Annotated in this window: 97 protein-coding genes and 1 pseudogene (1 of these 98 cut by a window edge); 24 read left to right on the top strand and 74 right to left on the bottom strand. The window is 49.8% G+C overall.

Translation table 11 applies throughout. From position 1 onward, the window contains the following. The 3 genes from G548_RS0106780 to G548_RS19650 all read right to left on the bottom strand — a co-directional run. The coding region (locus G548_RS0106780) for an IS3 family transposase (RefSeq protein ID WP_022793402.1) at window positions 1–248 on the bottom strand (248 nt) is incomplete at its 3' end. 218 nt (window positions 249–466) lie between these two features. Beyond that, window positions 467–838 carry a DUF8042 domain-containing protein gene (locus tag G548_RS0106775; RefSeq protein WP_022793401.1) on the bottom strand — a complete coding sequence of 124 codons (372 nt, stop codon included), beginning with the start codon at window positions 836–838 and terminating at the stop codon, window positions 467–469. Window positions 839–1,020: 182 nt separating this feature from the next. Continuing rightward, window positions 1,021–2,721: a flagellin N-terminal helical domain-containing protein gene (locus G548_RS19650; RefSeq protein WP_022793400.1), complete on the bottom strand. Its 1,701-nt coding sequence runs from the start codon at window positions 2,719–2,721 to the stop codon at window positions 1,021–1,023. A 279-nt stretch (window positions 2,722–3,000) separates the two neighbouring features. Here G548_RS19650 and G548_RS0106765 point away from each other — a divergent pair, with 279 nt between their 5' ends. Further along, window positions 3,001–3,468 carry a competence protein ComK gene (locus G548_RS0106765; RefSeq protein WP_022793399.1) on the top strand — a complete coding sequence of 156 codons (468 nt, stop codon included), beginning with the start codon at window positions 3,001–3,003 and terminating at the stop codon, window positions 3,466–3,468. 433 nt (window positions 3,469–3,901) lie between these two features. Here the strand turns inward: G548_RS0106765 and G548_RS18700 are convergent, their stop codons facing one another. The 13 genes from G548_RS18700 to G548_RS0106700 form a co-directional block, all read right to left on the bottom strand. After that, window positions 3,902–4,606, bottom strand: coding sequence for a response regulator transcription factor (locus G548_RS18700; protein WP_022793398.1), 705 nt, complete (start codon window positions 4,604–4,606; stop codon window positions 3,902–3,904). Between the two features lie 351 nt (window positions 4,607–4,957). Next, on the bottom strand, window positions 4,958–5,185 hold the full coding sequence (gene csrA, locus G548_RS0106755; protein ID WP_022793397.1) for a carbon storage regulator CsrA: 228 nt from the start codon (window positions 5,183–5,185) through the stop codon (window positions 4,958–4,960). Beyond that, a complete protein-coding gene (fliW, locus tag G548_RS0106750) occupies window positions 5,179–5,631 on the bottom strand; it encodes a flagellar assembly protein FliW (RefSeq protein ID WP_022793396.1) in 453 nt (150 codons plus the stop codon). Before fliW ends, csrA begins: the two co-directional genes overlap by 7 nt. A gap of 114 nt (window positions 5,632–5,745) precedes the next feature. Further along, on the bottom strand, window positions 5,746–6,645 hold the full coding sequence (flgL, locus tag G548_RS0106745) for a flagellar hook-associated protein FlgL (protein ID WP_022793395.1): 900 nt from the start codon (window positions 6,643–6,645) through the stop codon (window positions 5,746–5,748). An 18-nt stretch (window positions 6,646–6,663) separates the two neighbouring features. Then, window positions 6,664–8,265 (bottom strand): flagellar hook-associated protein FlgK, encoded by a 1,602-nt coding sequence (flgK, locus tag G548_RS0106740; RefSeq protein ID WP_022793394.1) that lies wholly within the window; start codon window positions 8,263–8,265, stop codon window positions 6,664–6,666. Between the two features lie 33 nt (window positions 8,266–8,298). Next, window positions 8,299–8,784, bottom strand: a complete 486-nt coding sequence (locus tag G548_RS0106735; protein WP_022793393.1) for a flagellar protein FlgN — start codon at window positions 8,782–8,784, stop codon at window positions 8,299–8,301. Window positions 8,785–8,832: 48 nt separating this feature from the next. Next, window positions 8,833–9,099: a flagellar biosynthesis anti-sigma factor FlgM gene (gene flgM, locus G548_RS0106730; RefSeq protein ID WP_022793392.1), complete on the bottom strand. Its 267-nt coding sequence runs from the start codon at window positions 9,097–9,099 to the stop codon at window positions 8,833–8,835. Between the two features lie 133 nt (window positions 9,100–9,232). After that, window positions 9,233–9,637 carry a TIGR03826 family flagellar region protein gene (locus G548_RS0106725; RefSeq protein ID WP_022793391.1) on the bottom strand — a complete coding sequence of 135 codons (405 nt, stop codon included), beginning with the start codon at window positions 9,635–9,637 and terminating at the stop codon, window positions 9,233–9,235. A 58-nt stretch (window positions 9,638–9,695) separates the two neighbouring features. After that, window positions 9,696–10,409, bottom strand: coding sequence for a ComFC family protein (locus G548_RS17530; protein WP_022793390.1), 714 nt, complete (start codon window positions 10,407–10,409; stop codon window positions 9,696–9,698). Further along, window positions 10,402–11,859: an ATP-dependent helicase ComFA gene (locus G548_RS0106715; RefSeq protein WP_022793389.1), complete on the bottom strand. Its 1,458-nt coding sequence runs from the start codon at window positions 11,857–11,859 to the stop codon at window positions 10,402–10,404. The genes G548_RS17530 and G548_RS0106715 overlap by 8 nt, the downstream gene beginning before the upstream one ends. 61 nt (window positions 11,860–11,920) lie before the next feature. Beyond that, window positions 11,921–12,769, bottom strand: a complete 849-nt coding sequence (locus tag G548_RS0106710; protein WP_040880758.1) for a DegV family protein — start codon at window positions 12,767–12,769, stop codon at window positions 11,921–11,923. A 140-nt stretch (window positions 12,770–12,909) separates the two neighbouring features. Next, a complete protein-coding gene (locus tag G548_RS0106705; RefSeq protein WP_022793387.1) occupies window positions 12,910–13,626 on the bottom strand; it encodes a response regulator in 717 nt (238 codons plus the stop codon). A 59-nt stretch (window positions 13,627–13,685) separates the two neighbouring features. Beyond that, window positions 13,686–14,819 (bottom strand): sensor histidine kinase, encoded by a 1,134-nt coding sequence (locus G548_RS0106700; protein ID WP_027847248.1) that lies wholly within the window; start codon window positions 14,817–14,819, stop codon window positions 13,686–13,688. Window positions 14,820–15,049: 230 nt separating this feature from the next. On the opposite strand from G548_RS0106700, the gene G548_RS0106695 reads away from it, so the two are divergent. Next, the gene (locus tag G548_RS0106695; protein ID WP_022793385.1) at window positions 15,050–15,688 is read left to right on the top strand and encodes a YigZ family protein; all 639 of its coding nucleotides are present in this window, start codon (window positions 15,050–15,052) and stop codon (window positions 15,686–15,688) included. 225 nt (window positions 15,689–15,913) lie between these two features. Further along, the gene (locus G548_RS17525) at window positions 15,914–17,197 is read left to right on the top strand and encodes an LCP family protein (protein ID WP_022793384.1); all 1,284 of its coding nucleotides are present in this window, start codon (window positions 15,914–15,916) and stop codon (window positions 17,195–17,197) included. A gap of 65 nt (window positions 17,198–17,262) precedes the next feature. Here the strand turns inward: G548_RS17525 and G548_RS0106685 are convergent, their stop codons facing one another. The 3 genes from G548_RS0106685 to G548_RS17520 form a co-directional block, all read right to left on the bottom strand. After that, window positions 17,263–18,564: a UDP-glucose dehydrogenase family protein gene (locus G548_RS0106685; protein ID WP_022793383.1), complete on the bottom strand. Its 1,302-nt coding sequence runs from the start codon at window positions 18,562–18,564 to the stop codon at window positions 17,263–17,265. Window positions 18,565–18,702: 138 nt separating this feature from the next. Further along, a complete protein-coding gene (rbsK, locus tag G548_RS0106680) occupies window positions 18,703–19,581 on the bottom strand; it encodes a ribokinase (protein ID WP_022793382.1) in 879 nt (292 codons plus the stop codon). A 7-nt stretch (window positions 19,582–19,588) separates the two neighbouring features. Beyond that, window positions 19,589–20,704 carry a CAP domain-containing protein gene (locus G548_RS17520; protein ID WP_022793381.1) on the bottom strand — a complete coding sequence of 372 codons (1,116 nt, stop codon included), beginning with the start codon at window positions 20,702–20,704 and terminating at the stop codon, window positions 19,589–19,591. A 220-nt stretch (window positions 20,705–20,924) separates the two neighbouring features. Here G548_RS17520 and G548_RS0106670 point away from each other — a divergent pair, with 220 nt between their 5' ends. Continuing rightward, a complete protein-coding gene (locus G548_RS0106670; protein ID WP_022793380.1) occupies window positions 20,925–21,860 on the top strand; it encodes an accessory Sec system S-layer assembly protein in 936 nt (311 codons plus the stop codon). A 79-nt stretch (window positions 21,861–21,939) separates the two neighbouring features. Here the strand turns inward: G548_RS0106670 and galU are convergent, their stop codons facing one another. Beyond that, window positions 21,940–22,821, bottom strand: coding sequence for a UTP--glucose-1-phosphate uridylyltransferase GalU (gene galU, locus G548_RS0106665; RefSeq protein ID WP_022793379.1), 882 nt, complete (start codon window positions 22,819–22,821; stop codon window positions 21,940–21,942). Window positions 22,822–23,168: 347 nt separating this feature from the next. Between galU and G548_RS17515 the strand changes: the two genes are divergently transcribed. After that, on the top strand, window positions 23,169–23,735 hold the full coding sequence (locus G548_RS17515) for a transposase (protein WP_022793378.1): 567 nt from the start codon (window positions 23,169–23,171) through the stop codon (window positions 23,733–23,735). An 18-nt stretch (window positions 23,736–23,753) separates the two neighbouring features. Next, window positions 23,754–24,140, top strand: coding sequence for a single-stranded DNA-binding protein (locus tag G548_RS17510; RefSeq protein ID WP_022793377.1), 387 nt, complete (start codon window positions 23,754–23,756; stop codon window positions 24,138–24,140). Between the two features lie 83 nt (window positions 24,141–24,223). Here G548_RS17510 and G548_RS17505 read toward each other — a convergent pair whose 3' ends face one another. Further along, window positions 24,224–24,739: a VanZ family protein gene (locus G548_RS17505; protein ID WP_022793376.1), complete on the bottom strand. Its 516-nt coding sequence runs from the start codon at window positions 24,737–24,739 to the stop codon at window positions 24,224–24,226. Window positions 24,740–24,801: 62 nt separating this feature from the next. Next, window positions 24,802–26,580 carry an SLC13 family permease gene (locus G548_RS0106645; protein WP_022793375.1) on the bottom strand — a complete coding sequence of 593 codons (1,779 nt, stop codon included), beginning with the start codon at window positions 26,578–26,580 and terminating at the stop codon, window positions 24,802–24,804. A 227-nt stretch (window positions 26,581–26,807) separates the two neighbouring features. Here G548_RS0106645 and G548_RS0106640 point away from each other — a divergent pair, with 227 nt between their 5' ends. Beyond that, window positions 26,808–27,047: a DUF362 domain-containing protein gene (locus G548_RS0106640; RefSeq protein WP_022793374.1), complete on the top strand. Its 240-nt coding sequence runs from the start codon at window positions 26,808–26,810 to the stop codon at window positions 27,045–27,047. Window positions 27,048–27,303: 256 nt separating this feature from the next. Here the strand turns inward: G548_RS0106640 and G548_RS0106635 are convergent, their stop codons facing one another. From G548_RS0106635 to G548_RS0106625, 3 genes are read right to left on the bottom strand one after another with little or no spacing between them, the layout of a single operon-like run. Continuing rightward, window positions 27,304–28,251: a glycine betaine ABC transporter substrate-binding protein gene (locus tag G548_RS0106635; RefSeq protein WP_022793373.1), complete on the bottom strand. Its 948-nt coding sequence runs from the start codon at window positions 28,249–28,251 to the stop codon at window positions 27,304–27,306. Window positions 28,252–28,310: 59 nt separating this feature from the next. After that, complete coding sequence (locus G548_RS0106630) at window positions 28,311–29,150, bottom strand: ABC transporter permease (RefSeq protein WP_022793372.1); 840 nt, start codon at window positions 29,148–29,150, stop codon at window positions 28,311–28,313. Beyond that, window positions 29,143–30,339 (bottom strand): quaternary amine ABC transporter ATP-binding protein, encoded by a 1,197-nt coding sequence (locus G548_RS0106625; RefSeq protein ID WP_022793371.1) that lies wholly within the window; start codon window positions 30,337–30,339, stop codon window positions 29,143–29,145. The genes G548_RS0106630 and G548_RS0106625 overlap by 8 nt, the downstream gene beginning before the upstream one ends. A 257-nt stretch (window positions 30,340–30,596) precedes the next feature. Between G548_RS0106625 and G548_RS0106620 the strand changes: the two genes are divergently transcribed. Then, window positions 30,597–31,139: a GbsR/MarR family transcriptional regulator gene (locus tag G548_RS0106620; RefSeq protein WP_022793370.1), complete on the top strand. Its 543-nt coding sequence runs from the start codon at window positions 30,597–30,599 to the stop codon at window positions 31,137–31,139. Between the two features lie 8 nt (window positions 31,140–31,147). Here the strand turns inward: G548_RS0106620 and G548_RS0106615 are convergent, their stop codons facing one another. Continuing rightward, on the bottom strand, window positions 31,148–32,047 hold the full coding sequence (locus G548_RS0106615; protein WP_022793369.1) for a hypothetical protein: 900 nt from the start codon (window positions 32,045–32,047) through the stop codon (window positions 31,148–31,150). Between the two features lie 95 nt (window positions 32,048–32,142). Here G548_RS0106615 and G548_RS0106610 point away from each other — a divergent pair, with 95 nt between their 5' ends. Beyond that, window positions 32,143–33,141, top strand: a complete 999-nt coding sequence (locus tag G548_RS0106610; RefSeq protein WP_022793368.1) for an LLM class flavin-dependent oxidoreductase — start codon at window positions 32,143–32,145, stop codon at window positions 33,139–33,141. A 50-nt stretch (window positions 33,142–33,191) separates the two neighbouring features. On the opposite strand, the gene G548_RS0106605 is transcribed toward G548_RS0106610, so the two are convergent. Further along, window positions 33,192–34,409 carry an MFS transporter gene (locus tag G548_RS0106605; RefSeq protein WP_022793367.1) on the bottom strand — a complete coding sequence of 406 codons (1,218 nt, stop codon included), beginning with the start codon at window positions 34,407–34,409 and terminating at the stop codon, window positions 33,192–33,194. Window positions 34,410–34,751: 342 nt separating this feature from the next. Here G548_RS0106605 and G548_RS0106600 point away from each other — a divergent pair, with 342 nt between their 5' ends. Then, a complete protein-coding gene (locus tag G548_RS0106600; RefSeq protein WP_022793366.1) occupies window positions 34,752–36,338 on the top strand; it encodes a solute:sodium symporter family transporter in 1,587 nt (528 codons plus the stop codon). 49 nt (window positions 36,339–36,387) lie between these two features. Here the strand turns inward: G548_RS0106600 and G548_RS0106595 are convergent, their stop codons facing one another. Continuing rightward, a complete protein-coding gene (locus G548_RS0106595) occupies window positions 36,388–37,404 on the bottom strand; it encodes a zinc-binding alcohol dehydrogenase family protein (RefSeq protein ID WP_022793365.1) in 1,017 nt (338 codons plus the stop codon). A 155-nt stretch (window positions 37,405–37,559) separates the two neighbouring features. Here G548_RS0106595 and trhA point away from each other — a divergent pair, with 155 nt between their 5' ends. From trhA to G548_RS0106575, 4 genes are all read left to right on the top strand, one after another. Beyond that, a complete protein-coding gene (gene trhA / locus G548_RS0106590; protein ID WP_022793364.1) occupies window positions 37,560–38,207 on the top strand; it encodes a PAQR family membrane homeostasis protein TrhA in 648 nt (215 codons plus the stop codon). Window positions 38,208–38,350: 143 nt separating this feature from the next. After that, window positions 38,351–39,355 (top strand): aldo/keto reductase, encoded by a 1,005-nt coding sequence (locus G548_RS0106585; protein ID WP_022793363.1) that lies wholly within the window; start codon window positions 38,351–38,353, stop codon window positions 39,353–39,355. Between the two features lie 177 nt (window positions 39,356–39,532). Further along, the gene (locus G548_RS0106580; RefSeq protein ID WP_022793362.1) at window positions 39,533–39,829 is read left to right on the top strand and encodes a hypothetical protein; all 297 of its coding nucleotides are present in this window, start codon (window positions 39,533–39,535) and stop codon (window positions 39,827–39,829) included. Window positions 39,830–39,902: 73 nt separating this feature from the next. After that, window positions 39,903–41,021, top strand: coding sequence for a 5-methyltetrahydropteroyltriglutamate--homocysteine S-methyltransferase (locus G548_RS0106575; RefSeq protein WP_022793361.1), 1,119 nt, complete (start codon window positions 39,903–39,905; stop codon window positions 41,019–41,021). 54 nt (window positions 41,022–41,075) lie between these two features. On the opposite strand, the gene G548_RS0106570 is transcribed toward G548_RS0106575, so the two are convergent. From G548_RS0106570 to G548_RS17495, 4 genes are all read right to left on the bottom strand, one after another. Next, the gene (locus G548_RS0106570; RefSeq protein WP_022793360.1) at window positions 41,076–41,711 is read right to left on the bottom strand and encodes an NAD(P)-dependent oxidoreductase; all 636 of its coding nucleotides are present in this window, start codon (window positions 41,709–41,711) and stop codon (window positions 41,076–41,078) included. Window positions 41,712–41,859: 148 nt separating this feature from the next. After that, entirely contained in the window at window positions 41,860–42,564 is a 705-nt protein-coding gene (locus tag G548_RS17500; RefSeq protein WP_022793359.1) for a class F sortase, read from the bottom strand. A 132-nt stretch (window positions 42,565–42,696) separates the two neighbouring features. Continuing rightward, window positions 42,697–43,461: a sulfite exporter TauE/SafE family protein gene (locus G548_RS0106560; protein WP_022793358.1), complete on the bottom strand. Its 765-nt coding sequence runs from the start codon at window positions 43,459–43,461 to the stop codon at window positions 42,697–42,699. A 137-nt stretch (window positions 43,462–43,598) separates the two neighbouring features. Further along, window positions 43,599–44,327, bottom strand: coding sequence for a VC0807 family protein (locus G548_RS17495; RefSeq protein WP_022793357.1), 729 nt, complete (start codon window positions 44,325–44,327; stop codon window positions 43,599–43,601). A 92-nt stretch (window positions 44,328–44,419) separates the two neighbouring features. Between G548_RS17495 and G548_RS0106550 the strand changes: the two genes are divergently transcribed. Next, window positions 44,420–45,046 carry a uracil-DNA glycosylase gene (locus G548_RS0106550; protein WP_022793356.1) on the top strand — a complete coding sequence of 209 codons (627 nt, stop codon included), beginning with the start codon at window positions 44,420–44,422 and terminating at the stop codon, window positions 45,044–45,046. Window positions 45,047–45,104: 58 nt separating this feature from the next. Here the strand turns inward: G548_RS0106550 and G548_RS0106545 are convergent, their stop codons facing one another. Then, the gene (locus tag G548_RS0106545; protein ID WP_022793355.1) at window positions 45,105–45,350 is read right to left on the bottom strand and encodes a hypothetical protein; all 246 of its coding nucleotides are present in this window, start codon (window positions 45,348–45,350) and stop codon (window positions 45,105–45,107) included. Between the two features lie 275 nt (window positions 45,351–45,625). Between G548_RS0106545 and G548_RS0106540 the strand changes: the two genes are divergently transcribed. From G548_RS0106540 to G548_RS0106530, 3 genes are all read left to right on the top strand, one after another. Next, entirely contained in the window at window positions 45,626–46,336 is a 711-nt protein-coding gene (locus G548_RS0106540; RefSeq protein WP_022793354.1) for a Na-translocating system protein MpsC family protein, read from the top strand. Between the two features lie 34 nt (window positions 46,337–46,370). Continuing rightward, the gene (locus G548_RS0106535) at window positions 46,371–47,120 is read left to right on the top strand and encodes a GNAT family N-acetyltransferase (protein WP_169435229.1); all 750 of its coding nucleotides are present in this window, start codon (window positions 46,371–46,373) and stop codon (window positions 47,118–47,120) included. A 212-nt stretch (window positions 47,121–47,332) separates the two neighbouring features. Then, the gene (locus tag G548_RS0106530; RefSeq protein ID WP_022793352.1) at window positions 47,333–47,665 is read left to right on the top strand and encodes a DUF3243 family protein; all 333 of its coding nucleotides are present in this window, start codon (window positions 47,333–47,335) and stop codon (window positions 47,663–47,665) included. A gap of 53 nt (window positions 47,666–47,718) precedes the next feature. On the opposite strand, the gene G548_RS19155 is transcribed toward G548_RS0106530, so the two are convergent. After that, complete coding sequence (locus G548_RS19155; protein WP_022793351.1) at window positions 47,719–47,865, bottom strand: hypothetical protein; 147 nt, start codon at window positions 47,863–47,865, stop codon at window positions 47,719–47,721. Window positions 47,866–48,049: 184 nt separating this feature from the next. Further along, complete coding sequence (locus tag G548_RS0106520; protein WP_022793350.1) at window positions 48,050–48,565, bottom strand: DoxX family protein; 516 nt, start codon at window positions 48,563–48,565, stop codon at window positions 48,050–48,052. Window positions 48,566–48,760: 195 nt separating this feature from the next. Here G548_RS0106520 and G548_RS0106515 point away from each other — a divergent pair, with 195 nt between their 5' ends. Further along, entirely contained in the window at window positions 48,761–49,885 is a 1,125-nt protein-coding gene (locus G548_RS0106515) for an NADH-dependent flavin oxidoreductase (protein ID WP_022793349.1), read from the top strand. A gap of 281 nt (window positions 49,886–50,166) precedes the next feature. Here G548_RS0106515 and G548_RS0106510 read toward each other — a convergent pair whose 3' ends face one another. The 5 genes and pseudogenes from G548_RS0106510 to G548_RS0106495 all read right to left on the bottom strand — a co-directional run bounded on the left by G548_RS0106510 (window position 50,167) and on the right by G548_RS0106495 (window position 55,140). Next, on the bottom strand, window positions 50,167–51,297 hold the full coding sequence (locus G548_RS0106510) for an NAD(P)/FAD-dependent oxidoreductase (protein WP_022793348.1): 1,131 nt from the start codon (window positions 51,295–51,297) through the stop codon (window positions 50,167–50,169). Between the two features lie 166 nt (window positions 51,298–51,463). Beyond that, window positions 51,464–51,570 (bottom strand): annotated as a pseudogene (locus G548_RS19705) (family 1 glycosylhydrolase); the annotation flags it as partial. Window positions 51,571–51,601: 31 nt separating this feature from the next. Next, window positions 51,602–53,119, bottom strand: coding sequence for a succinyl-CoA:acetate CoA-transferase ScpC (gene scpC, locus G548_RS0106505; RefSeq protein WP_022793347.1), 1,518 nt, complete (start codon window positions 53,117–53,119; stop codon window positions 51,602–51,604). A gap of 110 nt (window positions 53,120–53,229) precedes the next feature. Then, the gene (locus tag G548_RS0106500) at window positions 53,230–53,880 is read right to left on the bottom strand and encodes a LytTR family DNA-binding domain-containing protein (protein WP_022793346.1); all 651 of its coding nucleotides are present in this window, start codon (window positions 53,878–53,880) and stop codon (window positions 53,230–53,232) included. Window positions 53,881–53,991: 111 nt separating this feature from the next. Beyond that, complete coding sequence (locus tag G548_RS0106495; protein WP_022793345.1) at window positions 53,992–55,140, bottom strand: M14 family metallopeptidase; 1,149 nt, start codon at window positions 55,138–55,140, stop codon at window positions 53,992–53,994. 102 nt (window positions 55,141–55,242) lie between these two features. On the opposite strand from G548_RS0106495, the gene G548_RS0106490 reads away from it, so the two are divergent. Beyond that, window positions 55,243–55,869 carry a uracil-DNA glycosylase gene (locus tag G548_RS0106490; RefSeq protein WP_022793344.1) on the top strand — a complete coding sequence of 209 codons (627 nt, stop codon included), beginning with the start codon at window positions 55,243–55,245 and terminating at the stop codon, window positions 55,867–55,869. A 46-nt stretch (window positions 55,870–55,915) separates the two neighbouring features. On the opposite strand, the gene G548_RS0106485 is transcribed toward G548_RS0106490, so the two are convergent. The 5 genes from G548_RS0106485 to G548_RS0106465 form a co-directional block, all read right to left on the bottom strand. Further along, a complete protein-coding gene (locus tag G548_RS0106485) occupies window positions 55,916–56,515 on the bottom strand; it encodes a short chain dehydrogenase (protein WP_022793343.1) in 600 nt (199 codons plus the stop codon). Between the two features lie 82 nt (window positions 56,516–56,597). Continuing rightward, the gene (locus tag G548_RS0106480; protein WP_022793342.1) at window positions 56,598–58,037 is read right to left on the bottom strand and encodes a glycoside hydrolase family 32 protein; all 1,440 of its coding nucleotides are present in this window, start codon (window positions 58,035–58,037) and stop codon (window positions 56,598–56,600) included. 10 nt (window positions 58,038–58,047) lie between these two features. Further along, complete coding sequence (locus tag G548_RS17490) at window positions 58,048–59,484, bottom strand: sucrose-specific PTS transporter subunit IIBC (RefSeq protein ID WP_022793341.1); 1,437 nt, start codon at window positions 59,482–59,484, stop codon at window positions 58,048–58,050. A 207-nt stretch (window positions 59,485–59,691) separates the two neighbouring features. Beyond that, entirely contained in the window at window positions 59,692–60,528 is an 837-nt protein-coding gene (locus G548_RS0106470; protein WP_022793340.1) for a PRD domain-containing protein, read from the bottom strand. 142 nt (window positions 60,529–60,670) lie between these two features. Then, complete coding sequence (locus G548_RS0106465) at window positions 60,671–61,789, bottom strand: glycerol dehydrogenase (protein ID WP_022793339.1); 1,119 nt, start codon at window positions 61,787–61,789, stop codon at window positions 60,671–60,673. A gap of 155 nt (window positions 61,790–61,944) precedes the next feature. Between G548_RS0106465 and G548_RS0106460 the strand changes: the two genes are divergently transcribed. The 3 genes from G548_RS0106460 (at window position 61,945) to fdhD (ending at window position 64,965) form a co-directional block, all read left to right on the top strand. Beyond that, entirely contained in the window at window positions 61,945–62,454 is a 510-nt protein-coding gene (locus G548_RS0106460; protein WP_022793338.1) for a sigma-70 family RNA polymerase sigma factor, read from the top strand. Between the two features lie 112 nt (window positions 62,455–62,566). Beyond that, the gene (locus G548_RS0106455; protein ID WP_022793337.1) at window positions 62,567–64,006 is read left to right on the top strand and encodes an alanine/glycine:cation symporter family protein; all 1,440 of its coding nucleotides are present in this window, start codon (window positions 62,567–62,569) and stop codon (window positions 64,004–64,006) included. Between the two features lie 146 nt (window positions 64,007–64,152). After that, window positions 64,153–64,965, top strand: a complete 813-nt coding sequence (gene fdhD / locus G548_RS0106450; RefSeq protein ID WP_022793336.1) for a formate dehydrogenase accessory sulfurtransferase FdhD — start codon at window positions 64,153–64,155, stop codon at window positions 64,963–64,965. Window positions 64,966–64,982: 17 nt separating this feature from the next. Here fdhD and G548_RS0106445 read toward each other — a convergent pair whose 3' ends face one another. The 9 genes from G548_RS0106445 to G548_RS17485 all read right to left on the bottom strand — a co-directional run bounded on the left by G548_RS0106445 (window position 64,983) and on the right by G548_RS17485 (window position 73,174). After that, window positions 64,983–65,639 carry an MOSC domain-containing protein gene (locus G548_RS0106445; RefSeq protein ID WP_022793335.1) on the bottom strand — a complete coding sequence of 219 codons (657 nt, stop codon included), beginning with the start codon at window positions 65,637–65,639 and terminating at the stop codon, window positions 64,983–64,985. Between the two features lie 34 nt (window positions 65,640–65,673). Next, window positions 65,674–66,594: a DMT family transporter gene (locus G548_RS0106440; protein WP_022793334.1), complete on the bottom strand. Its 921-nt coding sequence runs from the start codon at window positions 66,592–66,594 to the stop codon at window positions 65,674–65,676. Between the two features lie 122 nt (window positions 66,595–66,716). Further along, window positions 66,717–67,361 (bottom strand): DUF4396 domain-containing protein, encoded by a 645-nt coding sequence (locus tag G548_RS0106435; protein WP_022793333.1) that lies wholly within the window; start codon window positions 67,359–67,361, stop codon window positions 66,717–66,719. A 110-nt stretch (window positions 67,362–67,471) separates the two neighbouring features. Then, window positions 67,472–68,704 carry a CynX/NimT family MFS transporter gene (locus G548_RS0106430; protein ID WP_022793332.1) on the bottom strand — a complete coding sequence of 411 codons (1,233 nt, stop codon included), beginning with the start codon at window positions 68,702–68,704 and terminating at the stop codon, window positions 67,472–67,474. A gap of 125 nt (window positions 68,705–68,829) precedes the next feature. Beyond that, window positions 68,830–69,354 (bottom strand): 5' nucleotidase, NT5C type, encoded by a 525-nt coding sequence (locus tag G548_RS0106425; protein ID WP_022793331.1) that lies wholly within the window; start codon window positions 69,352–69,354, stop codon window positions 68,830–68,832. 59 nt (window positions 69,355–69,413) lie between these two features. Continuing rightward, window positions 69,414–70,505, bottom strand: coding sequence for an NAD(P)-dependent alcohol dehydrogenase (locus G548_RS0106420; RefSeq protein WP_022793330.1), 1,092 nt, complete (start codon window positions 70,503–70,505; stop codon window positions 69,414–69,416). 53 nt (window positions 70,506–70,558) lie between these two features. Beyond that, window positions 70,559–71,782 (bottom strand): dicarboxylate/amino acid:cation symporter, encoded by a 1,224-nt coding sequence (locus G548_RS0106415; protein WP_022793329.1) that lies wholly within the window; start codon window positions 71,780–71,782, stop codon window positions 70,559–70,561. A 97-nt stretch (window positions 71,783–71,879) separates the two neighbouring features. After that, window positions 71,880–72,395, bottom strand: a complete 516-nt coding sequence (locus tag G548_RS0106410; RefSeq protein ID WP_040880741.1) for a GNAT family N-acetyltransferase — start codon at window positions 72,393–72,395, stop codon at window positions 71,880–71,882. Between the two features lie 5 nt (window positions 72,396–72,400). Beyond that, on the bottom strand, window positions 72,401–73,174 hold the full coding sequence (locus tag G548_RS17485; protein WP_022793327.1) for an NAD-dependent epimerase/dehydratase family protein: 774 nt from the start codon (window positions 73,172–73,174) through the stop codon (window positions 72,401–72,403). A gap of 140 nt (window positions 73,175–73,314) precedes the next feature. On the opposite strand from G548_RS17485, the gene G548_RS0106400 reads away from it, so the two are divergent. Next, window positions 73,315–73,776, top strand: coding sequence for an OsmC family protein (locus tag G548_RS0106400; protein WP_022793326.1), 462 nt, complete (start codon window positions 73,315–73,317; stop codon window positions 73,774–73,776). Between the two features lie 28 nt (window positions 73,777–73,804). Here the strand turns inward: G548_RS0106400 and G548_RS0106395 are convergent, their stop codons facing one another. The 20 genes from G548_RS0106395 to G548_RS0106300 all read right to left on the bottom strand — a co-directional run. Further along, a complete protein-coding gene (locus G548_RS0106395) occupies window positions 73,805–74,377 on the bottom strand; it encodes a thioredoxin family protein (protein WP_022793325.1) in 573 nt (190 codons plus the stop codon). A gap of 45 nt (window positions 74,378–74,422) precedes the next feature. Next, a complete protein-coding gene (locus G548_RS0106390; RefSeq protein ID WP_022793324.1) occupies window positions 74,423–75,172 on the bottom strand; it encodes a sugar phosphate isomerase/epimerase family protein in 750 nt (249 codons plus the stop codon). Window positions 75,173–75,270: 98 nt separating this feature from the next. Beyond that, window positions 75,271–76,761, bottom strand: coding sequence for a rhamnulokinase (locus G548_RS17480; RefSeq protein WP_022793323.1), 1,491 nt, complete (start codon window positions 76,759–76,761; stop codon window positions 75,271–75,273). Beyond that, window positions 76,758–77,978 carry an L-rhamnose isomerase gene (rhaI, locus tag G548_RS0106380; protein WP_022793322.1) on the bottom strand — a complete coding sequence of 407 codons (1,221 nt, stop codon included), beginning with the start codon at window positions 77,976–77,978 and terminating at the stop codon, window positions 76,758–76,760. The genes G548_RS17480 and rhaI overlap by 4 nt, the downstream gene beginning before the upstream one ends. A gap of 120 nt (window positions 77,979–78,098) precedes the next feature. Further along, a complete protein-coding gene (locus tag G548_RS0106375; protein WP_022793321.1) occupies window positions 78,099–80,186 on the bottom strand; it encodes a bifunctional rhamnulose-1-phosphate aldolase/short-chain dehydrogenase in 2,088 nt (695 codons plus the stop codon). A gap of 184 nt (window positions 80,187–80,370) precedes the next feature. Next, window positions 80,371–81,678 carry a TRAP transporter large permease gene (locus G548_RS0106370; protein ID WP_022793320.1) on the bottom strand — a complete coding sequence of 436 codons (1,308 nt, stop codon included), beginning with the start codon at window positions 81,676–81,678 and terminating at the stop codon, window positions 80,371–80,373. Then, window positions 81,669–82,175, bottom strand: a complete 507-nt coding sequence (locus tag G548_RS0106365; protein WP_022793319.1) for a TRAP transporter small permease — start codon at window positions 82,173–82,175, stop codon at window positions 81,669–81,671. Before G548_RS0106365 ends, G548_RS0106370 begins: the two co-directional genes overlap by 10 nt. A 24-nt stretch (window positions 82,176–82,199) precedes the next feature. Beyond that, complete coding sequence (locus G548_RS0106360; protein ID WP_022793318.1) at window positions 82,200–83,243, bottom strand: TRAP transporter substrate-binding protein; 1,044 nt, start codon at window positions 83,241–83,243, stop codon at window positions 82,200–82,202. A 188-nt stretch (window positions 83,244–83,431) separates the two neighbouring features. Beyond that, window positions 83,432–84,463 (bottom strand): aldose epimerase family protein, encoded by a 1,032-nt coding sequence (locus G548_RS17475; protein ID WP_022793317.1) that lies wholly within the window; start codon window positions 84,461–84,463, stop codon window positions 83,432–83,434. A 28-nt stretch (window positions 84,464–84,491) separates the two neighbouring features. Continuing rightward, complete coding sequence (locus G548_RS17470; RefSeq protein WP_022793316.1) at window positions 84,492–85,682, bottom strand: Gfo/Idh/MocA family protein; 1,191 nt, start codon at window positions 85,680–85,682, stop codon at window positions 84,492–84,494. Window positions 85,683–85,698: 16 nt separating this feature from the next. Continuing rightward, on the bottom strand, window positions 85,699–86,778 hold the full coding sequence (locus G548_RS0106345) for a Gfo/Idh/MocA family protein (RefSeq protein ID WP_022793315.1): 1,080 nt from the start codon (window positions 86,776–86,778) through the stop codon (window positions 85,699–85,701). 71 nt (window positions 86,779–86,849) lie between these two features. Then, window positions 86,850–87,668, bottom strand: a complete 819-nt coding sequence (locus G548_RS0106340; protein WP_022793314.1) for a sugar phosphate isomerase/epimerase family protein — start codon at window positions 87,666–87,668, stop codon at window positions 86,850–86,852. Then, the gene (locus G548_RS0106335) at window positions 87,668–88,852 is read right to left on the bottom strand and encodes a dihydrodipicolinate synthase family protein (protein ID WP_022793313.1); all 1,185 of its coding nucleotides are present in this window, start codon (window positions 88,850–88,852) and stop codon (window positions 87,668–87,670) included. The genes G548_RS0106340 and G548_RS0106335 overlap by 1 nt, the downstream gene beginning before the upstream one ends. A gap of 13 nt (window positions 88,853–88,865) precedes the next feature. After that, on the bottom strand, window positions 88,866–90,017 hold the full coding sequence (locus tag G548_RS0106330; RefSeq protein ID WP_022793312.1) for a Gfo/Idh/MocA family protein: 1,152 nt from the start codon (window positions 90,015–90,017) through the stop codon (window positions 88,866–88,868). 109 nt (window positions 90,018–90,126) lie between these two features. After that, complete coding sequence (locus G548_RS0106325; protein ID WP_022793311.1) at window positions 90,127–90,948, bottom strand: helix-turn-helix domain-containing protein; 822 nt, start codon at window positions 90,946–90,948, stop codon at window positions 90,127–90,129. A gap of 361 nt (window positions 90,949–91,309) precedes the next feature. Next, on the bottom strand, window positions 91,310–92,578 hold the full coding sequence (locus G548_RS0106320) for a TRAP transporter large permease (protein ID WP_022793310.1): 1,269 nt from the start codon (window positions 92,576–92,578) through the stop codon (window positions 91,310–91,312). Then, the gene (locus G548_RS17465) at window positions 92,575–93,048 is read right to left on the bottom strand and encodes a TRAP transporter small permease (protein ID WP_051143844.1); all 474 of its coding nucleotides are present in this window, start codon (window positions 93,046–93,048) and stop codon (window positions 92,575–92,577) included. Before G548_RS17465 ends, G548_RS0106320 begins: the two co-directional genes overlap by 4 nt. A 109-nt stretch (window positions 93,049–93,157) precedes the next feature. Next, complete coding sequence (locus G548_RS0106310; RefSeq protein WP_022793309.1) at window positions 93,158–94,219, bottom strand: TRAP transporter substrate-binding protein; 1,062 nt, start codon at window positions 94,217–94,219, stop codon at window positions 93,158–93,160. Between the two features lie 224 nt (window positions 94,220–94,443). Beyond that, a complete protein-coding gene (locus G548_RS0106305; protein ID WP_022793308.1) occupies window positions 94,444–94,818 on the bottom strand; it encodes a PH domain-containing protein in 375 nt (124 codons plus the stop codon). 62 nt (window positions 94,819–94,880) lie between these two features. Next, a protein-coding gene (locus G548_RS0106300) for an ABC transporter permease (protein WP_022793307.1) crosses the window boundary here: on the bottom strand, window positions 94,881–96,091 show its 3' portion. 16 nt of this gene lie beyond the right edge of the window; 1,211 of the gene's 1,227 nt are visible here — the last part of the coding sequence; its start codon lies off the right edge, out of view — the gene reads right to left on this strand; its stop codon occupies window positions 94,881–94,883.

Below are 96,091 nucleotides of genomic sequence, written 5' to 3'. Positions count from 1 at the left end.
ACCAGCTTCCGCAGCCGGTCGGTTTCACTGTCCTGCGGGCTAGCTCCGTAGATATTCGGACGGCCAATGGGCTGGTCGAGGCGATGCTCCTCGCCGTTCTGGACCCACTTGGCCCATTGCTTGATTTGGGACACATTCTTGATGCCGAAGGTATCCATAAGGGCCCGGTTGCTCCACCCTTCCTCCCACTTGAGCCGAAGGACTTCCCGTTTCACTTCTGCTGGATAACGTCGTTTCTTTTCTCCCATAAGAAAAACACCTCCATTTGTCGATCTTACTACGAATACGACGTGGGAGGTGCTTTTATCTGTCTCATTTATTTAGGTCACTTCAAATACCATCACCTCCTTTCCAAAAAAGTATAAAAAAGGCCCCGGGGCGCCGGAACCTCTGGATGTATGATCATGTTGGGTGAAAGTGCCTCAGTTGTTTATAGTATCGGCAGAAATTCGCGGGAGTGTAGTACTTAAGATAATACGTACGGCTGAAAATGCTGCTCCAGCTCACGTTGCAGCTTCTTTACGTTGGGAATTAAGGTAAATTGGAAAATTTCCTGCAGTCTGGCGTAGGAGTGATTTTCTAAATGAGTAACGACCAGATCTAAATTTGAGCGAACGTTGTTGAAGTATTTCTCTGTGTCTACAGTGTTATCAATATTTTTCAGTACCGGCCTGGACGATCGTTCTACTGCAGTGAAACCAATAATCATATCTTCCATAAGCTGAACTGCTTCGGGGTAGTTCCTTGTGCTAAGTTGCTTTTGGACATGGGCTAGGCCCTTCATCATCGTATCGATAACATTTAGGTTTTGTTTCATGACATTCAGATAGTTTTCCATAAGAGACCTGCTTTCTAAATTAGTTTTTAAGTTCTAAGGTCTTTTAAGATATTTTTCTAACATAAATTCCATCGAAACCGATCGACATTATTAACACGGGGCTTCCGTATAATATTAATTACCTGATTAAAGAAAAGAGACCCTAGCTATAATCACTAGAGCCTCTAAGTTGTTCAAAAATATTAACCAAGTAATTGAAGTACAGATTGCGGCTGTTGATTTGCCTGTGCAAGCATCGACTGTGAAGCTTGGGAAAGAATATTATTTTTCGTCATATTCATCATTTCTTTGGCCATATCAACGTCACGGATACGAGACTCTGCTGCAGTAAGATTTTCAGCCGAAGTGCCTAAATTATTTACCGTATGATCTAAACGATTTTGCACTGAACCAAGTTTTGAACGCTCACTTGACACATCTTTAATAGCATTATCAATAGTAGTAATAGCTTCTTTTGCATCTGCTTGAGAGCCGAGATCGACACCATCTATACCTAAAGCACTAGCACGCATATCACTAATGCCTAATTCCATTTCTTGGCCTTCATTTGAGCCAATTTGGAATTTCAGAGAATTATTTTGTTGATCAGTATTAACATCAAATGTCGTTTCTTCCCCACCGGTGATGTCTTCTGTTGCAAATGACAAGCCTGTGCCATCGATATCAATACGTTTTTGATTGTTTTCAATCAACTGTTCTGCAACAATTTCACCTTCACTATCTTTTAAAATAGCTGAAGCTTGACCGCTAGACTTAACCCCAAAACTAGCTTCTCCTTCTAATAGTTCATCAGCGAAGTCTACTTCTACGGTCCCCGTCTCAGAATTTCCAAGAGCTACTTTAGTATCGCCTTTATCAATATCTACTGTATCGCCTATAGCACCTCCAGCAGAATCTCTTAACGTAGCTTCAAATTGTGTCGAACGACTTACAGAATATACATCTCCAACCTCGACTGAAGAACTATTTAATGTAAATTCAGCTACGCCACTTCCGTCGTCTCCAGTTAAATCGAAAGCTAAAGTTTCTTCCGCGCCACTATAAGTTGCATTTGCTGTTTTCTGCTCCCCCGCTTCATCCGTGAACGTTAACGTTGCATTAGTATCAGTAGTAAATTCAATCGAATAGTCTCCATCGGCTAGCCCTGTTTCCTCATCTGTTAAGTTAGAGCTAACAGAATCAGAATCGATCCCAGTAGTATTTTGAGTTTCAGCAGCCGTAATGTTGCTAGTGATATCTACAGTATACTGTCCTTCTCCCAACTTCGTGTCTGCTGAAACTTTTACTCCTTCGACTCCTGCAGTATGACTTGCGTCAGATAATCCGTTGAGTACTTTAGAATCTTCTACGGTAGTCAAAGTATAAGAATCAGCTTTTAACTGAGAAGAAGCCTCTAAATTCAAGTTTTTCATACCTTCTCCATAAGCAACGTTTGAAGAAGTAGCAACTTTTGCATTTTCAGACAGCGATCCATCTAAAAGATTTTTTGTATTAAACTCAGTATTATTACCAATACGATCTACTTCTTCAATCAATTGAGTTACTTCTTTTTGCAGTTCAGCACGGTCATCTGCTGTATTCGAATCGTTAGATGCTTGCACAGAAAGCTCTCGCATACGCTGTAAAATACTGTGAGTTTCATTAAGAGCTCCTTCAGCTGTTTGAATCATGGAAACGCCGTCTTGAGCATTGCGATTGGCTTGCTCCAAACCACGAATCTGCCCACGCATTTTTTCACTGATTGCAAGACCAGCTGCGTCATCGCCGGCACGGTTGATTCGAAGCCCAGAAGATAGTTTTTCCATAGAATTGCTCATATCGTTTTGATTTGAGCTCATTTGACGTTGCGCATTCATCGCGCCTAAGTTGTGGTTAATAATCATTGTAAAATTCCTCCCTGAATGTGTAAGTACTTTCCACGTCCTTGTGGTAAGCCTATATCACAGAATCTGCTTTAACGCCCGTACGCTGCGTTTTGGCACTTCCTGCTTACATTCCTTATATCGGCTGCTCGGTTTATGTATTTAGTATTTCCTGTAATTCTCTTAAAAATATTCTTTTAGTTATATTATGCAAAAAGTACTAGTTATTTTTACATAGCATTCGTATACTTATTTACGTGCAAGGGAGTTGTGAAAAATATTGGAATAGGAGCGGGAAATATGAAAAAGATAATGATGTTGGATGAGTACGAGGTAAATGAAAAAACGATGGCTATTGTGCCACATTTTGAAGGAGAAGCGAAAAGTATTATATGGGAAAAGGACGGAGCACGTATTCCGGCTTCATGTACACCGACCGCTATTATTAAAAGAGGGTGCCTACGGGGAGGATCTTCTTTTAAAGGACGAAGCGAAGCGGTAAAGTATTACTTACATATCCGCAAGAAGCTGCCGGTACCGGTAAATCCGTCGGAAGGTATTTATGCTTTTCCGATTTCATCACTGCGCGATCCGGAAAACATCTGGATTTTTTATAATCATGTGCAGCCCGGACAGTTTGTCACTTCTGATGATGGAACTATGATTCAATTTACAGACGGAGCGTCGCTTCCAACCAAAGCGAGTACTTTTATGATCCAGCAGCAGTTGTTCCGTACGGGCCACTGCCAGAGCATGTTTACCGCCTAAAAAACAAAAAAACAGAGCTGGGAGTATAGGGGCTCCCGCTCTGTTTATGCTTGGTTAGAAAAGTATAATGCTTAAAAAGTTCAGCGACGTTGCTGTCTAGCTACGATGCTATAGTACTAAGAAGTCATTTCAAAGTTGCGTAAGCATGTTCGCTAATAATACTAAAAATAATGCCGTGCTGGATTATAAAGCATGGCATTATTTGATGCTTCAAATCTAGAGTTTGCTAAAGCAGATAAGTTCGATAGTTCACAAAAAGGGGTAAATCTCATCGGTCTTATCTCATCAAAAAGGCAAAGCTTCTAACGCTGTCCAGCTCCGAGCGTTACCACCCGAGTCCATTCGCTGTTTCGGATCGTTTGCGACTTCGTCACAAGCCGACCGAAAGCCGCGAGCCGTCCCGGGTGGTGAACGAACGCTCTCCGCTTTTCTGTTACGTTATAAACTCGACCCAGTTTTCTTCGATCGCGCGCTTTATGGTGTGCGTGCGGTCGTTGGCCTGCATCTTTTTCGTCAGGTGGCTGACGTGGTTGTTCACGGTGGCGACGGCCAGAAAGCATTCTTCGGCAATTTTGCGGTTGCTTTTACCTTCGAGGATTTTTTCCAAAATCCGGATTTCTGCTTCGGACAGCGTGCCGCGTGCTTTATGCACGTCGAGTTCGAGCTGCTGTTCGGGTGGTTCTTCCTGCAGCTGATTCATGCGGCGGTACCGTTCGACGACCTGCGGCTGAAACACCGGGTCGATGTACGTCTGAAACTGGGTGGCGCGCATAAAATGCTTGCGCCAGTCGTCTTCGTCGCGCTCGGCGGCGATAAGCATCGTCACATCCTGGCAGATGAATTCATCTACCAGGTGCCTGAGCCGCTCCGGCAGGTTCACACCAATCCTGCACGCGGACCCGGCCCGTTTTGCTTCCTGAAGACGCACAAACGCATCCAAATCACTGCACGCTGTGTAATACAGCGTATCTTTCTGCAGACCGCGCTGCATGAGCGTGGTCCACTCTTCCCCATTCGTGCGCACAGCCAGCTTCCCCATTGATTCTGCTGCCTGTGGCAGTACTTCTGATCCCTGCAGGTCGATAAATAAAATCGGCACCCTGCTTCCCGGGATGTTGCGACTGTAAGTCCTGGCCATTATGTATTCCTCCTGAGACCTCACCGAAAGTGATGTTTTTTATTGTTGAACACACTTTCCCCAAGCATGCCCTCTGCGTTTTTGTCTGTTGATTTCTCTCTGTAAACTGCAGCAGGACAACCAATCCCCTGAACTCGAACGACCGTATACAAATTCTACCTTTTTTTCACAAGTTCCGACAAGAAGCCCTATGACCCTAGGCATTTTCCACTTATCGTAAATTAATTATATCATAAATATGAATAAAGAACTATAATTTTTCCTTATTGTTCATTTTTTAGATACATTTACATATTTTTTAGTATATTTATTAGTTCGTTAGTTGTACGTAGTGAATGAATAGTCATTTAATTATTTTTTGATATTTTCCGATAATTTCTGCAAAAGCGTAATGTCTCCTGCGAGCGACTGCCGGTTTTCCTGCTGGATAGAGACATATACTTCCTGGCGGTGTATATCAATATGCTCCGGGGCATCGATACCCAGCTTCACCTGGTCCCCTTCAATTCCGAGTACAGTGATCGCGATATCATCCCCGACACGAATCGATTCCTTTTTCTTTCGTGTGAGTACTAACATGATCCTGTGCCTTCTTTCTTTGCCCGCTGAAACAGCAGATGCTTCGTTTCATACGGCGACTGCGCCATTGGCCACTGCTTGCCGAGCTTTTGTTCGACGTTAATAATCAGCGGTGCCTGCAGGTTTGCCGTACTCTCTTCGAGCGTGTTCGCAAGCGTCAGTGTGACATACACCAGTACCTGTTCCGGGTTTTCGATATGCAGCTGCTCCGTGACAGCATCCGGGACTTCAAGCTCGTAGTCCGGAAAAAATACAAACGGATCGGCGGTAATAAACGCAATATGCGCATGCTGTACCGACTGCATAATAAACAGGCTGCCGCTGTCGTCAAACGGAAGAAACACGAAGTCGCGTTCGTCTTCAAACGCCGGAATGCCCTGCGGAAAACGGGTAATATCTCTTTCTTCAATCGTGACAGCACCTAAATGCTTCGTTTCGATTTCCACACCTTTGCCCCCTTATAATTGAATACGTACACGAAACAGATAAACAGTCACAAAGACCAGTATACTGAATCGCTCTTCATAATAAAACAGATTTTCCCACATTTTATAAATTTTTTACCTTAAAAAGTCCAGAAGTGTCGTCTGCATAATCCGTCCGGCCGAGGCGAGCGCCGCCTGATGCACGGTCTGCTGGTTCGTTAAATTAGTAATCACTTCTTCGAGATCGGCGTCTTCATTGTTGGACATAATTTTATTGGAGATGACTTTTTGGTCGGCGAGCCGGCTTTCAATCATTTCAATCCGGTTGGATCGGGCGCCGAGTTCGGCCCGTTCATTCACGATGCTGTTCATCTGTTCGTCAAGCGTGCCCAGATATTCCTGCACGTCCTCGCCGGTCGTGTCCGGATTTTCCAGGTCCGCCTGCAGCTGTTCGAGTTCGTTAAACAGCTCCTCGTTAAACACCTCGCCCGGCGCAGAGCTGACATCGATCTTGATGCCCTTCATGAGCTCCATTTCCACCGCATCGCCGTGGCCGGTGAAGCTGTCCGCTGTCACTCCGTTTTCGGTGGCGTTTTTATCAATTGGCGGGTTGGTCGTGTTGGAGCCGTTAAAAATGTATTTGTCCCCGACCTTGGAGTTAGCGGAGCTGATCAGCTGCTCCTTCAGCTCACTGATCTCTTTGGCGATGTTGCCGCGCTGTTCGCCTTCGTACGTATCGTTTGATGCCTGCGTGACAAGCTCGCGAACCCGCTGGATCACCTGGGTCGCTTCCCCGAGCGCGGCGTCGCTGGAGTCGAGCCAGTTGTGCGCTTCGCCGACGTTGCGCTCAAACTGCTCCACCTCTCCGACCTGGGAGCGGTAGCGCATTCCATTCATCGCCACAACCGGGTCCTGGGAGGCCCGGGTGATTTTTTTGCCGGTGGACAGCTGATCCTGCAGGTTCATCATCTGATCATAGCTCTGGCTGATGTGGCCGGTGGAGCGCTGGGTCATCATCTGCTGGGTGACTCGCATATCATTTTCCTCCTTTTCTTAACGGCCGACCAGACCCATGTTGTTAATGATGCGGTCGAGCATTTCGTCAAATGTCGTTACGCTCCGGGACGCCGCATTGTAGGCGTGCTGGAACTGAATCATGTTGGCCATTTCCTCATCCATGCTTACTCCGCTCACCGACATGCGGCGCTCATCGGCGCTTGAGGTCAGCGACTGGGTGATGTTTGTTTTCTGGTTCGCTTCGCTTGCGTCAACTGCCATCTGGCCGATTACGCCCTGGTAGAATCGCTGCACGCTTGTCGAGTTTTCGTTCCCGTCCCCGAAGTTCAGGGCCGCATCCTTCACGTTCGCCAGGTTTAGCGCGTTGGATCCGTTGCCGGCATAGCCGGTGCCGTTTTCCGACGCTGATGCTGCAGCGATATTGTTTAAATCGGCTTTGACGTCATCGCTCACGCGCAGCGCACTCGCTGCTCCTTTATTTTCAAGCACCGCCGGATCAAAGCTAAAAAAGTCAATGCCGGCGCCCTTGGTACCCGCTTCAACGTCGTTCATCGTCCACCCTTCCCGGTGGGTGTCGTTCAGCGCATTCGCAAAGGTGGTGACCATCGTGTCAATGTTACCTAGCATATCCAGATACAGGCCTTCCACCTCCCCGGAGGCTTCGTTCATATAGCCATACGCCTCATGCAGGCCCTGCATGCTGCCGCTCGACTGCATAAACGCATTGCTACTGTCAGAAGGGTTATCAATATTAGTGCCCGCTTTGCCGTTCGCCCACTCAAAGCTTGCCGTTTCTACGTGCCCGTTACGGCCGCCGGATTTGTCCACGCTCACTTCCTGGTAGGCAAGAACGTTGCCGTCCACAAGCTTCTGCAGACGGTCGCCGGTATCGCTCGTCATGAAAATGTCGACGGTGCCTTCCGCGTTACTGTTTGTCTTCCCGCCGCTCGGGTTGCGCTTCACTTCCACAGTAGCCATAGACGACAGCTCGTCAATCAGCCGGTCGCGTTCGTCATACAGGTCGTTTGGCACCTTGCCGTGCGGCTCCACGCCCGCAATCTGTTCGTTCACGCTGCTGATCTGGCTGAGAAGCGAGTTAAACTGCCCGGTTTCGTTATCAATCTGGGCGTCGAGGTCGGTTTTATTCGCCTGCAGCGAATTGGATATGTAGGAAAAAGTGTCCACCATTGCTTCCCCGCGCTGACGCACAACCGAGCGCGCCCCGGAGTCCTCCGGATTGGCCGACAGGTCCTGCAGCGACTTCCAGAATTCATCCATCGCATTGGCGACGCCTTCATCAGTCGGCTCGTTCATCAGGTCCTCCATGCGGGAAAGGTTTTCGTTTTTCGTTTCCCAGTAGCCGAGTTTCGCGTTTTCGCCCCGGTACTGCACGTCAAGGTACTGGTCCCGGATGCGTGCGACCGTGTTGGAGTCCACGCCGGTGCCCATCTGGCCCGGTGTGCTCGGCTGGTTCATGCCGGCTTTTGAAAAAGCATCACTCTGCTGCAGGTCGACCCGCTGCCGCGTGAACCCCGGCGTATTGGCATTGGCAATGTTATGTCCTGTCGTCTGCAGCGCGTGCTGCTGGGCAGTGAGTGCCCGTTTCGCTGTTTCAAGCCCCATGAATGTTGAACTCATGCATTTTCCTCCCCGTTTCTATGTACCTGCTGCTTATGCCCGTGAATCAAAGACCGAGTACTCCCGCTTCGTGCGCTGCGGGGCCAGGCCCTGCCGGCCGTACTGCGCCGACTCCTGCGGCTGCATGGCGCCAAGCATCACCTGCGTGTATTTCATGGCGTCCTCAAGCATCGCACGGTTCAGCTCCTCCTGGTGCTGCAGAGCGGTCATCACCTGAATCAGCTCGTACTGCAGCGCTTCGAGACGTGCGCTCTCCTTATCATCGGCAAGCGGCTTTAACGCATCGATGGATACGGCGTTTTCGGGATTGGCCCCTGCAAGCGCTGCGGCCTGCTGGTGGCGCTCCCGCTCGATCCGTGTAATGCGCTGCACCTGGCGGCGTTCGTCGCGGATGAGCTGCTGCAGGGCTCCAGCGTCATTTTTTTTCAGCACCTGCGTCTTTCGTTTGGACATACCAAGCAGTACCCGGTGTTCCTCGATCAGGGCGCCAAGCTGCTCTACTACTATCTGTACGCTCATGCAACCGCTCCTTTAGGTATATGTATCAACAGGCCGGCTGGCGGCCTGTTACTGATTGTTCCAGTAGTCCTGCATTTTCTTTGCTGTCTGCTCCGCCCGTACTTCGTACGTGCCGTTTTCAATCTGGGCTTTCAGCTGTTCGACCTTTTCCCTGCGGGCCGGGTCGATCGCTTCCGACTGCTGCAGCTCCTTGGCTGCGCTTGAAATTTCGACGGAATCCTTTTTCCCCGCCTGCTCGCCCTGCGGCGGCTTCTGCTGCTGGGCGGCCTGGCTGCGGTATATGGCATTAGCGGAATGCGCGGAATGAATTTTCATCTGTGTGGTCCCTCCCATCCGGACGTTCTGCTCCGGCTGTTTTGTTACTGTTTATATCGGTCATTCCGCTAGTGTTTTCCTTGGTACTTAAGACTTAAATTTTAACACACATATACGCTTTTTGACTCATTCCTTATTCCCACGCCCGGTACGTGGCCCTTGTGTCTTTAATCTGTCTGGCCTCCCACTGCTTCTGCTTCTCCTCTGCCTCGAGCCCCGAAGAAATACGGCTGGTACACGACCGGCAGAGCCGGCGCTCCCGAATCGGTTCGCCGCAGCCCTCGCACGGATAGCTGAAGTTCGGCAGCTGCGCCAGATTCAGGCGGCCTTCACGGATGTATCGGAAAATGTCTTCCTCGCTGACCCCGGTGGCCTCGGTGACCTCGAGAATGGTTGACTGGCGGTGCTTGCTTTTTCTTACGTGCGTGTATACCTTCTGGAACCGTTCCTCCTCCGCCCGGTGGCATTCCGGACAGACAGCCCTTACCGCCTGTACAAACAAATTGCCGCATGACGGACAGTTTTTTAATTCACCCATAGTTCGTTTCTCCTTTGATTCATTGTTGCTTATTATATCGGCACCGCCGGCCCGGAGTTTAAGCACGGATCAATGTGAGCGAAGCTGTCGAAGCAGCTCCAGCCGCTTCAAGCACTTGCGCCGATTCGCGGACCGTGGCACCGGTCGTGTAAATATCGTCAATGATCAGAACATTTCGCCCCGAAATGATTTCAGGAGCGGGAACGGTAAATCCGCGTACGGTCTGCAGCCGCTCCCTTTTCGTCTGCTTGCTTTGTTTTCCGCCCTCCCTCTCCGGGCGTTCAAGTGCCAAAACGTAAGGCACTTTGAGACCGGCAGCAAGCACCTCTGCCTGATTAAACCGACGCTCCTGCATCCGCAAAGGCGCAAGCGGCACCGGAACCGGCACAAAACCGCGGAAATGCTGCCTGTACGCCCGGCGGAGACCGTAATAAAAAGCCGCAGCCATTACTGCGTCCCCGCGGAATTTCCAGCGGGCCGTCCACGCCTGCATCCAGTCGTCGTAGTGAAACAGCGATACGTTTTTCACCCACCGGACGTCTTCGGACCGCCGGCGCCAGCTGAGGCAGTCGGCACACACTTCCACGTGTTCCGGTGCCGAGCATTCCGGACACGCCGGCCCGGTAATTGTTGGAAGCTGGCCGGTGCACGTGTCGCAAAGATGCGCCGCTCTCCACGCAAACAGGTTATTGTACGTCCAGGAGGTCTGCAGGCGTTCCCCGCAGGAAAGGCAGTATCCGCGTGCAAATGATAAAAGAGAACTATCATTCATCGGGCGCTGCCTCCTCCCGGTTCATCGTTTGGATGTGGCGGACCGTCTGCTGCATCGCTTTTGTACGGCCGTAGTGGAAGAAAACCACGTCCCCCTCCGGCCGCTCCGGATTCCTTCCGGCTCTGCCGGCGATCTGCACGAGGGCGCTCTCGGTGAAAATGTCATCATCGGCCCCAAGCACGGCCACGTCTGCTTTGGGGACCGTGACGCCCCGCTCCAGAATCGTCGTTGTAACGAGAATATCGATCTGTTCTTCCCGGAAGGCCGTAATTTTTTCTTCACGCTTTTCGTCCTCCGCGTGCACTCCGTCGCAGCGAAAGCCCTCCGTCCGGAGCACTTCCACCGCCGGGCGAACAGCCGCTACCGACGGGACGAACACAAACAGCGGATAGGCAGTGTCCCGCGACCGGCACCACTGCAGCAGCGCAGGCGGCAGACGCCCGCGCGAGAGCTGCAGCCTCCAGTTCCCGGCCCACCGGCATTCCGGCACCGGAAGCGGATGACCGTGAAACCGGCGGGGCACCCGCACATACGAGAGCGCCCCGCTCTTCATCCGCTGCTGTTCCTTCCCTCCAGGCGTCGCGCTTAAATATATTACCGCCGCATGCGGAGAGCACGCTTCCCGCACAGCCTGCTGGAGGCCGGGGTCAAACACGTACGGAAACGCGTCCACCTCGTCAATTATCACTACATCAAAGGCGCCCTTAAACCGGCGTGCCTGATGGGCCGTTGCGAGCACAAGGCGTGCCTCGGGCCTGGCCTCGGGACTGGCGGCATACCACGCTGCAGCCGGCACCCCGGGAAACACTTCCGCAAGACGCGGGTACAGCTCACGCACGACATCCGTCCGCGGCGTCGTCCACAGCACCCGTTCGCCTCTGGCAAGTGCCTCGGCCACCGCCTGAAACATCATTTCGGTTTTTCCGGCGCCGCACACCGCCCAGATGTAGAGCTCCTCCTTCCGCAGGCCGGCCGCGGCAGCGGCACGGGAGGCCCGCTCCTGTCCGGAAGACAGCCGGCCGCTCCATACGAGCGGATCGGTAAACACTCCGGAAGCTTTGGGGCCGGTCCAGTAGTAGAGTGGCGTGCAGGCTGAGACCCGCCCCATTTCCAGACATTCCCGGCAGTAGACGCACCGCTCGCGCCCGCACGCACATGCGTGGACACCGAACAAACCGGGGTTTTTGTTGCTGCATCGCAGGCACCGCCAAAGAGTGCCCTGCTTCGTGATGGCAGGCACCTCCTGCAGCATTCCTGCCTGCACGTAGGCTTTAATTATTTTTTGATCGTGCGGCATTTCCTGCGCCAGAAGCGCCCGGCCGCTGCAGTGGACCTGCATCTTTGTATAATCTGGTAAGGGTATGGCGGGAATCTCTGCATCAGAAGAAAAGGAAGGAAACGGCGAGGCCGACTGGCTGCTGCCGGTAAACCAGGTGGATAGCATATTCATGGGAGGTGGTTCCTTTCGTGGGAGGGTTTAAAAAGAGGAGGCGGCCTGGCGGCCGCCGGCATTACCTGGAGAGGGCTTCTGGGCGGTACCAGGCGAGCCCGATGGCGTTTTCACCAAGATGGGTACCAATCACCGGGCCGAGGTGTTCGAGAATGATCCGGGACTCCGGCGAGGCTTCCTGCAGTTGCCTGCGGAACGCTTCCCCGGCCTCTTCAGCGTTTGCGTGGAGGACGCTTGCTTCAAGCGGACCCTTGGCGGCTTCCTCCAAAAAGAGGGACTGAATACGAGCAAGCGCTTTTTTGGAGGTGCGTACTTTTTCATACGGTACAATCTTTTTGTCGGTAAATTTGAGCACCGGCTTAATCCGCAGCATGCTGCCAACCATTGCCTGCGCACCGCTCAGCCGGCCGCCCCGCTGCAGGTGGCGCAGGTCTTCGACGATAAAGTACGCCCGCATCGTTTCTTTAATTTTATCGAGCTCGGCAAAAATAGCTGCCATATCGTATCCTTCCGACGCCATCCGGGCGGCGGTTAATACAAAATAGCCCTGGGCCCGGGCACTGATTTCCGAATCATAGCAGTGCACGTGGACCGTATCCTTAATGTCATCAGCGACGGCGACAGCTGTCTGGTGCGTTCCGCTGATGCCGCTGCTTAAATGAATCGAAATAATTTCATCAGCCTCCCGGGCAAGCTCCCGGTAAAGGTCCTCCATTTTTCCGGGCGATGGCTGCGACGTGGTCGGAAGCGTTTCCGAATTTCTCATCGTCTGATAATATGTGGCAGCGTCCCAGTCGGTCTCCGGCATCGTTTCTTCATTCACCACCACATTGAGCGGGATTTCATGAATGTTCCACTGCTTGAGTTCTTCACGGTTCAGGTACGAGGTGCTGTCGGTAACTACGGCGATATTTGGCAAGCAGACCCTCTCCTTTCGTTCTGTCTGTAGCAGGCATGTATGAGTTCGTTTTCATTTTACGGACTTCCCGGCGGAAGTCAATGCCAAAGCGCAAAAAAGCTGCCGATATCAAACCGGCAGCCCTTACTCGTTTAGCGGACTTTGACCCAGCCCTTTTTAATTGATTCGACAACCGCCTGCGTCCGGTCGTTCACATTCATTTTCTGCAGAATGTTACTTACGTGGTTTTTCACGGTTTTTTCACTGATATAGAGTGATTCCCCGATCATCCGGTTGCTGTAGCCGTCCGTCATCAGCTGCAGCACTTCGCACTCGCGGCGCGTCAGAATATGGAGCGGCTTACGGTATTCAACCTCTTTATAGCCGATTTCGGTATCGTCTACGCCGTGATCGTCGCCTTCATGGGCAAGGCGGCGGTATTCGTTAATCAGGTTCTGCGTCACCTTCGGATGAATGTAGGCGCCGCCGGAGCCGACAACCTTCACTGCTTCAATCAGGGCGTCCGCATCCATTTCCTTCAGCAGGTAGCCGGAGGCTCCTGTTTTCAGCACGTGTGTCACGTACGACTCATCGTCGTGAATGCTCAGGATAAGCACCTTCAAATCCGGATGGCGTTCGATCAGCGTTTTGGTCGCTTCGACGCCGTTAACACCCGGCATGTTGATATCCATCAGCACAACGTCCGGATGATAATCGTCGACAAGAGTAAACGCTTCTTCTCCGTCGCTGCCTTCTGCAACAATCTCAAAGTTTTCTTCCATATCCAGAATGCGTTTGACGCCTTCACGGAAAAGCTGATGGTCATCAATCAACAACAATTTGATTTTTTCATCGATACGTTCTTGCATACGTTCTCATCCTTTCTTCGCTTCACTTATCATTTGGTTATTTGATGCAGCCTTTGTTTTTAATGAACCGGCACGAACACCTTCACTCTCGTGCCCTGCCCGACCACGGAATCAATCGTCAGCTCCCCGCCGAGCGCGTTCACACGCTCTCTCATGCCGAGAAGGCCAAATGATTTGTCCCGTTCTTTATTCACGTCGAACCCTTTGCCGTCATCCTTGATTAGAATCGTGATGCTCGTCGGTCTCTGCTCGAGCTGCACCCGGAGAAGGTCCGACTTTGCGTGCTTGTAGGCGTTCTGGGCCGCCTCCTGTACAATACGGAACAGTCCGATCTCAAGGTTCGGGGCGACTCTTGCTTCTTTCCCCTTCGTGGTAAACTCCGTCACCATGCCTGTGTTGTCTTCAAGGTGACGCAGATACTTCTGAAGCGTCGGCACGAGGCCGAGATCATCAATCGCCATTGGCCGCAGGTCATAAATAATCCTGCGTACTTCCCCGAGGCTTGAGCGGATCAGAACACGCAGCTCCCGAAACTCCTGGATGGCTTCCTCTGCGCTTTTTTCCCGGGAGATTTTCTCGACAAGCTCTGAGCGGAGCAGCACATGCGCGAGCGTCTGGGCCGGGCCGTCGTGAATTTCACGCGCCACCCGCTTGCGCTCGTCCTCCTGCGCCTCAATAATCTGCAGGCCGAATTCATGCTTTTCCCGGGCATTTTCGACAAACTCCCCGACGTCCTGGAGATCGCCGGCAAGAAAGTTATAAACAATGCCTACCTGGGATACAAGCGTTTCAGCCCGTTCAATGGTTTCATCCAGTTGAATCAGGCGGCGTTCGATATTGTCCCTGCGGTCGCGGAGGCGTTTTTCCTCCTGGCGCACCACAGCGAGATTTACCTGTGACTCGTTGGCTTTTTCATACACCTTCTGCACTTCTTCATCGCTGAACTGCCGAAACCGTTTGCTTACCTCTGCCAGCTGATTCCTTGCGACTCTGGCTTCAACCTCCAGCTGATCAGAGCGTTCAATCGTTTCAGAAATGTGTTCCTGTATTTCCTTCAACTCTTCCTGGAGTGTGTGAAGTTCTTTTCTGGAGGTTTCACTGATCTCAAAAATTTCTTCTTTGCTTTTCTCTACTGTCTGAAGCATTTGCTCAATAATTTGATCTAAGTCTGCTGCGTTTCGCAAGGCCACCATCACCCTCTATACTTGCCTGCGAATTTTCAATACCGTTTGGAACGGTTCATGAATAGTTTAGCATATTCTTTTGGACCTATTCCGCTATGTAATGAAAAATCACAAATTTACATATTTAACGCTTATTTTGTTTCGTTTTCGCCCATTTCCTGTTATATACTGGCCAAAATGTTGCAACCATTACAATCATATTATACGGTAATGACATTACCTAGGAGGAATGTTACCGTATGCTTACTTCATATCGTACCATCAAACAAAGCGGAGATCATGAATTTACCATAAATAAATCGCGCTTTATTACTCATATTACCCGCGCAGCAGACGAAGTAACCGCTCATTCGTTCATTGAGCAAATAAAAAAAGAGCACTGGAACGCCGCCCACAACTGTTCGGCGTATTTGATCGGCGAGCAGGACCATATTCAAAAAGCCAATGATGACGGCGAGCCGAATGGCACCGCCGGCGTACCGATGCTCGAGGTGCTGAAAAAACGGGAGCTCAAAGACACCGTAGTTGTTGTCACCCGCTATTTCGGCGGTATCAAGCTTGGCGCCGGCGGCCTGATCCGGGCCTATGGCTCCTCGGTTTCCGAGGCGCTGAACCATGTCGGAATCGTGCGCCGTACCTTGATGCAGGAGCTCGTGGTCTCCGCTGACTACAGCCTGCTCGGCAAGCTCGAATACGAAGCCCGGCAGTCCTCTTATATTCTTGATTCCATTGACTACGAAGAGCAGGTGAAGCTTCATCTTTATACACCAGTGGAAGAGGCAGAGGCCTGCCGGGAGTGGCTTGTAAATATAAGCAGCGGGCAGGCCGGCATAGAAGAAGGAAAACAGGCCTTCGTGGAAACCGATGAGCCCTCGTAGTCCTTTCATTTATTTCCCCGGTAATACGTTTACGGCAGGGAAATAGTTTTCGTTCCGGGTGTATATTTTGTTTACTATCGTTTCTGCCTCGGCTACAATGAAAGAATACAATGTTTTTCAAAATGCTCCCATTTTAGCTGATTTTTATATAACAGCGTGTCCGCAGACGCTTTTGGACGTTTTCTATGCCACGATCATTATACAATCTAAAGGAGAAGTGCCGACATGCCAAGCTCAACGTCTCAACGGAGAAACCTTCGGAAAAGAAGAAAGAAAGCCTTCATCTGGAAAACCACAGCTATCGTTGCTTTACTTTTTCTTCTGCTTGCCGGAGGAGCTTCCGCTTACTTTCTCCAGCAGCTGAACAGCGTCTCCGCTGATACAGAGGAAGAACTAGAACGCGGGGAAAAATCGGACATGCGGGACCAGGCCGTCGATCCGTCGGAGGACAGCTTTTCGGTTTTATTCCTTGGAGTGGATGACCGTGAAGACGGATCCATGGACGGACGCTCCGACGCGATGGTCGTCGGTACATTCAACAAGGACTCCAAAAAAGTGAAGCTGGTGAGCATCCCGAGGGACTCGCTCGTAAATATTGAAGGAAACGGCGAAGACAAAATCGCGCACGCCAATGCTTTTGGCGGTACCGACCTGGCCGTCCAAACTGTCGAAAATACACTGAACATCCCGATCGACTATTATGTAAAATCAGATTTTGCGGCCTTTACCGACATTATTAACGATCTCGATGGCGTCGACGTCGACGTCCCGTTCGATTTCTCGGAGGAAGGCACAGAGTTTAAAGAAGGACCCGCAACGCTGAACGGTGAAGAAGCACTGAAATACGTACGGATGAGAAAAGAGGACCCACGGGGCGACCTCGGGCGCGGGGAACGTCAGCAGGAAGTGCTTGAGAGCCTAATAAAAAAAGCCGGGTCCATTGAGTCCATCGACAATTATGATGACGTCTTTGACAGTGTCAGCGAAAATGTCAGCACCAACTTCACGTTCGGTAACATGATCGCCCTGCAGCAGTACGCCGATTCATTAAACGAAATTGATTCCAGCCAGCTGCAGGGCTCGGACACGACGATCAACGGCCTCTATTACTATCAGCTTAACCCGGAGGCGACGCTCGAAACGTCCAACAACCTGCGTGAGCAGCTCGATCTCCCGGCTTCAGAGGAGCCGCTGGCCCTCCCTGGTACGCAGGTGAACACTGAAGCACCGGCTGAGGAACCGGCCGCTGAAGAAGAAGCGCCAGCCGAAGAATCCTACGAGGAGCCGGCTGCCGAGGAAGAAGCGCCGGCCGAAGAATCCTATGAGGAGCCGCCTGCGGAAGAAGAAGCGCCGGTCGAGGAATCCTATGAGGAGCCGCCTGCGGAAGAAGAGGCGCCGGCTGAGGAATCCTACGAAGAACCTGCAACGCAAGAAGAAGTACCGGCCGAAGAGGAGTCGTACGAAGAAGCTCCAGCTGAGGAAGAAAGCTACGAGGAAACAACACCGTAAACTCAAGCTTAAACGCATAAAAAAAGCCCGGAAGGAGAATCTACTCCTTCCGGGCTTTTCTATAACTATTTCCGGCCGATACCGTGATAAATAAAGCCGGCTTCCTTAAATTCTTTTGCTTCAAATGCATTTCGGCCGTCAATCATGACCGGCTTGTTCATGATGCTTTTTAATTTCTCCGGTGTCACCTGCAGGCATTCATCCCACTCTGTTACAAGCATCGCGGCATCTGCACCTTCGCAGGCATCGAGCGCATTTTCCGCGAAGTAGATGTCTCCCTCGAGCAGCTGTTTGGCATTATCCTCTGCTACCGGGTCAAAGGCACGCACCTTCACACCGTATTCCTGAAGCGAACGGATAATTTTCAGCGACGGGGCTTCCCGCATATCGTCTGTGTTCGGCTTGAACGCCAGGCCAAGAAGCGCCACCGTAATATTGCGAATGTCTTCGTTAAAAATTACATTCAGATGGTCCACCATGCGCAGGCTCTGCTTTTCGTTCACGTCGTTTACAGCCTGCAGCAGCTGCGGATAATAGCCTTTAACCTCCGCCAGGTGTTTGATTGCCTTCACATCTTTCGGGAAGCAGGAGCCCCCGTAGCCGATGCCCGCGTTCAAAAACTTCGGCCCGATCCGGTTGTCCATTCCCATTCCACGTGTAACCGCGTTAATATCTGCCCCGTAGTAATCGCAGATGTTCGCCACTTCGTTCACAAAAGAGATCTTCGTAGCAAGAAAGGCATTGGAGGCATATTTGATCATTTCAGAGCTGCGAGGATCCGTCACGACAATGTTGTCTGTGAGCGGCTGATGCAGCTCTGTTAAAATGTCCGCTGCTTTGTTGGAATTGGTGCCGATAATAACGCGGTCAGGATTGAATGTATCCTTAACAGCTGATCCCTCCCGGAGAAATTCCGGTACGGAGCATACTTCGACCTGGGCATCCGGATTTTTGTCCGCAATCAGCGAGCGTACGCGGTCTGCGGTACCCACCGGCACGGTCGATTTATTCACCACCACGCGGAATTTATCATCATTCACCGCTTCCCCGATTTCATCCGCTACGCCGTACACGTAGGACATGTTGGCAGCTCCTGTTTCCGATTCCGGGGTGCCGACGGCAATAACAACCACGTCTGACGCCTGGACGGCGGGACGGAGCTCTGTGGTGAACTGCAGACGTCCGGCTGCACGGTTGGAGTCCACTAATTCCTTCAGACCCGGCTCATAAATCGGGATCTCCCCGTTATTCAGCCGGTCCACCTTCTCTGGAATTTTGTCCACACAGATTACGTCATTGCCAAGCTCTGCAAAGCTTGTGCCTGATACAAGGCCGACATAGCCAGTACCTACTACTGTTAGCTTCATACGTTTTCCCAACCTTTAATTTATGTATTTTCGTACTTTAATATACACGTGAATGTGCGCTTACCGTTTAAGCGTGATTAATCAGTTTTTATTGTATCATATTTTACCAATTATTCTACATTCACTTCTGCATACATGTTAAAGGTCCCGGTCTTCGATCTGTGCACGTAGCGGCATACCGGTCTGTGCTCCTGCTTTTTCGACAGAAATCGCTGAGGCAGCGTTGGCAAACCGGCAGGCATCTTCAAGAGACATCCTTTCAGCCACGGCTGTCGCAAACGCCCCGTTAAACGTATCACCGGCCCCCGTCGTGTCGCGCACATCTGCCGTCCGAACTGGAATGACCTCCTCCGTGCCGTCTGCACGAAAGACCGATACTCCCGCTGCTCCCTTTGTCACCACTACATTTTCACGGCGGCCGGCAATCGCCGGGTACTCGCTTTGCAGTCGTTCAAATTCCTGCTCGTTCGGTGTCAGATAGGCGGCTTTACCCCAGCACGCCGGGGCGAGCGGCTGCATGGGCGCCGGGTTTAAAATAACCGGCGTCTGCTCCTCTTCGGCGGTCTGAAGCACCTTTTCCACCGCTGGTGCCGGAATCTCAAGCTGTACGAGCACTGCGTCTGCCTCTCTCAGGAGCGAACGGCTTTTTTCGATGTCATCGGGACTAACAGTAGCGTTCGCCCCCGGCGTTACAATAATGCAATTGTCTCCTTCAGATACAATAATTGTGGCAACACCGCTCGAAAGGCCCGGCCGCGTGCGGACGTGCCCGGTATTGATGCCTTCGGCTTGCAGGTACTCCAAATATTCTGTTCCGAAAGCATCGCTTCCAACCGCTCCCACCATCGACACCCGGGCGCCGAGACGGGCAGCGGCCACCGCCTGATTGGCCCCTTTTCCGCCAAAATATGTATGAAAGCCTTCCCCGAGGATCGTCTCTCCCCGGGAAGGCATGCGTTCTGCTGTTGTGACCAGACCCATGTTAATGCTTCCCACAACCACTATATTTGCCGGCATTCATCTATCACTCCCTGCTTGGACTAACAAAATTCTGCGTATAAAACGGACGGTTCTCATCGTCAAATGCTACACCAACGCCGAGCCCGTCGTAATTGCCGAGCATCGCTTCGCGGTGTCCTTCGTACGAATTCATCCATCCGGCCGTCGCATACAGCGGCGAGCGCTGACCCGAAGCAATGTTTTCGGCAGCCTGCACGTATCGGATACCGTCACTTTCCAGGCGGTCAAACGGAGACTGCCCTTCCGGATTGACATGGTCGAAAAACTGATTGTCAGCCATGTTTTCACTGTGCTTTTCTGCCACAGCTGCCACCGGCTCATTGTAGGCGAGCGTGTCCCGGCCGAGCTGCACACGCTGGGCATTGGTTAGATGCCATACAAGCCGCTCATACGACTCCCCCGCTTCTTCAGACTCTTCAGCATAAAACGAAGAACGTCTCTCTACCTCTTTATCCACCAGAAGCAGGGCATTCACCCTGTTTTCCTCATGGACGTCGTAGAAAAAGGTCGCATAGCCTTCCTCCACCTCGTAGACACCCTGCTGCTGTTCATTCGTTTCCGTGCGGATGTTTCCGCGGGTTACCGTTTCCATCGATTCTCCGTACGTATCCTGGATCACGCTGCGCCCGGTGCCCCAGCCGTTTCCTTCATCGTCCTGCCACGTCTGCTGGTTGGAATAAAGCGCCACCACGCGCCCATCCTCAATCCCGTACTGGGCATACTGCTCATAATCGTCGTCGTAATAAATATGCCAGTCGAACGAATAGCTGCCGGCCTGCACGTCCTTCGCTTCCCCGCGTGCCGCTTCCACTTCTTCAAGGCTGTCTCCAAGGCTTACACCTGCAACCTCCCAGTCTCCCGTTCCTTCAGGCACCTCCGTGTCTACGGTTCCTTGCTCCGGAGCGCCCCCGCTGCTTTCATCCGCCTGCAGATTTTCACCGAGCAGGTTGGATAAAAACAGCGCCATTCTTTCGCCCTGCGTGTCCGTTTCTTCGTACGTTGTGCCGCCAGCTTCTTCGAGACGCTCCTTTACCCCACTCCAGGAAGAATCCGCCGGGCTGTAAACTATGAACGCTGCCACCAGAGCCACTAACACCGACGCGCCGATCAGACCCTTCATGTGCATAACTCCTCTATTTGTTCATTTATAATCAGCTTTACTTATATATAGTAATTGTACAGGAAAAAGGCCCGGGGGAATATTAACTTGCATTTGGAGATTTCCCTTAAAAGTCCTCCGCCAGAATGATATACTAAAAGGACGTACAGACTATCTTTAACGTTGGTATATTTATATAACGAACTTTATAACTATGACATTTATAAAAGGGTGAAAAAGTATGGCTTTATTCGGTAAAAAAAAGCAATCATCCCAGGGTGACGCTGTTAAACCAGAAGAACTGGCAGAACAAACCCCGGCTGATGAGGAAACCATAGACGAAGCACACGATGACAGTGGGCGCACCGTAGAAACGACTCTCAGCCTGCACCCGGAAGCCGAAATTCCGGAAGAGGATGAATACTACCTGCGCTTTTTAAACGGGGAAGCGCCCCGCCTGAAGCCCGGACAGGTGGCGCTTTCCGGCATAAGCGCGCAGCGGGATGAAAACGGGCTGATGCTTGTCACCGCCTTTATCCGCAACGGCGCAGAAAAAGCCATCCGGTTGAAGCAGTCCACGGTCCTCCTGATGAGTAATGACAACCGGGTCATCGCGAAAAAGAAAGTAGATTTAAGCGGAGTCGGCGACATTCCGCCAAGAAGCGCCCGGCCGTGGAACTTTTATTTCGCGCCCAAGGAACAGCTTCAGCAGGAATTTCCTAAAGACGGATGGAAAATCGGCTTTCACGTGGAAAAACCAAAGCGCGAACACCATCTCGATCTTGCCGACAGCTGGAAAAACGCGCTCAGCGACCAGCAGGTGGACAAGCTGAAGGACATGATCCGCGACATGAAACCACCGCGTCCCGGCGAGGTCAACTTTATGGGCATGCGTGCTGTGCAGTCGGAGAATGGCGACCTGCACGTGACTCTTCTCATCCGCAACGGAGGCAACAACGAGCTCAAGCTCGACAACGTGCCGCTGCAGGTGGAGGATGCGCACGAAGAAGTTATCGCCCGCGGCGGGTTTAAGCTCGACAATTTTGCCGTTCAGCCGTTCTCAAGCCGGCCATGGACTTTTGTCTTTCCACAACGCCTGCTGAAAAAAGAAGAGATCGATCTTTCTAAATGGAGAGCATATCCGATTAAAAAGAAACAGAACGAAGATAACGCGTAACGAAGGAGCCCCGTGCGGGCTCTTTTTTACGCAAAAAATCCGCCGGGACAGCGCCCGCCGGACATTTCGTCTAGTATAATTACTTTTTATCCGTTTGCAGAATATTGTTCTGCAGGTAATCCTCAAGTGGTTCACGCAGGTCTTCGCGGTCGAGTGCGAAATCGATCGTCGCTTTAACAAAGCCGAACTTATCGCCGACATCGTAGCGGACACCGTCAAATTCATACGCCAGCACGTCCTGGCTTTCATTTAGCTTCGTAATCGCATCTGTCAGCTGAATCTCATTGCCGGAGCCCGGCGGCAGCGTTTCGAGAATGTCGAAGATTTCCGGTGTCAGCACGTAGCGCCCCATCACCGCGTAGTTCGACGGCGCGTCCGCAAGGTCCGGCTTTTCCTTTAAGCCCTGGACTTTGTGCACCCCGGGTTCTTCTTCGCTTTTTGGGTCGATGATACCGTATTTGGAAACGTCCTGGTCCGGCACCTGCTGGACACCGACGACCGAGCTCTGGTACTTATCAAAGACGTCTGTGAGCTGCTTCATGCACGGCTCGTCCGAATGCACAATATCGTCACCAAGCAGAACGGCAAACGGCTCATCTCCGATAAAACGGTGGGCACACCAGATGGCGTGGCCGAGACCCTTTGGCTCTTTCTGACGGATATAGTGAATGTTAGCCATATTGGAAATTTGCTGGACTTCCTCGAGCTGCTTTGTTTTGTTTTTCTTTTCAAGCGTCTGTTCAAGCTCGTACGAAACGTCGAAATGATCCTCGATCGCACGCTTGCCGCGCCCGCTTACGATAATAATGTCTTCAATGCCGGCCGCAATCGCTTCTTCTACTATGTATTGAATAGTGGGTTTGTCCACGATCGGAAGCATTTCCTTCGGCTGTGCCTTTGTCGCCGGCAGAAAACGCGTTCCAAGCCCTGCAGCCGGAATAATTGCTTTACGTACTTTCATCTTTTTTCCTCCTTGATAACTGTGCTGCGTGCCCTGCACGCATGTCAAATACAAGACAAATCAAGCTGTATTCAACATACCATAATGAATAGGAAATACAAATACATGAAACAAAATCAGCCTGCTTAAATTTTCCAAAAGCGGGGTCAGGACTCCCAAAGTGTTGTCACATTCTGCTTCTTCCTTTTGTTGGAATATATGGTATAGTATTTATATTCTACCATGAAAGGAGGCGCAACCGCGTTTTTTTCTGCTCCCCGGGCCCTGTTTGCGGCCTTTTTTCACCAACCCCCCACCTCTTGGTGAAACATTCCCTATAAACTATTACCCGAAAGAGGTGTATGCCCGTGCCCCGGGAAGAACGCCTTTGGTTTCCAGGCACCGTCTATTACATTACTGCAGCCGGGGCTTCCAGCCGCACGTTGTTTCCCAGTGAAAAAGACTATAAACAATACGTATACTTATTAGCCAAAGTAATCAACACCACAAAGCTCGACCTTCACGCCTACTGTCTGCTTCCAAACAGCATTCATCTGCTGGCCGAGTCCACGTACGTCTCCATCTCCACTATTATGCGGGAGCTGCATGCGTCCTACGCCATGCACTACCGTCGCCACTACGAAACCAGCGGCCCTGTCTTCCAGGCCCGTTACTATTCCGAACTTCTTCCGGACGAAACGTCCTTTTTTGAACAGAGCCGCCGGATACACCTGCTTCCCTCTGAGAAGCTGGACCATCCCTATCCCGGAACGTACCGGTGGTGCAGCGCACGCGACTATCTTGCGCCGCAGCCTGAATACGCCCCGAGACACCCCTTTTTATCCCTCGAACGTACCCTTGCATTTTTTCCTTCTCCAAGACATGAATACTTTCACCGATTTTTATACCACACGTCTGTAACCCAGACCCACTAACTATTCAGGAGTGATTACATGTTTAACCAGGTGACGCTTGTCGGCAGATTTACCCGCGATCCCGAATTAACCTATACGAAAGACGGGACCCCGGTATGCAACTTTACCCTTGCGGTCCAGCGATCCTTTCGTAACCAGGAAGGGGAATACGACGCCGATTTTGTGCCTGTCACCGTATGGCGGCGCCAGGCGGAAACGACGTGCGAATACTGCCATAAAGGCGCTATGGTCGGCGTGAAAGGAAGAATTAATACCCGGCTGTACGACAACAAGGACAATAAGCGTGTACAGGTAGTTGAGGTAAACGCTGAAGACGTCCGCTTTTTAAAGCTGCAAAACAGCGCTACAGACGCCCCACCGGAAAGCATCGGCTTAAACACAGAGCCATTTCCTGCCGGCATGTAGCAGCCTTTCTCCCCGTATTATCTTCCCCGATTTATTCCCTCTATTAAAAACAGGGACCCCCGCACTCCTCTGCAGGGGTCTCTTTACATAAACCGCGAGCCGTATCTCCACAGCCAGCCCAAAACAACAATCACCGCCGCCGCGGACACCCCGGTCATGTCGAGGACAACGTCCTGCCACATGCCGTGCCTGTCCGGGCTGAAATGCTGCCGGAATTCGTCAAGCATCGCAAACATAAATACAAACCCGTAGGCCCCTGCAAGCTTCCCCCAAAACGGGAATCGGTACGGGTACACTGCGAGCAGAGCCGCCAGAAATATGGCGGTGAACATAAACACGTGGCTTGCCTTCCGGATAAAAAATTCCACATAGCCTTCCACGCCGGAGGCAGCTATACTTACCGGATCCCCGCCATAGGAAAAAGATGGGACGGACACATAAGGCTGCAGCAGCTCAAACGGGATGTACCCGAGCCATGGGCGAATGTCCTGCTGCTCGTACGGCATGGAGGTTGAAATGAGAATGATCAGTACAGCACCTGCAAGCGGCAGTGCAAACAGCCATTTATGCGCAAACAGACCTTCCGCACGTATTTCCAAGGTGCTTACCTTCTTTCTTCTTTATTTTTAGTATAAAAAACCTGCCGGCGCTTTTCCAGCTTTTAACCCCAGACCGTCCATGTAATACTGATCGTAATGACCATAACAATCAGACTCACCGGCACGCCGATTTTCATAAAATCCGTGAACCGGTAGCCGCCCTGCGTATATACAAATAAATTCGTCTGGTAGCCGATCGGCGTAATAAAGCTCGCGGACGCTGCAATCGCGACAATGACCGCAGCCGCGAGTGGAGAGACAGATAAAATATCCGCTGTTTCGAGTGCCACCGGAAGCATGACGATGGCCGCCGCATTGTTGGTTACCACTTCGGTAAACACATTTGTCAGCACGTACAGGGCTGTAAACACCCCGAGCACTCCGAACGGCATAAACCAGTCAATCATCCGCTCCGCAAGAAGCGGGGCGGCTCCCGTACTCATCATAGCTTCTCCGAGCCCGAAGGCAGCAGCAATGACAATCAGCACTTCATATGGAAGATACCGGTGAGCATCAGTCAGCGAAAGCGATCCTGTGAGGAGCAGCCCGGCGACAGCGATCAGCGCTGCATAGAAAATAGGAATAATCTGCAGGGCAGCCAGGCCCACCATGAGCATCATCATGACGAGTGGCAGCCAGCTTTTCCACCTCGGTCCCTTCAAAAAAGGATTTACGCTGTTTTTCAGGACATGAAAATCATTATGAGAGCTCGTTCTTTGTTCAAATTCCGGTCCGGCCAGAAGCAGCAGGGTGTCCCCGGGCTTTACCACCATTTCTTTCATTTCCGGCGAATAGCTCTCATCATAACGATGAATGCCGATAATCGCAGCATCAAACCGCTGGTCAAAGAAAATGTCCTTCAGCTTCGTAAATAAAATGTTGGAGTAGTGGGTTACCATGACTTCCATCAGCTTGCGGTCACCCGGCTCTTCAGCCGTTTTGTTTTCACTCGTTTCTGTTCTAATATTGAGACCGTCCGTATTTTCGAGCATCGCTATTTGAGTGAGGTCTCCGTATACTACCAGACAATCGCCCGGCTCCAGAATGTGGTGTTCGCCGGCTTCCCTGCTTTCTGCCTCCCCATTTGGCAGTAAGGCCAGCAGCTGCAGCGACGGATCATTAATAAAACCCGCCCGCTTCAGCGTGTCTCCGACATGCTTATAGCCCGGAGTGATTTCGAGCTTGAGCATATATTTCCGGCGCCCTTCCTTCTGATAAAACAGCGGCGGCTTCCGGTCCGGCAGAATCTTTATACCAATCGTTAAGATAAAAATAGTGACAGCAATTGTTGCGGGTATGCCTATTAATGCGAGCTGAAAAAAATGAAACCCCGCGTATCCCCGTTCCAGCAGGAGCCCGTGCACGACAAGGTTGGTGGACGTTCCTATCAGTGTAATCGTGCCGCCGATAATTGTGGCATAGGATAAGGGAAGCAGAAATTTGGACGGCGCCAGATCATATTTCTCGCACCACCGTTTCACAAGCGGCGAAAATGTCGCTACGATCGGCGTGTTATTCAGAAAACCACTCATCAGCGCCGAGGGAACGAGCATTTTCATTAGCGACCCTCTCGGGGTGCGCCCTTTACTCAGCACCCCTTCAACGAACCGGTCCACGATGCCGGTCTGCTGGACAGCACCTGCAACAATACAAAGAAGGCCTACGGTCAGCATGCCCTGGTTGGCAAACCCCTTCAGCCCCTGTTGTGGTGTAATGATCCCTGTGATAAGCAGCAGAGAAAGAACGAATAAAAAAATAATACCCGGCCGAGCTATTTCTTTCATCAACGCCCCAATCATCGCCAATACGATAATCAGCACCCATACAATCTCCCAGGACACGCCGTCACCTCCCCTTTTTTATAATTCATAGTATTTTAATATGTTTAATCAATTTTAGACTCACAACCTATTATACTTATCGCCAGGTAATTGTAAAGGAACACTATATGTTTTACACTAGAGAAAGAGAGGTTTCTTACTAGGCGCTGGCTTTCTTCAATGGAGAGACAGTTTTTCGGCGCGTAATCATAAATCTCTTGAAATACTTTGAAAAGAGGTGAACCAAGATGGCATTCGTCATTACATCGCCATGTATAGAGGAAAAAGCAGGGGAATGCGTGGATGTTTGTCCTGTAGACTGTATTGAAGAAGGAAAAGAGCAATTTTATATTGATCCTGACGTCTGTATCGACTGTGGTGCCTGTGTAGTTGTTTGTCCAGTAGAAGCCATTATAGAGGATACTGAACTGACACCGGAAACAGAACCGTATCTAGAAAAAGCAAAACAATATTTCGGTACAGAATAAATCGAATCCCGCTTTCCATCAGCGGGATTTTTATATTTTTACAATTAGGCAGGTTAAATCGGGGGAAAACGGGTATACCATTACTACCCCACCCCATACCTCGATTATTGGACCATTCGAAGCCGGCAGTATCTGCCGGCCCGGTTCATAATTGTGCCACTTCCCGATGTCCGCAGGCAGATGCCTGCGGGCATTTGGTATGTATGAAGACAAAAATAAAACCGAAGCTCCTGAGAGCTCCGGCTTATCGTTATACTTATTCCTCTGCTTCAAGGTCTTCAATGGAATCAATGTCCATGTATTCCGGAACGACCAGGCCGGTAATAGCACCTTCGAGGTTCGCACCAAGATCTTCATAGTCATCGCCGTATTCTTCCATCTGGCTTGCGTGTGTATTCGGGAACCAGCCGGCAACCATGCCGTCTGCTTCGCCGTCAGCAACAGCCGCAAACATTGGTCCAGCTTCAAGCTGCGTTAACGTTACATCGTAGCCAAGATCGGTAAGTACTTCTCCGACCACGTTGGTGGAAGCAATTTCAGAGTCCCAGGCAACGTAAACGAGTTCAATTGCTTCGCCGTCGACCTCTTCCACGCCGTCGGTCCATTCAGATACCATATCTTCGTTTTCATCCACCCATGTAGCAGCGGCTTCAGCCGGCTCGGTGCCATCCTGAATTTCTACCATAATCTCTTCCATGTTTTCTGCTTCCCACTGGAACTGATCGAGGAATTGATATGCTCCCGGCATATCCTCTTCAAGTCCCTGACGTACGACGGTATGAATATCGTCCCCGTCCCCGAAGGAGCCTTCCGGATCCTCCAGATATTTCAGATCATATTCCGCAAATTTCCAGTGCGGCGTCCAGCCGGTAACGATAATCGGCTCTTCATTTTCAATTGCATCGCCAAGTGCACTCGTCATCGCCGCACCGGAACTCTGTTGCAGGTCCCAGTTGCTGAGGCCGTAATCTTCGATGGCCTGCTGACTTTGAGACATAATACCAGCACCGGCATCGATACCCGTAATTGTGTAATCCACTTCTTCACCAAAACCACCGCCGGAAGAGGATTCTTCACTCGATCCGGAATCGTCGGAGCCGCCGGATTCTTCTGAACCCCCGCCGCCACCGCCGCATGCGGTCATTACTGCTGCCATTGAAATTCCGGCTGCGCCTAAACCAGCTTTTTTCCATAATTTTTCCATGTGAATTACTCCCCTTTTGTTCTTAATTGTATGGTTACTCCCTTTTCCGGGAGGTATACCTATTTTCGTTTACTTGCTCCAATGCCCTGCGTCAGCCGGTCGAGAATGATCGCCACAATTACGATCGCAAGCCCGGCTTCAAAGCCGCCGCCGACGTCGTTTCTGCCAACTGCAAAGTACACGGCCGTTCCGAGACCGTCCGCCCCGATCATCGAGGCAATGACGACCATTGACAGTGCCAGCATGATCGTCTGGTTAATCCCGGCCATAATCGTCGTTTTCGCCATCGGCAGCTGCACCTTGAACAGCTTCTGGTTGCCCGTCGACCCGAAGGCCTCCGAGGCTTCAATGATTTCGGTCGGCACCTGCCTGATTCCCAGATTCGTAAAACGGATTGTCGGCGGCATCGCAAAGATGACCGAGGCGACGACGCCCGGCACCATCCCGATGCCGAAAAAGGCAACGGCCGGGATCAGGTACACAAAGGCGGGCATCGTCTGCATAAAGTCGAGCACCGGCTTGATGGTGCCCTCAACCACCGGGCTCCGCGACATCCAGATGCCGACCGGCACTCCGATCACAATGGAAATCACTCCGGCGGTCAGCACAATCGCAAGCGTCAGCACCATGTCCTCCCAGTAGCCCAGGTTCCAGATCAGGAGCAGCCCGAGCAGGACAAACACCGTCAGCCCGATTTTCCGTCCGGCAAACCAGAACGTTAACCCGACCATAATCAGGAGCAGCAGCCACGGCGGAAAGATGCCGAAAAACCATTCAAAGCCGCTGATGATATAGCCAATAAAGTCCGTAAGGGGGCCAAAAATAAATTCCGCCTGGGTCAGCCATTCGACAAACGCATCAATCCAGGCAGCAAGCGGCAGTGGCGTCATGTTACTCAACGGCCGACACCTCCTTGCCGGAAAGCAGTGCCATCACGGAGCCTCTTACAACAATGCCGACAATTTTGTTTTCTTCATCTACGACGGCTACTGGTGTGTTTTTGTATGTAAGCAGCTCGATCATTTCCTTAACCACCGTATCCTTTTGAACTGTCGGTACATCTTCATGCAGTACGCTCCGAATGTCTTCGGATCCCTGCTCTGCCAATTCCGATACTTCATCGGCGTGGACAATTCCGAGCAGTGTCCGGTCTTTATTGGTTACATACAGGCTCGAAATGCCTTCCTTTTTCATGCGCTGCAGGGCCACCCGCGGCCCGTCCTTATCGATCGTCAGTACCTCCGGCCGCTTCATGACGGCTTCTGCGGTAAATACCTTGGAGCGGTCCACATCTTCCACGAATTTGGCAACGTAGTCATCAGCCGGGTGCTGAAGAATATCCTCCGGCGTGCCAATCTGAACAACCCGCCCGTCTTTCATAATCGTAATACGGTCGCCGAGCCGGAGCGCTTCATCCAGATCGTGGGTAATAAACACGATGGTCTTTTTCATCCGGCCCTGCAGCTCGAGCAGCTCATCCTGCATTTCCTTGCGGATCAGCGGGTCGAGTGCCGAGAAGGCTTCATCCATCAGCAGAATGTCCGTGTCTGCGGCCAGTGCCCTGGCCAGACCGACGCGCTGCTGCATCCCGCCGGACAGCTCATCCGGATACATGTTGCCGTAGCCGCCAAGACCGACCAGCTGCAGGGCTTCATCTGCTTTTTTCTTTTTTTCCTGCTCCTCGAGCCCCTGAATTTCCAGGCCGTACGCCACGTTATCGAGAATCGTCCGGAAGGGAAATAGTCCGAATTGTTGGAAAACCATGCTCATTTTTTCCCGGCGTACCTTCCTGAGCCCTTTGTCATCCATACGGGCCAGATCATCCCCGTCCACCCAGACGCTTCCTTCGGTCGGATCAATTAACCGGTTCAGAAGTCGCACGAGCGTCGATTTTCCACTTCCAGAAAGTCCCATGATAACAAAAATTTCTCCGGCTTCCACCGAGAAATTGCTCCGGTTCACGCCGACCGTGCAGCCGGTTTCTTCAAGAATTTCATCCTTCGATTTTCCCTGCTCCAGCAGTTTAATCGCACGGCCTGGGCGTTTTCCGAAGACCTTGGTTAAGTTTTCCACTTGTATCTTCGCCAACGTTTCACACCTCGTTTACTATGTCTGTCTCTATATTTGTTATCACTCTTTCACTATATATTATTAGGCTAAAAGTTACAAAACTTTTATCATGCCATATGGGGCTGTTTTAGCCGTAAAGTATATACTGTACATACATTATATACTTATATCTATCATTATCTGCTGTTTAAAAGGTCTAACGATCGAATATTCAATTTTTTTATTGTTCAGCAGTTTGCTAAACTTTAAACATACATGCAAAAAGGGGGCCCCGTATGGAAAGGGAACAAAAAAACATTCAGGACAAGCTGGACGAAGCGAGACACCAGTTCATTGCCACAATTGCCCAGAACATGGGCTTATACGGCGTTTCCGATACGAATGGACGCCTGTACGGCACCGTTTTGTTTGCCGAGCGTCCCATGACACTCGATGATATGAGCGAAGCACTCGGCATGAGTAAAATGAGTATGAGTACAGGAATACGGGCCCTCATGGATGCAGATATGGTCGAACGGGTGTGGGAAAAAGGGGTCCGGAAGGATTTGTACCAGTCCCACGATGACTGGTATCAATCGTTCACCTCCGTCTTTGTGAACCGGTGGCGGGAGGCGGCGGACAATAATCAGAAAGCGGCCCGCCGCGCCAAAGAGGAATTTGAAGCGTTTTTGGAGGAAGCGGAGGATCCCTATCTTATCGACGTACTTCATCATGATCTTGAAAAAGTCAATTATGCGCTAGGTTATTATGAATGGCTCGATGAAGTGATCCGTATTTTTGAAAGCGGTGAAATTTTTGCGATGATCCCCCCGAAGTAAGTGCTGTTTTAAATTTCGAGCAACGGAAGCCGGTGCTCAAGCCGGAGCTGTTCCCTCACTCTGACCGCCGCTTCGGCAGATGTGCCAGCTTTTTGCCAAAGAAGAGCATATTGATACAGGTCGTGCCATTCCAAAATATTCGCAAACTGCTGCAGCGAAGGCAGCGGTATGCTCTGTACGCTGTCATAGCCGGCGAGGAGTTCATTAAAAACCATTCGGGCAAAGGGCTGGTAATCCCCTTCGCCGGAAAAGGCCAGCAGAATGCTCCGCAATAGCGCCGCAAGATCATATAAGCTTACATGAACCCCCGGCATCGCTCCCGGAAACAGCAAACCTTCTCCCGGACCGCCCTGCTTCCAATTCATTTCCCTGAAAACAAAACCTGTGCCGTCCGGCCCGCGGACCGCACGCTGCACTACAGGAAACAGGGCTTCGATGCTTTGTCGGATAACCGTCTGGCCTTTCGGAAGCAGCATGTGCATCTGCCGGTATTCTGCCTGTACAGTGTGCTCTGCCAGCGAGAGGCTTTCTTTATCGTTCATCGGCAATTTCTCATGCCAGCTGCGGTGCTTTACTGCCAGTGAGGCACCAAGCTGCCGGTAGTCTGATTCTTCCATGCGGGCGCTCCCATGGTTTCCCGATTTCTTCTCATACATATAGGCCAGGCCTCTCTCCCCGGCGTCCGCCAGTTTATCTCCCTCTACTGTTTTTTTTATGCTGATATCACTCTCAGCTTCAAGCCACCGGGCCGTCTCGCCCTCCGGCAGCACAGGCTCCCCGGTCACAAGCAGCCATTCCAGGCCCTCCCCGTCCCGTATGCTGAAGCTTTTGGCTCCGCATCGCCCGAGCGAAGCTGCTTCTATGTCGTACATCTGATATATCCAACGATGCAGCGATTCTGTGTTCATTGATCTCCCCCCATTTCATTTACTGTAGATTTTTTCGTTTTTCTTTTACACTGGACTAGCATAGAAAAGCATTCTGTTTAGTTGGAGGAACGCGCATGAATATCAGTATTCTTGATCAGTCACCGATTGCAGAAGGTGAGACTCCCGAAAAAGCCTTCGAACACACCCGTGAACTCGTTCAAATGGCAGAGAAATGGGGCTTTCACCGTTTTTGGGTAGCCGAGCACCACAGCACCAGCGGCCTGGCCGGCTCATCGCCGGAAATTCTAATGTCCCACCTGGCAAGTGTCACTACAAGTATCCGTATTGGCTCGGGAGGCGTCCTGCTGCCGCAGTACAGCCCGTACAAGGTAGCCGAAAACTTTAAAGTGCTTGAAGCTTTATTTCCCGGCCGGATCGACCTTGGCATCGGAAGATCACCCGGCGGAGGCAACACGATCCGGGAAGCCTTGACAGACGGCAATAAAAAGAGCATGTCCGCCTTCCCCCGCCTTCTTCAGGAGGTTCAGGGGTTTATTGACCGCTCCCTGCCCGGCGATCACCCTTATGCCTCAATTAAAGCCTCCCCGATGAGCAGATCCCTGCCTGAAACCTGGGTACTTGGCTTGTCCGAACGCGGGGCCCGGGATGCCGGAAAGCAAAGTGCCGGCTTCATGTTCGGCCAGTTTATCAGTCCGGACCAGGGCATAGAGGCAGTCCATAAATACCACTCTTCCTTTGTGCCAAGCAGCCGGCAGCCCCAGCCGGTGACCGCTGCCTGCGTATTTATTGTATGCGCGGCTACTGACGAAGAGGCGGATTTTCTGGCGCTCAGCCAGGATCAGTGGCTGTTAAATGTCGAAAAAGGCGCCAATACGAAAGTACCTGCCCCGGAGAGCGTAAATCCCGACTCCTGGACACAGGAAGAACGGGAAAAAGCTCAGGAAAATCGGCGGCGAGCTGTTATTGGCTCCCCGGCCACCGTACAGAAACAGCTGCGTGAACTGCGGGATAAGCTTGAGCTCGATGAACTGATGGGCATTACCAACATTTATGATTTTGAAGCAAAAAAGAAATCTTTCCAATACGCCGCCGATATTGCCGCCAATCTTTAAATGAAAAAATCCGCATGCTCGTTCCCGAGCGTGCGGATTTTTTCGTTTTTCTAGTAGGAATCTGTGGCCGGGACTCCCTGTCTTTCTTCCTGCGTTTCTTTTTCGCTGGAGCGAAACGACAGCCACGAAAGCATGAGACCTAAGAGCGTAATAACAGCGCCGGCCATGCCGATCAGCGGCAGGCTCAGTCCAAGACTGATCACCATACCGCCGACCCAGGCCCCAAAGGCATTCGCCAGGTTAAAGGCAGAGACTGCGGAAGCACTTGCGATCGAAGGCGCTCCCTCCGCTGCCCGGATAACTGTTGTCTGCAGAATAGGCACGGTACCAAAGGCGCCCATACCAAGCAGGAGCACTGACACCGGTGCAAGCCATGCGATCGTGCTTGTTAAGGTGAGCGTCGACAGAATGACGGTCAGGGAAGCCATTACGACCATCAATGGCTTCAGCAGAGACTCTGCGTTCAGACGCCCGGACAGCATGTTCCCAAGCACGCCTCCGACACCGAACAAAAAGAGGGAAAGCGTTATACCTGCCGGACCAAAGCCTGTTATATCCTGAAGCAGAGGCTCAATATACGTGTAGGCAGTGAAAACGCCTGAATAGCCGAACACTGTAATAGCGAGCGCAAACAATACCTGTTTTCTTTTAAAAACGCCGAGCTCTTTTCTCATGGACGTTGGTTCTTCAGCATTCATGTTTGGTACATAGAAGATGATCCCGAGCAGACTGATAATACCGAGTCCAGCGATGCCGGCAAATACGATGCGCCAGTCAAACAAATCTCCGATATAGGCACCGAACGGCACCCCGATCATTAAGGAAATCGTCAGTCCGCCGTTAATGGCAGCCACCGCTCCGGATTTTTTCGATGGAGGGACAACCTCGCTTGCCATAACCATCGCAATGGCAAAGAACGGCCCGTGCATCAATGCAGAAAAGACGCGTGCCCACAGCAGTACCGTATAGTTTGGCGCCAGGGCGCTGGCCACGCTGGAACCGATAAACAGCAGCATCAAACCGATTAATACATACTTCCTTGGAAATTTCACCAAAAGAGATATGGCAATTGGCGAGAGCACGGCAACGCCGAGCGCATACATGCTGACAATCAGACCCGCGGCAGAAATCGTGATGCCAAAGGAGTCAGAGACATTCGATAAAATCCCCATGGCGACATATTCAGTAGTACCGATAGCGAACGTAGAAATCATAAACATGGCAATCATCACCATTGGGCGGAACGTTTGGCCATTGCGTACGATCATTGTTATCCCTCCTTGATATATTGATTAATATTTTTTCATCTCATTTATCCCACAACGAGTTCTTATTCTATAGGCTGGCCTGTTATACGTCTAGACTGTAAAACGCTTACGACACAAATTTGTCACATTTTTTCTATTGATTTTTTTATTTTCATCATGTAAGGGTTATCATTTCCTATTTATCAACTTTTATATTTATATTAGAAAACCATCTTTATGATGTTTTTTATACAATTCGCTTTTATCGGGGGTTTGCGCGGAAATCAGCAGGGGTAAACCTTTTTTCGTGCACGTTGTTCAAAACGTTTCGACATACTTTTACAGCAGGAAAGAAGGGACATCATGTTTTCACTTTTTACATTCATACTTATTACCATTGCTATTGCCGGCTACGCCGCTTACCGGACGAAAAACATTAATATGCAGAGCCAGGAGGGGTACTTTCTCGGCGGCCGCAGTCTGATGGCGCTCACCATCGGTTCATCCACCCTCCTTGCCAATCTCTCCACCGAGCAGCTTGTCGGACTGAGCGGACAGACATACACCGGCTCGATGGCTTCAATGGCCTGGGAGGTTACCACGCCCATTGCGCTCATTTTTATGGCATTTATGTTTTTACCTAAATACTTACGGGTGGGAGTAACTACCGTTACCGAATTTCTTGAAAAACGCTATGACCAGAGGACAAGGCAGATTGTTTCGTTACTTATGCTGCTTGGATTTGCGTCTTCATTCCTGCCGACAGTGCTGTATTCCGGCTCTCTCGTGCTCGATCAGATATTTGATATTTCGAGTGTGCTCGGCACGAGTCAGTTTTTTACCGTCTTAATTGTTTCTGCCGGTATCGGGCTTGTCGGCATGCTTTATATAGTGTTTGGCGGCCTGAAGGCTATCGCCTCTGCTGACTCGCTGTACGGGGTCGGATTAATTGCCGGCGGTCTGCTTATTCTTGTACTCGGGCTCATCGCGCTCGGTAACGGCAATATGTTTGACGGCGTAGGGACGCTCACCTCAGAGCATACAGACAAGTTAAATGCCATCGACGGCAGCAATGACGCCCAGGTGCCCTGGCCGACGATATTTATGGGGCTTTTGTTTAACAACCTTTTTTATTTTTGTATCAACCAGGCCATCGTTCAGCGCCCGCTCGCAGCACGTAATTTAAAAGAAGGCCAGAAGGGTGTCATGATTACTGCCTTATTTAAGCTGTTTGGCGCCTTTTACCTCGTGCTCCCGGGCGTGATAGCCTATCATTTGTACGGCAACAGCCTCGCAAACGGGGACGCCGCCTACCCGACGCTTGTGACCGACCTGCTGCCGCCGGTACTGACCGGTGTGTTCGCAGCTATTTTGTTTGGCGCGGTCCTGAGTTCGTTTAACGGAGGCATCAACAGCGTCATTACGCTGTTTACGCTTGATTTGTATAAACCGTTGTTTCATCCGGATGCCGATGAAACAGCTCTCGTTCGTGCCGGACGAAGGTTTGCAATGGTTGTCGCTATTGTATCCATCTTTATTTCACCCTTTATTTTGTTTGCCCCGTCCGGGCTATACAATTATCTGCAGGAGATGTTTGGCTTCTTCAACATACCCGTGCTTGCCATTATGGTCGTTGGCTTTTACACAAAAAAAGTGTCGCCGTTTGCCGCAAAGGTCGCTGTGCCGGTGCACATCATTTTGTACGGTGCAAGCAAGGTCTTTATCGGAGAGCTCAATTTCCTTTATGTACTGAGTGTGCTGTTTCCCCTCAGCGTTATTGTCATGCTTGTTGTCGGGAAATTTAAACCGATGGAGGAGCCTTTCGAATTCAAAAATGAAGCGCCTGTGGATATGGTGCCGTGGAAATACGCCAAGCCGGCGGCAGCCGGCCTCGTTATCGGTATCGGTATCCTTTATGTAATCTTTTCTCCTCTCGGAGTCGCTTCCTGATCTCAAAAAAGAGCACCGCAGCCGGCTCCGGCTGCGGTGCGTTTTTCATTTACTCCCAGTGTTCAAGAACAATTTTCCCGATCGTTTTACCTGATTCCACCCGCCGGTGCGCTTCTTTCATCTGTTCGGCGTTCAGCGGTGTCAGCGTCTCTGTCACCGTCGGTTTGATGGTCGACTGGTCAAACAGGTCAGCCAGTTCCCCCAGAATAACGTGCTGGCGGATCATATCCTCTGTCTGATACATCGGCCGCGTAAACATAAACTCCCACATAAAGGCAGCGCTTTTTGCCTGCAGGTCGGTTAACGGAAGCGACTCCTCTGTTTCTACAATAGAACAAATGGTTCCCTGTGGACGAATGCACTCGACCATTCCCGACCAGTGCTGGGCCGTATCGGTAAAGCAGAGAATATAGTCAACCCCTTCGTAGCCTGCATCCTGAAGCTGCTTGAACAGAGGCTGATGGTGGTTAATCACTTTATCTGCCCCCATCTGTTCACAACAGGCAGTTGTTTCTTCACGCGAAGCCGTCGCCACTACGTCAAGACCGGCCCATTTAGCGAGCTGAATCGCAATGGAACCAACGCCGCCTGCACCGTTTAACACGAGTACGGACGCGCCGCGGTCCCGCTCCGGTACAATTCCAATCCGGTCGAACAACGCTTCGTACGCAGTAACAGCGGTTAAAGGCATCGCAGCACTTTCAGCCATTGAAAGCTGCACAGGCCGTCTTCCCACTACCCGTTCATCCACCAGCTGATATTCCTGATTGGATCCGGGCCGCAGATTGCTTCCAGCATAATATACTTCATCACCAGGCTGGAACAGCGACGCCTCTTCGCCCACCGATTCCACGACACCAGCTGCGTCAAAGCCGAGAATCTGCGGCTCTGCTTCTTCCGTTCCTTCATTTCCTCCACGGATTTTTGTGTCCACCGGATTTACAGAGACCGCCTGCACACGCACAAGCAGATCCCGGCCCTTCGGTTCAGATTTGGCGATATCAAACATTTCAAAGCTTGCCTCTTCTTCAATGGGAAGATGTTTTTTAAACCCTATTGCTTTCATTATAGTCCCTTCCTTCCTTGGTTAAATCCACTCTGAGTTCTCATACCCGCCCCATTCCATCCGGCAAACAAACCCACAGCCATTTATGCCTGTTCGAAACTCTGCTAAAAATAAGTTATAATGAAGAAACTATTGTTAATGAAAGAAGGCGGCGTATGCAGGATCAAACCCATACATTCACCAAACGGGAGGAATTCGCTAACGCAGTCACGCACGGCATCGGCGCTTTGCTGAGCGCTGCTGCGCTTATTATTATGATTGTTTTCGCTTCCATGAATGCTTCAGCCCTCCATGTGGTCAGCGTTTCTATTTTCGGCACGTCCATGCTTCTCTCCTACGTATGCTCCACCCTGCTTCACAGCTTTTCACCGGGCAGACTGAAGGATTTATTTGAAGTCTTTGACCACTCTGCCATTTACCTGTTCATCGCCGGCACATACACTCCGTTTCTGTTTCATGCCCTCCACGGCACCTTGAGTTGGGTTTTATTCAGCATTGTCTGGGGCATTGCTGTCATCGGCATTATTTTTAAAGCATTCTTCACTAAACGGTTTCGTATTTTGTCGACTGTTTTTTACATTGGCATGGGCTGGATCATTATTATTGCCTGGCCGGCGCTTGTAAGCGCTCTGCCCACCGGCGGCCTGCTGCTGCTAGTTATTGGAGGCGTATTGTACACCGCCGGCACCATCTTCTATATGTGGCGGAGCTTTCCCTACCATCACGCCGTCTGGCACTTTTTTGTCCTCGCCGGCTCCGCCGCCCATTTCTTTGCCGTGTTTTTTTATATCATCCCTTTATAATTAATCCTCCTTCGTCTCCCCTGGCCTGGCCGGTGGGAGACTTTTTTACCAACATTCCCTTATGACATTATTCTTTGTTTGAATCATTCTTCTGCATGGGTAAAAGCTAATATTAAATACAACCCGAGTGGGGGAAATAATTAATGGAACGAATTTTATTAGGAGAAACAGATATAGAAGTGTCCCGCGTAGGCTTAGGCACATGGGCAATGGGAGGCGTAATGTGGCAGAATGAGCCGGACGAGGATGCCGCAGTGAAAACGGTCCGGCAGGCGATCGATTCAGGGATTACGACGATTGATACAGCACCGGATTACGGGCTCGGAAACTCCGAAGCGTTTATCGGCAAAGCATTAAGACAGGCCGGTATCGCAAGGGACCAGGTACAATTGTTTGGCAAACCCGGCGTTAACTGGAATGAAGATAAAGAGCTTTTCCGGGACATGCGCCCGGATAAAGTAGAAACGGAAATAGATAACACGCTGCGTCGTTTGAACACGGATTATTTGGATTTATATCAAATTCACTGGCCGGACCACGAAACCGGCATGGAACAAATGGGAGAAATAATGAACAGGCTTTATGAAAAAGGAAAAATACGCGCTGTTGGTGTAAGTAATTTCACTCCGGACGAGATGGAGGAATTACGCCGGTACGTTCCGCTGCATACCACGCAGAATCAGTACAATATGTTCCAGCGGGAACTAAAGCCATGGTTTGAATATGCAGAGCGTAATCATATTGCCGGCATTACCTGGGGCACGTTCGCCCACAGTCTTCTGACCGGCAAGGTGGATGCCCAAAGCACGTTTACTGATGAAGACATTCGCGCGAGTCTGCCCTTGTACCAGAACAACAGCAGAAACTACTATTTGGCAGCAGTCAGAGAGCTGCAGGAGTTTGCTCACGAGCGAAACAAAACGATCGCCCAGCTTGCAGCACGATGGACGCTTGAAAATCCCGGCATCAGCATGTGCCTCTGGGGAGCACGGACCCCGGAACAGATCAAGGAAGCCGAGGGCGTCGACGGCTGGATACTTGATCAGGAGGAAATGGAGCATATTGAAGATATTCTCGCTAAACACGTTCCTTCGCTTCAGGACAATCAATTAAATATTTATGCTCCGCCTGAACGTTCAGACGTATAGCTTTAATTTACAAACAAAAACAATCTATCGCAAAAGAATCCGCCTAAAATTGGGCGGGTTCTTTTTACGTTACATAATGCTGCACCTATTTTCCCGACTAAGCGCAGTAAAACCTCATGCCTGGACGAATATTAATTTGTTATAATAGATACAAATTACGTCAAAAGGATGTTTTGCTTGCCGACACGCGCCCACACCTACATTAATTCTGCTCTTGCGGTTCTGGCTGTCTATGCCGTCCTGCTTACGATCCGGCTTTTTTTCACCTCCAGCGAGCTTCTTGCCTACATCACCCACCCTCTTGTCCTCATCCTTCCTGTCAGCCTCACAGTGGCAGGGCTGAGGTATTTCATCGTTTATACCGAAGAGAAAAATAAAAAACGCTTCCTGTATTCGCTGATCGCTGGAAGCATCGCTCTGTTTCTTTTATTTTTATTGTTTTTATATATTATTTCACGCCTCGTTTCTCTCTGAAGCAATTTACTTCTATTCAAAATTTTGATAAGCTTCAAGATATTTCATCAATGGTTTTTAAAGGAGAGAGAGTATGGCACAATCAGCATCCTGGCGGACAAAAGCTCCCTACCGGGCAGACCAGGTAGGAAGCCTTTTGCGTACTGCCGCTATTAAAGAAGCACGGGAAAACTACGCGAATGGATCCATTTCCGCAGACGAACTGCGCCGTGTAGAGGATAAAGAAATCGAGCGCATCGTTCAGAAGCAAAAAGAAACAGGGCTTCAGGCTGTCACAGACGGAGAGTTCCGCCGCGCCTGGTGGCACTTTGACTTTCTTGAAGATTTAATTGGCGTGGAAGCCTACGATAAAGACTCGGGTATCCAGTTTGAAGGCGTGCAGACGAAGGCCCGCGGTATTAAAGTGACCGGGAAAATTGATTTCAGCGATAAGCATCCGATGCTCGAGGATTTCCGGTACCTTCATCAGATCACCGGCAGCACCGAGGCAAAATTTACGATCCCAAGTCCGAATATGCTGCACCTTCGAAGCGAGATTGAAACCGACCTTTACAGCGGTCCGGGAGACATGATCGACGATCTGGCGAAGGCGTATCAAAAAGCGATACAGACGTTTTATGATGCCGGCTGCCGCTATCTGCAGCTCGACGACACGTCCTGGGCATATCTGTGCTCCGAGGAACAGGTGGAGCGGATGAACCAGGAGGGCATCGACCACCGTTCCCTGGTGGAACGTCATGCACGCGCGGTCAACGAAGCCATCGCCTACAAGCCGGAGGATATGACGATTACAATGCACATCTGCCGGGGCAATTTCCGTTCCACATGGATCTCTTCCGGCGGCTACGAGCCGGTAGCTGATATTTTGTTTGGCAGCGTCAACGTGGACGGCTTTTTCCTCGAGTATGACAGCGATCGTGCCGGTGATTTCAAACCGCTCCGCTTCATTAACCGCGAGGATGTGCAGGTCGTGCTTGGCCTGATTACCTCCAAAAGCGGAGAGCTTGAAAATGCGGAAGACGTGAAAGCAAGAATCATGGAAGCCTCCGAGTATGTACCGCTTGAGCAGCTGTGCCTGAGTCCGCAGTGCGGGTTCGCTTCGACAGAGGAAGGCAATGTTCTGACTGAAGACGAACAGTGGAAAAAGCTCGAGCACGTCGTAGCCATCGCAAAAGATGTGTGGCGGGGATAATACAGAATAAAAAAAGCAGGGCCGAAAATTTTTCGGTCCTGCTTTTTAGCGTATTTAGTTGCTTAACACAGGAGCTTCCCTGGAAAAGTCACCCGCCTCAAGCTGTTCGTACAGAAAATCCACCAGCGTCTGGCGGTAGAGAGTGTTTTTCAGGTCATGCCGTCCCGGATAGCCTACGGTCGGCGCGTTTTCCCCGGAAGGTTTATCGGAAAGCACCGGCACCCGCACCAAGGTCCAGTCCAGATTTGACTGCCGGATAATATCAGCGGCTTTCGCATTTTCATTTGAACCTTTAAATTTCGCCATTTTCCAGCCGGTCGTGAGCAGGCTGAACCGTTTGGACGTGCCGTCCTGCGGGGTTTTCACATCCGAGCTTGTAACTGCCACAAGACGGCTGATGCCCCGCTCCTGCATCGCGTTCACGATATGGGACATGCCTGTGCTGAGCGGTGTGCCCTTCGCCGCTTCCTTGCGTCCGAGCAGGCTGACCACGGCATCAGCGTCTTTCAGGGAGTCATAGACATTCTGGTAATTCGTAATTTTTCCTTCATGAACAGTTAAATTTTCGTTATCAATTAATAATTTTTCCGGCTGACGGGCATAAACCACTACTTCACTGCCCTCTTTTAATGCTTTACGGACAAAACGTTTTCCGCTATTGCCGGTCGCACCAAATACAACTATTTTCATGCTGGGTCCCTCCTACTTGTTTCACACTGCAACCTCTATTGTACCGGAGATGGAGGGCAAACCCAACCGTAGTCGGGCAAACACAAATAAAAGGAGAGCGATTGAGGCCCCGGTTGCTCAATCGCTCTCCTTTATATCCATCGATGTGCTACTCTGCTGCCAAAAGCATCTGTTCGCTTTCTTCTGTAAGCTCCGTATAAACGACGAGCCGCTCATCATGTGTCCCGTGTTCCTGTTCGAACGTGCCGCTGCAGGTAATCAGATTCAAATTCCGGCTGTCACTGCTTCCGAAAATCTCCTCAATCGGAGCTTCCTCCCGCGGATAGCTCACGACACGCCTGACTTCAAACAAGAGCTCCTGGCCATTTTCGTTAGTAACCTGGACCTCTTCCCCCGCTTTTACGTTTTCGAGATCGTAAAATACAGAAGGCCCATCGATACTATCTACATGTCCCGCCATGACAGCATTACCCTTCTCTCCCGGCTCCGGGCCCAGCTCGAACCAGGCTACACCGTTTTCCGTGGAGGGGACGCCCATCTGCCCATTGTCCAGCACTCCTACCGGCTCTAAAGGAGCCGAGACATCGATGGATGGAACAGATAATTTCTCAGGGTCGGAGAGCGATAAGTCTTCTTTTTCAGCAGAAACAGCTGTTTTCTCTGCCCCGGCTGTGCTTTCTTTTTCTGCCGGGGCTTCTTTTGTTTCTGCAGCTTTTTCTTTCTCCGCCCCTTCCCCCGAAAGCACTTCTGTTTCCGGCGGCGGAGAAAATACAGGAAGGACGGCGGTGACCCCAAAGCCAACAGCGATAGAGACTACAGCGGCTATAAGCACTGCTGGTATCCATTGCTTCATACCGCCTGCCCCCTTTACCTGCATGATTCTTTTATGCAAGAACTACTCAGTTTACGAACGAAGTTTTTGATTGGATCACTTTTTTTCAAAAAAATTTTAAACCAAATAAAAAAGCCTTCGTTCGAAGACTTTTTACATCAAATAATCCCAGGCATTTTTAGCGATTAAAGCAATCGTCACAATGATAAACAGCATCTTCACGTAGGCCGAGCCTTTCTTAATGGCGACATTTGCCCCGGCGTATGCGCCGGCAATCATAGCAATCCCCATTGGCAGGCCGTACGCGTAATGTATCGAATCAAACCAGATAAACGTAAGCAGCCCGCCAATGTTACTTGCAAAATTAAGCACTTTGGCGTTTCCCGCAGCTTCGACAAAGTTAAAACCAAGAAAAATAAAGGCAAACAGCAAAAATGAGCCCGTCCCAGGCCCAAGAAAGCCGTCATAAAATCCAAGGACTACAGCGACAAGTGCACCGACGAGCCACACCTTCCGGGTAATGCTCTGAAAGGTGGACAGGCTGCCCAGATTTTTGTTCGCAAGCGTATAAATCGTTACGACGACAAGCAGAATTAAAATGATCGGCTCCAGTATATCGGGAGGAATCCGCTGCACGACGATTACGCCGAGGACCGAACCTACAAACGCCAGCGGAAAAAGCGTAAACACAAGACGCTTATTAATCTGGCCGTGCCGGAGAAAGGAAATCATGCTCGTCCCGGAGCCCATAGTGCCCGCGAGCTTATTTGTACCAAGCGCCGTCTGCGGCGACATGCCGGTAAAAAGAAGCGCCGGCATGGCAATCAGCCCGCCCCCGCCGACTACCGCATCGACAAACGCAGCGAGAAAACCGATCACAATCAAAAACAATAAAATCGATAATGAAAACTCATCCATATGTATGCAGCCCGCTTTCTGTGAAAACCAAAGATGTCCCTGCTATTTTACCGATTTCCAGCGATCATTTCCACCCGTTTCCATCCACTAGTGCTTCACGCCTGACAAACTAAAAAAGCAGCCACTCGCGGCTGCTTTTACGTTCTTTGCTCAGATGCTTTTTCCCGTTCGTTTTCCGGCGTCTCGTCCTCTGCTTCGTTGTCCTGCTCTTCGTTTTCGTCATTCTGGCCGGTGTTTGTGATTTCACCGGCATCGATGCCGTCTTCATGCAGCCACTTGGCAATAAAGATAAACCCGACAACGGCAATAAAGCTCATGGTCCACGAAAGCACCTGCCGCAGAATAATCCCTTCGTCAAAGGCCTCCACACCGTAGCTCTGCACAAGCCAGATTTTAACGAACGCGAGAATAAATTCCCGCAGAGCGAAAAAAAGCGTAATCGCCTGGAAGACCCATAAGTATTTGCGCACGTAAAACTGCTTTTTCAGCTGCTGGCGGTCTCCGCCCTGAAGCTCCATAAAATCCACAGTGAAAAAGAGCCAGATCGGCCGCATAAAAATAACGGTTAAAATAAAAAATGCGCCCATAACAAAATCGTAGTAGATATTATTCCACAAAAGCTGTAATCCGCCGCCGGCAATAAGATCGAGAACAGTGCCGATAATCAGGGTAGCAATCATATAAATCCCGAACGTATTCACCTTTTTCAGCAGTACGAAGCGGTACACTGTATAAATAATCCCCGGCACCGAGGATATAAGCATCGCTATATAATCACCTGTATAGTCCCGCGCCATGTTCCAGATGAAGATTGGAAAGACGACGTAAAAAATAATGTCAAACCACATGATGTGCTTCTGCTGCACACGCCCCACCTCCTTTATATATCCTATCACAAGTATAGAATATTTCGCGCCCGGGTATACAAAAGTCAGGACGTATGCAGGAGGAGACGCACATGCTGCCAAGAACCGCAGTGATAGAGGCGAAAAAAAGAATGGAAGGCCACCGGTGTGAAGGCTTTCTCGATGGACCAAACCCGGTTGATCCTGTTGTCATGATGATCGGGGAAGCGCCGGGAGAAACGGAAATTACGGGCGGCGGCCCTTACGACGGCCGCGCCGGAAGGCAGTTTCTCTCCTATTTAGAGCTTCTTCCATACCCGGTGGAAGACATCTACGTCACCCGGACAATCAAAAGCCGTCCGTACCGCTGGGGCACCACACCGTCCGGCGCCCCGCGAAAGTACAACCGCACACCAAACCAAAAGGAAATTATGGCCCATGCCCCGCTGCTCGACGAAGAAATCCGCTCGGCAGCGCCTAAGATTCTATGTCCGATGGGACGCACCCCGTACTGGCGACTGCTCGGGCGTTCGCCGCGTATGCCGGAGACCGCAGGCATACACTTTACATCCCCTATCCGGCAGGTGAGCGCTTCAGGGAAGGAGTACATATGGAGCCAGGAGCACCACCTGATTTTTCCCCTGTATCATCCGGCAGCGAGCCTGTATAACCGGTCACTTGAAGCCGTGATTCGAAAGCATTTCTGCGGCCTCGCCCGTCTCCTCTCTGCGCTCTCTTAACCAGCTGCATGTTTTCTTTTCCCTTTCTGTGTTATAGTGATTGGGCGAAATTAATGTATTACACGCGCATATTTTCACGTGTGTATTCACGATGGAGAAGTTCGGAAAATTCGGGCAATTCAGATACTATGGTAATGATCCACTCCTGCATCCGGTAGCTTTTTACGGCATTATACAGTTCAGCATTGTCGCAGCAGAGATAAACCATGTATCCTTTTTTCCTTAAATAATCCAGGTCCGTTTCACGCCCGACAATAACTTCACTTAATTTTCTATTGCACCAATACGCGTACCGAAGCTCCATAATTTTCATCTCCTCCAGAGGGTAGTGAAATAAAAAGCCAGCACCAAGAAAGCTCTTGATACTGGCTGTGAAGAAAAAGCGCTCTGTCTTTTCTCATGCGGCCGATAATATAGAAATTTTGACGTTCCTGCTTTTGCGTAAGACAAATGTCACGACCCATCAGCTTCATTTCTAACGGTCATATGATTAATATATTAAAATTATCATATAAATAATGAAATATCTACCTTTTTTATGATGAATATTATAAAATTTAAAAATAAAGGGGAATTCCAGTGATTGATATTCAGGCGAAGCAGAAGGACATCGCAAGCTACGTCGGCCGGCTGCTGCGGGACTCTTTCGGAAGAGGACCGCAGGCAGCCTATGTGACGCTCGGAGAGACACACGCCATTATTTTCCTGCGCGAATTCATGTCTTCCATCGAGGAGCACCTGCTTGAAGATAAAGGCACAGAAGCTGTGCATGAACTCCGGGAAAGCATGATGAAAACAATTATTCCCGAAGTGAAGCGCTATGTGGAAAGCACGACCGGCATCGAATTAAACGAGCTGTTTTACGACTGGAACATGGACCGCCGCTCCGGCGTCATTATCGGATTAAAGCCCGAGTCCTATAAAAATGCCGGCAGGGCTTCGGAGCCGATTGAAAAAGACTATCCAAACAAACAAAGGCTCGAGCAGGTGATCGGGGAAACAAGCAGCAGGGCAGAGCGCGTGCCCGACGACGTTTCCTCAGTCCAGGTAAACAACCGGACGACCCTGATTGTCCGGACCGGCATCCTCGTCCCTATCGAAAAAAGGCTGATTGCTCTCGGCTACGACAATGTTTTAAAAATTGCCAAACGCGAGCTCGAAAAAGAACTATTTATGGAAGAGGATTTGTTTACCGACCTTTTAGGGGCAGAGGTGCAGGACATCTTCATCGACTGGAATTTTGAAAAAGACAAAAGTACAATTATTATTGTAACTGCTCCCGTAAAGTAGATTTTTTTATTACACACCGAAAGGCCTGATGTTTGTGCTTCCTATTACGTTTCACCACGTGCATACTCCGGGAACGCTCATCGAAGACCACCGCAATTACCGTCACTATCATTCCGAAAAATGGAAGGATCACTTTGACAGCAACTTTATTTCATTTAAACAGATGCCGGATCCTGATTATTTCCAGGAGGTCGAAGCCTACCTGCGCAACTTTCACAGGACCCGGGGCTTAAAACATTTAAAATTCCATTTTCCGCCGAATACAGAGATGCCCCGGGCGTTAAATCAGTATCTGCACAGCTCCCTCTATGATGTAAGCGTGATGGAGCTGTATGCCATCCGGCCGGATGATTTTCCGCGAAAAGCTGCCCCTGAAGGATGCGATATCCAGCGTGTCGACGTTGAAAACCTGCCCGTATTTCTCGCTATGCAGCTTGAGCAGGACCTCCCTCTCGGCGAAGCGTACGCCGCCCAAAAGCAACACATACTCGAGCAGCAGTTTCATGATGCTTCGTTTATCCAGCTGATCGCCTACTACCACGGCCGCCCGGCCGGCTTCGTAGAACTGATTGCCGGCGACCATGCGGTAGAAATGGATAATCTGTTCGTACACGACGAGCTACAGCGAAAAGGCATCGGCCACGCCCTGCAGCAGTCTGCCATGAACCTTTTCCCGGGTAAAGCAATCTTTCTTGTGGCTGATCAGGAGGACACTCCCCGCGACATGTACCGCATGCAGAATTACGAACGGCTCGGCTTTCAATATACCGCTATTTTTCAATAATATAAGCATATGTAAAAAGACGCCCGCAAAAGGCGTCTTTTTTCTGATCATAAAACTACTTTGGAGGATATTTTATAATAAGAACACTTTAACTAGTACTTAATAAAAGCATAGTTTTCTGTGTACTATGACGCATTTTTTCTTCCTTGCGTTTATCCTTTCATCAAAAAAGGAAAGCCCTTACTAATACTCAACCTAAAGGAGAGATAATAATGGCGGAAGATCCAAAAAAAGCAGAACAGTACGTCGATAAGCTGGACCAGGAAGACAAAGACCAGATCATGCAGAACTTTAATACCTTTAAAAATTATCTGGGCGACCAGGTGAAAAAAGGCGAAAGCATCGGCCTCGGGGAAAAGGGACTGGCAAAAGCAACCAAACGCGTCGCCGAACACCTTTCCAAGCATGAAGAACCGCGCAACCGGGAAGAGAAAGTATTAAACGAGCTCTGGCAGAACGCCGAAAAGGATGAAAAAGACGCCATTGCCAAAGCGCTTGTGCGCATGGTCGATCAAACGAACAAAGACGATAACGAAGAAGAATAAAAAAACCCCGCTTTCAGCATCCACTGAAAAGCGGGGTTTTCGTTTAATCATTGTCAGCCGCCCTGTATAGAACGGTAAATGAAATAAGCAATCACAAGTACTATGGCCACCGGCAGAATAAATTTAAAGAAACAGCCGGCCATACGAATAGCCAGGAAAACGAATACGACGAGCAGCAAAATACCTATAATAAATTCCATGAATACAGCCTCCCTTCCAAACACAGCTATCTATCAAACATCATTAAATAATTTTCGCTTTAATACTGCTAACATTTATCATTCCACTGCTGCTGTTTCGTAAACGTTTCTCAGTATTATTTCGATATTATTACATATTCGCGCAAGTAAAAAAAGCCCTCCTGCAAGGGCTTTTTACTTACTGCTATGCGGCTTTTGGCGTTTGTTGCTCTTTAGGTCTGCGTTCAATTTTTTCTTTCACAGCTGGCACAAAGCGGTCGAGACCGATTTTACCGGCGTTACCTTTTCCAACCAGGAGAAGGATGGCAAGAATAAGCATGATCGGGTTAGTCGACACTGTACCCGCCAGCAGAAATGCCATATTCATCGTACCGCCGAAGAAGGCGGCAGTGGTGGTAAACAAGCCAACGATTAAGCCGGCACCTACCAGTACTTCACCCCACATAACGAGAAAGCCAAACAGTCCGGCATTTGGAATAGCGACATTTTCCAGGAAGGCAGTGTACCATGGGTAAGCTGCTGCTGTGCCTCCGCCCTGCATAACCGGTTCAGCGACCGCCCCCTGCAGAAACCCTCCAGGATTAAAGCCTTCTGTTATTTTACCAAGCCCCGAGGTGAGCCACGTCCAGCCTAAATACAGGCGTGCTATCAGAAACAGTACCGTCGCAATCGTCGATTCCTTCAAAAAACGAATAATCATTATGAATCCTCCTTTTGTGAATGTATTCACATATTTCTTACCTTTAATATATCACATTTTCTGTTTTTGTGAATATTTTCACATGAATGGACACAAAGTGTTCATATATGAAAGATGATGAAAACGATAAGCAACATTTTCGCGAAGTCCTTTTGGATCGTGCTATAGTGTTTTGGCAGAAGGAGGGCTTAAGCAATGAACGAAAAATATACCCCATTATTTCAACCATTAACATTACCGAATGGAGTTACACTAAGAAACCGCTTTGTATTAGCGCCATTAACCCACGTGTCCTCCAACGAGGATGGCACCATTTCCGACCAGGAGCTTCCTTATATTGAAAAACGGTCGGAGGATGTCGGCCTTGCTATTACAGCAGCAAGCAATGTGACAGCTTTAGGGAAAGCATTCCCAGGACAGCCGTCCATCGCGAGAGACTCGGATATCGAGGGCCTGCGCCAGCAAGCTGCTGTCATGAAAAAGAACGGTGCAAAAGCCGTCGCCCAAATTCACCACGGCGGGGCCCAGTCTCTGCCTAAATTGACTCCCGGAGGCGATGTGGCAGCACCAAGTGCAATCGAGCTGGCAAGCTTTGGCGAACCGCAAAAGCACCAGGCACGCCCCATTACGAAAGAAGAAATCGAAGAAACGATCCAGGCGTTCGGGGAAGCGACGAGACGTGCAGCCCAGGCAGGCTTTGACGGCGTGGAAATCCACGGCGCCAATCACTATCTCATTCAACAGTTTGTGTCTCCGTATTATAATCGCCGGGACGACGAATGGGCCGATCCATTCAAGTTTCCACTGGCCGTTGTGGAGGAGGTAACCGCCTCAGCCAGAGAACACGGCAGCGACGACTTTATTGTTGGATACCGCTTCTCCCCGGAAGAAGCCGAGTCCCCGGGAATTACGATGGAATTAACGAAGGAATTAATTGATAAGCTGGCTGATCAGCCGCTGGATTATTTCCATGTGTCTCTCATGGATATTCATTCCGAAACGCGGGAGGGCCCTTATTATGGACAGAAACGGATCCAATTGATCCATGACTGGATTGACGGCCGTGCTCCGCTAGTCGGGATCGGCTCCATTTTCACGGCAGATGATGCCCTGAGTGCTCTGGAGACGGGCACGGAATTGGTCTGCCTCGGACGGGAATTGCTGCTTGACTATCAGTTTGTACGAAAAATTCAGGAGGGCCGCGAGCACGAGATCAATGCCACCTTTGATCCAAACGAGCCGACGAAATACCATGTTCCAGAGCCGCTATGGCAGCAGCTCTACAACGGATTTTATCCGCTTCCCAGGAATGACGGCTGATACCTTTTAATAGACGTGTGATACAGATTTGTTAAAAGACACAACAAAAAACCGCTCCCGAACATGAAGTTTTTCTTACCAGGTTGGGGGCGGTTTTTCCTATATCCAGCTGGTTTTAAAATCATCAATATACATCCTTATATCTGTAGACTCTTTCGATGTTACTTTCTGATAATCATGTTTAATTCCCTTTGCAAGTCCCAGCTTCGTGGGAATGTGAATTCCAATGACAATTTATTTTAATACCGGAAACCTTTTCAAAAACCGCAGCCCGTTCACCATCAGTATCCAGTTAGGTCAGGCTCTGTTTTTCTGTCCACGGATTCGATGTTCTGAATAATATCGGATACTGCATATGATGCAATCGCGGGAGAGGCAGTTACCCCCGGCGAGTCCAGCCCGGCCAGATGAATCAGACGCGCATGCTTCTCCGATGGCTGGATATAGAAATCCGGGTCGGTAATGCTCGATCGGATACCGGCGTAGTGGCGCTCTGTGAGTTCATAAGGAATTCCTGTTGCAAGCATGTTGACTTCGTTTTGAATCTGCTCCATCCCTTCTTTTGTCGGAAGAGCGAAGCGGAAGCTGTTTTGTTTTATATCTGTAGGACCGAGCCGAATCGTTCCGTCTGGCTGTGGAATGATCAGGATACCCTTCGTCCGGCTTGTCGGCGGTGGATAGATAATATGATTAATAAATCCTGAAGCCTGTTTTCCAAGCACCATATATTCCCCGCGCCTCGGCACCGGTTCAAACGGCACTTCGTCCTCAATCATACCGGCAATAAATCCAGCAGCTGCACCTGCCGCGTTGATTACAAATCTGCTTTGAAAAACTTTCCCATCTGTTGTTTCTACTTCAAATCCATTTTCCGATCTCCGCAGATCCACGATTTCAGTGTTCACATAGATCTCCGCCCCATTGCGGCTGGCATTGGAGGCAAGCCGGTCTGTAAGCACAGCAGTATCTGCACTCATGGCTTCCGGCATAAAAAGGCCGCCTTTGAGCTCTGGGTGCAGGTTTGGCTCTCGCTCGAGCATCTCTTCGCGACTTAACATTGTAATTGTGTGAACGCCTTCTGCCTCGCTCTGCCGCTTCAGCCAGTGTAGTTTTCCAAGCTCTTCATCGGTGCGTGCCGTCGCGATCGCTCCGTGTTGAAAAACAGGCACATCAAAGCGTTCCGCCAGTATCCGGTGAAGACGGCTTCCGTTTCTGCCAAGCTCAGACTTCATTTTCCCTTTAGCAGCGGGCATCATTGCAGGGGGATGCACAAGCGCGCTGTTATGCGTCGACTGGACCCCGGAGAGCGTACGTCCTTTTTCCAGAACCGCCGTTCGTCCCCGGTAATGGGAAAGTTCATGTGCGAGCGCCGTACCAACAATACCGCCACCGATAATCAAAAAATCAATCATCTGCCTCACTCCTCTTTTGGAAGCTTATTCGCGTTGCCGAAAAACAAGTTATACGCTTATTCTATCCGTGGCGAAAAACAAATGGCAACTTATCTGTCTTTACAGGAGCAAAAACTAAAGCCGGAGCATCCGCCCCGGCTTTAGCCAAATGAATGATATCTTATTTTTAGAGCTCTTCCCCGTTCGTCTGAATCACGTTCTGGTACCAGTAGAAGCTGTCTTTTTGCTGCGCTTGTTGGATCCCTGGCCGTAATCGTCCCGATCCACGTATACAAAGCGGATGCTTAGGCTTCATTTCCTGACTTTAGATTTTCGTTGCAGCCTCCCGCATCGTTCCTTCCCTCTGCATCTGCACGTGCCAGGAAAGGGCCTCTTCCAGCAGATGCGGCGTCTGGCCGCCGGCTTCTTCACAGGCGCGTTGGAAATAGCTCCACAGCTGCTCCCGGTAAAGCGGATGCGCGCAGTTCTGAATAACTTCTGCAGCCCTCTCCCGCGGGGCAAGTCCCCGGAGGTCGGCATAGCCCTGCTCTGTTACGAGAATATCAACATCGTGCTCCGTATGATCCACATGGGAAACAAACGGTACTACGCTGGAAATATCGCCGTTTTTAGCAATTGATTTAGTTACGAAAATAGCTGTGCGCCCGTTGCGGGCGAAGTCGCCGGAGCCGCCAATGCCGTTCATCATATTCGTGCCATTTACATGAGTCGAATTAACATTACCGTAAATATCTGCTTCGAGGGCCGTATTAATGGAAATCAGGCCGAGGCGCCGGATGATTTCCGGGTGATTGGACAATTCCTGCGGACGCAGGACCAACTGATCCCGGTAATCTTCAAGCTTCGGAAATACTTCGTTCATCTTCTCCCCGGAAAGAGTAATCGAACAGCCGGAAGCAAACCGGACTTTGCCAGCGTCCATCAGATCAAACACGGCGTCCTGAAGCACCTCGGAGTACACCTCCAGATTCGTGAATTCCGAATCCAGCAGCCCGTGAAACACAGCGTTTGCTACTGTGCCGATGCCGGACTGCAGCGGTGGAAGCTCTTTTTCAGCATTTCCGCGTCCGTGTTCATCCTTCAAAAAATCGATAAGGTGTCTGGCCATCGCCTTTGTTGTTTCATCCGGACTGGTGACGGTGGACGGCGAATCCAATTCATTCGTGATGATGATGCCCTGGATTTTTTCCGGATCCACAGGTATGGCAGTGGTGCCAATCCGGTCCTCTACGTCCCTTAGTGGGATCGGACCTCTCTCTCCCTGCCGGCCCATATGGTAAATGTCGTGCATTCCTTCCAGTTCGGCAGGCTGGGCCGTGTTCAGTTCCACAATAATCATATCAGCCTCTTCTGCAAAGACCGCCGAATTGCCTACTGAAGTGGAAGGCACGAGCCATCCTTCTTCGGTGATTGCCACTGCTTCTATGATCGCAGCATCAATGTGGTTCAGCGACCGGTGGCGCACGCCTTCTGCAGTGTGGGACAGATGCTGGTCAATAAACGAAATATTACCCTGGTTGATCTCTTCGCGCATCCGCTGGTCCACCTGGAAAGGTAATCGCTTACAAACAATGCCGGCATCAGCCATGATCTGGTCCGTATCCGAACCGAGCGAAGCACCAGTATAAACGTCAAGGCAGAAATCTTCATGCTTCGCTTTTTCCACGAGAGCCCCGGGCAAGGCTTTTACATCTCCTGCACGTGTAAACCCGCTCAGACCCACGGTCATTCCATCCTTAATCCACCCTGCTGCTGTTTCACTATCCACAATACGTTCCTTCAGATCGTTGTGCCGGAGCACCTGCTGGAGTTTATTGTTCACGGTAAACCCTCATTTCTTTTTGTACAGCGTAGCAGGATGTGTCATAAGATTCTTTCAATTATGCACAAACGACCGGTATTTATGAATAAACCAGCATATATGCGGATGAATTAGAACTGCAGCCGCCACCGGAAGCTGCTTGCATACGTCTGTCCGACCGGCACCCGGGAACCTTCCTCCATAATGAGCGTAAAGGTGGAATGCGAATCCGGCTGAATGTCCCGGATTTTGTTTATATTCACGATGAATGAACGGTGACAGCGGATGAACGTCTCCTCCGGTAGCAGCCACTCCAGCTGATGCAACGTAAATTTGTTTGTGCCCCTGCCCTCGTTCGTCTGCATCCATGTTTTCCGGTCATATGCTTCCAGATAGGAAACGTCGTTGTAGGGAACAGGTTTCCAGCCATTTTCATGCTGCATCGTCAATATTTTGAGTTCTCCCGGGGCTTCGCCTGGCACAGTAATTGCGGTTAAACAGCCTACGAGTTCATTTTTTTGAATAATTGGCACCGACGTTCCGTAGTATGGGACGCCGAATACGTGACTGCTCACATGACGGGATGTTTTCTTTTTCCCGACCAGAGAATGATAGCTGACCGTATCCTGCACTACCCTGTCGCCCGGGGTAATAGACAGGTCGACCGACCGGCTCGGCTTGTAGTAGATGAACGCCTCTGTACTCGCAGCAGCGAATGAGGTCTCCTTTGGAAATAATTTCTTAAAGCTGTCGATTAACGGCGCAATGGATGAGCTGTCCATGCTCTTCCTCCTTTTTTTGAAAAATGACCTTCTCCCTATTATACGGTCATTTGCTGCCACAAAAGATTCTGTTTTCGAATAAGCTTCATGCCCTGCTTCTATTTCCCCCGATTATTTTTTAACGAGCTGCACCCCAGCTTCTTTTTCAAGCACGAGATCAAAGCCTGCTTTGCCCTTCTTCAGCACGGCCTGTCTCCAGCTTTCTTCGGGCGGGTCGAACAGCTGATGAAATTCCTTCTGCAGTTCACGGGCGTCTGCTTCTTTTTTCGCCCCGTACCAGTAGTACTGGTTTTCATGCACGACAATATCGAGCGCCCTCATCTGGTCAGGCAGCCGGTTGCCGATCGTGCCAAACTCAAGCAGGCAGGAGAAGATATATTTTTCCGGATGCCTCTGGCTGTAGACGTCCTTTACGTATTCTGCATCCTCGCCTTTAATCTCCCTCACCTCCGTTTTTTGCACATCGTTTACCTCAGGGTGCCCGAACTTTTTTTGAAGCTCTTTTTCCTTACGCGGGTCTGAATGCGGCACCTGCAGCCACAGCTGTTCAGCAGGCCCCAGCCCGGTATGAATGTCAATATGGACGACCGTTTCATACTCCTTTACCCATTCATCCATGCGTGACAATAGCTTTTCCACCGGCTCTTCATAAGCTGCACCGCCGTAAAAAATACCGGTCGGGTACTGGTACTGCCCCATCGTTGCCGCTTTTTCCAGGCCGGAGACACCGCGCTTAAATACCTTTGCCCCGAGAGCGCCCAGCAGATCGCGGCGCTGTTTTTTCCAGCTTTTGACCGGCCCCTCCGGTACGAAGTGCTTCTTTTCTTTTTCGAAACGCTCGTTCAGTGAAGCGGGCACGCTGCTCCAATCTTTAATAAAGTTACGGTTCAGGTCCACGTTGTTTTCACTCACCCGCCGCCGGTTTTTCATTCCCCACGGATTCACAGCATGCACAAGGCGTATCCCGGTAGTATTCGGATTCAGCTGCGTCAGATATTCATCAATAAACAGCTGCAGAAGCGCCGAACCGGCATATCCTTCAATTCCGTGTACGCCGGTGGTGACTACAATCAGCGTGCTTGAATGGTATTTGGCGTCTGCTGCAATAATATCGGTCGTGTTATCTTTTTCCGGCTTTCCGACAGCATACTGGGTCAGCGAGGCCTCCGGCCAGACTGCCGCTACATCAGTGCTTCTTTTCCGAAAGGCTCTTCTTGCTTCTTCGTACGTCGGAAAAAAATATTGATGGGATGATTTCATTTCGCTTCCTCCCTCCTCAAAATTAGTCTTACGCTCATTATTCCTCGCCATTTCGGGTACAAACCTATTAGAGACAAAGAAACTACAAAAAGGATGATAACTATGCAGCTGCCTGATTCTTTAGTACAACTCGCCAACGAACGTATTGAACCATTCGACTGTGAAGGATTTCTGCCGGGCGCCGGGCCGGCGGACGCCACGATCATGTTTGTCGGGGAAGCTCCGGGCGAAACCGAAATTCATAATGGCATCCCCTTCAGCGGCAGGGCAGGAGTCATTTTTGATTCGTACCTCGATGACTTGAACATCAAGCGGGGTGATATTTATGTTACAAGCGCTGTGCGCAGCCGGCCGTTCAAATGGGGCCAGACCAAAGCCGGTGTGCGCCGGAAATACAATCGCACACCGAACCAGAAAGAAATTCAGGCCCATGCGCCCGTGCTTGATTACGAAATCTCTCATGTGCAGCCGCAGTGGCTCGTGCCGATGGGGAAAATCGCCTACCAGCGGCTGCTCGGGAAAAGCCCCCGACTTGGCGATGTGACCGGAAGAATTCAGACCTCTCCGGTACAGCAGTGGGATGAAGAAGCCAGCTCGTACATCTGGACGAAGGAAAATTACAATATTTTTCCGATCTATCATCCAGCCGCGATTCTATATAACCGGAGCCTCGAACAGACAATGAAGGACTACCTGAATACACTCGCCACTCACGCGCTTCATGCCTAAAAAAGCTCCGGAACACAGGCTTTCACCTGCGTTCCGGAGCTTTGTATTAATAGACTTCGTACGTCTGGCCGGTTTGTTGGCCTTCGACACTTTTTTGGTATGCAAGGGCAACTTTATCTCCCGGCACAGGGTCAAAGCCGCGGAAAAAGCCGCCAAGCTTTTCTGCCGATTCGGCCAGCAGGTTCGGACTGATGTTATTAATCCGGATCCCTCTTGGCAGTTCAATAGCAGCAGAGGTGACGAAGCCTTTCACGGCTCCGTTTGCCATTGCAGCGGACGTTCCCTGAGGAATCGGATCGTCCATCATGATGCCGGATGTAAGCGTGAAGCTGCCACCGTCATTTACGTATGGAATTCCGAGCAGCACCAGGTTGATCTGGCCCTTCATTTTACTGTTGATCGCCGTCTGGTTCTTTTCCGGAGTCAGCTCGGTAAGCGGTGCAAAGCCGGCACTCCCGGAGGCTGTAATAACTGCATCCACGCGGCCGGTGGATTCATACATTTGGCGGATACTGTCTTCATCCGTAATGTCCACCTGCACGTCCCGGCCGTTCCGCCCGGCACAAAGAATGTCGTGCTCGTCCCTTAAGCGTTCGTATACTGCACTTCCGATCGTTCCTGAAGCTCCAACTAACAATATGCGCATGAAAATCTTCCTTTCTGTCTCCAAAATTCTCTACGCTGTATTGTTCCACTTTTTACCGGCTTACAAACACCAGCACGTTCCATCACGCCCATTGCAGAGGACGGAGCTTCCACGCGTCGACATGAAAAACGGCTGGCTCCTCTGCTGAAAATTGGAGCTCTCCTGCTCCCAGCGCCGGAAACAGGCGGGAGGTAGAAACGTATTCTCCGTCGTTTACGAAAACTTCTGCCGAAGAGCAGTCAAACAGGCAGCGAAGCGAACGCACATCGTTTACCCGGCTGGTTCGTCGCACCGGCTCGCCGGTGACCAGATCCGGCCGCTCAAAGGTAAGCGTCTGGCCGCCGGCCTCATAGAAAATATGAAAATAGCGGCGCCAGGAGACGGTCCAGCTTTTATCTTTCTCCACCTCCAGATAAACCTCTGCCGTTGGGGCATTCCATGACTGCCACACCAGCGCCTCATCATCCACAGCAACGACCGCCGAAGCGTGCTCCCCCCGAAGCTGCCGGTACTCTTCAATCGGCTGCTGATGCAGATGTCCGTTTTGCATCGTCAGCTCCCGGGGGACCGTCAGACAGTGAACCCAGCCATCGGCAATCGTCGGATGCGCCTGTTCCTGCTGGTCCGGGACGCCCATCCAGCCAATCAGCAGACGCCGGTCCTGTTCATCCAGAAACGTTTGCGGGGCGTAAAATTCAAAGCCCAGGTCCATTTCACGAAACTCCCCGTGGGAAAACGTACCCGTTTCCGGGGAGAATTTGCCGGAAAAAATGCCGGTCTGATATTGGTTCTGATACCGGGCCGCTTCTGCTTCAAGCCCCTGCGGAGACACGAGCAGCACCCGGGAGCCGCCCAGCTCGAAAAAGTCCGGGCATTCCCACATATAGCCAAAGGAAGCGCTAAGCGTAACGTCCTTTCCGGCGAGCGGCCCGAGAAATTCCCATTCCCGCAGGTCCGCCGAGCGGTACAAGAGCACCTGCCCTTCCAGATCGTGACGCTGGGCACCGATGACAAGCCACCACATCCCGGCTTCAAACCATATCTTTGGATCGCGGACGTGAGCGGTATAGCCTTCCGGTTGATAAATCACCGGGCCGTGCTTTTCAAACTCCACTCCGTCGCTTGAAACCGCAAGACACTGATAGCTCGTCCGGTTCCCGTGTTCATCCTTGACGTTGCCTGTATAAAACAAATACAAAAGACCCTCATGTGCTACCGCGCTGCCGGAGTAGCAGCCGTTTTTCTCAAAATCGTGCACCGGTGCGAGCGCCGGGGGCAGAAGCTCCCAATGGACCCAGTCCCGGGTCGCCGCATGCCCCCACCATTTGCTGCCGTGACCGGTATGAAACGGCATCCACTGGTAAAACACATGGTTCACTCCCTGCCACTGCACAAGCCCGTTCGGATCATTCATCAACCCTGCAGGTGGCATCAGGTGAAACTGCTGTCGAAAGGGGCCTGCCGCTTCGATTGTTTGTATTATTTGCTCTGCTTCTTTTCGAAGAGCCTGCTCCTCTTTCATCGCTTCCTCCTTATACAGCTTTTTCTTCGCTGTCTTTTTCTGTTTTTGTTTCTTCTTTCTTCGGCTGTTCTTCTTCCTGCCAGCCGAGCAGCCACGCTGCCGTAAACGCGCCGCCCACAGCGACCAGTATACCGATGGCATAATTAATCGGGTCGTTTGCGATCGCAAACATCGGCAGCCCGGTCACCCCGATACCGTTCGCTGTAACATTGGTAATTGTTACGTACGCCCCGCCGAGAGCGCCGCCAATAGCAGCTCCGATAAACGGACGGCGGTAGCGGAGGTTCACCCCGAAAATGACTGGCTCCGTGATACCGAGAAAAGCTGCAAAGGCCGAAGGCCCGGCGATTTCTTTCATTTTTTTACTTTTCGTTTTTACCCAAACAGCGAGCCCGGCGCCGCCCTGGGCCACGTTGGCCATCGCCCAAATAGGTAGCAGGTAGTTAAAGCCGATCTGGCCGAGAATTTCTGCCTCGATCGCGTGAAAACTGTGGTGTACACCGGTTAGAACGATCAGCGAATACAGGCCGCCAAAAACGAGACCGGCAAAACCGGCACCGGAATCATATAAAAACGACAGCGATGTGGTTACACCTTCACCGAGCAGACGGCCAAGCGGACCTACAACCATCAGTGCTACAAAGCCGGTGGTCATGATCGTTAAAAATGGTGTCACAAGCAGGTCTACCATGTTTGGAACAACCTTACGGAACAGCTTTTCGAGCCAGCACATCACATACACTGTAAGCAGTACCGGAATAACCGTTCCCTGATAGCCGAGCAGTTCAATATTCATGCCGGCAAAATTGAGCATCTCCGGCTCGACGCCGCCCTCCTGAAGTCCCCACGGATTCAAAAGAGTCGGGTGAGTCATAATCCCGCCGACCACAGCTCCTAAATAAGTGTTTCCGCCGAATTCACGTGCAGCGCTGTAGCCAATCAAAATTGGGAGAATAATAAAGGCGGCCGAGGAGAACATATCCAGCAGAATATACAGGGAGCTGTCTCCATCCGCCCACCCGAACCGGTTCATTAGATTCAGCAGCCCCATCAGCATACCAGCTGCAACAATGGCTGGAATAATCGGTACAAAAATATTGGAAAGTACTTTCGCAAATCGTGATACCGGATTCATTTTCTTTTTTACAGCTTCATTATGATCCATTTGTTTTTGTTTATGCTCTGCGGACTCGTCATCAAGACCAATTTCCTCGGCAAATGGCTGAAATACCTTATTGACTGTACCGGTTCCGAAGATAATCTGAAACTGGCCGGAGCTGGAAAAGGCTCCTTTTACGCCTTCCAAATCTTCAATTTCCTGCTTATTGATTTTACTTTCATCGTCAATAACCAGCCGGAGCCTTGTGGCGCAGTGACTGGCACTGATGATATTATCTTTTCCGCCAAGGAGCGGCACCAGTTCTTTTGCTATTTGTTTATGATCCATCAGGAAACTCCCTCCCCCAAACTAACGGAAGCTGTTTTTAGACATAAAAAAGACCCAAAACGAGAAGGGTAAACGTGTGCCTAGGATACACGTGTCCTGTTCTCATTTTGGGTCTTGCCTGCTCGAAGCAGTAACAACTCCCGATATGTGTAATGTACGAAAAGTATACAAAAAGAAAAGATTCATGTCAACGCTTTCTTTTCATTTCTATGAAATCGACTGGTTCGATAAAATGCGCTGAATATGAAGCGCAATATAGCCAATTTCCGGCAGAGGAAACGGCAGTCCCGCCTCCTGTTTAACATAATCAGCCAGCTCGTATGCAACAGCATAGGCCTTTTCATATTTCGTCTGGATCAGCTCGAGCATCTCAGGGTCCATGTCATCAAACACTTTTCCGTCCTCTGCTCTTGAGAGTGCGAAGTTTAAATGAACGACGAGCCGGTGATACGACATACCACGGTCCGCAAGCTCGAGTCCGGCACGGTCTTCCACGATTTGAATCAGCTCCTGGATCAGTGAGGTTCTGTGCATCGTCTCCTCCATTGATCCGGTCTGCAGCTTCGCCGTATGCAGATGCAGCGCAATATGCCCTGCTTCATCCTCTGGCAGCTCGACCCCCAGATCTTTTTTGATCTTCTGAATGGCCCAGACGCCGATACTGTACTCCTCTTGATAAAGAGCCTTAATTTCATGAAGCAGCTTATTTTCTATGGTAAACCCCTGCTTAATACGTTCGAGTGCAAACGCCAGGTGATCGATGATGGAAATATGAATGTGATCGCTGAGCGGCAGATGCATTTCCCCTTCCGCGTAGCTGATAATTTCTTCCCCAACTTCAATAACTTCAATTGGAAGAGTCTTCAAAAGCTGCTCAAATTTTGGCGTCTCTTCCTCCATGCTGAAAATCTTTTCTATTTTCTTCTGGTTAACAGGGTCATTTTTGCCTTTTTGAAATCCGACCCCCGGTCCGAAAATGATCTTCTCCCGGTCTCCGTGATGGACGACTACTGCATTGTTGTTCAGTACACGCAGGATCTTCATGCACCGGCCTCCTTTCCTTCGATACTATATCACCCTCCGGCCGATATTTCACGCGGAAGTATATACGTCTTTCCTGGAAAAGATAACACAAAAAGCCGCCGGGCGTATAACCTGGCGGCTTTCGTGAACGGGCAGATGAATGCTATTTCAGGCCGTGCTCTTTTTTGTACGCTTTCGCGTACTGATCGGCTGCCTGCATGGCGCTTACCACGTCATAAGGCGTCAGCGCAAACGGCATATTATGGCTGCTTTCTCCTTCGGTTAAGGCCGCTTCTGCCACTTTCATCAATTCATCCTCCGAGGCGTCTCCAAGATGCAGATCCTCAAGCGTGATCGGCAGCTCCAGGCGGTAATACAGATCCACATATTTTTCGAATTCCTCTTTCGAACGGTTCTCAAGCGTCAGCTGGCTCAGGGTGCCAAAGGCTACTTTTTCCCCGTGCGTCATGTGGTGCACCTCTCCGTCGAGAACAGTAAATCCGTTGTGAATCGCATGCGCAAGCGCAAGACCGCCACTTTCAAACCCGAGGCCACTCAGAAGCGTATTGGCTTCGACAATCTGCTCAAGAGCATGGGTGACAATCTGTCTTTTGTTGGACTCATAGGCGAGGAGGCCATACTGAAACAGCGTTTCTTCACATTTTTCCGCGATCGCGGCGCCGGCTATCGTGGAAAGCCCACCGGACATGGCGTTGGCGTTCGCCTGAATCGCCATACGCGCTTCCACCCATGTAGCCATCGCATCCGCAATGCCGGAAGCAAGAAAACGCGGCGGAGCGCCGGCGATGATTTTGGAATCCATCACGATTAAATCCGGATTTTTCGAATAAAAACGGTACGATTCAAACACGCCTTCATCTGAATAAATGACGGACAGAGCGCTCGTTGGGGCGTCTGTGGAAGCCGTTGTCGGAACAATGACACAATAGGCATCCGGAATCTGATCACGTACTCCTTTTGCTGTATCGAGCGTCTTACCGCCACCTACAGCAACGATCATTTCTGCCCCAGCCGATTTGGCTTCTTCCGTAATACGGTTAATTTCTGCGGTGGAGGCTTCGCCGTTAAAGGTGATGTTTACAGCGTCGATGCTCTGCTGCTTGAGGCTGTCGACTACTCGATTGCCGGCCAGATCCCATACAAATTCGTCTGCGATCACAATTGCTTTACTTCCCATTTCTTTAACATAGGTTCCTACTTCGTCAACAACGTCGACGCCCTGTACATACTTATTCGGACTGATAAATACTTTGTTTCCCATTTCTATCCCTCCCGCTTTAATTTTCTATTCTTTATTCCTATTCCCCTGTGTATAATTTTTATTCAACTAATAATAGGAACAAATGTTCTTATAAAGGTTGTCATTTTTTACAGAAGATGTCTTTTATACGTACAACCTAAAAGGAGGCATCCATATTGACGGCGACCTTTCATCAGCAAAAGCTCATCCAGCATTTCTTTGAGTCCTCGGACCATCAATATTTTTTGGAGCATGGATATACAGACAAGCTCGATGAAGCCTTCCGTGCCTTTTTCCTCGATGTGAAAAAGCGGGTCTTCATGCAGAAAACAATTTACTGGGCAGCGGTCCACTATGATAAACGGGAAAGGAAGCACCGGGACCGGTTTCCGCTTGCTGTGGATACAGAGGAGGACACGTCTCAGGCGCTCGTTCCGGCTGTTGCTTTCACAGATCAGGCCCGGAGCTTTTCCCATGATCTCGCCGGACATATTGAAGACCCGGGGCTTTACGATGTTATTCAACAGCGGCCGGAAAAGGAACAAGCGGTATTATATGCCTTGTTTGTTGAAGGATCGACAACGGCGGAGACAGCCCGGGCGATGAACGTCTCCCAGCAGGCCGTTTCTAAAATCAAGCAAAAATCCCTTCGCGTCTTAAAAACTCATCTGGAAAACTGTCATTGATGAGCAATTTAAGTTTTTTCCTGTCATCATTTACAGGAATTCCTTGAAAACAGTGTCGGAGAGCCTTTGAAAAATGTATAATAGATGCAACCTTAATTGAAGGAGGATACATATGGGAAATTGGTTAACAGCCGATACTTGGTTTTATAACCTTGTAGGATCTCTCAGTGACGTGATCTGGAGTTACTTGTTAATCGCACTTTTACTTATTCTAGGCGTTTATTTCACTATCCGTACCGGCTTTGTTCAGTTCCGGATGCTTAAAGAAATGTTTGTTCTGTTATTCAAGGAAGGGACCGACCGTTCCGGTTTTAAAGAAAGAAAAGGCACGAGCGCCTTTCAGGCATTTGCGATCAGTACCGCTGCCCGTGTCGGCACCGGGAACCTTGCCGGGGTAGCCCTTGCCATCAGTGCCGGCGGACCTGGCGCTATTTTCTGGATGTGGGTCATCGCTATTATCGGTGCCGCTACCGGTTTTGTGGAAAGTACGCTTGCACAGATGTATAAGGTAAAGGATAAAGACGGCTTTCGCGGCGGACCAGCCTATTACATGGAGCAGGCGCTGAACGCCCGCTGGCTCGGGATTATCTTTGCTGTTTTGATTACGCTTTGCTTTGGCTTTATTTTCAACGGCGTGCAAACCAACACAATTGCTCAGGCGTTCAACGGCGCTTATAATATCCCAACGGTTTACGTCGGGATTGCTATCATGCTTTTAATTGGTGTCATTATTTATGGCGGTATCCGACGTATCGCAGTAGTAGCTGAAATTATCGTTCCAATTTTCGCTTCGCTTTACGTTATTGTAGCCGTCATCATTATGATTATTAACATTGCCGACGTTCCCCAGGTGTTCGGGCTGATTTTCGGTCAGGCCTTCGGGATACGCGAAGTTGCCGGCGGGACAGTCGGAGGCGCTCTCATGCTCGGTATCCAGCGCGGTCTTTTTTCCAACGAGGCTGGTATGGGTAGTGCGCCGAACGCGGCAGCGACAACGTACGTGAGCCACCCGGTTAAGCAGGGTCTCGTTCAGTCTCTCGGCGTTCTGACGGACACGCTCATTATCTGCAGCGCGACAGCGTTCATCATTCTGCTTTCCGGTACGTACGCAGACGCCGGGGCAAACATTGAAGGCATTCAGCTGACCCAGCAGGCACTTGCTTTCCACCTGGGAGGCTGGGCGCAGACATTCGTATCGCTTGCGATCTTCTTCTTTGCCTTCAGCTCTCTGCTCGGGAATTATTACTACGGAGAAGTGAACGTGGAATTTATTTCTCCCAAACCCATTTACGTTCAAATCTTCCGCGTCTGTTTCCTGTTGTTCGTTCTTTTAGGTGCAGCAAGCGGCCTCGAGCTTGTCTGGGCAATGGCCGACCTTTTTATGGGCTTAATGGCAGTCGTCAACCTTATAGCGATCGCCCTGCTTGGTCATATAGCTGCAGCTGCCCTCAAAAACTATATGAATCAGCGCAAACAAGGCATTGATCCAGTCTTTTACAATGACAGTATCCCGGGACTCAAAAATTTAAAAGTCTGGGGTAAAAAACGATAACTCCGCTCCATCCGGCCTGCATCTTTTAAAAAGGATGCAGGCTTTTTGTGCATTTTTTTCTGTATATTCCGTCTCTCATGGTACGATGAAAATATAATCACATAATTATCCTCCGTGCCGGGCACGGGTTTGAAAGGAGCACGCCTATGTCAGACCGTTCCACCGCCATCCAGCCTGTCGTCTCCTATTCGCCGGAAGAGGGGCTTTACGCAGCAGAAGACCAGGTTGCCCTGGAAAAGCCGATGACAATTGTCGTAAATGAAGAAGAGTTCGCGACGCTTGTATGCACCCCCACTCACATTGAGGAGCTCGTCGTCGGATTTCTCGCATCCGAAGGAGTTATCTTATTTTACCGGGAGATTGAGTCGGTTTCTCTCGACGATGACCTGGGCTTTGTCTACGTTTCCATCAACTCCAACCGGGTTAAGGAAGCCTCTTTTTACTCCAAGCGCGTGATTGGTTCCTGCTGCGGAAAAAGCCGACAGTTTTATTTTCAAAGCGATGTCCAGACAGCGAAAACAGCTGTGACCAAACGCACACTCACACCGGAGCAGTGTCTCGGATTTATGAAGGAGATGCAGGATAACAGCGTCGTGTTCAAAAATACCGGCGGCGTGCATAACGCTGCCATCTGCGATACAGAAGGCATCATCGTCGACCGTTCTGACATCGGCAGGCATAATGCCCTCGATAAGCTGTACGGATACTGTTTGATGAACGGCATCCAGGTTCGCGATAAAGTACTTGTTTTCAGTGGGCGGCTAAGCTCGGAAGTACTGACAAAGGCGGCCAAAATGGGCATGGGTATTATTTTATCCAAATCTGCCCCGACAAACCTTGCGATCCGTCTTGCAGACGACTTGAACATTACAGCTGTCGGGTTTATCCGCGGCTCCACCTTTAACGTTTATGCGCATGCCGAACGAATCAGCGCCGACGTTCCCTCTGCGACAAAATAAGCACCGGCCCTTATGGGTCAGTGCTTATTTTTTAGCTTATTCAGCTTTTTGTGCAGGGACTTTTTCCATTCCTCTGAGAGGGCAGCACACTCCAGCGCTTCTTCAACTTCTGCCGGATCTTCTGAATGATAGGTGATCCGGTTTACGCCAGCGACACTTAACGAGGTCGTTCTTGTTTCCAGATGCAGCGGCTGACGTTTTTCTACGTTACCCGCCTGGCGCACCCGCAGATAATAGCCGGAATAGCTTGTTTCCCGAACGTAAAGAGGCAGTTTTTTAATGCCGTGGCGTTTCGCAATTTTATAGCAGGGCTCCCGGGGCTGGCTGATTTCCACGACTGCTTCTCCCCAACGGAAAACATCGCCGATCATCACATCCTCCTCCACCCCGTTCTGCACCGTAATATTTTCCCCAAACCCTCCGTGCGGCAATGCTTCCTCGAGCGTTCTGTTCCAATATGCGTAATGCTCCCACGGATATACACAAACTGCTTTCTCCGGGCCTCCGTGACTCTTCTTATCGGCCTGTTCATCTCCCTCCAGGCCGGTCTTCGATAAATACAGGGACTCTTCGGAACGCTTTGTTTTATTAATAGCCGAGAATACAGGCTTTTCTTTTTCAGCTGATATGTCCTCCGGCTTTCCCGTAAACCATTCCATTACGCGGATGTTCATGCGCTCGCCCTCCTATAATAGTATACATTGGTTTTTAAGACTGACGGTTTAAAGAAGCTTTTCCCATTATTCTGCCCACCAGTGTATCACCGTAAACCGTAGCAATAATCGCCACAAAAACGAGCACAATGCCAAAGGTCTGCCAGAGCGTAAAGGAATCACCAAAAACGGCCACGCCAATTATAATCGCCACCACCGGCTCGATAATGGAAAGAATGGAGGCCCGCGAGGATTCCACATGAGTGAGGCCGGCTGTGTATGCTACATAAGCGACCGTTGTCGCTGCCACCGCAAGTCCGATGCCGTTCCACCATACCCCGGGCTCCGTAAAAGCTTCCGCCTTTTCCCACAGGCGGCTTGCTGGAAGTAAAAACAGACCGCCGAGGATCATGGAATAGGTCGTGATGGTAAGCGGATGATACCGGCTGCTTAAAAACTTTCCAAAAATACTGTAGAGCGCGTAAAAGAAACCAGAAGCAATTCCGAACAGGACGGCTGCAGCAGCGATACTGTCAGATCCAAGTGGAATCAGCCCCACGGCATACATGCATCCGGTAATCATAATCACAAGCGCCGCTATTTTTCCCGCCGTCAGCGTTTCCTTAAAAACGAATTTAGCAATAACGGCCACAAACAACGGTCCTGTGTACAGCATCACCACTGCAAGAGAGATACCGGAGACCTCCATCACGGAGAAAAAGAAAAAGTTAAAAAAAGCAATACTGATAATCCCCGTGCCGACAAACAGCGGCAGATCCTGCCAGCGGATACGCAGCAGGCTTCTCTCCACAATACTTAAAAACAGGGTAATAATAACCGCTGAAAAAATCAGGCGGATGCCCACTACTTCCCACGGCGTGAATCCATATGTATACAGGTTTTGTACAAACAGCCCCGTTGTACCCCACAATGCCGCCCCCGCCAGGACGAGCAGATAAGCTAACCGTGCCGGCATGATCCTCTCTCCTTTTGTATGCTTCACTGCATTATTTATATGAACTAAGCTTATCATATCCCACGGCCAAGCTGACAAAATCTGCATAAAAAACAGAAGACCATATGGCCTTCTGTTTCTTTTTACATCGCATGCTTGATGCCTTTGTCGACGAGCCACCAGTTCACCGGATAGCTGGTTAAAAATCCGATCACCATCGCGATCTGCATCATAAACCAGAAGGTCGGGCCGGCCGGACTCGGCGGAGTCGCAAAGAACACAAAATGAACGAGCGCCATAAAACCAAACATGCCGATCTGGTACGCGACAAGCGACAGCGTGTCCGCCTTGGCGGCCTGTTTGATGCCATGGCTTTTGCTCATGTTTTCATGCATTGGCAGGATGGACGCCAGCTGAAAGAAAATCCCGAACGTGTAGGCGAGGATAAATTCCACGATATAATCGGCAAACAGCCGGGTCCCCGCAATTGTCCAGCCTAACGCCACGACGATTGGAATACCTACGATATCCCCAAGCGCGCACCCGGCACCGCAGTGACTGGTGGATGCCACCGTGGACTGCCACATCGGCTTGTCGCCGTGGCCCTTCCGGCCGATATAGTAATAGAAAGCCAGGCCGAGCGGCCCGGAGTAAAGCACGGTGAGCGGCCAGACAATATTCATCACCATCATCGGCTGCGGATTTTTCCGGACGTCTACGATCACGATCGCGGTAGAAATGAATGCAGCTGCCAGTGAAACGACCGCAATAATGGAAATCGTGTCCATCGTGTTTCCCCCTTTCTTTTTATTCCATTGATATCGATACCCCGTAACCGTATATTTTACACATCTGTGATACATAAAAAAGACTTTCCTTGCTGGAAAGCCTTGTCTGTTTATACTTCTTTATTACGGCCGGCGCCCATACCGGCGCCTACCTGCAGAATCGAAACTATCATTAAAATAAGCAGTGCAGGCATCCATGTTTCCCAGGCATCAAAGGAAGCTCCTACGAGGATCGGCCCGAGCGCAGCCATAAAATAACCTACCGACTGGGCCATTCCGGATAAATCTGCAGCCCGCTGCGGCGTCGAAGCGCGGATGCTCAACAAAGCAAGCGCCAGACTGATGCTTCCGCCCTGCGCTAGACCGATAAACAGCACCGCGATCGTGAGCATGAACGTTGATGTATTTGTCATAAGCAGCACCAGGCCGAGCACCGCAACTACACCGATCACGACAATAATCCCCTGCTGATTACGGAATCTGCCGGCAAGAATCGGTGTTAAAAATGTAGCCGGAAGACTTGCGATCTGCATAAGGGCCACAAGCCAGCCCGCAGCTGCAAGCGGCATGTTTCCAAGGTTATTTAAAATATCCGGCAGCCAGGTGATGGTCACGTAAAACCCGATGGATTGAAGGCCCATAAACAGTGTCACCTGCCAGGCAAGCGGCGACTTCCAAATGGATCCTTCGGCCTTGCTTCGCTCCACCGCCCTCACGCGGCCCGGCATCTGCAGCTGCCTGTTTTTCAGCACAAATCCCCAGCACAGCACCGCTGCTATCGCGGGGATGACCCAGAACAGGAGCGACCACTGCCACCCCAGCCCGGCGCCAATTGCAAGCGGCACCGAAACTCCTGACCCGATGGCGGCCATTAATACCATTGTAGTTGTGTAAATACTGGTCATTACACCGACGTTATGTGGAAATGACTCTTTAATGACGCCGGGCAGGAGCACATTCAGCATCGCAATGCCTGCTCCTACAAGCAGACTCCCGGAAAACAAAAATACAGCCTCGGGCACGTAGCGCATGACAATACCCGCAATGAGTACAATAACACCAACCATCAAAGCCCGCTGGTGCCCGATTTTTGATCCGATTTTTGGGGCCAACGGCGAAACTGCCGCAAATGTAAGCAACGACAGCGTCGTAATCAAACCAGCCGTTCCTCTTGTCAGGGAAATATCCTCCCGGATTAACGGGATTAACGGGCCGACGCCTGTTAATGCCGGCCGGAGATTGACCGCGAGCATAATGATTCCGGCAAACAGAAGGGCAAGCTGTGCTGTTGATAGATGCTGTCCCCGCTGCCGCAGTCTTTCTCCTGTCTGTTTATTCTGCATGCTTCTCTCTCCTACGAACGCTTTTCATATTGGTTTACTCTACATCCTTTTTCATTGTACAACAACCTTTCTCTGCTTTTCTTCCTGTCGGCGCTTCGATTCTCAATTTCGGAACAAGAGATCCTTTATGTTAAAAAATAACGCCGAATGTCTTCCCAGTGATCAACTCTTGTATAAGAAGTGTCATAAATATTATGCGGAGCCGTATACAAAATCCCTTTGCCGGCAAAACGTTCGAAGTGCCTGGCGTTATCATCTATCAAATAATCTGCATGAATGATACTTTTATCACCGCAGAATACAAAATTCATGTCTCCCAAAAAAGAAAGATTATGTTTCAGCCACTCATATTTTGCCGCAAATGATGGTGGAAATTCCATCGCTGCTGTCGTAATAAACACTTCATACTGTCCGGCAAGCTGTTCGATTACTTCCGGTGCCCCCTCCATGACCTGCAGATAACGAAAAAAAGACGGCTCGTAGAAATAAGCTTTAATCTCATCATGAAGCTCCGGGTGCAGCGCTTCAAGCTTCATACCTTTGAGGTCTTCAGCGGTAACACTGTGCCCGTAATCCTTATTAAACCTATGTAGCAGCGTGGGCAGCGTATTTACCGTTACTTCATCCATATCAATCGCTATTCGTTCCATGTGAAACCTCCTTTTTTACATTAAGAAGAAGCCGCGCATATCTGCGCAGCTTCCATCTGCTATTCAAATGTGATTACTGGTTTGATCGTTTTACCTGCTTTCATATCTTCAAGGGCCTGCTCAAGATCTTCAAATGGATACATGGTGATCAATTTATCGAAAGGAAATTTGCCCTGCTTGTAGTATTCCACAAGCATCGGAATGAACAGCTTCGGCACGACATCTCCCTCCACGACACCTGACATGGTGGCGTTTGGCACGATGAAGTTCTGATGGACGTGAAATTCGGTGTCCGCACCGGCACCAACGACGGCCGATTCTCCCTTGTAGCGGAGCACCTCCATCGCCTGCTTTGCCAGAGCAGCTACTCCGGTGGATTCAAGCGCGTAATCTGCCCCGCCATCGGTCCACTCCTTCACTTTTTCAACCACGTCTTCCTTTTTACCATTGATCGTATGCGTTGCTCCGAGCTCTTTCGCCATCTCCAGACGTTCTTCATTGACGTCTACGGCGATGACCTGCAGGGCTCCGGCGAGATGTGCGGCCATAACGGCACTCATACCGACTCCTCCGCAACCAAAAACGACTATCGTATCGCCGACGCCTACGTTCAGGCGGCTGAGAACCGTTCCTGCACCAGTCTGGACACCGCAGGCTAAAGGGCCAAGCAGACGGATATCTACATCACTGCGTACTTTTACCACATTATTGACGGGCGTCACAGCGAAGGTGGCAAGCGAACCCTGCCCGAACAAAGAAGACACTTCACTGTTTCCACTGTGAAGACGGCGGGTGCCGTCGTTCATCGTGCCTCCGAAGTTTAAGGCATTAAAATTTTCACATGCCCCGGGATGTCCTTCCCGGCAGTTACGGCACGTTCCGCAGTGCGAAAATGTGATAACCACGTGGTCGCCGGGCTCTACGTCCTGGACTCCGTCACCGACCTTTTCCACTACGCCTGCTCCTTCATGCCCTAAAGCAATCGGAAGCGGTGTCGGGATCTCCTGCTGCTGCACGCCGAGATCGGTATGACAAATGCCGGCTGCAGCAATTTTCACTCTCACTTCTCCTGTTTTCGGTTCATCGAGTTCTGCTTCTGTATGCTGAATGGCGCCAGCTTTTTCACTGACCACCGCTGCCTGAATTTTCATTGTTATCCCTCCTGCTTCGTTCTTCCCTGTAAAATACAAAGGAAAACCAAGGTCTAGAAGTGGACATTCATCCAATTTTTACCTTCTAGATACCTTGCCACAAGCATACTTGAAACATTATCGCCCGCAACATTTACAGTCGTCGCGGGAGGATCAACAACAATACCAATGGCAGTAATAATAGGCAAGGCTTCGATAGGCAGGCCATAAAGCGTAACAATCATAATTTCTCCAATAAACCCTCCGCCGGGCACCCCACTCATCACCATTCCGCTTAGCAGGGCAATGCCGATAGCAGTTAAATATGTATCTAGGCCGGTAAATTCCATTTGAAAAACACCGAATACAAAAGCTATTTTTAATATGGCGGATAAGCAGGAACCATCCATATGAATGGTAGCGCCGATAGGAAGTATTGTTTCTCTTATATCTTTTGGCACACCGGCATTTCTGGCTGCATTTAAATTCACCGGCAGAGATGCTACGCTGCTGGCTGTACCAAGTGAAGTTACTGCAGGTGCAAAGATATTTTTCCAAAAACGTCTGAAGCCCTGCCTTCCTCCAGCCACCCACGCATAAAAAGAAAAACCAACAATAAAATATAAAATAGCGACTGGATAATAAACTGCTACCGCCTTAGCATATTCACCAATCAATTGGGGGCCGTACTCCCCTACCAATGCTGCAAAATACGCCCCTAACCCAATTGGTGCGTAATAAAGAACCAGAGCCACTATTTTCATGAACACTTCCGAGCCGCTCTGTAAAAAACGGGCAAATGGCTTTCCAGCTTCCCCCGATAAACCTGTAGCCACGCCAACAAGCATTGCAAATATAATTAGAGCGAGCATATTTTCAGTTGAAAAGATATCTATAAAATCAGACACTGTGAATGTTTCTACAAGCTGATCAGCAAACGAGCCCTCTTCCTCCTGCTGAGATGGCTGCTCTTCGCTCACACTTACGTTTTCTGCAGGAGGAAAAACTACAACAGCTGCCAGCATAAGGCAGGAAGAAATAATGCCGGTTATAATAAAAACAATCATCATTGAACCCAGAATACGGCCGAGCCGCTTCACCGAATCCATGACCGCTACGGCTGAAGCAATGGAGAAAAATACCAAAGGCACTACAATAGTAAACATCATATTTAAAAACAAATCACCGAGTGGCTGGACTACCATGGCGTCTTCGCCCCAAACAAAACCTGCTATGCTTCCAATGATAATAGCAATAAGCATAATTACCGGAAACCGGTATGCTTTCCAGGATCCCATGCTCTCACTTCCCTTCCATTTAAACTTTGAGATAATAAATAATATTATTTATTATACGGAAAGCTGAAGTGGAAAACTATGGAACTTTAAATATTTTTTAATTTTTTAAAAAACGAACCATCCAGTGCTCGTCCTCGTATTCGTCTGCTGTTTTCATCGCTTCTTTTTCTGTTGAAAAAACAGAAAAGCCGCAGGCCTCGTACAGTCGAAGCGCAGGCTTGTTTTCACTCACAACGGTTAACTGCACCTGTTCGACTCCGTCTTTATCTGCCTGCTTCAAAGCAGCTTCTACGAGTAGGCTTCCAAATCCGTGTCCCTTGAAGGCAGGCTTTACATACATAGCCAGAATCGTCGCCTTGTGCTGAAGCTTCTGCATCTGCATCGGGAGCAGGGTGATGACACCTGCAAGCTCGTTTCCCGCTTCGATGCCCCATGTAAAAGACTGGCTCCCCTCCAGCCTTTCTTTATATTTCCGGACCAGGTCCGGATTCTGTCTTTCCTCTTCCATGGTTGAAGCAAAAGCCTCCGGACTCTCCTTCAAAGCCTGCATCCGAAGCTCTGCATATGCTTCAGCGTCTTCGCCCCCTAAAACCTTCAGCTCTGCTTCCTGCATTCGTCTCACCGTCCGTTCTCTTTTCCGAAGTCCTTCGCCGTAAAGTCTCCTCCTTTTTTCGGATGGCTCCCTGCCTCCACTTCACCGGCGTAATCCTCTGCATTCTCCCCTGGCTCGTAGCCAATCTCTTTTGCCCGGGTGTTTTTAAATTTCGCCCGGGTGTTGTTTGAAATACCGTAAACAATCAGATACTCAGGCAATGCGCATGTGAGCGCTGCTTCAAATAAGCGTTCTGCATCACGGGGACTGAACCAGTTTTCCAAATCATGTTCGGACGCCGGCCGGTCCTGAAAATTACAGATCCGCACCCCAATGCCTTTCAACCCAAATTTATCGTGATAATAACGCCCGAGCGCTTCCCCGTAAGCTTTACTGACTCCATACAGCGTGTCGGGCCGCACTGGTGAGGCTTCGTCCACCCATTCGTCCGCCGGGTAAAAACCGACCGCATGGATACTGCTCGCAAAAATCAATCGTTCGACGCCTGCCTCGGCTGCTGCCTCCATCACGTGAAACGTACCTGTTATGTTCACCTGCTCAATTGATTCAAAGTCCACCTCAACCGGGATACCTCCCAGATGGATAACCGCATCCACCCCGTGCATCAGCTCGCGGACCTCCGCTTTATTCGTAATATCTGCTTCCATGAACGTTTCTTCGCTTGTTAAATCCTCCGGAGCTTTCGCATCTGTCAGTACAATGTCAAAACGCTTCGATAGATAGCTTCTGAGTACGGTACCGATCGTTCCTGCCGCTCCTGTAAGTAATACCTTCTTCATGTGTAAGCCTCCCGTTTTATCGCATACTCTTCCATAGACCTTTTCCTTTTATTTGAAACCTGCTGCAGGCAATTTTTTTGCTTTTCCTTTTTTTATTTTTTATCCTCAGGGAAAGACTTTTTATAAAGAAGGGATAAGTTATGGCTATCGAACAATTCCATTTAACGGCGGATTGGCCCGGCGGCCGCAATGCCGTCGGCTCCATTGATGCCGGCCAGCTGAAAACGGATATTTCTATTCCCAGGGAAATGGACGGGCCGGGGATTGGCACAAACCCTGATGAAATGCTCCTGGGCGCTGCAGCCACGTGCTATATCATCACGCTCGGTGCCATGCTTGAACGAGCAGAGCTTCCCGTAGCCTCTATGGCGCATACGAGTGAAGGCCTCGTGGATGTCACAAACGGCGTGTTCACGTATAAAGAAATCATCCATCGCCCGGTGATCACCCTCGAAACCGACGCTTCCGACAAACAGATGGAAAAAGCGCAGAAGCTGATTGAAAAAGCGGAAACAGCCTGTATGATTTCCCGGGCCATCCAGGGAAACGTGGAGCTTACGCTCGAACCAACGCTCGGCCGCGCAGAAAAAGCCCGTACCTGAAAAGGCACGGGCTTTTTTATGAGGATCGTCAGCACTGCTCGAGCAGATTAGTGAGTTCGTATACGACCAGCTTTTGATAATCGGCGTCGTCACCGTATCTCGAAAAAATACTTTCGTATGCTGCTGAGCGTTCATCTGCGTACGTTTCATCATTTTCTGTCAGGCCAAGGCTTTTAAAATGCTTCATCGGCTCCTGGATAAAGGCGGGCCTCGGCCCCCAGCTGAAATAAACCTTTCCATGTTCGTCAGAAACGACCACTTTTGGCACCGATGTGCCTCCGAGGGTCCGGAATTGATCGATAAAATCCGGATGTTCCTCCTGAATAAACACTTCCACCGGGACGCCGGCTTTTCGCATCACTTCCACAATTACCGGAAAGTTCCGGTGCACGTCCCCGCACCAGTCGGAGGCGAGAATAGCGCAGTGCAGGTCATCCCGCGACTGCAGGGCGAGCAGCTTATCCTCCGGGTGATGCTTCCAGGAAAAAGCAGCCTGCCAGGGCTCCATTTTCTCCCGGTACGTGGGGCGCATGCGTTCAACAAAATCGTCTACGGCCAGACCCTGGCCTGTTTTATCTGAAATATCAAATGCGGATGGCATAATTATCGTCCTCCTTGATAGTTCTCTACCTCGGCTGCCGTTTCTTTAAACAAATGTATTCTGAATATAATCCATGCTTATACGTACGCTTTCCAGCGGTTTCCGCCGCGAAGCGTCCTGCTCCACGATCTGCCAGGAAGCCCCGGATTCCTCTGCTTCTTTCATAATAGCTTCAATATCCATTTTTCCTTCGCCTAGCTCAGCAAAAAATTCCTCGCCGTCTGCAGTCATATCTTTAATATGCACAAGTGAAAGCCGGTCCCTGAGCCGCTCCATCCAGACAAAAGGATCTTCCCCTGCCTTCTGTACCCAGTATGTATCAAGCTCCACCTGCACGTGCTCCGGTTTCATTTCCTCAAGCATTACTTCAAACGGCAGGCGCCCTTCAAGCGCAAGCAGCTCAAAATCATGGTTATGATACGAAAATGTGATGCCTTCCTTCCTGCACGCTTTTCCGATCCTGTTTAGTTCCTTTGCCGTCTGCTTATAGGCTTTCAGGCTCGAGCGTTTTTCTTCATCGAGATAGGGGCACACAATGTGGCGGCATCCAAGCGCCAGATGCTTTTCTATTACCCCGTCCAAGTCATCCTGCAGCTCCTCAAACGGCACATGGCTTGATACTATCTGCAGGCCAATATTTTTCATCGTTCCCGCGAGTTCCTCCGTACCGAAGCCGCCGTTCTGGCCGGCCAGCTCCACCGCTTTGTACCCCATGGTCCTTACCTGCTGGAGCGTACCGATAAAATCCTCTTCAAGCTCGTTTCGAAGCGTGTAAAGCTGCAACGCGATGTTCATAGCTTCATCTCCTTTTGGTAATCGTTTACATATAGTATATACGGTTTTACTGTTCTATACAAAAAGTCCCCGGACCAGAACTCCGGAGACCTTTCTCATTACGCTTTTTTTGCTTTGGATAAACCGTTTCCAAGCCCTGTCCTTTCACAAAACAACTCATATTCCGTATTCCACGCAGCGTGCTCTTTCGGGGAAAAGGCGTTTACTTCTACTGCTTTGCGAATATATTTGCGCGCCTCGTGGCGGTTTTTAATTTTTCCCGCCGCGGTCAGCTGCACCGTAATATTACCGAGGGCACTCGCTTCCTTCGGTCCGGCCCACACGTTACGCCCCAGTGCGTTCGCTGTAAACTGGGAAAGGTAGGTGTTTTTAATGCCGCCTCCCACCATGTACAGTCCGGAAAAAGACTGGCCGGAGAGCTGCTCCGTGCGCTCGAGCACATGCCGGTATTTCATGGCGAGACTCTCCATAATGCACCGCACGATTTCCCCTTTGGTTTCAGGTATTTTCTGGCCGGTCTTGCGGCAGTACTCCTGAATTTGGGCAGGCATGTCTGCCGGATGCAGAAACTGAAGGTCGTCCGGATCAATATAAGACTGAAAGGCCGGTGCCTCTTCCATCTGTTCAAGCAGCGCTTCATGGGAAGCATCATCGCCGCGCCAGGCGCGCCGGCACTCCTCGAAAATCCACAGCCCCATAATGTTTTTCAGCAGCCGGAAGGTCCGCTCCACGCCGCCTTCATTGGTGAAATTCCATTCAAACGCTTCTGGAGTTGTATTTGGTTCTTCGATCTCTGTGCCCATCAGCGACCACGTACCGCAGCTCAAATAAGCAAAAGAGGAGGATTCTGCGGGAACCCCGGCCACCGCTGCCCCCGTGTCATGTTCAGCACTTGTATACACAGGAATTGCCGGCACCTGCAGCTCCTGCTGCAGATCTTCACGCAGTTCTCCCACCCGTGTGCCCGGCATCACCACATCAGCCATCCATTCCCTGGGGATTCCGATGGCCTTTAACAGATCTTCGTCCCAGTCCATCGTCCGGGGGTTAAACAGCTGAGTAGTGGTCGCATTTGTAAATTCGCTCTTCATTTCTCCTGTTAAAAAATAGCGCAGCAGATCAGGAATCATTAAAAGCGTCCGCGTTTCCTTTAAAACAGGGGAGTTGGCCTGCACCATCGCTTCAAGCTGATAAATAGTGTTAAATGGCAGAAACTGAATGCCGGTGTGTTCAAAAATAAACTCCTTACCGATACGCTCCGTTACCTGCTCCATCACCCCGTCTGTATGAGCATCGCGGTAATGGTACGGGTGACGCAGAAGCTCTCCGTCTTTTCCTACACAGCCGAAGTCGACCGCCCAGCTGTCGATGGCGATGCTTTCAATGTCCTGCCGCTCTTCGTAAGCCGCACGAATGCCTTCCTTCAACTCGTGAAAAATACGGTAAATGTCCCAGTGAAACCGGCCGTTTACCCGTACCGGTTCATTTTTAAAACGGTGCACATCCATGGTTTCGAGACGCCCGGCTTCGATCCAGCCAAGCACGGCTCTTCCGCTGCCTGCCCCTAAATCGAACGCGAGTACACTCACCAGCTGGCACCACCTTTGCCGCGGGAGAGGATTTTTTCTCCGTAGCCGCTGGCGTGATAAGCGTCCATCGGCTTCACCGAAGCGCCCTTTTCTTCACGGAACGCTTCGAGAAGCGGTGTAACATCAGCTTCAAAGGCGGACCGGATCGCGCGTTCGGCCCCGAGTACATCCTGTTTTTCCTGAGCGGTCCTGAGCTCCTCCAAATTCACCAGGCACGCCTTGGCATACATTGTCTGAACGTTTTCAATTGAACGGATCATGGCCGGAATTTTCGGTTCCAGGTTGTGGCACTGGTCAAGCATATACGCGATGTTTTCTGCGTTTTGACGAACTGCCGGGTCCGGGTCTTCCTCAGCCTGCACAATCTGCTGAAGAATCAAGAATACTTCATACGGATCATGGGCACCGACAATAAGATCGTCATCTGCATATTTGCGGCTGTTAAAGTGAAAACCGCCCAGCTTCTGCTCATCGAGCAGGTATGCCACAATGTGCTCAATGTTAGTCGCCTGCGGATGGTGTCCGGTATCCACCAGCACTTCCGCTTTGCTGCCAAGTTTGTTGGCTGCGTTAAATGCCATACCCCAATCTGCAAAATCAGTATGATAAAATCCCGGTTCGAAAAACTTGTATTCAATCAGCATGCGCATCGAATCATCCATCGCATCATACATGCTTTTCAGCCCTTCAAGCATCCAGTTTTTCCGCTTTCGAAAGTCCGCCTGTCCCGGATAATTGGTGCCGTCGGCAAACCAGAGGCTTAACACATTAGAGTCTACTTCCCGGGCGATGTCAATGCATTCAAGCAGATGATCGAGCGCCTTCCGGCGGATCGACGGATCAGTATTGGTCAGGCTCCCGAATTTATAATCGTCATCCTGAAACAGGTTTGGGTTCACTGCTCCAATACTTACATCAAGACTTTGTGCGTGCGCTTTCAAATCTTTGTAATTATCCACTTTATCCCACGGAATATGAATCGCCACTGAAGGGCTTGAACCAGTGTGCTTGTGCACCTGGGCGGCGTCCTCTAGTTTTTCAAAAGGATCGCGGGGTATGCCTTCCTGCTGGAATACTTTAAAACGGGTGCCGGAATCTCCAAAGCCCCAGGAAGGGGTTTCGACCTGCAGCTTCTGAAGCTTCTTTTTCACTGCTTCGAGGTCAATGCCCCTTGCCTGCTGCTGTTCTTCGAATAATGTATAATGACGATCACTCATGTGTTATCCTCCTATCTCTATTTCAAAAACGGACCGCACCAGTGCCATTCCGCTGTCTCTCTTCTTTTTACAAGAGGGGCAGGCCCGCCGGGGGGGCCTGCGGGTCGCTCCTTGTTTCCTTTAGCGTGTAAAGGCCGCTGGTACACCGCCGTCTACGGTCAGCATGCACCCAGTCGTTTTTTCTGATTTCGTTGAAGCAAAGAAAGCAATCGCTTCTGCAATATCCTCCGGATAAATATTAACGAGAAGCGTTGTGCGCTTACGGTAGTGCTCATCCAGCTCGTCGGGATCAATACCGTAGGCCGCCGCCCGTTCTTCCTTCCACGAAGAGGACCAGATTTTGGATCCCTGCAGCACGGCGTCCGGCAGGACAGAGTTCACGCGGATACCGTACTCCCCGCCTTCGGCTGCGATGCAGCGGGCAAGATGGGCTTCAAGCGCTTTTGCCGAGCTGTAGGCTGCCGCATTTTTTCCGGCGTATACTGAGTTTTTAGATCCGACAAACACCATGTTTCCACCAGTCCCCTGGGCCTTCATCTGAGTGAACGCTTCACGGGCCACCAGGAAGTAGCCGGTGCCGAGCACATCCATATTCAGCTGCCACTGCTTCAGCGTCGTTTCATCAAGCGGGCTTGAAGAAGCCAGGCCGGCGTTATTCACGATGATATCCACGCCTCCGTACTGCAGAGCCGCTTCTTTAAAGGAAGCCGCGACAGCTTCTTCAGAGGTGACATCCATTGCTACAGCATAGGCTCTATCTTCTCCGTACGCCTGAGTGTATTCCTCCGCTTTTTCCTTAGCTCCGTCAGCGTTCAAATCGGCAATCACCACATGAGCACCGTCTCCAAGCAATTCGCGGCAGGCTGCCGAACCGATTCCGCCGGCTCCTCCAGTAATAAATGCCACCTGTCTTGAGAACTCTGCTTCCGGCGGAGCAAGTGAAAGCTTATAAAGCTCGAGCGGCCAGTACTCCACGTTATAGGATTCATTTTCCGACAGGGAAACGAACGATCCAAGAGCCGTGCTTCCTTTCATGACAGCAATCGCCCGGTGGTAAAGCGCTCCGCTTACGTTGGCCATTCGTTTGTCCTTGCCGGTATTGACCATGCCCACGCCTGGAATCAAAATCACCCGGGGCGCCGGCTCAAACATTGTGTCGCCTTCATTTTTATTTCTTTCAAAGTACTTGGTGTATTCCTGCTTGTATGTCTCTACTCCTGTTTTTATTTTTTCAATCAGGACGTCTTTTCCTTCCGATGGTTTCCAATCAACAAACAGAGGTGTTCGTTTCGTGTGCACGAGATGGTCCGGGCAGGCAGCCCCCACCTGGGAAAGCTCAGGTGCGTCTTTACTGTTCACAAACTCGAGCACCGCTTCATCGTCCGAGTAAGAAAGGATCATTTTTTTATGGTCACTTACTGCTCCGCGAATAACCGGCATGACTCCGGCAAGCAGTTCTTTTCGTTCTTCCTCCGGCAACGCCTTCGTATGTTCGCCTCCAAACACAGTCTGTTGACTTTCCTGCGTTTTTACAATGTAGTCTTCTGCTTCCTGAATTACTTCGATCGTCTGGTCGTAACTTTCTTTCGAGGTTTCTCCCCATGTAACCAGACCGTGCTTTTCCATCAGCACCATTTCTGCATTCGGATTGTTCTGTACGCCTTCGGCGATCATTTTGGACAGTGTGAATCCCGGGCGTACGTATGGCACCCAGACAAAACGGTCCCCGAATATTTCCCGGGCAATATCCTTGCCGTTGTCTGCGCAGCAAATACTGATGATGGCATCCGGGTGCGTATGATCTACGTGTTTAAAAGGCAGAAAAGCATGGAGAAGCGTTTCAATGGATGAACGCGGATGGCCTGGATCAATCATGCAGTGACGCAGGTAGGCGACCATCTCCTCATCCGGCATTTCTTCGCGCTCCATTAACGGGCGGATATCTTCCATGCTCAAAGCGGTAAAGTGTTTTTCTTCCATCGTTGCAAGGTCCGAACCGCTCCCCTTTACCCACATTACTTCAATATCCCGGCCCCGGAAATCTTTTTCCGTGGTTTTTAATGACGCATTTCCGCCGCCCCAGTTGCATACCGAACGATCCTGTCCCAATAGGTTGGAACGATAGCGAAGCTGTTCTACGCCGGTTTTAAACCTGGATGCTTCGTTCTCGTTCCAGAGGTTTTTCACCTTTTTAACGTTTGTAATCATTTTTCACCCTCCATTAATCTTCTTTAAGCGTTTTCATACATTCATCCTATCATAAATAACGGCAAAAACAAACATAAAACAAAATAAAACAAATGAAATTCACTATATATTTATTGGTATCAATTTTAAGGCTTATTTTATTACTAAAGCAGCCCTGCTTTACGCAGAACTGCTTTGCACGCTGTCATTCCACCAGGCCGAACAGCCTTGGCAGGAACAAGCTGATTTCTGGAATGAATGCCACTAAGACCAGTGCTGCGACAAGCGGCACATAAAACATCATCAGCTTTGGTATAATTTTTTCAATTGGTACTTTACTGACACTGCTGCCGATAAACAGCACAGTTCCAATCGGAGGCGTCGTAACCCCGATTGCAAGTGCCATTGCCATAATCATCCCAAAGTGTACCGGGTGAATGCCCATCTCTGTGGCCACCGGGAACATGATAGGTGTGAAAATCAGCAGGGCCGGCGCTACATCCATAAACGTACCAACGACTAACAAAATCAAAAGCATAATAAGTAATAAAATGATGGTGTTGTTAGTGACGGAAAGCATGGCGTTAGTGAGCGACTGCGGAATCTCCGCGTACGCAAGCACCCAGCTCATGGCCGTCGACGCACCGATCAAAAGTAGGATAATGCCCGAATAGGAAACAGTCTCCTTCAAAATCTTTGGAAAATCAGAGAGTGAAAGACTGCGGTAAACTAAGCAAAGCAGAAGCGCGTAGAATACTGCTACTGCTGCGCCTTCTGTAGCTGTAAATATTCCACCGGCAATACCGCCGATCACGATTACAATCAAAAACAAACTCGGCACGGCCTGCCAGATAATTTTTACCGCTTCGCCGCCTCCTGTTTTATCAGCGACGGGGTACTTCGCCCGCTTGGCAAGAATATATGCAACAATTATTAACAATCCGACCATCAGGAGTCCCGGCAGGTATCCGGCGATAAACAAAGCGCCAATGGATGTTCCACCAGTTAACAGCGAATAGATAATCGGCATACCGCTTGGCGGAATGATGAGCCCGGTCGGCGCCGAAGCAATATTAACTGCCGCAGAATAGGAAGAAGAATAGCCTTCTTTTTCCTGCTGGGGGTGCATGATTCTTCCCATCGAAGCCGCAGCGGCAATTGCCGAGCCCGAAATGGCCCCAAACAGAGTGTTACCGATAATATTTGTATGAGCAAGCGAGCCGGCCATCCGCCCGCCGATCAGCTTTGCCAGGTTAATCAGCCGTAGAGCAATACCTCCGTTGTTCATAATGCTTCCCGCAAGCATAAAGAATACAAGAGCGAGAAGCACGGTGCTGTCCACCCCGGTAATTAGCTGCTGAGACACCGCAAGAAGCGATGCATCCACCGATAAAATCAGCAGCGCAGCGGCAAATGTTGCGGCTGCAATGCTTACCGCGATTGGCACACCAATAAATAAGAATAAGAAAAACAATCCAAATAGTATAATGCCGGTCCAAACAGCTACATCCATTTATGATCCCCCTTTTCTTCAATACGGGGCGCTTCCACTTCCCGGCGGTTCATCATGTTGTAAATTTGATAGAAAATAACGATGACCCCGCTTACCGGAAGTATGCCGTAAATCAATCCCATTGGAATTCTCAAAATAGGTGAAAGCTCCGCCATCGTCGCGCTTGCGATCGTATAGCCGCCAATCACCAGAACAAACAGCGCAAAACCAATCACAATCAGGTCAATCAGCCACCGGAGCCCCAGATGGGCTTTTCCGGTAATTTTGTCTCTTAAAAAGGAAATGGCTAAATGCTCGTCCTGGCCAAAAGCGTACGCTCCGCCTAAAAAGGCAATCCAGATTAATGAAAAACGCAGTACTTCTTCTGTAATAATACTCGGATCCCCAAGCACAAATCTCGTGAATACCTGCCATATCGCTGCTACAGTCAGAAATATAACCAGGGCGCTCGTAATAACTAAAAGCACCATGTCGATACTCTTTTTTACTGCCTGCATGCTCCTCACCCCTTACCTGTCCACTTATTCTTCTTCCATTGCCTCAATTTCGCTGATCACATTATCAACATCCGGACTTTCCGACCGTCGTTCCTCAATGAGAGGCTCTACCTTTTCCCGGAACGGTTCCTGATCAGGATAAGAGAATTCAACGCCCATTTCCTCTTCTGCCTGCTGCATGCTTTCTTCAATCATCTCATCCCAGCGCTCGTTATGCGTTTCCGTCGTTTCCTCCCCGGCTTCCTGGATGGCCGTCCGTTCTTCCTCACTTAATTCCTGCCACGTATTATCACTCATAATGAGAAAGTCCGGTATACGTGTGTGCTCATCGAATGAAAACTGCTTTGCCACTTCCCCGTGGTTGGCGTCCGTTAAAGCAATCGGACTGCTTTCCGCTCCGTCAATGACCCCCTGCTGCAGAGAGGTGTAAACTTCAGTTGCCGCAAGCGGCGTCGGTGAGGCTCCAAGCATTTCCATTGTTTCGATCGAAGTGACGTTGGTCATTGTCCGGATTTTCAGCCCCTGAAGGTCCTCCGGGCTTTCTACTTTTGTATCCCGTGTATAAAAGCTCCGGGCCCCTGCATCGTAGTAAGTAATACCGCGGAGCTGGGCTTCTGATAAATCGTTGTACATATTGTCAATTGTATCCGTTTCCATAAATGAGCGGAATTGTTCGTTGCTTGAAAATATATACGGAAGGCTGAAGACAGAGAACTGCTCATCAAAGCTTTCCACGACCCCGCCGTTCACCTTGGCAAAATCAATAACCCCGTTCTGCACCAGTTCCATTACTTTCGTTTCTCCGCCAAGTACCCCCTCTGCGTAAATATCCACCTCTACGCTTCCGTCAGTTTTTTCTTCCACTTTATCGGCAAAATCTTCAAGGCTTTGATATACAGGACTTGCATCGTTGTGAATATGTGCAAGTGTTAATGTCTGTGTTTCTTCTGCATTCGCTTCTGTTGATTCTGATGAAGTGCTTCCGCTCCCGCCGCAGCCGGCAAGTGTCAGCAGTGCCGAAGAAGTTACTGCTATTGTTCCAGCCCGGGCCCATTTCCACTTTTTCATATAAGAAACCCCTTTCTATTTTTTCAGCAAGGAAACATCTGATCTCTACTGCTTTGTTATCATTTTAAGCGCTTTCAAATCGTAAGTCTTATTAATTTAAGAAATTCACTCTCAATTTCAGAATAAACCAAAGGGACTATACTAAAATTCATTAAAAAACAACTCCTTAGGAGTTGTTTTTGTTTTTGCTATCGTGTGTTCAATCGAAAGGTCGTAGAACTTTGGAAATGTTTTTCTGCCTTAAGATATGCAGTCGGCTTTCCTAAATGAGCAAAATCCACCGGCAGCTGCTGGGTTTCGATGCAGATGCCGCGGTACTTTTCTCCGGGACCCGCTTCAAAATCCTGTTCAGGCATACCGTTTGATGTATACACTACAGCTCCCGGGGCGCTTGTGATAATATCAAGTCTCCGTCCTGAAGACTCATCCCATACACTTGCCTGTGGTTCTTTCCCTTCTTCGAGGATAAAGAAATGGTCGATGCCGCCAGCTACGTCACGCACCTGCTCATGAGAGCTGTTAATATGTTCGCCTAGCGGTTTGTCTCCGTTTAATTCAAAGGGCGTTCCCGCTGTTGGAAGAAGCTTTCCTGTAGGAATCAGCTCTCTATCAAGCTCCAGAACCTCCGAGGCATGAATCTCAGCGTACTGTTCTGTGACCGGACGCTTGTTATTTCCGCTCAGATTTATGTACATATGCTGGGTCGGGCTGAACCACGTATCAGTATCTGACTCTCCTTCATACTCGACGGTAAAATCGCCGCCAGCGTCCACAATGTATGTGACAGAAGCCTTCACGTTTCCAGGGTAGCCGTCAGTGCCGTCCGCTCTGGAGATCGAAAAACGTACCCATGCCTGCTGCTCGTTTTCACCGGGCTCTGCTTCCCAGTAGACATTGCCAAAACCGCCGTCTCCTCCGTGCAAATGATGCCTGCCTTCATTTGTAGTTAAGGGATACTCTGCATCGGCTGCTTTCATACGTCCTTCGGGAATACGACCAGCCACCGGGCCGACGACTGCACCGAGAAAGATGTTGTCCCGCTCGTACTGCTCCGCCCCTGCGTAGCTGAGCAGAATATTTTCTTCAACTCCATTACGGCCCTTCGCCCATATCCGCTGGACTCTTGCCCCCAGGTTTAACAGTTCCACCCTGGGGCTTTTTCCTTTTTGAATTATCCATTTTCGCATTTTCTGGTGCTTTAGCTCTTCTTCCTGAAGCATGCTTTTGTCCCCCTTGTATAACGCATATTCAATACGGATAGCGGGCGTCGTTAATGCTCAGCATTTTCTTTTCCCGTGCCCAGGCTGCTGTAGTTTCCACCGGAAGCTTTCTCTCTGCGTAACAGGTTTCAAGCACCTCGGCAAGTCCCGGTACATACGTCAAACCGAGGGAGGCGTCCACTTGTTTCTCCTCCTCTGCAAACGCATAGCTGTCCGGAAACGCCTTATGCACGCTTTCAATGGTCAGCAGATGAGAGTAAGACGCTTCCAGGCCGCAGCGGATATCCTGGGAATGCCCGAGCACCGCATCGATACATACATCCAGTTTATGCATATGTTCACTCTCAGGATCATTATAGCTTTTTTCTGCCCCGCTGTGCCACAACGCTTTCACCGGGCTCCCCCATTCGTAGGAAATTACCGCATCTTCAAACTCCATATAAAAGGAAGGATTCACTTCTTTTTCAACCGCATGTGAAGCAAAAAATGTCAGATCCACATCTTTATCAGTTACCGCCCGGAGTGCACATGTATCAAATGTCTCAATCGGGTTGGCACGGTACACTTCCATCTCCAGAGTATTTATTTTTGCGCTTTCGTTTTTTGTATCCCCGAGCACGTAAAACAAATTATGCATAAAGTGGGCGGTAGCGTTATTTGCCACGCTGTCAAAAATCGGAGCGCCGCCTGCCCCAAGCTTTTTGCCGGCCCAACTGGAGCGGCCGTAATACGCTTCATTTCGAGGCCAGAGCACCAGGGCACTGCCGTGGAGCGGCTTTCCAAACTTACCTGCCTGAATGTCTTCCTTGAACTCGAACATGGCGTTACTAAACGACCAGTTAAAGCCTACCGCTAAAAATTTTCCGGTTTCATCGCGCACCCGGCGCATTTCTTCTGCTTCCTCCCACGAGGCCGAAGCTGGTTTTTCGCAGAGTACGTGGCTCCCAGCCTTCATCGCTGCAATTGCCTGAGCGGCATGAAGGTGAATAGGTGTCGCAATTACTGCTAATTCTGCTTCCTTTTCGGCGTAAAAATCCTCCAGTGATTCGTATACCGGAATGTCTGCCGCCTGAATTTCCTGATAAAAAGAGCTGTTTTCCGGAAAAATGTCGACCACGCCCACCAGCCAGGAAAGGCGGTTTTGTTCTATTAATGTCTGCAAATATAATTCCCCGTATCCTGCTGCGCCCGCCAGGACGATCCGGCATGCCTGTTCCATTTCTTTTAACCTCCTGCTACCGTTTAATCTTTATTGCCTGTTTTTGTGCTTTCAGGCTTAGTTCTGCCGCTTTAAACGCATGCTCCTGCGGCATGGCTGTCACTGTGCCGTGCACCACGTCTTTTGCCAGCCGGAAAAAATAAGGGAATCCTACTTTCCCTTCTACATCATATTTTCTTTCGCCGCCCTGATTAACCAGATACAGCCGCTCGCCGTGCGAGCTGTCTGTAAGGTCCACGTATTTTCTGAGTTCTATATACCCTTCTGTACCCAGGATTATTGTTCGGCCGTCCCCCCAGTTACTTAATCCATCCGGCGTAAACCAGTCCACACGAAAGTAGTGCACCGCTCCATTGTCTCCCCGGAAGTGGGCATCACCGTAATCCTCAAATTCCGGATGCTCCGGGTGCGCCATATTTGCCGCTGTACTGCTGAGCACCTCGGCGTCCCGGGCGCCGCTGAACCAGAGAAACTGTTCAATCTGGTGGCTCCCAATGTCGCATACAATACCTCCGGTGGGCTCTTTTTGAAAAAACCATTCCGGACGCGACGCTATATTCAACCGGTGCGGACCAGTACCAAGCACCTGAATGACTTCTCCAATCGCTCCCTCGTTGATCAGCTGCTCGGCAAAGCCTGCGCATTCCACCTGCAGCCGTTCACTGTAAAAAACGGCCCAGTTCAGCCCGGTGGCTTTTGTTTTCTCTTCCGCCTGCTGCAGCTGTTCGAGAGTGGTAAACGGTGCCTTAGCGGAAAAGTAGTGCTTGCCGTGGTCCATCACTCTGAGGCCAAGCGGGCCTCTTTCCGCTGGAACAGCAGCGCTTGCCACCAGCTGTACCCCTTTGTCCTGCAGAACCTGCGAAAGTGATTCTGCCTCTTTGGCTTCCGGAAAGCTCTGCTGAAACGCTCGTACTTTTTCCGGATCGTTGTCCCAGACCCATTTGACTGTCGCTCCGGCGCTTTTCATTCCGTGGCACATGCCGTAAATATGGCCATGCTCAAGGCCTGCGGCTGCCATTGTGAGTGTCCCTTCTTCTACGGCAGACTCTTCGTGGTGCACAGGTTCAAAATTTGTATGTTCGGACGGCTTCGGCATTAAAACATCTCTCCTTTTGCTTTGTAACATACGACAATAGCGGCAAGCCTTCCGGCCCCGCTATTATCTGTTTAAACGTGTATATGATAAGCGTCTTTCATCTGCTTTAAGGTCTGCTCCCCAGGCTGGTCCCAGATGGCCTGATTGATAATCTCCACTTCAATCGGACCATTGTAGCCCTGCTTCTCGACCGCACTGCGGATACGCGGGATATCAATCACGCCTTCTCCCATCATACTGCGGCCTTTAAATATGTCCGGCAGCGGCACACTCCAGTCTGATACATGAAAGCCCACAATGGTTTCACCGGCGCGTTCAATTTCTCTGTACAAAAATGGATCCCACCAGACGTGGAACACATCCACGACGACGCCAAGATGGCTGCTGCCCACCTGCTGCTGCAGCTGATTAGCTTCTCCGAGAGTGGTAATCACCGAACGGTCTGCTGCATACATGGGATGGAGCGGTTCAATACCAAGCTTTACTCCATGCTGCTCTGCAAATGGGAGCACTGCTTCAATGCCTTCGCGTACCCATTCCCTGCTTCGAATAAGATCCTTATCAGGTGACGGGCCACATACGAGCACAAGTACGTCCGTGCCGAGCTCTGCAGCTTCTTCCACCGCCCGTTTGTTATCATCGATGCGCCGGAGGCGTTCTTCTTTATCGGCGGCCGGAAACATTCCGCCCCGGCACACACTCGAGACCTTCAGCCCATTAGCGTCGATGATTTTTTTACTTTCCCTTAAGCCGATTTCTTCTATTTTGTGCCGCCATACAGAGATCCAGGGGATGTCCTGCGCTGAGCACCCTTCGGCAGCCTCCTTCAGAGACCAGTTTTCGGTGGTGATCTGATTCAGGCTCAGAAGATTCATATCAGGAGAAGCCATTATTTATAAACCTCCTTTGCCTGCAGGCCGGCGAGTTCAAGCATTGGCTTCATGCGCGCTGCAGCAAGCTCCGGATCCCGGAAGACTCTGGCTTCATCGGCCAGCCGGAATAATTCACTGAAATGCAGCACGGACCGGGCGCTTTCTGCCCCGGCAATCATACGGAAATGCGGCTGATGGCCGTTCAAATAAGCTAAAAACACCACACCGGTTTTATACGCAAACGTCGGCTGCTGAAAAATGTGACGGGCAAGCGGAACTGTCGGATCCATAATCTCATGGTACTTCTGCATATTGCCCGCATCCAGTTCTTTTAAGCCAGCGGCAGCTGCCGGGGCAATCGCATCGAAAATACCCAGAAGCGCATGGCTGTAGCCCTCCTCGTCTCCTTCAATCAGGCTGGGATAATTAAAATCATCACCAGTATACATTCTAACGTTTTCCGGAAGCCTCCGCCGCATCTCAATTTCTTTCTGCTCATCCAGAAGCGAAATTTTGATGCCTTCAATTTTACCGGCATGTGTGTGAAGTACTCGCAGGCACACCTCCATCGCCTCATCGACGTCGTCTGAGCCCCAGTAGCCGGCAAGATTCGGATCAAACATATCTCCGAGCCAGTGCAGTATTACCGGTTCCTTCACCTGGTTCAGAATTTTACCGTACACGTATTCGTAATCCTCCGCAGATGAGGCCGCTTTGGCAAGGGCCCGGCTTGCCATCATAATGATTTTACTTCCGGCCTGCTCCACGAAGGAGCACTGCTCTTCGTACGCCTGCACAACGTCGTCAATGGTCACGTCCGGACCGGGCACCAGATGATCAGTTCCGGCGCCGCTGGCAATGTTGCCGCCCACGCTTTTGGCTTCCTTTACCGAACGGGTAATTAGTTCTTTCGCATCCTCCCAGACCAGCCCCATACCTCTCTGGGCGGTGTCCATCGCCTCTGCCACCGATAGGCCGAGAGACCACAGGTAATGGCGGTACTCCATCGTTTTGTCCCAGTCAATAGCCGGACTGCGGACCGGATCACTGCTGCCAAATGGGTCCGCTGTCACATGAACGGCAGAATAAGCTACCCTCGAGGTGAACTCGCTTTTCGAAGGAGCCGGCAGAGATTCTGTCTGCGTCAATTCATACCGGTAGGTGCTTCCGTCTGCCTTCGGTAAATAAATATAGTTTGTCATCAGCTGCCCCTCCTTATATATTCAGTTCCGGCACGTCGAGCCAGCGGCGTTCTTGGGATGACTGCAGCCCAAGATCAGCCAGCTGCATGCCTTTTGCCCCTTCGAGCAGATCCCACGGAAAAGCTTCATCCTGATGTACGTGCTTTAAAAACATTTCCCACTGGATTTTGAATGCATTTTCAAACAGCTGATTGTCCGGCACTTCTTCCCATTGGCTCTGAAAGTCAATCGTGTTTTCAAGGTCCGGGTTCCATACAGGCTTTGGCGTATTCACCCGGTGCTGGGTCTTGCAGTTTCTAAGTCCGGCTACAGCACTGCCTTCGGTCCCGTCCACCTGGATCGTCAGCAGGTCATCGCGGTCCACCCGTACCGCCCAGGAGGAGTTAATCTGCGCCGTAATACCCCCTGCAAGCTCCATCGTTGCGTAGGCAGCGTCATCCGCCGTTGCTTTATACGTATTGCCTTCTTCATCCACACGCTCTGGAATATGCGTTTTCACCGAAGCAGACACCGATTGTACCGAGCCGAATAATTCATCAAGCACATAACGCCAGTGCGGGAACATATCCACCACGATACCGCCGTCTTCTTCTTTTTTGTAGTTCCAGGACGGGCGCTGGGACTCCTGCCACCCGCCTTCAAATACCCAATAGCCGAACTCCATTCGAACCGAGAGTATTTCCCCGAAAAATCCAGAATCGATCAGCCTTTTCAGCTTTAACACACCAGGCAGAAAAAGCTTGTCCTGCACGACCCCGTTTTTAACCCCAGCCTCTTTAGCCAGACGGGCTAATTCAAGCGCTCCTTCCATAGAAGTGGCTGTCGGCTTTTCGCAATAGATGTGCTTGCCGGCTTCTATTGCCCGTTTAATACCTTCAGCACGTCTTGATGTCGTCTGGGAATCAAAATAAATAACATTATGTTCGTCTGCGAGAGCTTCATCCAGGCTGGTCGTCCAACGTGCAATATCATGCTCTTCGGCAAGCGCTTTCAATTTTTCTTCGTTTCTGCCTACTAAAACAGGATCCGGCATAATGTATTCGCCCTTGTCGATCTCGACGCCTCCCTGTGCACGGATAGCTGCAATAGACCGGATCAGGTGCTGCCTCGTGCCCATTCTTCCAGTTACCCCATTCATAATAATTCCAATAGTATGTTCTGCCATATTTATCCTGCTCCTCTCTAAACTGATTACTACCAAGTCTAAAGAGAAATGTATGCGCTGTCTTATTAGTTACAGTCGTTTATTCTCATATTCGGAAGTGATTTAGTGTTCATCCTAAATTCTTATCCCGGTGCTTCTGTGTCGTCCGATACATATTTGGCGGCACCCCAAAGTTTTTTTTAAACAAACGGTAAAACGTGGACAGTGATTCGAACCCTACCTCAAAGCAAATGGAGACGATATCTTTATCGCTTTCTACCAGCAGCTGTTTGACGAGCCCAAGACGAACCTCAGTCAAATACTGCATTGGCGTACGCTCGTAGTATTCTTTGAAAATTGTCTGCATGTACCGCTTACTCATACCCATACGTACAGCAATATCCTCTGCACTTTCAATATCGTAATAACGAGTCTCGATATACTGACGGAGACGATCAACCCGTAATTTGTTTGTGTCTCCCGGCCCGATTTCCTGGTTTGAGCGGGCAAGCGTGCAAAGGAGTTCAGCAATATGAATCTTAAGAGCCATTTGCCAAAGCTGATCACCGTGTGACTGCTCGTAAAGCATTTTTCTCAAAATCTGTCGAAGTTCACTGCTGTCAAAAGCACTGAAAAACTGCACACGGGCCTTGCCGAAAACGTTTGGGATCAGCTGTGTTTGCACGTCCTGACTCAGTTTCCCGGCATCGAATTCGAGTACCAACACTGTCATATGTGAATCCGCCCGAATCGAGTGCCTGGTCTGTGGAGGCACAATAAGAAAAGAATCTGCTGTAATATCATATACATGTTCGTCGAGCTCGCAGGCTCCGTCACCATCAAGTACGTATAACAGCTGATACGTTTCATGGGCGTGGGTAGCGACCGTGTCTTTTTCTTTATGCTTACTTTCGTATAACGAAATTACCACATCTTTGTTTCCGTTTTGCACACTTATCCCCGTCCTATAAAGTAATTAAGGAATAACATTTTCACCTACTCACTTTTATCATATCATAATGCTTCAAACCATGACTTATTCAGCTTTCTTTAGTTCGAACTTTGAATTTAACTATTTAATTTGCCTCTTCTATAATGGTAATTGGGCTGTGGATTTATCAAAATAGAAGAAGGTTAACTATAATAGAGGTTTCTAAATCCCGATTATGATTTGTTATAAAGAACTCACAAGAGCTTATATCTGAAATTTGCGAAAACCATACGTATAATTTCGAATATTAAAATACACCCTGGCTGCTAGATTAAATCTAACAACCAGAGTGTAGAAATTATTTTTCCTTAAATTTTTATATTCAATCATACAAAAATGAAGGTAAATATGTTGACATTCCCGGCGTAAAGGTAATTACAAGTAACGCTATTATCATTACTAATATAAAAGGCAGCGTCCCATTTATAACAGTGGTAAGCGGCGTCTTCCCTACCCCGGCTGCCACGAATAAATTTAAGCCAAACGGCGGCGTAAGCATGCCGATCGCTAGATTAACGATCATTATAATGCCAAAGTGGACGGGGTCCACACCCAGCTCCATCACAATCGGAAGAAAGAGCGGAGCCATTATAAGTACAGCTGCACTGGGATCCATAAACATGCCTATGATTAACAGTACAGCAATAATAATTAACATAAGCATAATGGGGTTTGAAGCAAAGTTAAGTGCCTGGCTTGCGATTTGGTTAGGAATTTGCTCTATTGTCAGATACCAGCTGAAAACTTGAGCGCTTGCGATTACCAACATTACCATTGAAGCAGTAATAACCGAACGTTTTGTAACTTGAAACAATACGCGAATATTAAGTTCCCGGTAAACAAAAAACCCTATGGCCATACTGTATACAATTGCCACTGCAGCCGCTTCGGTAGGCGTGAAAACTCCAAAGTATATGCCTCCCAATACGATGATAGGCATAATAAGTCCCCAGAAAGCATCTATCGAAGCTTTTGCCACTTCTTTGAATGGGGCACGCTCATCTGGCACATGGCCCTGGTATTTGGCAATAATAAAGCTGACAACAATTAATACAAGTCCAATAAAAATCCCCGGTATAACTCCGGCAATAAATAATTCACTGATCGATACCTCAGCTATTACACCATACACAAGAAGCGTAATGCTTGGCGGTATGATAATTCCAAGCGAACCTGCTGCACAAATTAACCCTACTGCAAATTTTGTAGAATAGTTTGCTTCTTTTAGAGAAGGAATCATAATTCCTCCGACTGCAGCCACTGTAGCTGGGCTGGAGCCAGAAAGAGCAGCAAAAAACATCGAAGAAATTACACCAGCAATCGGCAGCCCTCCAGTGGTCCAGCCCACAATTTTTCTAGCCATATTAATAAGGCGTTTTGAGGTGCCTCCTGATAACATCAGGTCACCGGCAAAGATAAAGAAAGGAATAGCCATTAATGTAAATGAGTCCAGGCCAGCGAACATATTCCTGGCTACATTATCAAGGGAATTACCAGAATCAAGAATGGCGTAAATGCTTGTTAATCCTAATGCTGCAGCAATTGGTGTACTAAGGAGCAAGAGAAATACAAAGATAATTACACCGATCATTTCGCATCCTCCTGCCTCTGTTCGACATTTGTCCATCCTTTATGCAAACGATTGCCGTCTGCCCATATGTTCTGAGAAAACCTAATAATCATTAAAGAAGCCCCGACCGGGATCGCTAAGTAAGGAATGTACATTGGAATCTGAAGGGCTGGAGTAAGGTTCGAGAATTGTATTACATTTTGTATAGTTTGCACACCCGAAATTAAAATTAATATACAGAAAAAGATAGCCGTCAGTGAAGCCGTGATCTCTAAAATCTTTTTTGCCCGGAATGGCACATAGGAAGTTAATACATCTACTTTGGCATGTGCTCTCTCACGCACAGCCATACTGCTTCCCACAAAAATAAACCAAATAATTAAATATCTCGCCATTTCCTCTGACCACATGATTGAATAATTAAACACATAGCGCATCACCACCTGAATAAAAATAAGAGCAGTTGCTGTTAAAAGTGAAAAAAAAGCCAAAGTATTCTTCTAAATGATTGAGAACTTTGTTAAGTTTATTCATGGATCGCCCACCCTCGCATTTGACTTTAGTATGATTAAAAAGGAGAGGCTGGGCTCCCCTCCCCTTCTATTGGCCTTCCACCGCATCTAATATCTCTTCGCCGCCTTCTACTGTTTCCGCGTATTCATCATAAACGCCTTCACTTGCGTCAATGAATTCTTCTTTCTCTTCATCTGTTAATTCTGAAATTTCAATGTCAGCTTCTTCTAATGTTTGGCTGTATTCTTCCTCTAACTTTTGTGACTGTTCCCACTGCCATTCGGTAGTTTCTTGGGCAACTTCCTCTACTGTTGTCTGTAAATCGTCAGGAAGTTCCTGGAAATATTGTTCGCTGATTAAGAGCGGATAGCTCATATAACCATGTGAACTATAAGTCATGTAGTCCTGCACTTCATAAAATTTTTGTGAAACAATATTTGATAACGGATTTTCCTGCCCATCCACTGTGCCCTGTTGCAGTGCTGGATATAATTCAGAAAAGTCTACCGAAGTACCGCCGGCTCCCCAGGCTTCAAACTGCGATTCCAGGAGAGGACTCTGAGAGACCCTCATAGACAGCCCATCCATATCTTCCAAACTTTCAATCGGCCGCCTTGAGTTCGTAAAATGTTTGAACCCACCGTCCCAGTAGCCAAGAGCCCTTAAATCTGCTTCCTGCAGAGACTCGTTTAGTTTGTCTGCTAATTCTCCGTTCACTTGCGCTTTTGCATCTTCCCTATCTGAAAATAAGTATGGTAAATCAAAGACTTGAAATTCTGGTGCGAAGGAAGGTAAAACACCTGTGAATGGGGCATTCATCTGTAAAGTGCCAGACTGCATCTGTTCGATTATTTCCCGATCGCTGCCTAGTTGAGAATCGGGGTGTATTTCTACCGCCATTCTTCCATCAGTCTCTTCTTCAAGCAATTCGCCAAAATGCTCAGCTGCTTTCCCTTTCGCTGTAGATGGACTAACCACATGTGCAAATTCAATTACATATTCTGCGTCTTCACTGGAAGAGTCTCCGTTTCCATTTCCTCCACTTCCACTATCACTGTCGCCACCACTGCTTTCTTCACTGCTTAATCCGCATCCTCCTGCCACTAACACCGTGCCTAACGCAATTGAACTCATCCACCATTTCTTCATTTTATGCCCCCCTGTTTATATTCCGATTCAATTTAAACTTTCTACCTTACATAAACCATAATCGAAGCGCTTACATTTTTCTTCTCAAATCAAGTTTCTTATTCTCATTTTCAGAATAAGAAAGATATGAAGCTCCTTCACGACTATATTTAAATGAACAATTACTGTGAAAAATTCCACTGCACTAAAAGTTCCGGGGAGCTTCATTCGCTCCCCGGAACTTTCTACAGCACATACTTGCTCAGTGCACGCTGAACGTCAAAAATATTGTCATCGTTTCGGAAGGTCTTGGATACAGGCTCTGCAGTGCTGCCCACCCATATTTTTAATTCGCTGTCCAAATCAAACGTGCCAGCGGTTTCTACACTGTAATGGGTAATACTCCGGTACGGAACAGTGTAGTATTCCACCTTTTTCCCGGTAACTCCCTGCTTGTCGATCATAATCAGACGCTTGTTTGTAAATACCATTAAATCCCGGTACAGTTTAAAAGCACTTTCGACCTGTTCACCTGCCGTTAACCACTCCCGCAGCTCTTCCTCTACCTTTTTCGAATCCGCTTCAGAGGCGTTTCCCATCAGTGCATCAAACAATCCCATAATACGATCGTCTCCTTTTTTCTGTGAGCATAAGATGATATAGATGGTACAGCTTTAGTTTATCATTTTTTGCGGGCAAGTTCCCGTGCCTGCTTGACCCTTCTGCTAAATGAGTCGCCACTGTAAACGAGTACACTCCCCCGGTACAGACGAACGCTGAACCAGGCCGCCGCTGCCACCAAAGCAATTGTGAGTCCGATGCTCAGGCCCATCTGCCACCACGGAACATCAAGTGCGTTCGTTCTTACAAACATCGTAAACGGAGTGAAAAAAGGAATGAAGGAACTTGCAGTCACGAAGATATTTCCCGGCGCAGCCAGACCGAAATTCGACAGGACAAATGCCCCTACGAGCAGGAACGTCAGCGGCTGGCTGAAGTTCTGGACTTCTTCCGTCTTAGCTGCCATCGACCCGACCATGGCATACAGCGTTCCGTAAAGGACGATTCCAAGAAGCAGGAACACGACAGCGTATACCCACGTGGACACAGCGGCCCCGCCCGCCGAGCTGATAAGCGAAGTGATGTCATCGAGCCCGGCTGCGTTTACATATATTACTGCCGTTACCGCCACCAGCGCCATTTGGAAAAGCCAGATGGCCGACACTCCGAACGCCCGTCCGAATAAGTGCTGAACAGGGGAAGCGCTCGAAATAAGAATTTCCATCACCCGCTGCTCTTTATCCTTGGCAATCTGCATGGCAATCATAATCCCACACATCAGCGAATAAATGTAAATTATAAAAACCACAGCATAGGAAAGGAGATTGAATCCCTCTTCGGAGGAAGAGCCTCCGCTCCCTCCAGCCTCTTCCATACTTTCCGCGATTTGTACAGGAGCGGTAATATTTTGTACCTCTTCCCCGGTAATACCAAGCTCTTCTGCATATTGAGAAACATGGGTCTGTTGAATACCAGCTGAAAGACTCTGGATCGTCTCTCCCGTTTCTTCATCGGTATATAAATTTCCATTATATCCGTTTCCACTGTTTTCAAAGAGCAGGTAACCATCTGTTTCCCCGTTTTCCCAGGCTTTTTCTGCCTGCGTTTCCTGCTCGTACGGCACAAGCTCTATACCAGCCGCTTCTCCGGGAAGCTGAAGAGAATCACTGTCATTGACGACAGCCAGGCTGCTGATCTCTGCATCTCCGTCCCCGAAGGAATCGATAATTCTGGGCAGACTCAGGGCAATAAGCACGACAACAAGCATGACTGCCGTCGACACAATAAATGACTTTGCTCCTGCCCGCACCCGGAACGTGTGGGCAAAAATTC

The organism is Marinococcus halotolerans DSM 16375 (assembly GCF_000420725.1).
Classification (GTDB): Bacteria; Bacillota; Bacilli; order Bacillales; family Marinococcaceae; genus Marinococcus; species Marinococcus halotolerans.
Note: the sequence above shows the minus strand (reverse complement) of the source record. Positions and strands in the feature narration are given on the sequence as shown.

Bases quoted from the DNA above. Each gene is read 5' to 3' on its own strand.
- G548_RS0106775 (WP_022793401.1), bottom strand. From the start codon at position 838: ATGGAAAACTATCTGAATGTCATGAAACAAAACCTAAATGTTATCGAT.
- G548_RS19650 (WP_022793400.1), bottom strand. From the start codon at position 2,721: ATGATTATTAACCACAACTTAGGCGCGATGAATGCGCAACGTCAAATG.
- G548_RS0106765 (WP_022793399.1), top strand. From the start codon at position 3,001: ATGAAAAAGATAATGATGTTGGATGAGTACGAGGTAAATGAAAAAACG.
- G548_RS18700 (WP_022793398.1), bottom strand. From the start codon at position 4,606: ATGGCCAGGACTTACAGTCGCAACATCCCGGGAAGCAGGGTGCCGATT.
- csrA (WP_022793397.1), bottom strand. From the start codon at position 5,185: ATGTTAGTACTCACACGAAAGAAAAAGGAATCGATTCGTGTCGGGGAT.
- flgL (WP_022793395.1), bottom strand. From the start codon at position 6,645: ATGCGAGTCACCCAGCAGATGATGACCCAGCGCTCCACCGGCCACATC.
- flgK (WP_022793394.1), bottom strand. From the start codon at position 8,265: ATGAGTTCAACATTCATGGGGCTTGAAACAGCGAAACGGGCACTCACT.
- G548_RS0106735 (WP_022793393.1), bottom strand. From the start codon at position 8,784: ATGAGCGTACAGATAGTAGTAGAGCAGCTTGGCGCCCTGATCGAGGAA.
- flgM (WP_022793392.1), bottom strand. From the start codon at position 9,099: ATGAAAATTCATTCCGCGCATTCCGCTAATGCCATATACCGCAGCCAG.
- G548_RS0106725 (WP_022793391.1), bottom strand. From the start codon at position 9,637: ATGGGTGAATTAAAAAACTGTCCGTCATGCGGCAATTTGTTTGTACAG.
- G548_RS17530 (WP_022793390.1), bottom strand. From the start codon at position 10,409: ATGAATGATAGTTCTCTTTTATCATTTGCACGCGGATACTGCCTTTCC.
- G548_RS0106715 (WP_022793389.1), bottom strand. From the start codon at position 11,859: ATGAATATGCTATCCACCTGGTTTACCGGCAGCAGCCAGTCGGCCTCG.
- G548_RS0106705 (WP_022793387.1), bottom strand. From the start codon at position 13,626: ATGCAAGAACGTATCGATGAAAAAATCAAATTGTTGTTGATTGATGAC.
- G548_RS0106700 (WP_027847248.1), bottom strand. From the start codon at position 14,819: ATGGTGGCCTTGCGAAACGCAGCAGACTTAGATCAAATTATTGAGCAA.
- G548_RS0106695 (WP_022793385.1), top strand. From the start codon at position 15,050: ATGCTTACTTCATATCGTACCATCAAACAAAGCGGAGATCATGAATTT.
- G548_RS17525 (WP_022793384.1), top strand. From the start codon at position 15,914: ATGCCAAGCTCAACGTCTCAACGGAGAAACCTTCGGAAAAGAAGAAAG.
- G548_RS0106685 (WP_022793383.1), bottom strand. From the start codon at position 18,564: ATGAAGCTAACAGTAGTAGGTACTGGCTATGTCGGCCTTGTATCAGGC.
- rbsK (WP_022793382.1), bottom strand. From the start codon at position 19,581: ATGCCGGCAAATATAGTGGTTGTGGGAAGCATTAACATGGGTCTGGTC.
- G548_RS17520 (WP_022793381.1), bottom strand. From the start codon at position 20,704: ATGAAGGGTCTGATCGGCGCGTCGGTGTTAGTGGCTCTGGTGGCAGCG.
- G548_RS0106670 (WP_022793380.1), top strand. From the start codon at position 20,925: ATGGCTTTATTCGGTAAAAAAAAGCAATCATCCCAGGGTGACGCTGTT.
- galU (WP_022793379.1), bottom strand. From the start codon at position 22,821: ATGAAAGTACGTAAAGCAATTATTCCGGCTGCAGGGCTTGGAACGCGT.
- G548_RS17510 (WP_022793377.1), top strand. From the start codon at position 23,754: ATGTTTAACCAGGTGACGCTTGTCGGCAGATTTACCCGCGATCCCGAA.
- G548_RS0106640 (WP_022793374.1), top strand. From the start codon at position 26,808: ATGGCATTCGTCATTACATCGCCATGTATAGAGGAAAAAGCAGGGGAA.
- G548_RS0106635 (WP_022793373.1), bottom strand. From the start codon at position 28,251: ATGGAAAAATTATGGAAAAAAGCTGGTTTAGGCGCAGCCGGAATTTCA.
- G548_RS0106620 (WP_022793370.1), top strand. From the start codon at position 30,597: ATGGAAAGGGAACAAAAAAACATTCAGGACAAGCTGGACGAAGCGAGA.
- G548_RS0106615 (WP_022793369.1), bottom strand. From the start codon at position 32,047: ATGAACACAGAATCGCTGCATCGTTGGATATATCAGATGTACGACATA.
- G548_RS0106610 (WP_022793368.1), top strand. From the start codon at position 32,143: ATGAATATCAGTATTCTTGATCAGTCACCGATTGCAGAAGGTGAGACT.
- G548_RS0106605 (WP_022793367.1), bottom strand. From the start codon at position 34,409: ATGATCGTACGCAATGGCCAAACGTTCCGCCCAATGGTGATGATTGCC.
- G548_RS0106600 (WP_022793366.1), top strand. From the start codon at position 34,752: ATGTTTTCACTTTTTACATTCATACTTATTACCATTGCTATTGCCGGC.
- G548_RS0106595 (WP_022793365.1), bottom strand. From the start codon at position 37,404: ATGAAAGCAATAGGGTTTAAAAAACATCTTCCCATTGAAGAAGAGGCA.
- trhA (WP_022793364.1), top strand. From the start codon at position 37,560: ATGCAGGATCAAACCCATACATTCACCAAACGGGAGGAATTCGCTAAC.
- G548_RS0106585 (WP_022793363.1), top strand. From the start codon at position 38,351: ATGGAACGAATTTTATTAGGAGAAACAGATATAGAAGTGTCCCGCGTA.
- G548_RS0106575 (WP_022793361.1), top strand. From the start codon at position 39,903: ATGGCACAATCAGCATCCTGGCGGACAAAAGCTCCCTACCGGGCAGAC.
- G548_RS0106570 (WP_022793360.1), bottom strand. From the start codon at position 41,711: ATGAAAATAGTTGTATTTGGTGCGACCGGCAATAGCGGAAAACGTTTT.
- G548_RS17500 (WP_022793359.1), bottom strand. From the start codon at position 42,564: ATGAAGCAATGGATACCAGCAGTGCTTATAGCCGCTGTAGTCTCTATC.
- G548_RS0106560 (WP_022793358.1), bottom strand. From the start codon at position 43,461: ATGGATGAGTTTTCATTATCGATTTTATTGTTTTTGATTGTGATCGGT.
- G548_RS0106550 (WP_022793356.1), top strand. From the start codon at position 44,420: ATGCTGCCAAGAACCGCAGTGATAGAGGCGAAAAAAAGAATGGAAGGC.
- G548_RS0106545 (WP_022793355.1), bottom strand. From the start codon at position 45,350: ATGGAGCTTCGGTACGCGTATTGGTGCAATAGAAAATTAAGTGAAGTT.
- G548_RS0106530 (WP_022793352.1), top strand. From the start codon at position 47,333: ATGGCGGAAGATCCAAAAAAAGCAGAACAGTACGTCGATAAGCTGGAC.
- G548_RS19155 (WP_022793351.1), bottom strand. From the start codon at position 47,865: ATGGAATTTATTATAGGTATTTTGCTGCTCGTCGTATTCGTTTTCCTG.
- G548_RS0106520 (WP_022793350.1), bottom strand. From the start codon at position 48,565: ATGATTATTCGTTTTTTGAAGGAATCGACGATTGCGACGGTACTGTTT.
- G548_RS0106515 (WP_022793349.1), top strand. From the start codon at position 48,761: ATGAACGAAAAATATACCCCATTATTTCAACCATTAACATTACCGAAT.
- G548_RS0106510 (WP_022793348.1), bottom strand. From the start codon at position 51,297: ATGATTGATTTTTTGATTATCGGTGGCGGTATTGTTGGTACGGCGCTC.
- G548_RS0106500 (WP_022793346.1), bottom strand. From the start codon at position 53,880: ATGGACAGCTCATCCATTGCGCCGTTAATCGACAGCTTTAAGAAATTA.
- G548_RS0106495 (WP_022793345.1), bottom strand. From the start codon at position 55,140: ATGAAATCATCCCATCAATATTTTTTTCCGACGTACGAAGAAGCAAGA.
- G548_RS0106490 (WP_022793344.1), top strand. From the start codon at position 55,243: ATGCAGCTGCCTGATTCTTTAGTACAACTCGCCAACGAACGTATTGAA.
- G548_RS0106485 (WP_022793343.1), bottom strand. From the start codon at position 56,515: ATGCGCATATTGTTAGTTGGAGCTTCAGGAACGATCGGAAGTGCAGTA.
- G548_RS0106480 (WP_022793342.1), bottom strand. From the start codon at position 58,037: ATGAAAGAGGAGCAGGCTCTTCGAAAAGAAGCAGAGCAAATAATACAA.
- G548_RS17490 (WP_022793341.1), bottom strand. From the start codon at position 59,484: ATGGATCATAAACAAATAGCAAAAGAACTGGTGCCGCTCCTTGGCGGA.
- G548_RS0106470 (WP_022793340.1), bottom strand. From the start codon at position 60,528: ATGAAGATCCTGCGTGTACTGAACAACAATGCAGTAGTCGTCCATCAC.
- G548_RS0106465 (WP_022793339.1), bottom strand. From the start codon at position 61,789: ATGGGAAACAAAGTATTTATCAGTCCGAATAAGTATGTACAGGGCGTC.
- G548_RS0106455 (WP_022793337.1), top strand. From the start codon at position 62,567: ATGGGAAATTGGTTAACAGCCGATACTTGGTTTTATAACCTTGTAGGA.
- fdhD (WP_022793336.1), top strand. From the start codon at position 64,153: ATGTCAGACCGTTCCACCGCCATCCAGCCTGTCGTCTCCTATTCGCCG.
- G548_RS0106445 (WP_022793335.1), bottom strand. From the start codon at position 65,639: ATGAACATCCGCGTAATGGAATGGTTTACGGGAAAGCCGGAGGACATA.
- G548_RS0106440 (WP_022793334.1), bottom strand. From the start codon at position 66,594: ATGCCGGCACGGTTAGCTTATCTGCTCGTCCTGGCGGGGGCGGCATTG.
- G548_RS0106435 (WP_022793333.1), bottom strand. From the start codon at position 67,361: ATGGACACGATTTCCATTATTGCGGTCGTTTCACTGGCAGCTGCATTC.
- G548_RS0106430 (WP_022793332.1), bottom strand. From the start codon at position 68,704: ATGCAGAATAAACAGACAGGAGAAAGACTGCGGCAGCGGGGACAGCAT.
- G548_RS0106425 (WP_022793331.1), bottom strand. From the start codon at position 69,354: ATGGAACGAATAGCGATTGATATGGATGAAGTAACGGTAAATACGCTG.
- G548_RS0106420 (WP_022793330.1), bottom strand. From the start codon at position 70,505: ATGAAAATTCAGGCAGCGGTGGTCAGTGAAAAAGCTGGCGCCATTCAG.
- G548_RS0106415 (WP_022793329.1), bottom strand. From the start codon at position 71,782: ATGGGATCCTGGAAAGCATACCGGTTTCCGGTAATTATGCTTATTGCT.
- G548_RS0106410 (WP_040880741.1), bottom strand. From the start codon at position 72,395: ATGCAGGAAGCAGAGCTGAAGGTTTTAGGGGGCGAAGACGCTGAAGCA.
- G548_RS17485 (WP_022793327.1), bottom strand. From the start codon at position 73,174: ATGAAGAAGGTATTACTTACAGGAGCGGCAGGAACGATCGGTACCGTA.
- G548_RS0106400 (WP_022793326.1), top strand. From the start codon at position 73,315: ATGGCTATCGAACAATTCCATTTAACGGCGGATTGGCCCGGCGGCCGC.
- G548_RS0106395 (WP_022793325.1), bottom strand. From the start codon at position 74,377: ATGCCATCCGCATTTGATATTTCAGATAAAACAGGCCAGGGTCTGGCC.
- G548_RS0106390 (WP_022793324.1), bottom strand. From the start codon at position 75,172: ATGAACATCGCGTTGCAGCTTTACACGCTTCGAAACGAGCTTGAAGAG.
- rhaI (WP_022793322.1), bottom strand. From the start codon at position 77,978: ATGAGTGATCGTCATTATACATTATTCGAAGAACAGCAGCAGGCAAGG.
- G548_RS0106375 (WP_022793321.1), bottom strand. From the start codon at position 80,186: ATGATTACAAACGTTAAAAAGGTGAAAAACCTCTGGAACGAGAACGAA.
- G548_RS0106370 (WP_022793320.1), bottom strand. From the start codon at position 81,678: ATGGATGTAGCTGTTTGGACCGGCATTATACTATTTGGATTGTTTTTC.
- G548_RS0106365 (WP_022793319.1), bottom strand. From the start codon at position 82,175: ATGCAGGCAGTAAAAAAGAGTATCGACATGGTGCTTTTAGTTATTACG.
- G548_RS0106360 (WP_022793318.1), bottom strand. From the start codon at position 83,243: ATGAAAAAGTGGAAATGGGCCCGGGCTGGAACAATAGCAGTAACTTCT.
- G548_RS17475 (WP_022793317.1), bottom strand. From the start codon at position 84,463: ATGCTTCAGGAAGAAGAGCTAAAGCACCAGAAAATGCGAAAATGGATA.
- G548_RS17470 (WP_022793316.1), bottom strand. From the start codon at position 85,682: ATGGAACAGGCATGCCGGATCGTCCTGGCGGGCGCAGCAGGATACGGG.
- G548_RS0106345 (WP_022793315.1), bottom strand. From the start codon at position 86,778: ATGCCGAAGCCGTCCGAACATACAAATTTTGAACCTGTGCACCACGAA.
- G548_RS0106340 (WP_022793314.1), bottom strand. From the start codon at position 87,668: ATGGCTTCTCCTGATATGAATCTTCTGAGCCTGAATCAGATCACCACC.
- G548_RS0106335 (WP_022793313.1), bottom strand. From the start codon at position 88,852: ATGACAAACTATATTTATTTACCGAAGGCAGACGGAAGCACCTACCGG.
- G548_RS0106330 (WP_022793312.1), bottom strand. From the start codon at position 90,017: ATGGCAGAACATACTATTGGAATTATTATGAATGGGGTAACTGGAAGA.
- G548_RS0106320 (WP_022793310.1), bottom strand. From the start codon at position 92,578: ATGATCGGTGTAATTATCTTTGTATTTCTCTTGCTCCTTAGTACACCA.
- G548_RS0106310 (WP_022793309.1), bottom strand. From the start codon at position 94,219: ATGAAGAAATGGTGGATGAGTTCAATTGCGTTAGGCACGGTGTTAGTG.
- G548_RS0106305 (WP_022793308.1), bottom strand. From the start codon at position 94,818: ATGGGATTGTTTGATGCACTGATGGGAAACGCCTCTGAAGCGGATTCG.